General features: G+C 66.1%; 111 protein-coding genes, 1 tRNA gene and 3 pseudogenes (2 of these 115 only partly in view). 65 read left to right on the forward strand and 50 right to left on the reverse strand.

Annotated elements, in window-relative coordinates:
* The 19 genes from AC1DN2_RS14535 to AC1DN2_RS14625 all read left to right on the forward strand — a co-directional run.
* On the forward strand, positions 1–729 hold the end of the coding sequence (locus tag AC1DN2_RS14535) for an outer membrane protein assembly factor BamB family protein (RefSeq protein WP_476850847.1). Its footprint begins 1,299 nt before the window's first position; the window shows 729 of its 2,028 coding nt (coding positions 1,300–2,028); its start codon lies off the left edge, out of view; its stop codon occupies positions 727–729.
* 642 nt (positions 730–1,371) lie between these two features.
* Positions 1,372–1,662, forward strand: a complete 291-nt coding sequence (locus AC1DN2_RS14540) for a hypothetical protein (protein WP_476850848.1) — start codon at positions 1,372–1,374, stop codon at positions 1,660–1,662.
* 541 nt (positions 1,663–2,203) lie between these two features.
* Entirely contained in the window at positions 2,204–2,770 is a 567-nt protein-coding gene (locus AC1DN2_RS14545; RefSeq protein ID WP_476850849.1) for a recombinase family protein, read from the forward strand.
* Between the two features lie 308 nt (positions 2,771–3,078).
* Complete coding sequence (locus AC1DN2_RS14550; protein WP_476850850.1) at positions 3,079–4,152, forward strand: serine hydrolase domain-containing protein; 1,074 nt, start codon at positions 3,079–3,081, stop codon at positions 4,150–4,152.
* Positions 4,153–4,608: 456 nt separating this feature from the next.
* A complete protein-coding gene (locus AC1DN2_RS14555) occupies positions 4,609–4,845 on the forward strand; it encodes a hypothetical protein (protein ID WP_476850851.1) in 237 nt (78 codons plus the stop codon).
* An 81-nt stretch (positions 4,846–4,926) separates the two neighbouring features.
* Entirely contained in the window at positions 4,927–5,910 is a 984-nt protein-coding gene (locus tag AC1DN2_RS14560; RefSeq protein WP_476850852.1) for a LysR substrate-binding domain-containing protein, read from the forward strand.
* Positions 5,900–7,000, forward strand: a complete 1,101-nt coding sequence (locus AC1DN2_RS14565) for a mandelate racemase/muconate lactonizing enzyme family protein (protein WP_476850853.1) — start codon at positions 5,900–5,902, stop codon at positions 6,998–7,000. The genes AC1DN2_RS14560 and AC1DN2_RS14565 overlap by 11 nt, the downstream gene beginning before the upstream one ends.
* Before the next feature lie 69 nt (positions 7,001–7,069).
* Positions 7,070–7,348, forward strand: coding sequence for a muconolactone Delta-isomerase (catC, locus tag AC1DN2_RS14570; RefSeq protein ID WP_476850854.1), 279 nt, complete (start codon positions 7,070–7,072; stop codon positions 7,346–7,348).
* A gap of 193 nt (positions 7,349–7,541) precedes the next feature.
* On the forward strand, positions 7,542–8,390 hold the full coding sequence (gene catA / locus AC1DN2_RS14575; protein ID WP_476850855.1) for a catechol 1,2-dioxygenase: 849 nt from the start codon (positions 7,542–7,544) through the stop codon (positions 8,388–8,390).
* Positions 8,391–8,483: 93 nt separating this feature from the next.
* Positions 8,484–9,920, forward strand: coding sequence for an MFS transporter (locus AC1DN2_RS14580; RefSeq protein WP_476850856.1), 1,437 nt, complete (start codon positions 8,484–8,486; stop codon positions 9,918–9,920).
* 73 nt (positions 9,921–9,993) lie between these two features.
* Positions 9,994–10,767, forward strand: coding sequence for a 1,6-dihydroxycyclohexa-2,4-diene-1-carboxylate dehydrogenase (locus AC1DN2_RS14585; RefSeq protein WP_028276557.1), 774 nt, complete (start codon positions 9,994–9,996; stop codon positions 10,765–10,767).
* Between the two features lie 39 nt (positions 10,768–10,806).
* Positions 10,807–11,391, forward strand: a complete 585-nt coding sequence (locus tag AC1DN2_RS14590) for a flavin reductase family protein (protein ID WP_476850857.1) — start codon at positions 10,807–10,809, stop codon at positions 11,389–11,391.
* Positions 11,392–11,806: 415 nt separating this feature from the next.
* Positions 11,807–12,469, forward strand: coding sequence for a GntR family transcriptional regulator (locus AC1DN2_RS14595; RefSeq protein WP_476850858.1), 663 nt, complete (start codon positions 11,807–11,809; stop codon positions 12,467–12,469).
* Positions 12,470–12,709: 240 nt separating this feature from the next.
* Positions 12,710–13,459 (forward strand): amino acid ABC transporter ATP-binding protein, encoded by a 750-nt coding sequence (locus tag AC1DN2_RS14600; protein ID WP_476850859.1) that lies wholly within the window; start codon positions 12,710–12,712, stop codon positions 13,457–13,459.
* A 40-nt stretch (positions 13,460–13,499) separates the two neighbouring features.
* The gene (locus tag AC1DN2_RS14605) at positions 13,500–14,369 is read left to right on the forward strand and encodes a glutamate ABC transporter substrate-binding protein (RefSeq protein ID WP_476850860.1); all 870 of its coding nucleotides are present in this window, start codon (positions 13,500–13,502) and stop codon (positions 14,367–14,369) included.
* Between the two features lie 10 nt (positions 14,370–14,379).
* A complete protein-coding gene (locus tag AC1DN2_RS14610; RefSeq protein WP_476850861.1) occupies positions 14,380–15,024 on the forward strand; it encodes an amino acid ABC transporter permease in 645 nt (214 codons plus the stop codon).
* Entirely contained in the window at positions 15,021–15,884 is an 864-nt protein-coding gene (locus AC1DN2_RS14615) for an amino acid ABC transporter permease (RefSeq protein ID WP_476850862.1), read from the forward strand. Before AC1DN2_RS14610 ends, AC1DN2_RS14615 begins: the two co-directional genes overlap by 4 nt.
* Before the next feature lie 93 nt (positions 15,885–15,977).
* Positions 15,978–17,471, forward strand: a complete 1,494-nt coding sequence (tcuA, locus tag AC1DN2_RS14620) for an FAD-dependent tricarballylate dehydrogenase TcuA (RefSeq protein ID WP_476850863.1) — start codon at positions 15,978–15,980, stop codon at positions 17,469–17,471.
* Positions 17,472–17,841: 370 nt separating this feature from the next.
* On the forward strand, positions 17,842–18,096 hold the full coding sequence (locus tag AC1DN2_RS14625; RefSeq protein WP_476850864.1) for a hypothetical protein: 255 nt from the start codon (positions 17,842–17,844) through the stop codon (positions 18,094–18,096).
* A gap of 451 nt (positions 18,097–18,547) precedes the next feature.
* On the opposite strand, the gene AC1DN2_RS14630 is transcribed toward AC1DN2_RS14625, so the two are convergent.
* Positions 18,548–18,925: a hypothetical protein gene (locus tag AC1DN2_RS14630; RefSeq protein WP_028275079.1), complete on the reverse strand. Its 378-nt coding sequence runs from the start codon at positions 18,923–18,925 to the stop codon at positions 18,548–18,550.
* 327 nt (positions 18,926–19,252) lie between these two features.
* Between AC1DN2_RS14630 and AC1DN2_RS14635 the strand changes: the two are divergent.
* The 7 genes and pseudogenes from AC1DN2_RS14635 to AC1DN2_RS14665 form a co-directional block, all read left to right on the forward strand.
* A pseudogene (locus AC1DN2_RS14635) lies at positions 19,253–20,086 on the forward strand (IS30 family transposase); the annotation flags it as partial.
* 83 nt (positions 20,087–20,169) lie between these two features.
* A complete protein-coding gene (locus AC1DN2_RS14640; RefSeq protein ID WP_476850952.1) occupies positions 20,170–20,706 on the forward strand; it encodes a P-loop NTPase family protein in 537 nt (178 codons plus the stop codon).
* A gap of 53 nt (positions 20,707–20,759) precedes the next feature.
* The gene (locus tag AC1DN2_RS14645; protein ID WP_476850865.1) at positions 20,760–20,909 is read left to right on the forward strand and encodes a ribbon-helix-helix protein, CopG family; all 150 of its coding nucleotides are present in this window, start codon (positions 20,760–20,762) and stop codon (positions 20,907–20,909) included.
* The gene (locus tag AC1DN2_RS14650; RefSeq protein WP_476850866.1) at positions 20,906–21,301 is read left to right on the forward strand and encodes a VOC family protein; all 396 of its coding nucleotides are present in this window, start codon (positions 20,906–20,908) and stop codon (positions 21,299–21,301) included. Before AC1DN2_RS14645 ends, AC1DN2_RS14650 begins: the two co-directional genes overlap by 4 nt.
* A 122-nt stretch (positions 21,302–21,423) precedes the next feature.
* Positions 21,424–21,909, forward strand: a complete 486-nt coding sequence (locus AC1DN2_RS14655) for a hypothetical protein (RefSeq protein WP_476850867.1) — start codon at positions 21,424–21,426, stop codon at positions 21,907–21,909.
* Between the two features lie 101 nt (positions 21,910–22,010).
* Positions 22,011–22,760, forward strand: coding sequence for a phosphotransferase (locus AC1DN2_RS14660; RefSeq protein ID WP_476850868.1), 750 nt, complete (start codon positions 22,011–22,013; stop codon positions 22,758–22,760).
* Between the two features lie 60 nt (positions 22,761–22,820).
* Positions 22,821–23,432, forward strand: a complete 612-nt coding sequence (locus AC1DN2_RS14665; protein WP_476850869.1) for a class I SAM-dependent methyltransferase — start codon at positions 22,821–22,823, stop codon at positions 23,430–23,432.
* 37 nt (positions 23,433–23,469) lie between these two features.
* On the opposite strand, the gene AC1DN2_RS14670 is transcribed toward AC1DN2_RS14665, so the two are convergent.
* A complete protein-coding gene (locus tag AC1DN2_RS14670) occupies positions 23,470–24,006 on the reverse strand; it encodes an N-acetyltransferase family protein (protein ID WP_476850870.1) in 537 nt (178 codons plus the stop codon).
* Positions 24,003–24,638 carry a nucleotidyltransferase family protein gene (locus AC1DN2_RS14675; protein WP_476850871.1) on the reverse strand — a complete coding sequence of 212 codons (636 nt, stop codon included), beginning with the start codon at positions 24,636–24,638 and terminating at the stop codon, positions 24,003–24,005. The genes AC1DN2_RS14670 and AC1DN2_RS14675 overlap by 4 nt, the downstream gene beginning before the upstream one ends.
* Before the next feature lie 288 nt (positions 24,639–24,926).
* Between AC1DN2_RS14675 and AC1DN2_RS14680 the strand changes: the two genes are divergently transcribed.
* Positions 24,927–25,523, forward strand: a complete 597-nt coding sequence (locus tag AC1DN2_RS14680) for an SGNH/GDSL hydrolase family protein (protein WP_476850872.1) — start codon at positions 24,927–24,929, stop codon at positions 25,521–25,523.
* 237 nt (positions 25,524–25,760) lie between these two features.
* Positions 25,761–25,973 (forward strand): hypothetical protein, encoded by a 213-nt coding sequence (locus AC1DN2_RS14685; protein WP_476850873.1) that lies wholly within the window; start codon positions 25,761–25,763, stop codon positions 25,971–25,973.
* Positions 25,974–25,998: 25 nt separating this feature from the next.
* Here the strand turns inward: AC1DN2_RS14685 and AC1DN2_RS14690 are convergent, their stop codons facing one another.
* On the reverse strand, positions 25,999–26,589 hold the full coding sequence (locus AC1DN2_RS14690) for a dihydrofolate reductase family protein (protein WP_476850874.1): 591 nt from the start codon (positions 26,587–26,589) through the stop codon (positions 25,999–26,001).
* Positions 26,590–26,666: 77 nt separating this feature from the next.
* Positions 26,667–27,110: a VOC family protein gene (locus AC1DN2_RS14695; protein ID WP_476850875.1), complete on the reverse strand. Its 444-nt coding sequence runs from the start codon at positions 27,108–27,110 to the stop codon at positions 26,667–26,669.
* Positions 27,111–27,453: 343 nt separating this feature from the next.
* Here AC1DN2_RS14695 and AC1DN2_RS14700 point away from each other — a divergent pair, with 343 nt between their 5' ends.
* Positions 27,454–29,385, forward strand: a complete 1,932-nt coding sequence (locus AC1DN2_RS14700) for a glycoside hydrolase family 15 protein (RefSeq protein ID WP_476850876.1) — start codon at positions 27,454–27,456, stop codon at positions 29,383–29,385.
* A gap of 275 nt (positions 29,386–29,660) precedes the next feature.
* Here AC1DN2_RS14700 and AC1DN2_RS14705 read toward each other — a convergent pair whose 3' ends face one another.
* Positions 29,661–30,152 carry a hypothetical protein gene (locus AC1DN2_RS14705; protein ID WP_476850877.1) on the reverse strand — a complete coding sequence of 164 codons (492 nt, stop codon included), beginning with the start codon at positions 30,150–30,152 and terminating at the stop codon, positions 29,661–29,663.
* A gap of 256 nt (positions 30,153–30,408) precedes the next feature.
* Here AC1DN2_RS14705 and AC1DN2_RS14710 point away from each other — a divergent pair, with 256 nt between their 5' ends.
* From AC1DN2_RS14710 to AC1DN2_RS14725, 4 genes are all read left to right on the forward strand, one after another.
* Positions 30,409–30,708, forward strand: a complete 300-nt coding sequence (locus AC1DN2_RS14710) for a hypothetical protein (protein ID WP_476850878.1) — start codon at positions 30,409–30,411, stop codon at positions 30,706–30,708.
* A 72-nt stretch (positions 30,709–30,780) separates the two neighbouring features.
* Positions 30,781–31,002: a hypothetical protein gene (locus AC1DN2_RS14715; RefSeq protein ID WP_243177538.1), complete on the forward strand. Its 222-nt coding sequence runs from the start codon at positions 30,781–30,783 to the stop codon at positions 31,000–31,002.
* Positions 31,003–31,140: 138 nt separating this feature from the next.
* Positions 31,141–31,554, forward strand: coding sequence for a hypothetical protein (locus AC1DN2_RS14720; protein WP_476850879.1), 414 nt, complete (start codon positions 31,141–31,143; stop codon positions 31,552–31,554).
* Positions 31,555–31,561: 7 nt separating this feature from the next.
* Entirely contained in the window at positions 31,562–31,804 is a 243-nt protein-coding gene (locus AC1DN2_RS14725; protein ID WP_476850880.1) for a hypothetical protein, read from the forward strand.
* Positions 31,805–31,907: 103 nt separating this feature from the next.
* On the opposite strand, the gene AC1DN2_RS14730 is transcribed toward AC1DN2_RS14725, so the two are convergent.
* Positions 31,908–32,060, reverse strand: coding sequence for a DUF6924 domain-containing protein (locus tag AC1DN2_RS14730; RefSeq protein ID WP_476850881.1), 153 nt, complete (start codon positions 32,058–32,060; stop codon positions 31,908–31,910).
* 450 nt (positions 32,061–32,510) lie between these two features.
* Between AC1DN2_RS14730 and AC1DN2_RS14735 the strand changes: the two genes are divergently transcribed.
* Positions 32,511–33,608 carry an ATP-binding protein gene (locus tag AC1DN2_RS14735; protein ID WP_476850953.1) on the forward strand — a complete coding sequence of 366 codons (1,098 nt, stop codon included), beginning with the start codon at positions 32,511–32,513 and terminating at the stop codon, positions 33,606–33,608.
* A gap of 250 nt (positions 33,609–33,858) precedes the next feature.
* Here AC1DN2_RS14735 and AC1DN2_RS14740 read toward each other — a convergent pair whose 3' ends face one another.
* Together AC1DN2_RS14740 and AC1DN2_RS14745 are read right to left on the reverse strand one after the other, a co-directional pair.
* Positions 33,859–35,145 carry an FAD-dependent oxidoreductase gene (locus AC1DN2_RS14740; protein WP_476850882.1) on the reverse strand — a complete coding sequence of 429 codons (1,287 nt, stop codon included), beginning with the start codon at positions 35,143–35,145 and terminating at the stop codon, positions 33,859–33,861.
* Positions 35,138–36,463: an MFS transporter gene (locus AC1DN2_RS14745; protein ID WP_476850883.1), complete on the reverse strand. Its 1,326-nt coding sequence runs from the start codon at positions 36,461–36,463 to the stop codon at positions 35,138–35,140. Before AC1DN2_RS14745 ends, AC1DN2_RS14740 begins: the two co-directional genes overlap by 8 nt.
* Before the next feature lie 49 nt (positions 36,464–36,512).
* On the opposite strand from AC1DN2_RS14745, the gene AC1DN2_RS14750 reads away from it, so the two are divergent.
* The 4 genes from AC1DN2_RS14750 to AC1DN2_RS14765 all read left to right on the forward strand — a co-directional run bounded on the left by AC1DN2_RS14750 (position 36,513) and on the right by AC1DN2_RS14765 (position 40,178).
* Positions 36,513–37,334, forward strand: a complete 822-nt coding sequence (locus AC1DN2_RS14750; RefSeq protein WP_476850884.1) for an IclR family transcriptional regulator — start codon at positions 36,513–36,515, stop codon at positions 37,332–37,334.
* Between the two features lie 119 nt (positions 37,335–37,453).
* Positions 37,454–38,584: a cupin domain-containing protein gene (locus AC1DN2_RS14755; RefSeq protein ID WP_476850885.1), complete on the forward strand. Its 1,131-nt coding sequence runs from the start codon at positions 37,454–37,456 to the stop codon at positions 38,582–38,584.
* Positions 38,584–39,420, forward strand: coding sequence for a fumarylacetoacetate hydrolase family protein (locus AC1DN2_RS14760; RefSeq protein WP_476850886.1), 837 nt, complete (start codon positions 38,584–38,586; stop codon positions 39,418–39,420). Before AC1DN2_RS14755 ends, AC1DN2_RS14760 begins: the two co-directional genes overlap by 1 nt.
* Entirely contained in the window at positions 39,420–40,178 is a 759-nt protein-coding gene (locus AC1DN2_RS14765) for a maleylpyruvate isomerase family mycothiol-dependent enzyme (protein WP_476850887.1), read from the forward strand. Before AC1DN2_RS14760 ends, AC1DN2_RS14765 begins: the two co-directional genes overlap by 1 nt.
* Positions 40,179–40,252: 74 nt before the next feature.
* On the opposite strand, the gene AC1DN2_RS14770 is transcribed toward AC1DN2_RS14765, so the two are convergent.
* The 7 genes from AC1DN2_RS14770 to AC1DN2_RS14800 all read right to left on the reverse strand — a co-directional run bounded on the left by AC1DN2_RS14770 (position 40,253) and on the right by AC1DN2_RS14800 (position 47,333).
* Positions 40,253–41,716, reverse strand: coding sequence for an MFS transporter (locus tag AC1DN2_RS14770; protein ID WP_476850888.1), 1,464 nt, complete (start codon positions 41,714–41,716; stop codon positions 40,253–40,255).
* Positions 41,717–41,800: 84 nt separating this feature from the next.
* Positions 41,801–42,274 carry a MarR family winged helix-turn-helix transcriptional regulator gene (locus tag AC1DN2_RS14775; RefSeq protein ID WP_476850889.1) on the reverse strand — a complete coding sequence of 158 codons (474 nt, stop codon included), beginning with the start codon at positions 42,272–42,274 and terminating at the stop codon, positions 41,801–41,803.
* A 35-nt stretch (positions 42,275–42,309) separates the two neighbouring features.
* On the reverse strand, positions 42,310–42,924 hold the full coding sequence (locus AC1DN2_RS14780; protein ID WP_223916318.1) for a TetR/AcrR family transcriptional regulator: 615 nt from the start codon (positions 42,922–42,924) through the stop codon (positions 42,310–42,312).
* Between the two features lie 28 nt (positions 42,925–42,952).
* On the reverse strand, positions 42,953–44,197 hold the full coding sequence (locus AC1DN2_RS14785) for an NAD(P)/FAD-dependent oxidoreductase (protein WP_476850890.1): 1,245 nt from the start codon (positions 44,195–44,197) through the stop codon (positions 42,953–42,955).
* On the reverse strand, positions 44,194–44,388 hold the full coding sequence (locus AC1DN2_RS14790) for a ferredoxin (RefSeq protein ID WP_476850891.1): 195 nt from the start codon (positions 44,386–44,388) through the stop codon (positions 44,194–44,196). The genes AC1DN2_RS14785 and AC1DN2_RS14790 overlap by 4 nt, the downstream gene beginning before the upstream one ends.
* A complete protein-coding gene (locus AC1DN2_RS14795) occupies positions 44,385–45,557 on the reverse strand; it encodes a cytochrome P450 (protein WP_476850892.1) in 1,173 nt (390 codons plus the stop codon). The genes AC1DN2_RS14790 and AC1DN2_RS14795 overlap by 4 nt, the downstream gene beginning before the upstream one ends.
* 54 nt (positions 45,558–45,611) lie before the next feature.
* Positions 45,612–47,333 carry an MFS transporter gene (locus tag AC1DN2_RS14800; RefSeq protein WP_476850893.1) on the reverse strand — a complete coding sequence of 574 codons (1,722 nt, stop codon included), beginning with the start codon at positions 47,331–47,333 and terminating at the stop codon, positions 45,612–45,614.
* A gap of 317 nt (positions 47,334–47,650) precedes the next feature.
* Between AC1DN2_RS14800 and AC1DN2_RS14805 the strand changes: the two genes are divergently transcribed.
* The 6 genes from AC1DN2_RS14805 to AC1DN2_RS14830 all read left to right on the forward strand — a co-directional run bounded on the left by AC1DN2_RS14805 (position 47,651) and on the right by AC1DN2_RS14830 (position 54,535).
* Positions 47,651–48,661 (forward strand): phosphotriesterase family protein, encoded by a 1,011-nt coding sequence (locus tag AC1DN2_RS14805; protein WP_476850894.1) that lies wholly within the window; start codon positions 47,651–47,653, stop codon positions 48,659–48,661.
* 50 nt (positions 48,662–48,711) lie between these two features.
* Positions 48,712–49,665, forward strand: coding sequence for a phosphotriesterase family protein (locus tag AC1DN2_RS14810; RefSeq protein ID WP_476850895.1), 954 nt, complete (start codon positions 48,712–48,714; stop codon positions 49,663–49,665).
* Between the two features lie 79 nt (positions 49,666–49,744).
* Positions 49,745–50,887, forward strand: a complete 1,143-nt coding sequence (locus tag AC1DN2_RS14815) for an FAD-dependent monooxygenase (protein WP_476850896.1) — start codon at positions 49,745–49,747, stop codon at positions 50,885–50,887.
* A 3-nt stretch (positions 50,888–50,890) separates the two neighbouring features.
* Positions 50,891–51,823, forward strand: coding sequence for an alpha/beta hydrolase (locus tag AC1DN2_RS14820; RefSeq protein WP_476850897.1), 933 nt, complete (start codon positions 50,891–50,893; stop codon positions 51,821–51,823).
* A complete protein-coding gene (locus tag AC1DN2_RS14825; protein ID WP_476850898.1) occupies positions 51,820–52,788 on the forward strand; it encodes an MBL fold metallo-hydrolase in 969 nt (322 codons plus the stop codon). The genes AC1DN2_RS14820 and AC1DN2_RS14825 overlap by 4 nt, the downstream gene beginning before the upstream one ends.
* A complete protein-coding gene (locus tag AC1DN2_RS14830; protein WP_476850899.1) occupies positions 52,781–54,535 on the forward strand; it encodes a CocE/NonD family hydrolase in 1,755 nt (584 codons plus the stop codon). Before AC1DN2_RS14825 ends, AC1DN2_RS14830 begins: the two co-directional genes overlap by 8 nt.
* 62 nt (positions 54,536–54,597) lie before the next feature.
* Here the strand turns inward: AC1DN2_RS14830 and AC1DN2_RS14835 are convergent, their stop codons facing one another.
* The 4 genes and pseudogenes from AC1DN2_RS14835 to AC1DN2_RS14850 form a co-directional block, all read right to left on the reverse strand.
* Positions 54,598–55,185, reverse strand: coding sequence for a TetR/AcrR family transcriptional regulator (locus AC1DN2_RS14835; RefSeq protein WP_476850900.1), 588 nt, complete (start codon positions 55,183–55,185; stop codon positions 54,598–54,600).
* Between the two features lie 35 nt (positions 55,186–55,220).
* Complete coding sequence (locus AC1DN2_RS14840; protein WP_476850901.1) at positions 55,221–57,635, reverse strand: ATP-binding cassette domain-containing protein; 2,415 nt, start codon at positions 57,633–57,635, stop codon at positions 55,221–55,223.
* Positions 57,636–57,739: 104 nt separating this feature from the next.
* A pseudogene (locus AC1DN2_RS14845) lies at positions 57,740–58,159 on the reverse strand (VOC family protein).
* The gene (locus AC1DN2_RS14850) at positions 58,156–58,605 is read right to left on the reverse strand and encodes a helix-turn-helix transcriptional regulator (RefSeq protein WP_476850902.1); all 450 of its coding nucleotides are present in this window, start codon (positions 58,603–58,605) and stop codon (positions 58,156–58,158) included. Before AC1DN2_RS14850 ends, AC1DN2_RS14845 begins: the two are co-directional and overlap by 4 nt.
* A gap of 104 nt (positions 58,606–58,709) precedes the next feature.
* On the opposite strand from AC1DN2_RS14850, the gene AC1DN2_RS14855 reads away from it, so the two are divergent.
* The 5 genes from AC1DN2_RS14855 (at position 58,710) to AC1DN2_RS14875 (ending at position 63,560) form a co-directional block, all read left to right on the forward strand.
* A complete protein-coding gene (locus AC1DN2_RS14855; RefSeq protein ID WP_476850903.1) occupies positions 58,710–59,939 on the forward strand; it encodes a type III polyketide synthase in 1,230 nt (409 codons plus the stop codon).
* 62 nt (positions 59,940–60,001) lie between these two features.
* Positions 60,002–60,712 carry a class I SAM-dependent methyltransferase gene (locus tag AC1DN2_RS14860; protein WP_476850954.1) on the forward strand — a complete coding sequence of 237 codons (711 nt, stop codon included), beginning with the start codon at positions 60,002–60,004 and terminating at the stop codon, positions 60,710–60,712.
* Positions 60,705–61,883: an FAD-dependent oxidoreductase gene (locus tag AC1DN2_RS14865; RefSeq protein WP_476850904.1), complete on the forward strand. Its 1,179-nt coding sequence runs from the start codon at positions 60,705–60,707 to the stop codon at positions 61,881–61,883. The genes AC1DN2_RS14860 and AC1DN2_RS14865 overlap by 8 nt, the downstream gene beginning before the upstream one ends.
* A 42-nt stretch (positions 61,884–61,925) precedes the next feature.
* Positions 61,926–62,879, forward strand: coding sequence for a hypothetical protein (locus AC1DN2_RS14870; protein WP_476850905.1), 954 nt, complete (start codon positions 61,926–61,928; stop codon positions 62,877–62,879).
* A 9-nt stretch (positions 62,880–62,888) separates the two neighbouring features.
* Entirely contained in the window at positions 62,889–63,560 is a 672-nt protein-coding gene (locus tag AC1DN2_RS14875; protein WP_476850906.1) for a peptide deformylase, read from the forward strand.
* A gap of 15 nt (positions 63,561–63,575) precedes the next feature.
* Here AC1DN2_RS14875 and AC1DN2_RS14880 read toward each other — a convergent pair whose 3' ends face one another.
* A complete protein-coding gene (locus AC1DN2_RS14880) occupies positions 63,576–65,645 on the reverse strand; it encodes a S9 family peptidase (RefSeq protein WP_476850907.1) in 2,070 nt (689 codons plus the stop codon).
* 153 nt (positions 65,646–65,798) lie between these two features.
* Between AC1DN2_RS14880 and AC1DN2_RS14885 the strand changes: the two genes are divergently transcribed.
* From AC1DN2_RS14885 to AC1DN2_RS14900, 4 genes are all read left to right on the forward strand, one after another.
* Positions 65,799–66,662 carry a methyltransferase domain-containing protein gene (locus tag AC1DN2_RS14885; protein ID WP_476850908.1) on the forward strand — a complete coding sequence of 288 codons (864 nt, stop codon included), beginning with the start codon at positions 65,799–65,801 and terminating at the stop codon, positions 66,660–66,662.
* 231 nt (positions 66,663–66,893) lie between these two features.
* Positions 66,894–67,355 carry an NfeD family protein gene (locus AC1DN2_RS14890; protein ID WP_028276336.1) on the forward strand — a complete coding sequence of 154 codons (462 nt, stop codon included), beginning with the start codon at positions 66,894–66,896 and terminating at the stop codon, positions 67,353–67,355.
* Positions 67,356–67,443: 88 nt separating this feature from the next.
* On the forward strand, positions 67,444–68,400 hold the full coding sequence (locus AC1DN2_RS14895; protein ID WP_476850909.1) for an SPFH domain-containing protein: 957 nt from the start codon (positions 67,444–67,446) through the stop codon (positions 68,398–68,400).
* A gap of 397 nt (positions 68,401–68,797) precedes the next feature.
* Complete coding sequence (locus AC1DN2_RS14900) at positions 68,798–69,145, forward strand: RNA polymerase-binding protein RbpA (RefSeq protein ID WP_026266329.1); 348 nt, start codon at positions 68,798–68,800, stop codon at positions 69,143–69,145.
* Between the two features lie 137 nt (positions 69,146–69,282).
* Here AC1DN2_RS14900 and AC1DN2_RS14905 read toward each other — a convergent pair.
* The 19 genes and pseudogenes from AC1DN2_RS14905 to AC1DN2_RS14995 all read right to left on the reverse strand — a co-directional run bounded on the left by AC1DN2_RS14905 (position 69,283) and on the right by AC1DN2_RS14995 (position 91,289).
* Positions 69,283–70,131, reverse strand: a pseudogene (locus tag AC1DN2_RS14905) (VOC family protein).
* A complete protein-coding gene (locus AC1DN2_RS14910) occupies positions 70,068–70,814 on the reverse strand; it encodes a polyprenol monophosphomannose synthase (RefSeq protein ID WP_459384751.1) in 747 nt (248 codons plus the stop codon). Before AC1DN2_RS14910 ends, AC1DN2_RS14905 begins: the two are co-directional and overlap by 64 nt.
* 465 nt (positions 70,815–71,279) lie before the next feature.
* Positions 71,280–72,965: an amidohydrolase gene (locus tag AC1DN2_RS14915; RefSeq protein WP_476850910.1), complete on the reverse strand. Its 1,686-nt coding sequence runs from the start codon at positions 72,963–72,965 to the stop codon at positions 71,280–71,282.
* A 116-nt stretch (positions 72,966–73,081) separates the two neighbouring features.
* Positions 73,082–76,042 carry a DEAD/DEAH box helicase gene (locus AC1DN2_RS14920; RefSeq protein WP_476850911.1) on the reverse strand — a complete coding sequence of 987 codons (2,961 nt, stop codon included), beginning with the start codon at positions 76,040–76,042 and terminating at the stop codon, positions 73,082–73,084.
* 24 nt (positions 76,043–76,066) lie between these two features.
* Positions 76,067–76,861, reverse strand: coding sequence for a twin-arginine translocase subunit TatC (gene tatC, locus AC1DN2_RS14925; protein WP_028275586.1), 795 nt, complete (start codon positions 76,859–76,861; stop codon positions 76,067–76,069).
* A 48-nt stretch (positions 76,862–76,909) separates the two neighbouring features.
* On the reverse strand, positions 76,910–77,179 hold the full coding sequence (gene tatA / locus AC1DN2_RS14930; protein ID WP_018772900.1) for a Sec-independent protein translocase subunit TatA: 270 nt from the start codon (positions 77,177–77,179) through the stop codon (positions 76,910–76,912).
* Positions 77,180–77,214: 35 nt separating this feature from the next.
* Positions 77,215–77,610, reverse strand: a complete 396-nt coding sequence (locus tag AC1DN2_RS14935; RefSeq protein ID WP_476850912.1) for a hypothetical protein — start codon at positions 77,608–77,610, stop codon at positions 77,215–77,217.
* A gap of 5 nt (positions 77,611–77,615) precedes the next feature.
* Entirely contained in the window at positions 77,616–79,649 is a 2,034-nt protein-coding gene (locus tag AC1DN2_RS14940) for a helix-turn-helix transcriptional regulator (protein ID WP_476850913.1), read from the reverse strand.
* 108 nt (positions 79,650–79,757) lie between these two features.
* The gene (locus AC1DN2_RS14945; protein ID WP_028275583.1) at positions 79,758–80,153 is read right to left on the reverse strand and encodes an FKBP-type peptidyl-prolyl cis-trans isomerase; all 396 of its coding nucleotides are present in this window, start codon (positions 80,151–80,153) and stop codon (positions 79,758–79,760) included.
* Positions 80,154–80,201: 48 nt separating this feature from the next.
* A complete protein-coding gene (locus AC1DN2_RS14950) occupies positions 80,202–81,137 on the reverse strand; it encodes an FKBP-type peptidyl-prolyl cis-trans isomerase (RefSeq protein ID WP_230011584.1) in 936 nt (311 codons plus the stop codon).
* Between the two features lie 111 nt (positions 81,138–81,248).
* Positions 81,249–82,613 (reverse strand): Pup--protein ligase, encoded by a 1,365-nt coding sequence (gene pafA / locus AC1DN2_RS14955; protein WP_026538699.1) that lies wholly within the window; start codon positions 82,611–82,613, stop codon positions 81,249–81,251.
* Position 82,614: 1 nt separating this feature from the next.
* Positions 82,615–83,322, reverse strand: a complete 708-nt coding sequence (gene prcA, locus AC1DN2_RS14960; protein ID WP_028275580.1) for a proteasome subunit alpha — start codon at positions 83,320–83,322, stop codon at positions 82,615–82,617.
* Position 83,323: 1 nt separating this feature from the next.
* Positions 83,324–84,166 carry a proteasome subunit beta gene (gene prcB, locus AC1DN2_RS14965; RefSeq protein ID WP_028275579.1) on the reverse strand — a complete coding sequence of 281 codons (843 nt, stop codon included), beginning with the start codon at positions 84,164–84,166 and terminating at the stop codon, positions 83,324–83,326.
* Positions 84,167–84,252: 86 nt separating this feature from the next.
* A complete protein-coding gene (locus AC1DN2_RS14970) occupies positions 84,253–84,456 on the reverse strand; it encodes a ubiquitin-like protein Pup (RefSeq protein WP_026266331.1) in 204 nt (67 codons plus the stop codon).
* 90 nt (positions 84,457–84,546) lie between these two features.
* The gene (dop, locus tag AC1DN2_RS14975; RefSeq protein ID WP_476850914.1) at positions 84,547–86,220 is read right to left on the reverse strand and encodes a depupylase/deamidase Dop; all 1,674 of its coding nucleotides are present in this window, start codon (positions 86,218–86,220) and stop codon (positions 84,547–84,549) included.
* On the reverse strand, positions 86,217–88,028 hold the full coding sequence (arc, locus tag AC1DN2_RS14980) for a proteasome ATPase (RefSeq protein ID WP_459384756.1): 1,812 nt from the start codon (positions 88,026–88,028) through the stop codon (positions 86,217–86,219). The genes dop and arc overlap by 4 nt, the downstream gene beginning before the upstream one ends.
* Before the next feature lie 84 nt (positions 88,029–88,112).
* Positions 88,113–89,210 carry a tRNA (adenine-N1)-methyltransferase gene (locus AC1DN2_RS14985; protein ID WP_476850915.1) on the reverse strand — a complete coding sequence of 366 codons (1,098 nt, stop codon included), beginning with the start codon at positions 89,208–89,210 and terminating at the stop codon, positions 88,113–88,115.
* A gap of 101 nt (positions 89,211–89,311) precedes the next feature.
* On the reverse strand, positions 89,312–90,499 hold the full coding sequence (locus tag AC1DN2_RS14990; protein ID WP_476850916.1) for a site-2 protease family protein: 1,188 nt from the start codon (positions 90,497–90,499) through the stop codon (positions 89,312–89,314).
* Positions 90,492–91,289: an HAD family hydrolase gene (locus tag AC1DN2_RS14995; RefSeq protein WP_476850917.1), complete on the reverse strand. Its 798-nt coding sequence runs from the start codon at positions 91,287–91,289 to the stop codon at positions 90,492–90,494. The genes AC1DN2_RS14990 and AC1DN2_RS14995 overlap by 8 nt, the downstream gene beginning before the upstream one ends.
* A gap of 153 nt (positions 91,290–91,442) precedes the next feature.
* On the opposite strand from AC1DN2_RS14995, the gene AC1DN2_RS15000 reads away from it, so the two are divergent.
* The gene (locus AC1DN2_RS15000) at positions 91,443–92,348 is read left to right on the forward strand and encodes a PAC2 family protein (RefSeq protein WP_476850918.1); all 906 of its coding nucleotides are present in this window, start codon (positions 91,443–91,445) and stop codon (positions 92,346–92,348) included.
* Between the two features lie 168 nt (positions 92,349–92,516).
* Positions 92,517–93,035, forward strand: coding sequence for a DUF1269 domain-containing protein (locus AC1DN2_RS15005; RefSeq protein WP_476850919.1), 519 nt, complete (start codon positions 92,517–92,519; stop codon positions 93,033–93,035).
* 71 nt (positions 93,036–93,106) lie between these two features.
* On the opposite strand, the gene mshC is transcribed toward AC1DN2_RS15005, so the two are convergent.
* Entirely contained in the window at positions 93,107–94,387 is a 1,281-nt protein-coding gene (gene mshC / locus AC1DN2_RS15010; protein WP_230011252.1) for a cysteine--1-D-myo-inosityl 2-amino-2-deoxy-alpha-D-glucopyranoside ligase, read from the reverse strand.
* A 15-nt stretch (positions 94,388–94,402) separates the two neighbouring features.
* Positions 94,403–95,236 (reverse strand): undecaprenyl-diphosphate phosphatase, encoded by an 834-nt coding sequence (locus AC1DN2_RS15015; RefSeq protein ID WP_476850920.1) that lies wholly within the window; start codon positions 95,234–95,236, stop codon positions 94,403–94,405.
* A gap of 50 nt (positions 95,237–95,286) precedes the next feature.
* On the opposite strand from AC1DN2_RS15015, the gene AC1DN2_RS15020 reads away from it, so the two are divergent.
* A complete protein-coding gene (locus AC1DN2_RS15020; protein ID WP_476850921.1) occupies positions 95,287–96,222 on the forward strand; it encodes an aldo/keto reductase in 936 nt (311 codons plus the stop codon).
* Positions 96,223–96,246: 24 nt separating this feature from the next.
* Here the strand turns inward: AC1DN2_RS15020 and AC1DN2_RS15025 are convergent, their stop codons facing one another.
* Complete coding sequence (locus tag AC1DN2_RS15025; protein WP_223916379.1) at positions 96,247–96,519, reverse strand: hypothetical protein; 273 nt, start codon at positions 96,517–96,519, stop codon at positions 96,247–96,249.
* A gap of 39 nt (positions 96,520–96,558) precedes the next feature.
* On the opposite strand from AC1DN2_RS15025, the gene AC1DN2_RS15030 reads away from it, so the two are divergent.
* Positions 96,559–96,792 carry a DUF5703 family protein gene (locus AC1DN2_RS15030; RefSeq protein ID WP_018772920.1) on the forward strand — a complete coding sequence of 78 codons (234 nt, stop codon included), beginning with the start codon at positions 96,559–96,561 and terminating at the stop codon, positions 96,790–96,792.
* A 71-nt stretch (positions 96,793–96,863) separates the two neighbouring features.
* Here the strand turns inward: AC1DN2_RS15030 and AC1DN2_RS15035 are convergent, their stop codons facing one another.
* Positions 96,864–98,027, reverse strand: coding sequence for an acyl-CoA dehydrogenase family protein (locus AC1DN2_RS15035; RefSeq protein WP_476850922.1), 1,164 nt, complete (start codon positions 98,025–98,027; stop codon positions 96,864–96,866).
* Positions 98,028–98,043: 16 nt separating this feature from the next.
* Complete coding sequence (locus AC1DN2_RS15040; protein WP_476850923.1) at positions 98,044–99,360, reverse strand: M20/M25/M40 family metallo-hydrolase; 1,317 nt, start codon at positions 99,358–99,360, stop codon at positions 98,044–98,046.
* A gap of 164 nt (positions 99,361–99,524) precedes the next feature.
* Between AC1DN2_RS15040 and AC1DN2_RS15045 the strand changes: the two genes are divergently transcribed.
* From AC1DN2_RS15045 to AC1DN2_RS15065, 5 genes are all read left to right on the forward strand, one after another.
* Positions 99,525–99,607 (forward strand) — tRNA-Leu (locus tag AC1DN2_RS15045).
* Between the two features lie 641 nt (positions 99,608–100,248).
* Positions 100,249–100,722, forward strand: coding sequence for a hypothetical protein (locus tag AC1DN2_RS15050; protein WP_476850924.1), 474 nt, complete (start codon positions 100,249–100,251; stop codon positions 100,720–100,722).
* 65 nt (positions 100,723–100,787) lie between these two features.
* Entirely contained in the window at positions 100,788–101,273 is a 486-nt protein-coding gene (locus AC1DN2_RS15055) for a hypothetical protein (RefSeq protein ID WP_476850925.1), read from the forward strand.
* Positions 101,270–102,235 (forward strand): hypothetical protein, encoded by a 966-nt coding sequence (locus AC1DN2_RS15060; protein WP_476850926.1) that lies wholly within the window; start codon positions 101,270–101,272, stop codon positions 102,233–102,235. The genes AC1DN2_RS15055 and AC1DN2_RS15060 overlap by 4 nt, the downstream gene beginning before the upstream one ends.
* Before the next feature lie 23 nt (positions 102,236–102,258).
* Complete coding sequence (locus AC1DN2_RS15065) at positions 102,259–103,116, forward strand: oxygenase MpaB family protein (RefSeq protein ID WP_476850927.1); 858 nt, start codon at positions 102,259–102,261, stop codon at positions 103,114–103,116.
* Positions 103,117–103,289: 173 nt separating this feature from the next.
* On the opposite strand, the gene AC1DN2_RS15070 is transcribed toward AC1DN2_RS15065, so the two are convergent.
* From AC1DN2_RS15070 to AC1DN2_RS15080, 3 genes are all read right to left on the reverse strand, one after another.
* Positions 103,290–105,269 carry an APC family permease gene (locus AC1DN2_RS15070; RefSeq protein WP_476850928.1) on the reverse strand — a complete coding sequence of 660 codons (1,980 nt, stop codon included), beginning with the start codon at positions 105,267–105,269 and terminating at the stop codon, positions 103,290–103,292.
* Positions 105,270–105,390: 121 nt separating this feature from the next.
* Positions 105,391–106,560, reverse strand: coding sequence for an AI-2E family transporter (locus tag AC1DN2_RS15075; protein WP_476850929.1), 1,170 nt, complete (start codon positions 106,558–106,560; stop codon positions 105,391–105,393).
* 30 nt (positions 106,561–106,590) lie between these two features.
* Positions 106,591–108,108, reverse strand: a complete 1,518-nt coding sequence (locus AC1DN2_RS15080) for a CYTH and CHAD domain-containing protein (RefSeq protein WP_476850930.1) — start codon at positions 108,106–108,108, stop codon at positions 106,591–106,593.
* A 240-nt stretch (positions 108,109–108,348) separates the two neighbouring features.
* Between AC1DN2_RS15080 and AC1DN2_RS15085 the strand changes: the two genes are divergently transcribed.
* Positions 108,349–108,618 carry a hypothetical protein gene (locus AC1DN2_RS15085; protein ID WP_476850931.1) on the forward strand — a complete coding sequence of 90 codons (270 nt, stop codon included), beginning with the start codon at positions 108,349–108,351 and terminating at the stop codon, positions 108,616–108,618.
* Between the two features lie 130 nt (positions 108,619–108,748).
* Here AC1DN2_RS15085 and AC1DN2_RS15090 read toward each other — a convergent pair whose 3' ends face one another.
* Positions 108,749–109,807 carry an alkaline phosphatase family protein gene (locus tag AC1DN2_RS15090; protein WP_476850932.1) on the reverse strand — a complete coding sequence of 353 codons (1,059 nt, stop codon included), beginning with the start codon at positions 109,805–109,807 and terminating at the stop codon, positions 108,749–108,751.
* A gap of 120 nt (positions 109,808–109,927) precedes the next feature.
* On the reverse strand, positions 109,928–112,171 hold the full coding sequence (malQ, locus tag AC1DN2_RS15095; protein ID WP_476850933.1) for a 4-alpha-glucanotransferase: 2,244 nt from the start codon (positions 112,169–112,171) through the stop codon (positions 109,928–109,930).
* A 155-nt stretch (positions 112,172–112,326) separates the two neighbouring features.
* Here malQ and AC1DN2_RS15100 point away from each other — a divergent pair, with 155 nt between their 5' ends.
* Both AC1DN2_RS15100 and AC1DN2_RS15105 read left to right on the forward strand, forming a co-directional pair.
* Positions 112,327–112,680 (forward strand): TraR/DksA family transcriptional regulator, encoded by a 354-nt coding sequence (locus AC1DN2_RS15100; RefSeq protein WP_476850934.1) that lies wholly within the window; start codon positions 112,327–112,329, stop codon positions 112,678–112,680.
* Positions 112,677–112,745, forward strand: the 5' end (the start) of a protein-coding gene (locus tag AC1DN2_RS15105; protein ID WP_476850935.1) for a M50 family metallopeptidase. The gene runs 720 nt beyond the window's last position; 69 of the gene's 789 nt are visible here — the first part of the coding sequence; it begins with the start codon at positions 112,677–112,679; its stop codon lies off the right edge, out of view. Before AC1DN2_RS15100 ends, AC1DN2_RS15105 begins: the two co-directional genes overlap by 4 nt.

The following is a 112,745-nucleotide window of genomic DNA, read 5'->3' on the forward strand; positions in this document are numbered from 1 at the left end:
TTCACCGGCCAGTACAGCTCACAGGGTATCTGGGAGTACGATCCACGCAGCGGCCAGCCTGTCCACCAGGCCGCCAGCTTTCCCTCCGCGCAGAACCGTCCGCTGGACGTCTGCTGGGACGAGGTCAACAAACTCGTACTGGTCGCCGCGCAGGCCGACACCGAGGGCGGCGGGTCGTTCTGGACCTACGATCCCCGCACCGGAACGAAGCAGTGCTTCACCAACCCGATCGACAACCGCCAGCTCCTGCGCGCTGTAGCCACCCGCGACGGCGTGGCCTACCTCGGAGGCGGTCTCCCCACACTGGACGGTCCGGGCACGATTGTGGCCTTCGATCCGGTAGCGGGCAAGGAACTCTGGAGGATCGAACCACAGATGGGAGCGGGCATTTCCGCCCTCGCCGTCCAGGGACGGAACCTCTACGGGCTGACCCGCAAAGGCGGCATCTTCGTCATCGACCTCCCAAAGCGGCAACTGGTGCACCAGGCGGACATCAGCTCCGTGTCCTTCGGCTTCGCTGCCATGGTGACCAACCGAGGCGTGGTCTACGGCGTGTCGGACACCACCGTGTTCCGCTTCGACCCGAAGACGTTCGAGGTGGCAACCGTGCTTCCGGAGACCGACGGCGGCTGGTACAGCGGATCCCACATCACGAACGACGAAAATGGCTACCTCTACACTCTGCGTGGCCGGAACCTCGTCCAGATCGATGACCATCCAAGGCCCTGACGTCCGGAGAACAAGCGCCGACGGCGGCACCCTGACTGGGCGCCGCCGTCTCGTCGTACTTCGCCCGCGACTGCGCGGCCTTCGTCGGGGACCCTAAGCAAAACCACTCGCCCGGTCCCGCATGCCGGTATCCCATCGTGACATCGTCCGCTCGCTCCCCCGCCGCGAGAAATCCCATACAGCCACTGGATTCTTGGATTCGCCTCTACCCGGCCCGCAAAACTGTCCCGATCAGGTGGGACAAACGCGACAGTTGCACCAAGGAGATTTGCACACACTCAGAGGCCAACAAGCCTCTGACGTGGGAAAACGTGCCCGAGGTGGGACTCGAACCGCATTCGCTCCCCCGCAAACACTGGATGCCCGCGGAAACATACGGAATCCGGCCTGATCCGGCACCGGTACGACCCAGTCCTAAGCCCAAAGTGCATCGAATCCCACCGGCGGGCAATCCGCCTACACAAAGCCGGTCTGGACGACGTCCCAGCAGTCAATGTGGTCGCACCAGTGGCCCGTCGGGTCGTCCCGGGAAGACCGCCGAAGGACCAAAAGGCAGCAGGGCTGAGGCATGGATCGGCCGGCATGACGACACGCGCGGCGCAAGTTCCTCTGATTGTCGATAGCCGGTGCCACCATCGAGATATGAGCACTCCAACAGTGGAAGCAGCGATCAATGAGCTCATGGATTGGGAGTGGCACGCAGTCGAGGAGTTACTCGCGAAACGCGGCCTCCTGGGCGACGGACTCCTCGTTGAGGACTACACCGGACTGATGTCATGGCTCGAATCAGTGACCCGGTACACCGTCGTGCATTCCGCGACAGTGGCCGTCCTGTTCGTGAACTCCTTCCCGGTCGATGCCATCTCCTTCCACCGCGACCTTCTCGGCTCGGACGATCCGAAGTCGTTCTTCACCCTCATGCCGCGGACGTAGAACCTCAGCGGCCCGCGGACAGGCGCGTCGACTGGCACCTTCGGCCGGTCATGCCGTACAAATGATGGCTATGACGACGACCACCGAAGCGCCGGCCTTTCACGCGACAGACGAAACCGTGACCGCTCAAACCCATCGTGTGGTCTTCTCGGACCCCGATGCCGTGACGGCGACAGCGGTACGCGACACTGACACTCGGGGCGCCGCCCAGGCCCCGGTCTTCTCGAGCCCCTACTGATCTCCCCGGCCCGCCATGTCAGAGCTCCGGCCGGCGGACCTTCGCGTGCCTTCCCTGAGCATGGCCAAACCCGTGAACCGAGTCCCCGGCCCGGACGTGCTTCCCGCGGCTCCTGGTACGAGCCCAAGCGGGGACGGCTTTCGGGTATCGGCAGTGGTCGCGGAGACGGGCGTGACGCTGTGCCCTGTCAGGGCAAAGACCTGACCCTGTGGTGCCCTGACCTGGCTGCTGCCCTTGCGGAGCAGGTCCCGCCCGGGTGCGTGATCGACGGCGAGGAGCTCATCTGGGCGGGCGATGGCCGTTATGACGGCAGGGAGCCGCGGACTGAAGGTCCTCACCGGCCAGGGAGCAGCCATCGACACCACGACCGCTTCCGGGAAGCTGGTCTTCGGGATCTTCGCGGGCCTGGCCGAGTTCGAACGCGAACTCATCTCAGAACGAACCATCACAGGACTGGCCTCCGCGCGGGCCCGCGGCGGCCGCCCCTACAAGATGACCCCATCCAAGCTCCTCCTCGCGATGGCGTCAATGGGCAAACCCGAAACCAAAGTCAGCGAACTCTGCACCGAACTCGGCATCACCCGCCAGACCATCCACCGCCCTGTCTCCCGCACGGGTGAGCTCGCCCGGACGGAGCCAACCTGCTACCGCGGCAGCTGGCAACCCACGGCGACAACCAACGAACGCCGCCTCGGGCCCCCATCAGCCACTCCCCCGCCATACCGATGCGGGACGCTTTATCGAGACCCAGGCGCGCATCAAAGTAGCAGCTCAAACGCCTGTGCCAAAGTCTGTAACTATTCGTTGGGAGTGGCGGTTAAATCACAGCTTGGAGTGGGCGGTTCGCCGTTCCTTTTGTGGAATCCTTAGCGGCGATCGGCGCTGGGTGCTGAGTTTCGTGGTCATCGGGCGTCGAGACTCCCCTGCCGCTCCAGGCGGGAGGAGATTGCTCTTTCCACTAGTCGGCGGGCTGTGCGGCGGGACTTTACGGGCCCGGCCTATCCACTGGACAGATTTGAGCGTACAACGATGTCATGGGTGCCCTGGCTGCTCGGTGGCGGACGCGTTCTTGTCCGCTCGGTGCCGCAGTTATCTCCGCGGCTTTGGTTCTCCCTGTGAGCGGCTGCGTGGGGGCCCCTCCCGGGCCGGCTCCATCGAGCGTCTTCGCGACCCAGGCAGTGACCCAGGAAGCGATCCAGGCCGCGACGGATTCTCTGGAAGGCCGGGTCCGGCACTTCATGGAGGGCGGGGCGACGTCCTTGGTTGTGCAGGTGAGATGGCCGGGCGGCGAATGGTCCAAGGCCTACGGGGTGCGAAACCTGGACAGCAAGGACCCGGCCCGGCCCCAGGACCGGGTATCCGTGGCCAGCATTACGAAGTCGATGGTCGCCGTCTCAGTCTTGAAACTCGTCGACCAGGGACTTATCGGGCTCGATGATCCGGTGAACGGTGTCCTGGAGAGTTTCCGGACCACGCTGCGGCCGCCCGGACTGATCACCGTGCGCCAGTTGCTGAACCATAACTCCGGCATGCCCGATTACGTGGATTCCGAATACTCTGCGGGACCACTGAAGCAGGTTGCGAACACACGGCTCAGCATGCAGCGGGCACTCGAACTGGCCGCCACGCTCCCCTGGGAGTCCAAGAACGTGGATCGCTTTTCTTACTCGAGCTCCAATTACATGGCTCTCGGCCAGCTGATCGAAAAGCTGCGCGGACGGCCCGTTGCCGACGTGCTCAATGAAGACATCTTCGGCCCTCTGGGACTTCAGCACACGTCGCTGGCCGAACCGGACCGGCAGGCTCCGGACAACATCCACGCCTACGTCATTGATGGCGGCGAACGGGTCGATCTCACCCAGCCCGAGGTTTGGGTCGGCTCCCCCGCAGGCGGCGTCATCTCCACAACGCAGGACGTGAACACCTTCTACCGGGCCCTCCTGCGCGGCCAGCTCCTGTCCCCCGCCATGCTTGAGGAAATGAAGAAGAAGGCCGGCTTCGCGGACTACGGGCTCGGCCTGGGGCGGTATCCTGACGCGTGTTCCAGCGACTTCCGCTACGGCCATCCAGGGGGCGGATTCGGCTACCTCAGTATTTCCATCACGAGCGCCGACGGCGGCAGCCAGGTCACGATGACCATGACAATGCCGCCGCGGCCTTGGCAGGACCCTGCAACTGCACGCCGCGTCGACCTGCTCCAGACGCAGATGGAACAGGCCGCCCAGGAAACCCTCGACCGCCTCTGCCAGTGAACAGATCGGGGAGCCGGGCCCGGGTGGAGCCCCTCCCGTTGTGAACCCGGCGGCCTTGGCCGGAGACCGCCTGGCTTGCGGGCTTATCCCATCCCGGCAATGCCAGCCCAAGCGCCACTCGCGCCACCGCCACGGTCGTCGTCCTTACCGCAACGCCTGCAGCGCTTGTAGCGGCCGCCATCCTCGGTGAACTCCAGGTGCCAATCATGGCGCATGTTCAACTTACACAACAGGGTCCTGAGCATGACCCTCTCCGAGCTGAGTCACGATCCACGCAAACCGCGATCCCGTCCACGTTGGTCCAAGTACCAGTCCGCCTGATTTCAACAGTGGGTCGGTGAGTGCGGTCACCAGCCGAAGCGGTGCCCGGAGCGTGGGTTATGGTTGCTGCCCGCGTGACAGCTGTCGCTCGGAGGTTTTCATGTGAGGCAACAAGGGGGCAAATCGCGCGACACCGTGAACACGCTGATGAACGCCGTTTTCAGCGTGATCTTCCTTGCAGACTTCATCTACCGGGTCGTCACCGCGCCATCGCCGGGCGGCTATGACTTCAAGCACTTCGGCTGGGCCGACATCTTGGCCAGCTTGCCTTTCGAACAATGTAACCCTCCTTGCCGCTGGCCTGCCTGTCCGCGCCCCGGCCGCCCACAGGCGGAGATTGGTATGCGAAACGTCCCAATAGCTCTGAAATAGGTATTTCCCCTAACTAATCCGCCCTCCTAAGCTGGTCGGAGTACGGCATATCGCCTGCTTCGAGCTGCCCGGGAGCTTCTTATGGAGACGCGCCACCTCAAGTACTTCATTGCAGTGGCCGAGGAACGTCACTTCGGCCGCGCAGCCCAGCGGCTGCACATGGCCCAGCCGCCATTGTCCCAACAGATCCGGCAGCTGGAGGAACAGCTCGGCACACCCTTGCTGCTGCGCACTACGCGCAAGGTGGATCTCACCCCAGCCGGACAGGTCCTGTTGGATCGAGGACGGCTGCTGATGCAGGAACTGGAAGCTCTGGAGGAGGACGTCCGGCAGGTCGGCGCAGGTGCCACTGGCGTCCTCCGCGTCGGCTTCACCGGAACAGCCACCTACCGGCTGATGCCCAGCATCGTCCAGGCCGCCCGACGCACTTTTCCCGGGCTCCGCATCACCGTTCAGGGCGAAATGCTGACGCCGCAGATGGAGTCCGCACTCGAGGACGGAAGGCTCGACGTCGCCGTCCTCCGACCCCCAGTCCGCTCCGGAACTGTGGCCCTCAAACTGCTCGAACAGGATCAGCTGGTCGCGGCACTCCCGGCGGATTCGCCGATGGCGGAAAAGGGCACCCTGGAACTGGCGGAGCTCGCCGGCCAGGACTTCGTCGGTTATCCGAGCTACTCCGCGGTCAGCAGCATCGTCGTGGATGCCTGCCGCAAAGCCGGGTTCCAGCCGCGGCTCGTCCAGGAGGCCAGGGAAACCTCCACCCTGCTCTCGCTCGTCGCGGCAGGGATGGGGATCGCCCTAGTGCCGATGACTTCCCGGATGTTTTCCTTTCAGGGTGTCGTCTTCCGTCCGTTGCATAACCCGCCGCCGGTCGACCTCGCCGTTGCCTGGATCCGCGACGCTGAGACACCCCTGCTGCGCAGCTTCCTGCAGCTCTTCGATTTACCTCCCACATCGGGCCCTGGCCAGCAACAGCCCCCGCTTCGCCCCGCGGAGTCGCCGGCCCAGTCCCTGCCACAGTCACAACCCGCATCCGCAACAAAGGAACCACCCCGTGAAAATTGACCGCATTGAGGCCATTCCCTACGCCATTCCTTACGCGCGGCCGCTGAAGTTCGCCAGCGGCGAGGTGACTTCCGCGGAACACGTGCTGGTCCGGATCTACACGGACACCGGCATCTGCGGTATCGCGGACACCCCGCCGCGGCCCTACACCTACGGCGAAACCCAGGATTCGATCGTCTCGGTGGTGACCAAGATCTTTGCCCCGCAACTCATCGGGCTGGACCCGCTGGACCGCTCCAAGGTCCAGCAGCTGCTCCGGCGCACGGTCAACAACCCCACGGCCAAGGGGGCCCTGGACATCGCCCTCTGGGATGTCATCGGGATCTCGCTGGGCACCCCGGTGCACAAACTGCTGGGCGGCTTCACCGACAGCATGCGGGTCTCGCACATGTTGGGCTTCAAGCCCGCCGCCGAGCTTCTGGAAGAAGCGCTGCGGTTCCGTGAAAAGTACGGCATCAACACCTTCAAGCTCAAGACCGGGCGGCGGCCCCTCTCCCTCGACGTCGAGGCCTGCCATGTTTTGCGGGAGGGCCTTGGCGAGGACGCCGAGATCTACCTCGACGCCAACCGTGGCTGGACGGCGAACGAGGCCATGGAGGTCCTGCGCAGGACCGAGGGCCTGGGCCTTTCCATGCTGGAGGAGCCGTGCGATGCCGGCGAGGCGATGGGCCGGCGCCGGCTGGTGCAGAGCTCGAGCATCCCGATCGTGGGCGACGAAAGCGTCCCCACCCTGGGCGATGTCTCCCGCGAATTGCTTTCCGGCGGCAGCACCGCGATCTGCATTAAGACTGCGCGCAGCGGTTTCACCGAAGCCCAGCAGATCCTCGGCCTCTGCGTGGGCCTCGGCGTGGACGTCACGATGGGCAACCAGATCGACACCCAGATCGGCAGCCTCGCCACGGTCACCTTTGGTGCGGCGTTCGAGGCCAGCTCCCGGCGGGCCGGGGAGCTCTCCAACTACCTGGACATGACGGACGACCTGCTCGCGGAGCCGCTCGAAATCAACGACGGCGCCATCCGGGTCCGCGAGGTCCCCGGCGTCGGCGCGGCCATCGACGCCGACAAGCTGCAGAAATACCGACAGGACTAGGCCGGCCCGGCCCCGCATCCTGCCCTCAGAACGCCCGCATACCGCTCCCCACCCCGCAAGGAGAACCACATGCTGTACCTGGTCCGCATGGACGTCAATATTCCGCTGGACACGCCCAAGGAACACGCCGACGCCATCAAGGCGGAAGAGCGGGAGTATTCCCAGCAGCTGCAGCGCGACGGACGCTGGGCGCATTTGTGGCGGGTCGTGGGCGAATACTCCAACTACTCGGTGTTCGACGTCGCGGACAACGACGAGTTGCACACCCTGCTCTCCGGACTGCCGCTCTTCCCCTACATGGACATCAAGGTGACGCCGCTGGCCAGGCACCCGTCCGCTGTGAAATAGCCCGGCCCCTCGCTCGAACATTCATATCCAAAAGCTTTCAATGGGCCGGAAATAGGTATTTCCCCTCGATCAATTACGGGCCTACCGTTGAATCAACACCGGTTGTGATGTGCGGCACGGCACTGAGCGAAATTTGCCAGTCCGAAACCGCCGACCGTTTTTACCATCGTTCTTTTTTGACAAGGGAGTCACCATGACAATGGAAACCGAAGCCACAGCAGCTTCCTCGGGCGCAGGGGCAACCGCCCGCTTCCGGGAGAACAAGCACCTCGCCGCCGGCACCAGCCAGGAGCGGGTCAGCACGCTTGCCGGCCGCGTCATCAAGGCGATCAACGACACCGTCCTGGACGAGAAGGTCACCTACGACGAATACAACGCTTTCAAGGCCTGGCTCATCCAGGTCGGCGAGGACGGGGAGTGGCCGCTGTTCCTGGACGTATGGGTGGAGCACTCCGTCGAGGAGGTCGCCAATTCCAGCCGCCACGGTTCCAAGGGCAGCATCGAGGGACCGTACTACATCCCGAACGCCCCCACGCTCAACACCCCGGCCACCCTGCCGATGCGCGACGACGAACCAGGCACGCCGCTGCTGTTCCAGGGCCAGGTCACGAACGTCGCCGGCCAGCCGCTCGCCGGAGCACTGATCGAACTGTGGCACGCCGATGACCTCGGTTTCTACTCCCAGTTCGCCCCCGGGCTGCCCGAATGGAACCTCCGCGGCTCCATCATCGCCGACGCTCAGGGCAACTTCCAGATCAACACCATGCAGCCCGCGCCGTACCAGATCCCCACCGACGGTGCCTGCGGTGCCCTCATCGCCGCGGCCGGCTGGCACGCCTGGCGGCCGGCCCACCTGCACCTGAAGGTTTCGGCCCCGAAGCACGAGCTCATCACCACCCAGCTCTACTTCGAAGGCGACGAGCACGTCGCCGACGACATCGCCTCGGCCGTGAAGCCCGAACTCGTCCTGGCCCCCACCGAGCGCGCCGACGGCAAGGGCCGCGAAGTCACCTATAACTTCGTGCTCGATCCCCGGGGCTAAGCCCCCCTTTTCGGCGCCGGGGCCGGAACCGCCCGGCCCCGGGCCCAACCCGAATATCATCCCCACCACCCGCCGTAATGCCGCGTGCCCAAAATGAAGTGGCCGCAGCCGCCCGGCCCCCGGATCAGTCGGGTCAGAACATCACACGAAAGTGAGTTACCGGTGACTAAACTCGCCTATAACGTCCAGGACGTTATCGACAACACGCCCATGGGAATCAAACGATGGTCCATCGTCGTCCTCTGTTTCGTGATCGCACTGCTGGACGGATTCGACACCCAGTCGATTGCATTCATCGGACCGGCAATCGCCGAAGACTTCGGCCTGCAGGCCACTGACATGACCTGGGTGATCACCGCCAGCACCGTTGGCATGTGCGTGGGCGCAATGTCCCTTGGCACCTTCGGGGACAGGATCGGTCGGAAGAAGACCATCCTGCTCGCACTGGCCCTTTTTGGTGTGTTCTCCCTTGCCGGTGCTTTTGCTCAATCCCTGGAGCAGATAGTCATTCTGCGCTTCCTCATTGGCCTCGGCATGGGCGGGGCCACCCCGGCGCTGCTGGCACTGACCGCCGAGTACAGTCCCAAATCGCGCCGCGGCACGTTCATGACATTGGTGTTGCTTGGCCTGCCCGGTGGCGCGCTACTCGGTGGGCTTATGGCGGCGGCATGGCTGCCAGTGATGGGCTGGCGTGGCATCTTCCTAGCCGGCGGCGTGCTGCCACTTGCCATGGTTTTGGTCTGCAGCAAGATTCTCTCCGAATCGCCGATCTTCCTGGCGGCCAAGGGCACCTCCGCAGCCGACGCACAGGCGCGTCAGATCATGGCCTCAATTTCCGGGAGCCCAGTCAGCCCGGACGCCGTGCTCGCAACCAACGACAAAATGCAGGAGCGCAGCTCCGTCGCCGCACTTTTCTCCGCTAAGTACCGGATGGTCACCATCGCGGTCTTCGCCACCTACCTGCTCAATTGGATCGCGTGGTTCCTGCTGCTGCTCTGGATGCCAACCGCGCTCAAGATGTTGGGGCTGGCCGGCTCGCAGGCCGCGATGGGAACCGTGACCGTCAACGGCGCCTTTATCCTCTTCGCCATCCCTCTGTCCATCATCCTGCCCAAGGTCAACCCCAGAAAATTGCTACTGGTCATGTTTGCGGCGGGGATCGTCATCGCGCTGGGCCTGGGCCTGGCCGGCTCCAACTTTGCGCTGGTCTTCGTGCTTATCGGGCTGGCCGGCTTCGGCATTGGCGGCCAGCAGTTGGCCCTGAACTACCTGATCGCCAACGCCTACCCCACTCAACTTCGTGCCACGGCTACCGGCTGGGGCATCGGAATTGGCCGCCTCGGTTCCATCGTGGGCTCCGCCCTCGGCGGGCTCATTCTCACGGGACTGGGCGTCTCCGGCTACTTCATGGCACTCGCGGTACCCCTGGTTCTGGCCGGACTGGCCACCCTGATGGTGCGAAGCTCGACAGTTAAAGCCGAGATTGCTTCGACGGAGCCGGCGCCACGGGAACGTGAAGCCATCAGCTGACGCGGGGGCAGCTACGCAGATATCGAACTGGCCTCAACGGCTGAAAAATCCCAATAAGAGAGGACGCACAGCAATGCGTTTTACCGACAAGGTTGTTGTGGTGACCGGCGCTGCCCAAGGGATTGGTGCCGTCGTCGCCCGTAAGATTGCGGCCGAGGGAGGCACCCTAGTGCTGGCGGACCGGTCCGAGCTGGTCATTGAAGTGTGTGCTGAGCTGACGGCCAGTGATGCACCCGCACGATACTTCCTTTGCGATCTGGAAACTTATGCGGGCGCCGTGAAGCTGATGGCCTACGCCGTGGCAGAGTTCGGACGCATCGACATCCTGATCAACAACGTCGGCGGTACGATCTGGACCAAGCCCTACGAGCACTACGAGGAGGACGAGATCGAGGCCGAAGTGCGGCGCTCCCTCTTCCCCACGCTGTGGTGCTGCCGCGCAGTGCTGCCGCACATGGTCGAACGGACGGCCGGGGTCATCGTGAACGTCTCCTCGATAGCCACCCGAAGCATCAATCGCGTTCCATACGCGTCGTCCAAGGGTGGGGTCAACGCTCTGACCGCGTCGCTGGCGTTCGAAGCCGCTCCGAAGGGTATCCGGGTAGTGGCCACCGCGCCCGGCGGCACCGAAGCTCCGCCGCGGAAGGTCCCGCGCAACCCGAACGCGCAGTCCGCCCAGGAAGAGACGTGGTACCAGCAGATCGTGGACCAGACCACCGAAAGCACCCTCTTCAAGCGGTACGGCACGCTGGAAGAGCAGGCAGCTCCGATCCTGTTCATGGCCTCTGACGACGCCAGCTACATCACTGGCGCGGTGCTGCCGGTGGGCGGCGGGGACCTTGGGTAAATTCAGCGCGGCCTGAACAACAGCAGAAAGGAGAAGTCGATGACTCAGGAAGTCATGGGATGCATTGAAGAACGAGAATTGCGCCACGCCTTTGGCACGTTCGCCACCGGTGTCACGGTGGTCACCACCCGGACGGACGACGGCGTTCCGCACGGCGCCACCGTCAGCGCCTTCACTGCGGTATCCCTCGACCCGCCGCTTGCCCAGGTCACACTGACCCGGTCCTCGCGCGGCTCCCGGTATCTGGAAGCTGCGCCCTTCGCTATCAACATCCTGTCGGTAGAACAAAAGGATGTGGCCCTGCACTTCGCTGGCAAAGTCCTTGACGCGGAACCGGAATGGACGCTGGACGGCAACGTCCCGGTGCTGACGGGGAACGCCGCGACGCTTAAGTGCCGGCCGTGGAATATCTACGACGGCGGCGACCACATCATCGTCGTCGGCGAGGTCATCACACTGGACGTCACCAAGCGGGAACCCCTCGTGTTGTTCGGCGGCGAGTTCCACAATCCAGGAGGACGGATCGAGGGTGCCCGGCGGGATAACTCCGGCGATGCTCCCGAATCGGACTGGTTCGCCGGCTCCAGCTCCTTCAGGCCGCTTCACGACCGGACACCTGTCTAATCTGACCGGCCCTGCAGGGCGCAGCGATCTACATGTCGGGCTATGCGACTCAGTCTCCCGAGTAAATGACCTCGGCCAAACTCAGGCTCGCCACGGCCTCCCTGGGCAAGCCCGGAACCAAAGTCGGCGATCTCTGCACCGAACTCGGCATCACCCGCCAGACCCTGTACCGGCACGTATCACCGACGGGCGAGGTCCGCCCGGATGGCAAAAGTTGCTGGCGAAGAACTAGGCCGGCAGCGGCCGAACAATACCGATTCATGCACCATCCGGATGGAAAGGACAACACATCTTGGACTCGCGCGTATCCACTGGAATACTATGAGGGTCCGGGCGATGGCTCGGGTCTGCGAACTGGCGGGACCGAGTGGCGGCGTAAGCCTCCCTTCCGAGTCGCCACTGTGGAAGGAAAGTTGTGTCACCTGGTTCTGAAACGATGCGGCACGACGGGGATTCGATCTACGCCCAGCTGCGCTCTGAAATCCTGGCCGGTGCAATTGCTCCGGCCACTCCCTTGCGGGAAGTTACCTTGGGGGAACGCTTCGGTGTCTCCCGCACGCCGGTGCGCGAGGCTCTTCGCCGCCTCCAGCACGACCGTCTTCTGGATCGCGGCGCCCGTGGACTGCAGGTCCATCAGGCAACACCCCAGGAAGTCATCCAGGTCTATGACGTGCGGATTCTTTTGGAACAGGAGGCGGCCGGGCAGGCGGCCCTGTCCCACGACATCACTGACATTATGCAGCTCGAAGGCCTGGTGGAACGTGACCGCGCACTTTCGGAGCCGGATGACAACACCCGGGCGTCGACGAACCTGGAGTTCCACGCTGCCGTCTGGGCGGCTGCGCACAATCCCGTCCTCCAGGATCTCCTGCAGCGGCTGTCCACCCACTTGATCCGCACGCCGCACTCGACTCTGTCTGTGGGAGAGCGTTGGGACGAGGCCCTGGCCGAGCATTCGAAGCTGGTCGCGGCCATCACCGCCGGCGACGAAACTGGTGCGCGGAACACCGCACGCGAACACATGGAGACAGCCCGTCGGATCAGGCTCGACCTGCTGCGGAAATCGGCCTCCCACTAAGATCACCGCCAGGCTCTCCGGCTAGCTCTCCGGGCCCCGATGCGCCAGCTTTTCTGCCTTCTCCCGGGCATCAGCCCGGTGCTGCCACCCTTGCGCCCACCGCTGCCATTGGTAACTGCCGCGGCGGTGGGCGAGACCTCCACACCCATCCAAGACTCGTAATGACTTGCCGTGATTGCGGTCACCATGCCACACTGTACTTCACTGTATACAGTCGTATTCCATCAAAGGAGATAGATCATGACAGCCATCACGGAGACGGACACCGTCGTTGAGTTCCGCGGAGTCGGCAAGCGCTTTGGCAGCATGCAGGCCCTGACCGGCATTGATTTGTCGGTGCGCCGTGGCGAGGTGGTCGTCATCCTTGGCCCGTCAGGGTCGGGCAAATCGACGCTGTGCCGGTGCATCAACCGGCTCGAAGCGATCGACGAGGGCCACATTCTCATCGACGGCCACGAACAGCCGGTGGAGGGCAGGGATCTGTACAAGTTCCGTACCGAAGTGGGGATGGTCTTTCAGTCCTTCAACCTCTTCTCCCACAAGACCATCCTGGAGAACATCACCCTCGCCCCACGGAAAATTCTCGGCCTGGCCAAACAGGCGGCAGAGACGCGGGCCCACGAACTGCTCGCCATGGTCGGCATCGCCGACAAGGCACACAGCAGGCCTGCCCAGCTCTCCGGAGGCCAGAAGCAGCGCGCGGCCATCGCCCGCGCACTGGCCATGGATCCCAAGGTCCTGCTCTTTGATGAACCGACGTCGGCGCTCGATCCGGAATCCACCCGCGAGGTTCTGGCGACCATGCGGAGCCTCGCGCAGAGCGGCACGACGATGATCGTCGTGACCCACGAGATGTCGTTCGCGCGGGCCTTCGCGGACCGGATCGTGTTCATGGCCTCCGGAGCCATCGTGGAAATTGCCGACCCTGAAACGTTTTTCACCTCCCCTTCCTCGGACCGGGCCAAAGCCTTCCTCTCCTCGGTCCATTAACAGCACCAGTGCAACGACGCACCCACCCTAAGGAGTCACCATGAAACGCGAGCACTTCCTGCCGGCCCTGGCCATCGCCGGCGCATTGGTCCTGGGCACCACAGCCTGCGGCGGCAGCACCCCGGCCGCCGAGACCCAACCGGCCCGGAGCTTCCCGGCCAACAGCACGATGGACAAGATCCAGAAACGCGGCAAAGTGATCGTCGGGGTCAAATTCGACCAGCCGCTCTTTGGCGTGAAGAATCCGGTCACCGGCAAGATGGAAGGCCTGGACATTGAGATGGCCAGAATCCTGGCCAAGGACCTCACCGGCAGTGCAGAGAATGTCGAGTTCGTTGAGGCGGTCACCAAAAACCGTGAGGCGTTCCTGCAGCAGAACAAGGTCGACGCCGTGATCGCCTCCTACGCAGTGACGGACGAACGGAAGAAAGTCGTCAGTTTCGCCGGACCCTACCTTGAGAGCAACGTGGCCCTGCTGGTACGCAAGGACGACAGCTCAGTGAACAAACCCGAGGACCTCCAGGGAAAGACCGTGTGTTCCACCACCGGCGCCCGCGCGGCCCAGCTCATCGGTGCGGCCGTGCCCGCGGCCAACGTGGTCCTGTTCAGCACCTACAGTGAATGCGCGCAGGCACTGAAGGATAAGAGGGTCGACGCGGTGACCACGACCGAGGCAATCCTGCTCGGTGTCCAGTCCCAGAATCCGGATGCCTACCGCATCGCGGACGGCCATTTGGCCGATGCCGAGGAATTTGCCATCGGCGTGGCCAAGGACGATGCAGCATTTCATGACTACCTCGATCAGCTCCTGACCAAGGCCATCGCGGACGGGGACTGGAAGAAGGCCTACGACGCCACGATCGGCCAGGTCAAGCCCGGCGATGTTACCCCGCCCAAAGTAACGCTGTAGGGATCCGCTGATGTCATTCCTTCTCAATCACCTCGGCGATTTTGGCCAGGGCGTGATGGTGACTCTGGGACTCGTTCTCCTGGGGGCCGCCGGTTCGGTGCTCCTGGGGACACTGCTCGCCGCACTGCGGACGAGCCCCATCAGGACGGCCCGGGGTGTTTCCTCGGCCTACGTGCTGATTTTCCGGAACGTGCCGCTTCCCGTGCAGATGGTGCTGTTTGTCTTCGGACTGCCGGTCCTGGGCATCCAGTACTCGCTCTACGCCTCGGCCGCCATCGTCCTGGTGCTCTACACCGCGCCGTTCGTAGCCGAAACCCTGCGCGCGGGCCTGAACACCGTGGACCGCGGCGAGCTGGAAGCCGGACGCGCCCTGGGCTTCGGGCCGATGGCCTCACTGAATCACATCGTCCTCCCGCAGGCCTTCGCCACGGTGACCAGACCGCTTGGCAACGTCTTCATCACCATGGTCAAGAACACCTCGGTCGCTGCCCTGGTGGGGGTATCCGAACTGACGTTCCTTTCGGACAAGATCGCGGTGGATGAGGCACAACCGTTCATTATCTTCGGCGGGGCCGCCCTCTGCTACCTCGCCATCGGGCTGGTCATCGGCCGGCTCGTATCCGCAGTCGATCAGAAGGTGGCGTTCAGCCGATGAGTACCGTATCGCTTTTTGACCCGGCCGGTCCGCGCGCCAAACGCCGCCACCTGCTCCTGGAAATCCTCACCGCCCTCATCGTGATCGCCGGCGCCTATCTGGTCTTCCGCGTCCTCTACGACAAAGGCGAGCTGAGCGCCGCGGCGTGGGCCCCGTTCGCCGAGCCCGGACTCTGGGCGCTTCTCGGCCAGGGGCTGTGGAACAACATTGCGGCCGCAGCCGTCGGCATGGTGCTGTCCATGATCACCGGATGCCTCCTGGCCTTCGGACTCGTCTCCACACACGCACCTCTGCGCCGGACCTGCCGGGTCTACACGGACGTCTTCAGCAGCATCCCCCTGCTCCTACTGCTCTACTTCACGTCCCTGGTGCTGCCCAACTACGGCCTCAAACTCGGGGACTTCTGGTTCCTGGTCATCGCGCTGACCCTGTACAGCGGGGCCGTCATCGGTGACCTGCTGCGCTCCGGGATCCTCGCGCTGCCGCCCGGTCAGGCCGAGGCCTCCCTCGCACTGGGTTTCTCCCACGTCGGGACGCTGCGCCTGGTCCTGCTCCCGCAGGCCCTGCGGTCCATGAGTCCTGCCCTCGTGAGCCAGCTCATCATCCTCTTCAAGGGAACAGCGCTGGCCTTTGTGCTCGGCGGCTACATGGAACTCCTGAGGTCCGCCACCGTCATCGGCCAGTACTACACCCGGTCCCTGCTGCAGGCCCAGTTTGTTGCCGCCCTGGGATTCCTGGTCGTCAACATCGCCCTCGGCGCCCTCGCCGTGGCCCTGGAGCGCCGCCAAAACCGCCTCGCCGCCCATGAACCGCTCCCCGTGACAGCGGCAGAGCCAGCCCCCGTACCGGCCCACCGCTAACACCCCGGACGCGCTCCTACCCCCAAATCACCCCTATCTAACTGTGTATACAGTCGAATACCCAAGAATTCAACATGAAGGAGACAGAAAACAATGGCTGATCAGAACGAACCTGCAGCGGGAAACCTCACCAAGGCCGACGTGATCGTCGTCGGCGGCGGAAATGCCGGATTCACGGCGGCCCACGCCGCTGCCGTCCGCGGACGAAAAGTCATCCTGCTCGAAAAGGGCACCAAAGACATGGCCGGCGGCAACAGCTTCTACACCGCCGGCGCCACACGCATCGTCCACAACGGCCTGGATGACCTCCAAGGGCTCGTGGAACCGGACGAACGGCAAAGCCGGACCGTCGTTCCGCCCTACAGCGCTGAGGAATACGCGTCTGACCTGGAAAAGGTCACCGAAGGCCGCAACGACCCGGCACTGACGGAAGTCCTCATTGCCGAGAGCCAGTCCACCCTTCGGTGGCTCAACAGCCTGGGCCTGAAGTACCGCCTGATGTACGAGCGTCAGGCCTTCGAGCGTGCCGACGGGTCCTACCTCTTCTGGGGCGGCCTGCACGTGGGAAACGTGGGCGGCGGCGAAGGCCTGATCGAAGACCACACCCGGGTCGCTGCAGAGCTGGGCATCGAAGTCAGGTACGGCCACGCGGCCCAAAGCCTCATCGTTGAGAACGGCCGTGTAGCCGGCGTCGTCGTCAACACCGCTGGAGGGGAACTGCGCCTGAGGGCAGAATCCGTGATCCTCGCCGCCGGAGGCTTCGAGGCGGACCCGAAGCGGCGGCGGGAGTACTTGGGCGAAGGCTGGGAAAACGCCAAGGTACGCGGCACTCCCTACAACACCGGCGACATGATCGCCGCAGCGTTGGAGATCGGCGCCACCAAGGGCGGAGACTGGGGCAGCTGCCACAGCGTCCAGTGGGATGCCTTTACCGCCACTAACGAAAGCAACCGCGAACTCACCAACCGCCTCACCCGGCAAAGCTACCCGTTTGGAATCATCGTCAACACCGACGGCAAGCGTTTCCTGGACGAGGGTGCCGACTTCCGGAACTACACGTACGCCAAGTACGGCAAGGAAATCCTCAAGCAGCCCGGCTCGGTTGCGTACCAGATCTTCGACGCCGGCCTTCGGCCCATGCTGCGCAGCGAAGAATACGAGATGCCCGGCATCTCTGTCGAGGTCGCCGACACCCTCGAGGACCTGGCCGTCAAAATCGGCATAGACCCGGAAAGCTTGTCCAAAACAGTGACGGACTTCAACAGCTCGATCGAGCGCTCCACCCCGTTCGACCCCAACGTTAAGGATGGCCGGAAGGCCGCAACCGAACCGGTCAAGAGCAACTGGGCCGCCCCGATCGAAACCGGACCCTTCTACGCCTACGGCGTCACCTGCGGAATCACGTTCACCTTCGGTGGCATCAAGTCCGACACCCACGGCCGCGTCCTGGACGCAGAGGGCAAGCACATCGAAGGCCTGTTCGTGGCAGGTGAAATGCTCGGCGGACTATTCAGCGTCAACTACCCGGGGGGCACCGGACTTGCTGCCGGGTGCGTCTTTGGGCGGCGGGCGGGCGTCCTGGCGTAGGGCACGGATCCACTGCACTTCTCCTCAAAAACCCGGGCGGGCCACCGCCGGCTTCACTCGCTCCGACGCTCGTCGCAGTGACCGGGACTGAGGGAGAGCCGGCTCTTGACGGCGAAACCTCCCCGGGAGATTTGCCCTGATGTTCCGGACCAAAACGGGTCTCCCGAGCGGACCATCACCACCGACTGCCGGCCCTATGCCCGGCACAGATGGGCGCTCTTCCCGCACTCCATCGCAACAGGCAGCCCGATAGTCGGGCGTGGGAAGAGAGCCCATATGGAGGAGGCAGGGTGGCGGAAACGCCGCCCTGCCACCTCCCCCGACGCTCAAACGATTCCGACACCGCAGTCGCCCCAACCAAGGACAACCCATGACGCCCCGATCGTCCGGATCTCATACAGAAATCCGGAAACCCGCCCCCATTGCCAACTGGTCCAAGCTCTCACGGGCCGACTACGTGCAAATCCGCCAGCACGGGGAAGTCATCGCTACCGGGCGCATCGACATGCTGGCAGCTGACGGCAGCGTGCTTTGGCTCCATCTCGCGGGCGGCAACGAACGCGCCATCCTTCTCCAGAGTGACGGGCTAAGAATCTACCGAAGCCACCGCGGCGCAGCCAACTGACGGAACAGCTTCATCCCAGGACCGTGCTGGTGCTGCAACGCGCGGCCCGACAACAGCCGAACCGGATCATGGAACCCGGCCACCAGACATTCGGCTAACGTCACGATGACCGGTTCATAGTGCAGAGGACTTCTGACATTCCGTGCCTCGACTGCTGAAAATGACAACCTTCGAAGCCCATGTGTGAAAGACCACGCTGTCTCAGTAATTGATCGTTATTGAGAACGGCGGGACCACACCTTTGGCTCCTTATGCGCGCTATCGTGTGGCATGAGCTGTGGAGTTGGTCGCTCTGTGGCGGCGTTTTTTGGTCGGTCCGTGTCGCAACAGTGCCCGTAAGGCGAGCACCTATTCCCAATACATCGCAGCCGCACGTGAGCAGAGGCGCATCTCATGACCGCCGACACGAAACGCCGAGGCTAGTCGACGCACCGGATCGCGTCGCAGACGGTCACGGCTGGGCGTGACGCTCCAACGCGTCCAGAGTCGTCTCGGGCGATGTGTTGAAGCAGAAGGTGATTCCGGGCGATTCCGCATTGCACACGTTGATGATCCGCTCGAAGAGCTCGGTGTACTCCGGGATCATCCTGATGCCGCCCCCGATCATCACGAGGCCGAAACGATCACGACCGAACGCCGAGCGAATCTCTGCTTCGGCCTCGTCCGGGGAGGTGCCGATCAGGCAGTTGACGGCGTCGAAGCCGGCGGCCGTAGTGGCCCCGAACCCCGCTTCGATCCGTTCGGTCATCGTGGCCTCGTCGAGGCCAGGAGGCAGCTTGCTATAGTCGAGGGCTCGCGCGTGGATGCCGATCATGAGGATTCGAGTCATGGGCCTCATTGTGGCATGCACCCGAAACACTTGGCTGCGGGCCCGCTGGATCCTTGCTCGACCCGCCCCGCCCCAGATGAGCTGTTCCTGTAGTGCAGAGGACTCGTGACGTTCCGTGCAGACGACTTCGGAAAATGACATTGGTGGGCCGGCTCCAGGTTTGCGAACCGCCCGTTAGACGATCCTTGAGTTCTTGCGGTGATTGCAACACTTAGCGGATGGGTGTTGTCGTGGCGACGTATTCAATTTATGTAAGACCGGATCTTCTGCAGCTGTTTTGGGCCGGGATGCAGGCCGGTGATTTCATCACTGACGCCGTTGCGCCGATACCGGGCGACGGCGGCCCACGCGCTGGCGTATGAGCGGGCTGCGCGGCCGAAACCGGCGAAACTGCACACGAACACGGTGTTGCGTGCGAAGGTGGAAGAGGACCTGAAAAAGAAGTACTCGCCGGAGCAGATCGCAGGACGCCTGCAGGTTGAGTTTCCCGATGAGCCGGAGCTGCGGGTGTCACCTGAGACCATTTACCAGTCCCTCTACGTTCAGTCCCGCGGAGCACTCAACCGCGATCTGGCCGCGTGTTTACGCACCGGACGTGCACTCAGGCAGCCCTGCAGGAAGGCCGGCCAACGGAAGAACCGGATCCCGGGGATGATCAATATCTCCGAGCGGCCGCCCGAGGTTCAGGACCGTGCGGTGCCGGGGCATTGGGAGGGCGACCTCATCATCGGCAAGGGCAACCAGTCCGCGATCGGGACCCTCGTGGAGAGAACCACCAACTACACGATGCTCGTTCATCTGCCGGATGGATACAAAGCAGAACAAATGCGCGACGCCCTGGCAGCCAAGATCAAGACGCTCCCCGGGGCGCTGAGGCACTCCCTCACCTGGGACCAAGGCATCGAAATGCAGGACTGGAAGAGCGTGAAAATAGACGCCGGCATCGACATCTACTTCTGCGACCCGCACTCACCCTGGCAGCGCGGCATCAACGAAAACACGAATGGCCTGCTCCGCCAGTACTTCCCGAAAGGCACGGACCTGAGCATCCACAGCGCCGAAGACCTCGACTGGGTCGCACAGGAACTCAACGACCGACCACGCAAAAGACTAGAGTTCAGAAAACCGATCGAATTGATCGAAGGACTCCTGTTGCAATGACCGCCTGAATCCGCCGATCCATGCATTCTTTGCCCCTGGTCACACCCGATAATTAAGTCATGCAGCGTGGGAGGGTTCATGTGATGGGGGCGAGTGGTAGTGGTACGACGTCGCTCGGTCGGGCGTTGGCTGACCATTGGTCGGTTCCTCATGCGGACGCCGACGACTATTTCTGGGTGCCCACCGTCCCGCCGTACGTCGAGAAGCGTCCTGAGAACGCTCGGCGGGCTCTGATGCGCGACGTTTTCGTTCCGCGGGAGGGCTGGGTCTTGTCCGGGTCAATGATGGGCTGGGGTGAGAGCATCGTTGCAGAGTGCGACGCCGTGGTCTTTTTGACGCTTGACCCTCGTGAGCGATTGCGACGCCTCGAGGCCCGCGAGGTCCATCGACGGGCCGGCCAGGACTTCGATGAGGCGGCGTGGTCCGGCTTCCTGGACTGGGCAAAACGTTACGACGATCCGGCGTTCGACGGTAGAAGCCGCGCAGCTCATGAGGCATGGCTTGACCAACTTGACCTGCCGGTGCTGCGCCTGGGCAGCGAGCGGCCGTTAGACGAACTCTGCGATGCCGTGTTGAGTTGGGACGCTTGTAAGTCGCCGGGAAGCCCAACCGTCCGTTGACGGATCGTCGAAACCCCTTGTCTCTACATTGCTAGATTGCTAGCATCCTAGCTATGGCCGATAAGACTCAGTTCAACATCTACTTGCCGCCACAGCTGGTCAGGCAGGTGAAGCACGCCGCTATCGAGCGTGGGTTGTCATTGTCATCGTTTGTAGAAGAGGCGCTAACTGAGGCTCTAAACAAGGAAGGGTCGAGCAAATGAAAGTCACTCCAATTCGTTTTGTGCGGAACATCGAGCTCGCAAATAGGTTCTATTCCGCGCTAGGACTGCACGAAAATGCTGCAGCCACAAGCGGAACCTGGGCGGACTTGCGCGGCGGCGGTGGTCAGCTGGGACTACACATCGCTGAAACGGAAACCACCCATGCAGATGCCAGAGCCGTGGCACTGCAATTCACAAGCGACGAAAAGCTGGAGCTCTCCGCAAAGCGGCTCACGGACGCGGGCTACATGCCATCAGACATCATGGACGAAACCTTCGGCCGATATTTCACAGTCGAGGACCCTGATGGATACCTCATCCAGGTGAACGAGTTGGACGAAGAGTTCAGCAGCCTCAGCTATGAGACACGAGAGTCTTCGGCCCTGAAGTAGAAACCGGCTCGCTAATCTGACAGCGCCAACCCAAGTGAACGGATGACCCCGTGCTTTTGAATCCTGCAACTACGGCGCTGAATGACCGAGGGTCCGGTGGAGGATGCCTTTAGGAGGGGTACGTGACGCACCGGGCCGGCTCATTAAGGAACAATGGTCGCAGTTCCAATCAGGAGGCAGAAGCTTTGAAAAGGTTCTATATTGCGTCGAGCTTCAGGAATATCGTAAACGTCCGGTACGTCGCGCAAACCTTGGAAAGCAAGGGCTACGTCAACACGTACGACTGGACCCAGAACGCGTCGGCGCGCGATGCGGGTACAGTCACCCTCGGCGATCTGCCCTCCATCGGGCAGCATGAGAGAGATGCAGTGATAGGTGCCGACATCGTCGTAATCCTGCTTCCAGGCGGGAAGGGCACGCATGTTGAGCTTGGCCTCGCGATCGCTCAAGGCAGAAGGACAATCCTGCATTCGCCGGACGAAGTCATCAACAACCTTGAGACCACCAGCACGTTTTACCACCTACCTGAGTTGGAGAAGTGCCACGGAACTCTAGACGACCTCTTAGCTATGATCGTCGGCCGAGAACTGACCGTTGCCGCTGTCTGACTCGATTCGTGTCGCAGTGAGGGATCCCTTAGCGGGGCGCGTATTGGCTCCGCCCGGGAGATGGCTTGGCCAGTTTGTTTGCACGCAGTAGCGTTCTTCGGGTGAATGAGGAAGCTGAAGAACTTGTAGGCGGAAACGCCTCAGAGAGTGTCGTTCGTATTGGCGATACGGTCCGCAAACCGTGGCTGGAAAACTCTGCCATCGTCCAGAAGTACCTGAAAGCTCTACAGGTAGCTGGCGTTGACGTCCCCAAACCCCTGGGCCAGGATCACGCTGAGCGACATGTCATCGAGTACGTCGAGGGTGTATCTGCGATGGACCAGTTGCCGCTACGGCAGGATGACCTCTTGCGGGTCGGCCGTTTGATTCGCCAGATGCACGATGCGAGCGAAGGATTTGGTCTCCCGGATACGACCGAATGGAACCTTCTGCTTCCTGCCGAGAATCCGAACCTGATGTGCCACAACGACCTGGCGCCGTGGAACCTCATTATGGGCGAACGGTGGGTGTTCATCGATTGGGACGCAGCGGGGCCGAGTACGCGCCTCTGGGACCTTGCATATGCAGCTCAGTCCTTTGGAATGCTCTTTGAAGGCCAACCGGTTCCAGAGGCAGCCGCGAGGCTGCGCGCTGTTATCGACGGTTATGAGGCTAACGAAGTCCTACGAGAAGCGTTGCCCGAGGCCCTAGGAAGGAGGACGGCGGCCATGCACGAGCTGTTGAAGTCCTCATATGAATCCGGATTCCAGCCTTGGGCAGAAATGTACGTCAGTGGACACGGCGAGCACTGGCACGCCGCGGCTGACTATGTCTTACGCAATCAAGGCGCCTGGAAACAAGCCCTGACCTAGATTGCTGCTGGCCTGCAGAGATCCGATGAAGGATCGGGTAGCGGTCACCAAGGGTGACATTTGAGCGGTGCGAAAAGTCCGCCATTTCAGACAGAGATCTACGTCGAGCGGACGGCAGGCGTAGGAACAGTGACGGTCTCAGAAGCGATGCTTGCTTTCGCGCGGCGTCGGCAAGGAGCGGATGCCGTGGACTGGATCCTCGGCGACAGCCGCGCCATCCCTCCCAAGAATTTCGATGTCGCCGTGCTGACGGGCAATGTCGTCCAGCACATCCTTGATCCGGAGTGGCAACGCACGTTGCTGGATCTCCGCGCTCATCTGCGAACAGGTGGAGTGTTGGCCTTTGACAGCAGAAACCCCGTAGCCCGTGAGTGGGAGAGTTGGGGCACGCAGGAGCGCTCTCGCCGCGACACCCCACATGGGCCGCTCCTCGAGTGGGCAGACGTGTCCGAGCCCGACGAGGGCGTCGTTACCGCCAGGTTCCACAACCAGTTCCTGCAAACCGGTGAAAGTGTGACAGAGACGGCGCGCTTCGCTTTCCGCCACGCTGACACCCTTGGACAGCAGCTCGCCGCAGCCGGCTTCGAGGTGGAAGCCGTTTACCAGGACTGGGCTCGCACAACATTCACCCCTGACGCACCCTTCATGGTGTTCATTGCACACGCCCGCTGACGGATCGATACCGGGCGCTGCCGGCCGTTTCGGGAGCCTAGCTTAGGGGCAGGGTCATGAGGACCTCGTCTTGGTCACCCTCCGGCAAGCGGAGGGCTCCTGGCCAACGCCCGATTTCCTGCCACCCGCATGACCTGTAGAAGTCTTCAAGGCCCATGCCTGAACGTAATTCTAGGTGCAGTTGGTCAAGGGCTAAGTCCTCGGTGGCAGCTCGGGCTACCTCGGCCATGAGTGCACGCCCGACGCCGCGCTTCCTGAAGCCAAGTGCGGTCTGGACGCGAAGTACTCGTGCCCAGTGCGCTGTGAGCTCGCTGGAATTACCGGCCAGGAACAGCCATCCAGCCAGCTCACCGTTGATAGACGCCAGCAGGAGCCGATTGGCCGATTCATCGAGCGACTGAACCATGGCATCAAGTGAAGACCGGACTTGCTCATCGGAAACCGGTGGGAATGGGAAACCCACGGCTCCGCCCGCGTTGGTGACGTCCCGCCAACACTCCAGAAGTTGTCTTCGAACAACTGGATCGACCATAGCCGGGGCTGCCATCCACCGCATTTGAAGTGGGTCGGTCATGATTGCGATCCGCCAGTTGTTGTGGTCGGCACCAGTACTTCATTGAAGGATCTGGCCGTGGGCCACGGCAGTACTGTTAGCGAGGGCCATTCAGCACTCCACCTTTTGGTTTTCGTCTCGTACACAGCCTGGGGTGCAAGCACCGGGTTTGGCACTACCTTCCGTGCGAACAGGTCATCGTAGCCGTGGGGTGCGTATGTGGTGAGGACTCCCGCCCTATCTGAGGTGACGGCGAAGCAGCAGGTCTTCGCGGCGAAATGATCGATCGCATCAGCGGTGCTGGTGAAGGGGATGGCCGGAACGCCAAAGTGATCCTCGTACCAAAGGTGAACGCGGGCTTCGTTGCGAACTTCGACGTCGACATCCAGATCTTTGAACAGCTCACGCGCCCGCAGAATCACCGCGTTTTCCGCCTCGTAGGAGGTGTCCTCGTCGAAGTAGAACAGGTCGTAGTCCCGGATGCCGGCTCGGGGATTCTTCCCTTCCAGCACGTTCCACACGGTTTGGAACAACGCCCCGGCAGTCAGCCACCAGTCAGAGACGCCAAGAAGCGGCGCCAGATTAAGTATTTGCCCGTTGACCGGGTTCTTGTCGATATAGGCCAGAAAGAGCTGCTCGTCATTGGTGGTCACAGGATCATCCTGCCCCACCCTTGGTCCCACCCCGCTGAGTATCGGGCTTTCGCTTCACCCGGACCGGTCTAGATACGGACGGTACTCGGCCGCAAATTTGGCGAGGTCTTGAGTACGTGGCTGCGGCGTCGTCCTGTAGGGGGCGTCCCATATGGACGTCGGCGAAACGTTCCGCAAAAACCCAAGGATCCTTTAATGGCCAGCCCTGTTTCGTGGCTAGTCGCAGGCTACGCTCCCGCTGGTGGAGTTGACGAAGACCCGGGCGCGAGGGGGTGCTAGGGTCCTGGAATGACTTTGCGACTTGGGGTGTACGGAGACAGCATTTCGACAGGTTGGCGGGGGATTTCCCACGTCGACAAGCGGTGGACATCCATCGTGTGCCGGAACCTCGGGCTGGAGGAGCGCAATTTCGCAGTCAACGGCCTGGGATTTCTTACCAAGCGCGATACTGACCTGTTCGAAAGGCACCCGCTGGAGATGGTCATCGACGCTGAACCGCAGATCGCGCTGATTGCGCTCGGGGCCAACGACTACCCCCAACTGCCCGAGAACGACGACAAGCTCCGCCGGACCATGATCGAGGACATGTCCCGACTGCGCGATTCGCTCCCGGACTCCCAGGTGCTCGTCGTCGAACCCTACTGGCCCTTCCTGGAAGAGCCACCGCGGATTCGCCGGGTCTTCGATCTCCATGCCGAGTGTGCCGAGGAAACGGGCCTGCCGTTCCTCGTGGGCCAGTACGGTGTCTTCGCCGCCGACCCTACCCCGTTCTTCTACCCGGAACCGGATCAGATACACCCGAACGATCTCGGCCACGCCAAGCTGGCCGAGGTCATGACCGGCGTGCTCGATCCATACGTGGCCAAAGCCCGGGTCGCCGTCTAATTCCAGCCGAACTGTATTTCCCTGCGATAGTTCGAGGCGTTCCTGCGCCACTGGTCGCCCCGGCGCCGCCCGGCAAATCGGTGTGACCGGGTTGCTCGTGGGTATCGCGGCGGCCACCTTCCACAGCCGGCCCGACCTCGACCCGGCGCGCCCGCTGGCCTCGGCGCGCTGGTACCGACAGTACATGTCACTGGGCGTCAAAGCGCTCCTCGGGCTCGTTGCGATGATCGACGTGGGATGCTGGGCTCGTCGCTGTTGATGTGGACCGGGACGGTCACGCCGTGGGCGGGACTGGTGGTCGCGCTCCCGATCCTGGCCGCCGTCGTGGTTGCCATCGTGGTCCTGACCAGGAACAACCGCGAGCGCGATGGGGGTGTTCCGCGACGGTTCGGCCTGATCGACGAAATTCGAGGCTTCGTCCATCCCGTGGTCCTCGGGCAGGCCGAGTGACCTCCGAGAACCAAGGGTCAGCCTGTCAGCGGATTACCCGATAGCGCACGTGGGTGACGAGGCGGGAACCGCTCACGTCCGTCGGCTCAAGCTTGAGGTCCGTCACGCCGTCCAGCAACCGCTCGCCCGCTCCCAAAACTATGGGCGCAATGTGGAGCCGCAGCTCGTCGATCAGCCCCGCCGAAAGGAATTGTCGGGCGGTCTGCGCTCCTCCGGCTATGGCCACGTCCTTACTGCCAGCGGCCTTCCGCGCCTGGGCCAACGCCGACTCGATCCCATCGGCCACGAAGTTGAACGTTGTGCCGCCCTCCATCTCCAAGGGCTCGCGGGGGTGATGGGTGAGAACGAACACAGGTGCGTGATAAGGCGGGTCCTCACCCCACCATCCCCGCCACTGCTCATCCCATGCCCCGGGACCGGCGTACATGTTCCGGCCCATGATGTAGGCGCCAGCGGCGAGGATGCCTTCGAGCTCCGCAGCGTTGGACTCGGCTTCTTCGAACATCCACCTGTGGAGGAGTTCTCCGCCCCGGCCCAAAGGCTCCGTCATGCTTTGGTTTGGGCCCGCAACGAATCCGTCGAGGGAAATAGTCAGATCGGATGTGACTCTGCTCATGCGCCCATCATGCCAGCACTCGGCGGGGCCCTGACATATCAAGGCGCAGGCGTGCTAGCGGGTTTGGAGTTGGCGGGTCAGCCGATCCGCTCGGCCAGGGACACGATAATCCCCTCCGGACCGCGCACATAGGCCATGCGCCAGATGTGCTCGTACTGGCCGATGTCGCCGACCAGCCCGTAGCCGTCCGCGGCCAGCCGGTCGACGACCGCCTGGAGGTCGTCGACCTCGAAGGCGACGTTGCGCAGCCCCAACTCATTTGCCATCGCCGCGGGCGATCCAGGCTGGTGGTCGGGCCGGACAAAGCTCGAAAGCTCCAGCCGGGTACCTCCGTCGGGCGGCCGGAGCATGACGATTTCCGTACGGGAGTCGGGGATGCCGATCACCGTGTCGAGGAACTCGCCCTCGACGAACATCGGCGCGCCCTCGACCTCGAGGCCCAGCCCGACGAAGAACGCCGTCACCTCTTTGAGATCGGCAACGGTGATACCAACATGATCGAAACGCCGTACCTGTGACATGAGATCAATCCTCCGTTGTTCATCTTGTCGATCCATCGGAATTGCTGAGCCGACGGGGATTCTTAGCACAATCATCGTCGAAATCCTTCAGCGCCCCGATTGAACAATCCCAAGGGTTGGCAGAGCGGGTCAACGTTGTCCCGGGTCGAGGAGGCCATCGACCATGTAGGGAATTCAGGTCCAGCGCCTCTTTGGCCGGCGGCCGTACGATATTTTCGCCGCCGCATCGCCGTCGTCCTCTGCGATGAAGCACTGACCGTTGATGAAGCACTGACCGTTGGGGAGGAAGCCGTCCAGGTAGCCCGGGGTCCCGTTTCCACCCTGAGGGGAACATACTGGGGTGGTGAGCATCGACGCCCGGTCAGGGGCGGAGGGGAGGCGGCGGCCCGGGGCCGGCACTAGCCCGTATCCGCCGATCGCCGACTATGGGTTTTTGTCTGACTGTGAGGCCAACTGCTTGATTGCATCGAGCGGGCAGGTCGAGTGGATGTGCGTGCCGCGTCACGACTCACCGAGTGTGTTCTCCACTATCCTCGACCGCGCCGCGGGTGGCTTCAAGGTGGCACCCTACGGCGTCCGGGAGCCCACTGCGCGCCGCTATCTCCCCGGCAGCTTGATCCTGGAGACCACGTGGCAGACCCGGACGGGCTGGCTGATCGTGAGGGATGCCCTGGTGATGGGTCCGTGGCACCACACCGACGAGAGGGCCGGCCGGTACCGCCGCCCGCCGACGAACTACGAGGCCGAGCATTGCCTGCTGCGCACCGTCCGGTGCGTCAACGGTGCGGTTGAGCTGTCCGTGCTGTGCGAGCCGGTCTTCGGCTACGGCCAGCGCCGGGCACGGTGGGAGTTCTCCAGCCCCGGATACGGAGAGGCCGTGACCGTCAGCGGCGATGAGGGGGATCCGGTGCTGCATCTGACTACCGACCGCCGGCTGGGCATCGAGGACTCCATCGCGGTCATTCGCAGCCGGATGACCGAGGGCGAGCAGGCCTTTATCGCGCTCTCCTGGGGGTCGCTGCCCCCGCCGCGGACGTGGGAAGAAGCCACACGCAAGCAGTGGCAGACCACTGAATTCTGGAGGCAATGGATCACCGGGGGCGAGTTCCCGGACCACCCGTGGCGGGAGCAGCTGCAGCGCAGCGCGCTGACGTTGAAGGGCCTCACCTACGCGCCGACTGGAGCTCTGGTCGCGGCGCCCACCACCTCGCTGCCCGAGACACCCGGGGGAGAGCGGAACTGGGACTACCGGTACACATGGGTGCGCGATTCCACGTTCGCGCTCTGGGCCCTCTACACCCTTGGCCTGGACCGGGAAGCCGACGACTTCTTCGCTTTCATCCGCGACGTCGCCGCCGAGGACGACCTGCAGATCATGTACGGCATCGACGGCGAAAGGGACCTTCCCGAGGTTACTGTCGAGGGACTCGGCGGCTACGACGGCGCCCGCCCCGTCCGGATCGGCAACGCTGCCGCCCACCAGCGCCAGCTCGACGTCTGGGGCATGATGCTGGACTCCGTCTACCTCCACGCCAAATCCCGTGACCAGCTTCCCGAGCCGCTCTGGCCCGTCCTGCTCCGCCAGGTCGAGCAAGCCGCCGCCCACTGGCGGGACCCCGACCACGGGATCTGGGAGGTCCGTGGCGAACCGAAGCACTTCACCTCCTCAAAGCTCATGTGCTGGGTCGCCCTGGATCGTGGTGCCCGGCTGGCGCGCCTGCACGGTCAGGCTGATTACGCCCGAAAGTGGGACGCCATCGCCACGGAGATTCATGAGGACATCTGCCGCAATGGTGTCGACGACCGAGGCGTGTTCGTCCAGTCCTACGGCACAACGAACCTCGATGCCTCGCTTCTCCTTGTTCCGCTTGTCCGATTCCTGCCCATCAACGATCCTCGCGTGCGCGCCACGGTCGTGGCCATCGCCGATGAACTCACCCGGGACGGACTCGTCCTGCGCTACCGCCCCGAGCAGACCGACGACGGTCTCACAGGCGACGAAGGGACCTTCACGACCTGCTCGTTCTGGCTCGTCTCGGCCCTTGTCGAGATCGGGGAGGTGGTACGCGCCAAGGCACTGTGCGAACGTCTGCTGTCCCTTGCCAGTCCCTTGGGTCTCTACGCTGAGGAGCTGGATCCGGTGAGCGGCCGTCACCTCGGCAACTTCCCACAGGCGTTCACCCACCTGGCCCTCATCAACGCGCTCGTGCACCTCATCCGCGCCGAAGAAACCAACCGCGCGGCGCAGTTCGCCCCGGCCCACCGCACGCCTTGATACGCAGACGAAGGTCAAGTTACGGATTGCAGCGACGGGCACAAGCTTCCACGGGAAGCCGCCCTGACGCGGGTCCCGGAACCGGATGTTCTGCCCCGCCGCAGCCGTGCGGAGACGTGACCCATTCGGAGAGGCAAGGAGCAGCCCATGTGGAGTGACGTGCAGGAATCCGAGCCCTCCGTTGTTGATTGCTTCCTTGGTTTTCCTGATGCGGACATGGGTAGGTCAAAGAAACGGACCGCCGTGAGGCGGTCCGCCAAGTGTGAATGGGATGGTTACTCGGCCTTGAAGGTGAGCGAATCGTCGCCGCTCGACCAGAGCAGCTTGCCGCTTTCATACGTCATTGCAATGGGCCGCTTCAGGAATTCCTGAACCCAGAGTCGCTGGTAACCCTCAGCGCCTACACATCCCTCAGCGCCTGTCGCAATCTTCCCGGCGACGGTGAGGATGTTGCCCTTGATGACCACCGGGGCGCCCAGGGGCCCGCATGGGGTCCGCACGGTCAGCAGCAGCTCACCGTTGATGGACGTGAGCTGAGCCTTGACGGCTCCGTTCGCCGCCCACGGGAGGGCTTTACCGTTCGATGCGGCTGAGACGCTGTCGTAGGTGGTGCACGGCGCTCCGGGCAGGAATGGGGCGCACGTTTGCTGCGGCTGGGATGTGGTGGCCGGGAGGGGAGTGGGTGCACTCTTGTCAGCTTGAGCGGATGCTGAGAGGGGCGTCGGCGTGGACTGCCCGCCAGGTGGCGTCGCTGCACATGAGGTCATGAGCAGTGAAGCCAGTAGAACGGAAATTTTGAGTGGCAGATGCCGAGCACGATCCATTATTCCCCCTAGGAATGAACGCTGAACCTGACCATAGACGTAGGACCTCTGATTGTCATTAGGTTTGGGTGACCAATTTTTGGGGCCCCTTCTTGCATGGGCAAGCGGGGAGGGGGACGAATAATTGACCACGCATTAGCCGAGCAACCCAACGGCAAATATCCGCCCCCAGCCCTGGGGTGGGAGGGACAATGAAGCCATGACCACACCCCAGGCAGCATTCGCGGCCTTCATGATCGCAGCCCTCATCTCAACCGCGATCTCCTTCACCGTCACCTACCGACGCACGACCAAGAGGATCGCAGACAACGCCAACACCCAGGGGGAGGCGGCAATCGCCGTCGGCACCGACCAGCCGCGAAAGCCTGGTCTGGCAGCCAAGCTGAACTACCTCCTCTTCACGGACAAGCACCCGCACTTTGACGCGCGCGACAGCCACAACCACACCGCACCTCACAACGGGAGCACCAACCCGACCTCCACGGCCGCCAATCACTGAATCAGCGGCAGCGGCGGGTCATGACACCCCAGCTACTCCACCACTCGCGCGGAACGGATCGGACAAGGAACCATGGACACAACACAAGCAGTAATCACAGCCCTCATCATCACGGCATTGATCGCAACGGTCGTCTACTTCGTCGTCCGCAAGAAGGTGGGCGCCGGTAACAAGCACCCTCACTTCGAGCCGCGCGCTACCCGCGACCGCGAACTGGGCAATGACGGCCGCTATTACCCGAACGCCACCCGGGTCAACGGAGGCTACAACGGCGGCGGCAGCCTCCCAGGCTGACGCCAACCCAGCTACTCGCAGCGGAAACCCCCGGAAATCACTGGATTTCCGGGGGTTTCCGCTTTGCGCACCCTCTGCATAACACTACAAAAACGCGGGGGAGTAGGACCCGAAAAGCCCATGGCGTAGGTTGAGCCCATGAACACCCGCCGCCGCCGACAGGCCACCCTGTGGCCCCTGGCCATCCTGGCATCCCTCCTACTCACCGCCGCGGGCCTGGCCATGACATTCTCACTCATCCGCACCCCAGGGGAAGGCCCTGGCCACGCCCTAATCTTCGCCGGAACTGCCGCCTCGGCCGCTGCAGCCGCCTGGGCACGCCTGAGGGATCTTGGATGGCCGATAGTCCTGGCCGTCGCGGCACCGGCCCTGCTGGTCGGCTGGCCGGATGCCGTCATGCCCGACAGCTTCATTCCGCACCTCGGGGCCGTACTAGCTCTACCGGCAGCGCTCATCGGGCTCATCATCGGGCTGGTGGCGGGCGGGCGGCCGGAGAGCGGCCACCAGGAGCAGGGTCTACCTCCCGGGGGCCATCCGGCAGGCGGGGGATGATGGCGGCATGGATGCATTACTGAGCTGGATGCGAAAGTCGCTCGAACGGTTCCGCACCCGGAAGGGGTATGTGTGGATCGTCCAGCATGACGAGTCGCCGCACGACACGATCCTTGGCGCGTTCGGCGACGAGCAAAGCGCCAGCGACTACGCCGACGTGATGGGCTTCCAATTCACCAACGGGGTGATCTGGGGGAAGTGCAAAATCGGGTCTCGGGTTGACTCCAGAGGGGAGCGGTATCACGACTGAACCAAGCCCCTTCTGTAGCGTTATACATAGTTACCTTACATAATGTTGATTATCGGCACTTAAAGTACGGGAGTAGTGGTAGACATTCCCGCAGCAAGAACGGTCAAGAAAAACCCCTAAATACGCCGTCGTCGTCTGTGTTCTCGGCGAACTCTTCCCAGTCCATCTTGGCAATGTTCAGGTTGTTATCGATTCCCCAAAGTTCACTGGCAACGCACCGGAACGGTTCATGTGACAAGTCGCCCAAGTCAACCAAGCTTTGTCATCGGCGAAGCTCGTGCGGACCAAGAGTGAATTTTCTGTCCTTGTTATCGATTCCCCAAGGTTCACTGGCAACGCACCGGAACGGTTCATGTGACAAGTCGTCCAGGTCAACCAAGCTTTGTCATCGGGGAAGCTCGTGCGGACCAAGAGTGAATTTTCTGTCCTTGGAAGAATCGGCATGCCGCTATCCAACCATGCGAATCAGGGCCGTATCTGTCAGCTTGCCTGGCCGCAGCCTGAGTACGGCAGTCTCAGGTGGTCAGAACCGAACTGCATAGAGCCACTGGGCGACTTGTTTTCGTGCAGGGATGGCCTGATGCTACATTTTCGCCCTGCAGGAGTTCCGGGGGCTTTGCGGGATGTGGCGACTGATAGTGTGATACCAGTTTCACCACTTTCACCACTTTCACCACTTTCACCTACTTTCACCCTGGAGGTCCCGGTGCGGAACCCCTTCAAGCCCACCGCAGGAGCCACACCGCCGGACTTGATTGGGCGGGCCGGGCTCTTGGATGAATTCGAGTACGGCCTGCAGCAAGGCTCGGGAGCGCCCGGGCTTTTGACCATCATCACCGGATCCAGAGGCATCGGCAAGACAGTCATGCTGAGCGCCGCGGAACGGATCGCAGGGACTCACGGCTGGGCGGTTATCTCCCGAACAGCAAACCCCGGTTTCCTCGCCGGAATCGGCGACGACATGCTTCGGCTTGTCGAGGAGCTCGGAGACGGGCCCCCAACACGGAAAATCACAGCATTCTCGGCGGCAGGGTTCGGACTAACAACGCAACTCCCCCAGGAACGGAGTGCCGACTGGCGGCGGACCGGGAACGACCTTCTGCGGCTGTTGGACGCAAAAGGTACAGGTCTCGTTATCACCATCGACGAGATACATGCGGTCGACCGCACAGAAATTTCCCAACTGGCCGCTGAAGTGCAGCATTTCATCCGCGACGGACTGCCCATCGGCCTCATCTTCGCCGGCCTGCCATCCGCCGTCTCCGACCTCCTAAATGAAGGAGTGGCGACCTTCCTGCGACGCGCCGACAGGATCAATCTCCACGAGGCAGCCATCGCCGAAGTCACCGCATCCTACAGCGAGCTCTTCAGTGAGGGAGGAATAGGCGTCTCCCCCGGCCTCGTCAGTGAGGCCGCGGAGGCTACCGAGGGCTACCCCTTCCTTATTCAGCTTGTGGGCTACTACCTCTGGCTGGAGGCGGGAAAGGCCAACTGGAAACTGGATGAGAGCAGCGTGCACAGCGCCCTCACCGCCGCTCAAAGACGAAACACATTAGTAGTCGTCGAGTCAGCACTATCGGATATCTCGGACAAGGACCGCGAGTTCCTCGACGCCATGGCCCTTCAGGATGGACCATCGGCAGCGGGCCTGATCGGAAACATCATGACGGCCAAGCCCAACGTGGTGTCCAAGTACCGAAAGAGACTCATCGCCGCGGGACTGATCGAGTCAGCCGGCTACGGCAAGGTGGACTTCGCAATCCCCGGACTCCGCCAATACCTCCGCGAAACAGCGTCGGCCTGAAGCAGTGACATGACGTCAGCGGAGCTCCTCGACCAGCCCGATGATGATTCCGCGGGGCCGCGGACGTAGCACAGCCTAGGGGGCCGGGAATTCTTGCCGTTGACGAACACCGTGCGTCGACAACATCCAGGAATCGGCGGAAAGTCCGCCCTGGATCATGACCGAAGAAGCTCCGGGCCGGCTCCTTGAAGAAGCCGGCCCGGAGCTCGTAACGGGTCACCCAAGGACGGCGCCCGGCCCTGAGCCCGGATTAGGCGGAAATCTTGTCCGCCATGCCGGAGTGTGCCGCGCGGGCCGCCGGCACGCCGTCGCCGCCCTGGCCGTACAGCCAGTCGTTGTACCGGAAATCGTTGTCCATCCGGCTCTTGAAGAGCAGGTTGCGCAGCGTCCGGGCCAGCCCGGAGACGTGCCAGGATTCGCCCCAGACGCGGGCGGTGCGCTGGACCCCGGCGGTGCGGCCGGCGCGGAGGTTGTTGAATTCCTTGATCGCGCCGTCCCAGGCTTCGGGGTGGACGCCGTCGGCGGTGAACACGGTGCCGGTGGTGACGTCCTGCAGCACTGCCGCGTCCTCGAGCGCCTGGCAGGCGCCCTGGGCCAGGTACTGCAGCATCGGGTGCGCGGCATCGCCCATCAGCACCATCCGGCCGGCCACCCAGTTTTCGATCGGATCGCGGTCGTACATGGGCCAGCGCATGCTGGTGCCCAGGTTTTTCAGCGCAGCCTGGACGGCGGGGACGCAGTCCTTGTACGCGGCCTCGAGCTCGTCGACTCCCCCGTACTGCTCCTCGCCGCGCTCAAAGGAGGCGGACTTGAAAACGGCCACGGTGTTCAGCAGCTCGCCCTTGCGCAGCGGGTACTGCACGAGGTGGCAGTCCGGTCCGAGGTAGACAATGACGTCCTCGAGGTCCGCCTTGGGTGTGTGTTCGGTAATGGGCACAGTGCCGCGGTAGGCGACGTAGGCCGAGGGGACCGGCTCGTCGCCGGCAACGAGCGGGCGCAGGGTGGACTTGAGCCCGTCGGCGCCGATGACGACGTCGGCCTCGTAGTCCACGCCGGCGGCCGTGTGGGCCACTCCCCTGCCGTTCACGGTCTCCACGCTCTCGACCATGACATCGTTGACCAGTTTCACGCCCGCCGCTTCGCAGCCCTCGAGCAGGACCCGGTGCAGGTCGCTGCGGTGGATCACCACGTAGGGCGCACCGTAGCGTTCCTCGAATTCCCCGCCGAGGCTCTGGCGCGTGAGCTCCTCGCCGGTGACGGCGTCGCGGAAGACCAGGTGCTTGGGCTGGACGCCAATCTCCAAGGCCTTGTCCAGCAGGCCCCAGCGTTTCAGGACGCGGGAGGCGTTGGGCGCCATCTGCAGCCCAGCGCCGACCTCGCCGAATTCGGGCGCCCGCTCCACGAGGGTGACGTCGGCGCCGCTTTCCCGCAGAGCGAGGGCTCCGGCCAATCCGGCCATTCCCCCTCCGATGACGAGGACATCGGTGGACCGGCCGTCGGTGGACAGGAAACTGGTGGACGGGACGTGCTCAGACATTGCTTGCTCCTGTTAGTGAAGGGGAGGTTGAGAGTTTTGATTTGAGTTTGAGCCCGACGGCGGCCAGCAGGACCGCTGCCATCGCGGCTGCACCGGCGAAGGCCAGGAAATTGGAATTGACGCCCAGTCCGGCAGCCAGCAGGAGGCCACCGATCTGGGGTGCGGCGACGGCGCCGATGCGGCCGGTCCCCAGTGCCCAGCCCAGCGCGGTCCCGCGCAGGTGCCCGGGATAGTGGCTCGCGACGGCGGCGATGATGAGGCACTGCGTGCCGTGGGTGCCGACGCCGGCGAGGACCAGCATGAGGTACACGACGGTGACCGGCGGTCCCGCAACCAGGACCACGAGAGCGCCGGCGGCGACGGCGGCCGCGGCGATCGCCGTCGGAATCGGACCGAAGCGGGTCCCGGCCCAGGCCGTGATCACCGAGCCGGCCACCGCACCCAGGTTGAGGGCCAGGGCGAAAGTCAGGGCGGAGCCCAGGTTGTAGCCGGCCAGCTGCATGAGGTTGGGCAGCCAGGTTCCCAGCCCGTACCAGGCGAACAGGGTGGCGATCGTCGCGAGGGCGAACAGCAGGCTCACCCCCAGGTAAGGGGCGCGGAGCAGGGACTTGAAGCCGATCGGCTCTTTGAGGTTGCGAATTCCCCGGTCCGCGGCACTGACCGGGGCCAGCGTCTCGGGCAGGTATTTCAGTCCGAGAGGCACCACGATCATCAGTGCGAGCACGGCCACGAGGAACATGGACTCCCAGCCGAAGGCAGGGATCAGCTGGATGCCGACGAGGGCGGCGATGGACCCGCCGATCGGGACGCCGGACATCATCAGGGTGGCGATGGTGGACCGCCACTTAGTGGGGACCAGTTCGGCAACGAGGGCGTTCGCCGAGGGCACCAGGCCACCGAGCCCGATGCCCGCCAAGAGCCGCAGCCCCCCGAAGGCGGCCGCATTGGGGGCGAAGGCGCAGAGGATGGTGAAAATCGAAAAGACGATGGCACAACCCAGGATGGTGCGGCGGCGGCCCCACGAGTCGGCCATCCGGCCGGCGAAGATCGCCCCGATCATCATGCCGACGAAAGCCATGGAACCAATGGTCCCGGCGGTGGCCTTGGTCAGCCCCCATCCGGTCTCGGAGATCAGGGAGGACTGGACCGTGCCGTAGACGATCAGGTCGTAGCCATCGAAGACCACCAACAGCCAGCAGACCAGGACGGCGGCTGCCGAGCCTTTGGAGAACCGTGATGCGGGCCCACCAACGGTTGAGGGAGCAGGGGCCCCCGGCGAAGACCGTTGCGGCACTGCAACAGATTGTGTGTGATTCATGCCACTCACTGTTCTAGCCGCCGCAGGTGAACCACAATACAATTCTGATGTGCAGAACAACCCATCCGGCAGAGCGGCCCGCAAGCCCGTCCAGAAACGGCCCACCTATTCCATCGAGGCGGTGGACAACGCGCTGCAGCTCCTCCAGCTGCTCCGCGACGGCGGAGCACTCCGGCTCAAGGACGCCGCCGAGGAGCTGGGCGTGGCGCCGTCCACCGCCCACCGCCTGCTGGCGATGTTGGTCTACCGGGGATTCGCCGTGCAGGATGAAACCCGCCGCTATGTCCCCGGCCCGGCAATGGGCGTCGGGCCAGCCGGCCTGAGCTGGACCCGGCTGCTCCGATCCCTGGCCCAGCCGCACATGGAGCTTCTCTCTGCACGGCTCAACGAGACGGTGAACCTCATGGTGCGGGTGGGGACGAAAGTGCGCTTCCTGGCGACGGTGGAAGGGAACAATGTGCTGCGGGTTGGTGACCGGCAGGGGACGGTGATGGCCGCCAACAAAACGTCCGGAGGCAAGGCCATGCTCGCCGAACTGGAACCGCCGATGATCGACCAGCTCTTTCGCAGCAACAATGCCGAGATTGGCGGGGACACCATTGCGGCCGCGGAGTACCCGGCGTTCCTGCGCGAGCTTGAATCCGTCCGCAGTAACGGATTCGCGGCCAATTTCGAAGGCACGGAAGAGGGCGTGAGCGCGCTCGGGATGGCCCTGCACAACCGGCACGGGCACGTGGTCGGCGCACTCAGCGTCGCCACCCCCGCGACCCGCTTCCGCCGCGTGTTTGACGCCGGGCTGGTCCCCGCCCTGCGGGAAACCTGCCGGCAGCTGGAGATCGACATCGCGGCCAACCCGGCCGAGCCGGACTGAGCGCCGCGGCCGCCCGGTTCCGGGAATTCTGACCAGCAGAATATGTTGGGGGTCACACACCGGCATCCGTAGAGTCGAACTACGCCAACGAACTGTTCTGACCTACCGAGGAGGCCCACGTGTCCATCAGCGCCGAGAACACGACTCACGAATCAGTGGCCGCGGGGCACACTGCTCCGGAGCCGACGCCTGAAGAGGCTGCCCAGCTCAAAGAGCTGTACCGGGATTTTGACCGGGAGAACCTGATCCCGCTGTGGACCGAGATCGCAGACCTCATGCCGATGGTCCCGACCCCCAAGGCGGTCCCCCACGTCTGGCGGTGGAGCGACCTGTACCCGCTGGCTGCCCGTGCCGGCGATCTGGTCCCGGTGGGCCGGGGCGGGGAGCGCCGGGCCATCGCCCTGGCCAATCCCGGCCTGGCCGGGACGCCGTACGCCACACCCACGCTGTGGGCAGCCATCCAGTACCTCGGCGCCCGCGAAACGGCGCCCGAACACCGTCACTCGCAAAACGCCTTCCGCTTCGTCGTCGAGGGCGAAGGGGTCTGGACTGTGGTGAACGGGGACCCGGTGCGGATGTCCCGCGGCGACTTCCTGCTGACCCCGGGCTGGAACTTCCACGGGCACCACAACGACACCGATGAGCCGATGGCCTGGATCGACGGCCTGGACATCCCATTCGTGCACTACGCTGACGCCGGCTTCTTCGAATTCGGGACCGAGCGCGTCACCGACGAGGCCACCCCGGACATCTCCCGCTCCGAGCGGCTCTGGGCGCACCCGGGCTTGCGCCCGCTGTCGGGCCTGGATGACACCACGAGCTCCCCCATCGCGGCCTACCGCTGGGAACACACGGACCGTGCCCTGTCCGAGCAGCTGCTGCTCGAGGACGAGGGCCATCCGGCCACTGTGTCCCAGGGCCACGCCGCCGTCCGCTACACCAACCCCACCACCGGTGGGGACGTGATGCCGACCATCCGCGCCGAATTCCACCGGCTCCGCGCCGGGGCCAGCACCGAAGCGGTCCGCGAGGTGGGCTCCAGCGTCTGGCAGGTCTTTGAAGGCTCCGGCTCGGTGGTCCTCAGCGGCGAAACCCGGACCCTGGCCAAGGGCGACCTCTTCGTGGTCCCGTCCTGGCAGGAATGGTCGCTGCAGGCCGGAACCCAGTTTGATCTGTTCCGCTTCAGTGACGCCCCCATTTTTGAACGGCTGAACTTCAACCGCACCTACATCGAAGGACGCAACAAGTAATGAGACTTCTCACCCTCCGCACCTCTGTTGGAGACAAAACAGTTAATAAGGCTGTCCGCCAGGACGGCGACACCCTGACCGAGATCGACGGCTTTGCCGACGTCGGAGAACTGCTCCGCACCCAGGACTGGGAAGCAACCGCTAAGGCGGCGGCCGGCGCCACGCACCCTCTCGAGGGCGCCGACCTGGACGCCGTCGTGCCCTCCCCCGGCAAGGTCATCTGCGTGGGCCACAACTACCGCAACCACATCAAGGAAATGGGCCGGGAAGTCCCCGAGTTCCCCACCCTGTTCGCCAAGTACCAGGAATCCCTGATCGGCCCCAACGATGACCTGGCGCTGCCGCAGGAATCCGACGCCGTCGACTGGGAAGCCGAACTCGCCGTCGTGATCGGCAAAAAGGGCCGCCGGATCAGCGAAGCCGACGCCGCGGACCACATCGCCGGCTACGCCGTCCTGAACGACGTGTCCATGCGCGACTACCAGTTCCGCACCATCCAGTGGCTGCAGGGCAAGACCTGGGAGAAGTCCACCCCGTTCGGCCCCGCCCTGGTCACCAAGGACGAGTTCACCGCCGGGCCGCTGATGACCTCCGCGGTCGACGGCGAAATCCAGCAGAGCACCCCGACCGGTGACCTCGTGTTCACCCCGGAGTTCCTGGTGTCCTACATTTCCACGATCATCACGCTGAACCCGGGCGACGTGATCGCAACCGGCACCCCGGGCGGCGTGGGCCACGCCCAGGACCCGAAGCGCTACCTGCAGGAAGGCCAGATCCTGGTCACCACCATCGAGGGACTGGGCCAGCTGAAGAACCGCGTCATCAAGGAAGCCTGATGGTTGCCCGCCAGGACCAGACGACGGACCCAGAACTGCTCGCGGCGCTGCTGCAGGCACGGCGCGGCACGGCGTTCTTCGCCCGCAAGCTCAACGAGCTCTCCGACGCGGAACTCGACGGCGACTCGCTGCTGCCGGGCTGGACCCGCCGCCACATCACCGCGCACATTGGCTACAACGCCCGGGCCATCGCCCGGCTCATCGAATGGGCTGCCACCGGGGTGGAGACCCCGATGTACCCGTCCACGGAGGTCCGGGACCACGAGATCGACTTCGGCGCCACGCTGAGCCCGATCGCGCTCCGGCACCTCTTCGACCACTCCGCCGTGCACCTGAACGTCGAATGGCGCGACCTGCCGGGGGGCGCCTGGCACCACAAAGTCCGCACCATCCAGGGACGGGAAGTGCCCGCCACGGAAACGGTGTGGATGCGCAGCCGCGAAGTCTGGATGCACGCCGTCGACCTCGCCAACGGCGCGAGCTTCGCCGACATCCCGGCACCGGTGCTGGAACGGCTCCTGACGGACATTACCGGCGCCTGGCACACCCGCGGCACCGATCAAGGCCTCGTCGTCACGGTCACCGACCGCGGTCTGACGTTCGGGGACACGGCGTCGGCGTCCCCCACCGTGGTCTCCGGACCGCTGGCCGCCGTCGTCGAATGGGCCGCCGGACGCGGCAATGGCGGGGTCACCGCCACCGGGCCCGGCACTGAAGCGAACGACGGGACGGTTCCAGCCGCCCCGAAGTGGATTTGAGCGCTGGCTAAACGGCCGTAAAAGCGGAAGGCCCCCTCGGCGAGGGGGCCTTCCGCTTTTCGTGCCTGGTTGGCTCAGCCCGGGTGCACGACTGGAGTGTCGCCAGCTGATCCGGTGAACGTCTCGCGGGCGATGTTGATGAGCAGCAGGGCTACCGGGGCAATCAGGATCGCGACACCTGCGGCCCAGAGAAACACCATGGCATAGCCTGCAGAGAGGGCCGACAGCGTCGCGCCACCGGCCGTGGCTGCTGCGGCGATAGTGCTGAACAAGGCGATGCCAAGGGAGCCGCCGATCTGCTGCGAGGCGTTGACCAACGCACTGGCCACACCGGAGTCATCCTTGTCCACGCCGAACAGGGCAAGGTTCTGCATGGGCACGAACACCATGGCCAGCCCGATGCCAAGCAGAAGCAGGGCGGGAAGCATGTTGACGAAGTAGCTGCCCTCGGCGCTGACCCGGGTGAGCCACAGCATCGCAGCCGCCATGAAGACCGGCCCCGCGGCCGTCGGGATTTTGGCCCCCAGTTTCGGCAGGTTCTTTGCGACGAGCGCTGCCGTGATGATTACCGCAACGGTCATCGGCAGCGAAGCCAGCCCGGCGAGGAATGGCGCGAAGCCCAGCACGATCTGGATGTAGAAGTTGATGAACAGGATGCCGCCAATGAGGACAGCGCCGGAAAGGAACGACGCCAGGAAGGCGGCCGCGCGGTTTCGTTCGGTGGCCACGCGCAGCGGCAGGAGCGGATGCCTGACTTTGGTCTCGACCAGGACGAAGAGTGCCAGGAGAACTGCGCCGGCGGCAATGAAGCCGCAGGCTTCGGGGGCATCCCAGCCGTGCTCGGCGTTGGTGAAGCCGTAGACAAGGGATCCCAGGCCGAGGGCTGCCAGAATGACCCCGGGCCAGTCGTACTTGGTGGACCCCTGGGCCTTGCTTTCACTGACCAGGGACCACACGCCGAAGAGGGCGATGGCGGCAATCGGCACATTCACGAAGAAGCACCAGCGCCAGCTCACGTGTTCGGTCAAAAACCCGCCCAGCAGGACACCGGCGGCCGCGCCGACGCCGGTAATGGAACCGAAAATCGCGAACGCCGTGCCGCGGTCCCTTCCGCCAGGGAAGGCGACGGTCAGGAGCGCCAAGGCTGCCGGGGCGAGCAGCGCAGCGAACACGCCCTGCAGCGCGCGGGCGCCGATCAGCTCCCAGGGCTGCTGCGCGATGCCGGCGACCAGGGACGCGGCGGCGAAGCCGACGGCGGCCACAAGGAACGTCCGCTTGCGGCCCCAGAAGTCTGCGATGCGTCCGCCGAGCAGCAGGAAGGCGCCGAAGGCCAGCGCGTAGGCCGTGACCACCCAGGAGCGGGTCGAGTCGCTGATCCCCATCTCGAGCTGGAGGCGCGGAAGCGCCAGATTCACGATCGTGCCGTCCAGCACCACCATGAACTGCGCGAGGGCGAGGAACACCAGTGCCCACCAGCGGTTCCCTGGCCTGCTCCCCCGCCGGACGACTGCCTCTCCCAACTGCGTTGCCATACCCATGTCCCATCCTCCAAAGTAGTAATACTTATAAAAGTATAACTATCAGGGGCGACGCGTCATGACCGTGGCAGGGGGTGATGTGGGTTACTCGGGTTCGGAGAGTATCGAGGCGAGGCGCTGCAGGGCCGGGAGGCTGGCGGCAATTTGCTCGCGCTCTTCAGGCAGCAGCCGGGAACTGGCCGACTCCAGCGCCTCCGCCCAGGCGCCCTCGAGGAGCGCCTTGATCCGCTGGGATTCGGCCGTGGGGTGGAGGGCGACGTAGCGCTTGTCCGCGGCGTCGCGGATCCGGGTGACGAGGCCGGCGGCGACCAGCTCACGCAGCTGGACGCTGACATTGCTGAACTGCCGGCCCAGACGGGAAGCGACTTCCGCGACGGTGATGCCTGGGTGGCTCTCGATGACGCGGAGGATTTCCAGGACGCCGTTGGACAGCGGCCGGACGCCGGTGTCATTGTGCGACTTCCGCCGGACGTCGGCGGAAATGTCGATCACGGCGACGGCCAGGGCCCGGTGGTCGACGGCCTCGTCCAGCACTTCGCCTGCGCCAATACTTTCCATTCCATAAGCATAGGCGTCCGTCTGCGAGGGCAGGCTTAGCCTTCGTCGCAGAGCAGGTGATACCAGTTATCGGCGAGTACCTCGAGGGCGTGTTCCCGGTTCGGTTCAAACTTCCGTCGGGTCCAGAGCGTGGCCACGTAGTCGAGCGAGGTGAAGGCAAGGGTGCCGCGAATGTGGTGCGTCTCCTCCGGGAAGCGCCCTGCCAGCTCCATTCCGCGCACGAGGTCCGAGATGACCTCCTCATGCCATCCCTCGACCAAGGCGCGCACTTCGCGATCGATGGCGGCGGCCTCCTCGAGCACGTCGAGATACGGGCGGAAGACCGGCCAGAGCGCCGCCCGCGACTCCAGCCAGGCCAGGATGCCCGCCAGCTCGCCCGCACGCACGACGTCGACGAGCTCGGCCGCGGTCGATCCCCGTTCGGGGCCGGCCGCGCGGTCCAGTACGGCATTGACGCGGGCCATGAAGTCCCGCATCAGGTCGCTGCGCGTGGGGTAATAGGCGTAAAAAGTCACCCGGGTGGTACCGGCCGCAGCGGCGATCTCATCGATCGTCGTCGCGGCGTACCCCTTCTCGGTGAAGAGCTCCAGCGCCCGCTCGACGATCACGTCGCGGGTCAGCTGCTTCTGGGCTTCTCGCAACGACGACATGGATCAATCCTAACGGTGTTGTGCGGCGTCAGGTTCGAGCGGGCGCCGCCGCACGCAGCGCGGCCGGACCGGCGTCGGCGAACCGGCGCAGCTTGGGGACGGGGATTCGGTAGTTGAGCGCGGCGGCGGTGCCGGAACCGTCCGTGTTGTCCCAGCGAAGCAGCATCGAGTCCGCGCCCCCGCCGGGCTCGCAGTAGTCGGGAGGCCCGACAGCCGGCGCGAAGCCCGCCGACTTGAGCGAGAGGCCGAAGCCCTCCGTCCAGAAGTAGGGCTGGAAGTCGAACTCGGGCGCCGCGTCACCCTTCAGGAGGCCGACGCCGGCGACCCTGGCCTGGTCGATGGCGCTGGTCCACAGGGGCACCCGTTCCACCCCGCGGCGGGTCGGGAAGGACGCCACATCGCCGGCGGCGACGATGTCCGGCCGGAGCCTGCCGCGCGAATCGACCCGCAGCTCTCCGTCGACGAGAAGGTTCGAGCCGGCGAGCCAGCCGATGTTCGGCTCATCGCCGATGGCGGTGACCACCAGGTCAGCCTCCAGCACGGTGCCGTCGGCCAGAACGACCTTTGCCCCGGCACCGTGATCGACAAGCCGGGCCTTCCCGCCGCCAACCACGCGCAGTCCGCGCCGGATGGCGGCGGCGGTGAAGATGTCCGCCAGATGGTCGCCGAGCTGACGCGCCAGGGGCTTGCCGTCGGAGACGAGGGTGACCTCGCAGCCCACGTGCACGCAACCGGACGCGACCTCCATGCCCAGCGCTCCGCCGCCGATCACGATAACCGACGGGCGCGATGCGACGCGTTCCTTGAGGAGGATCGCATCCTCGATGGTGCGCAGGGTGAGTTCCCGGTGGGAGCCGTCCCGTTGCGGTCCGGCTGTTCCCTTCTTCTGCGTCTCTTGCGCACCCGCCCCGAGTCGCTTTGCCCGGGAACCCGAAGCGATGACGAGGCCGTCATACGGCAGCTCCCCTCCCCCGTCCAAGCGCACCAGCCGGGCCGCGACGTCCAGGCCCTTGGCGCTGACTCCGAGCAGCTCCGTTGCTTCGTGGGTCGGCTCGGGGAGCACATGGGGTTGGAGTCCGCCGTCGCTGTTCCCGTCGCTTTGCCCGTCGACAGCGTGCAGCAGCGCCTTGGAGAGGGCCGGCCGGCTGTAGGGCTGGTGGCGCTCCGCGCCCACAACGGTGAGCTCGCCGTCGAAGCCGGCCGAGCGCAGCGAGTCGCAGGCCGTGAGCCCGGCGATGCCGTTGCCGACCACCACGATCTTTCGCATCGTCATGCCGCGGCCAATCGCAGTGCGGCAACCGGGCAGACCCTTACCGCCGCCTTCGCGGCGTCCAGGTCAGCCCCTTCCACGTCCGGGACGTCGAGTACCAGCTCGCCTTCATCGTCGAGGTGCATCAGCCGGGGCGCGGCCTCTTCGCAGAGGCCGTGACCCTCGCAGCGCGGCCGGTCAAGTTCGATCCTCATGCTGCCACCACCTTGGCGACCTGGAGCGACTCGAGGCTCCGCGTGATGTTGCTCGGCTCCCGGACCTCATCGGAGATCGTCAGCGTTCTCACCCTGCGGGCAAGCGCCTCAATAATCGCATGCGCTTCCAGTTTCGCCAGGCCCTGGCCGGCGCAGCCGTGCGGTCCGTAGCCGAAGGACAGGTGGTCCACCGGGTTCCGCATCACGTTGAAGGTGTCGGGATCCCCGTAGTGCCGCGGGTCGCGGTTGCCGGCCCCAAAGAGGATGCCCACCTGGGCCCCTGCGGGAATCGTGACGCCCTCGATCTCCACGTCGCGCATTGCCTTGCGGCCCCAGATGTGGACCGGGGCCCAGTAGCGCAGCACTTCGGCGAACGCTGCGGGGACCAGGTCCGGGTTCTTCCGGACCAGGTCGAACTGCTCGGGGTGGCGGCCGAACAGCGCAATGATGTTCCCGATTGACGCGATTGTCGTGTCAACGCCCGCTCCCAGGTACTGGTGGATGATGTGCCCCGCAGAACCCTGGGGAATGTCGCCGCGTGTCTCGGCATCGAAAATACCTCGGCCGATTGAGCCGGGTGTGAGGTCTTCTGCGGTGACCGACGAGCACCAGCCGTAGAGCTCGCCGGCGATCGGGAAGCTCTCCTGGGTGCGCTGGTTCAGCGGGCCGAGGACCTGCATCGCGGCCTGGCCCCAGCGCAGCATGTTGTCCTTGACGTGTCCTTGGAAGCCAATGAGGTCGGCAACGATTTCGATCGGGAAGGCGCGGGCCAGGGAATCGATGGCCTCGAAGCTGCCGCTGGCGGCAAGCTCGGCGACGAGCTTGTCAGCCTTTTCGTCGATGACGACTTTCAGGCCGCGGAGCGCCCGGGGGGTGAGGTTTTGGGACAGCGTGGCGCGGAGCTGGGTGTGGACGGGCGGGTCGGAGGCAAGGGAGGTGCCCTGCAGGGCCTCGTTCACCATGGGGTTGAAGCCGATGCTGGTGGACGACAAGGTCTCCGGATCGCCGAGCGCGTCGCGGATGACGTCGTAGCGCGTCAGGACGTAGAGGTCGTTCTTGGGGAGGTGGACCACTGCGGCCTGCTCGCGGAGCGCTGCGTAGGTGGGGTAAGGGTCGACCAGGACGTCGTCGTCCCAGATGTCGATGCCGGATTCGGTGGGTGCAGTCACGGTGTTCTCCTTGTGGATTTTAGGTGGTCAGGTCAGTGCCGGAGGCCGTCAGGCTTAGACGGCCGCCTCGGCGTTTACTTCGGTGGTCTCGGCGATGGCCTCGGGCGCGGGCGCCGAGGACCGTGCAGAGATGAAGAGGGTGAGAGTGGCGGAGAGGATCGCCGCGATGCCCGCGGTGAGGTATACAGCCTGGAACCCCTGGCCCAGTGAGGTCCCTGCCACGCCCTGGATTTGCGGCTGTGCGGCGTTGAGGGCCTGGACCATACCGTCGACCGCCGGGGTGGGCGCGCCGCCTGCCAGTGCCTGGCCGGAGAATTGGGCGATGACCCCGTCCCAGCCGGCGAGGAAGCCCAGCGGCGGCACGTTCGCCAGCCCGCTGACGGCCTCTGCGGGCAGTCCCGCCCCGCCGAGGATCCCGGCAAGGGGACCCGCGAAGGCCGTGGCTCCGATGCCGAAGGCGATGGCTGAGCCGACAACGGGGCCGAGGGCGAAGCCGAGGTCGCGCAGGAGGTTCGTCGTCGCCGAAGCCATGCCGATCTGCTGGGGCGGGACGGTGTTGATGGCAACAGCGGTGACGGAACCGACGGTGAGCGCGAATCCGATACCCAACAGCAGGAGCGGCGGAATGAAGGCCGTCCAGGGGGTGCCGCCGAAGGCCTCCGGAGTGCCGAGGGCGAATGTCGAGAGCCAGAAACCGGAGACTGCCATGAGGACGAAGCCCGCGGTGAGCACCCAGCGCGGTGCTACGTGGTGGATGAGCCACCCCACCACCGGGATGAAGGCGAATGCCGGGCCCTGGATGAAGACGAACAGCACACCGACCTTCCAGGTCTCGGCCAGCGCGAGTCCACTGACGGCGACGCTGGTGCTGAAGCAGATCGCGAGGAAGGCGAACATGCCGGTGACCGCCACAATGCCGGTGATCGAGTAGGCGCTGTTCTTGAACAGCGACAGGTGAATCAGTGGCTGCGCGGTGCGTGATTCGATGACGACGAAGGAGACCAGGAGGATTCCGCCGGCGACGTAGCTTGCAATCACCTGGGCGCTGCCGAAGCCGGCATCAACCGCTGTCACCGTGGCGTAGAGGACGGCGATAAGTCCGAGCGCGAGCGTAATCTGTCCGGGGATGTCCAACTTGCGCCCCTCGGCTGCTGCGGAGTCTTTCGCCCGGAGCGCGACGAGGAGTACGAGCACGGCAATGGCGGCCGCAACCAGGTAGGCCGCCCGCCAGCCGCTGAACTCGTTCGGCGCACCCGGCGCAGCACCCGGCACGGTGAAGAACTGCGCGGTGAAGCCAGCGAGCACTGGGGAGATCACCGCGCCGAGGGACAGGAACCCGGCCCACGTGGCGATGACCTTCGCCCGTGCGCGGTGATCCGGGGTGATCGCGGCGATCATGGACAGCGAGATGGGGAACAGGATGCCCGCCCCAATGCCGCCGACGGCCTGGGCGGCGATCATCATCTCGGTTGTCGGCGCCAGCGCAGCCATGACGGAGCCGACGATGCTGACCCCGGCTCCGATGTACAGAAGCTTCTTGCGTCCGAACAGGTCGCCCAGGAGGCCCCAGCTGAGCTCGAACACGACAATACCCATCAAGAACATGCCCGCGATCCAGGTCAGGCCCGCGCCTGAAGTATGGAATTCCGCGGCGAACGTGCCGCTGAGGGCGCCCGGCAGCGCGTTGGTGATCTGGGCCAGTGTGACCGCGCTGTAGGCGGCTATGAAAGTGGCTCGCACCGAGCTGCGGCTCGGTACCGAAATGGTCTGACTCATCGATGAAACTCCTTTGTTCCGGGTCGATCCTCCGGTGACGCGCCATGACTGGTGCCCTGCCGGAGCAAGAGCCGGCAGGCGGAGGTGGATGTGGCGCTCACCACAGTCTGATATCAATCTTTACGAGATGTCAAGAAAACATACTCAACGTTTGCTTCATGAACGCACCGGCATCCAGGGGATGTGTACGGCTCGTCTGTGTTCTTGACACAATGTAAAGAAAGATGTGATGCTGGCTACACCGCAACGGGGCTACGGCACGGTCAGGCACCGCGGCGCCCCTGTATTCAGCACCCGATCTTCAAGGGAGAAGCCAAGTGAGTCACACCACACCCGTCGATAGCGGGGACACGTTCCACGCCCCCACCGGGCAAACCGTCAATACGGTATTGGGTCCCGTCCCTGCCTCGGAACTGGGCGTAGTCGCGCTCCATGAGGCCCTATTGTCAGTGGTCCCGGGCGCCCAGTACGCACCAGAGATCTCCATGGACAGGGCACAGATCTTCGAGGCCCTGGCGGCCAAGCTCGCGGACTTCCGCGAGCACGGCGGGCAGACGATCGTCGACAGCACGGGCATGTTCCACGGCCGCGACCTCAAGCTCTACGAGGCGTTGTCCCGCACCACCGGCGTCCACATCGTCGCCTCCACGGGCCTGGGCCCGGAGGAAGAACTCGGCGGATACTTCCTGACGCCGCAGACCAACCCGCCCACCCCGTGGCCGGCCGAAAAGTTCGCCGATCTCTTCGGCAAGGAGGTCACTGAGGGGATGGTGGTTCCCCGGGTCGAGCGCCGCGCCGCCGCCGGCATCGTCGCGACCATTGCCGACCGCGCCGGCATGACACCGACCGAGGAAAGCCTGTTCCGCGGCTCCGCCCGCGCCGCCAGGAACACCGGCGTCCCGGTCTCTATCCGCTTTGGCGCCGATGTCCTGCACGATCTGGACATCGTCCTGGACGAGCAGCTCGGGGCCGACCGGGTGCTCGTCGGCGACCTCGACCGCAAGGACGCTGCCGGCTCCGCCAGCGAGGTGGCCGGCCGGGGAGCCTTCGTCGGCATCGACCATGTGGGCCTGAACGACCACGCGGACTACCTCACCGACCATGACCGCGCCGAACTGGTGCTCGGGCTCGTCAAGGCAGGCCATGCCGACCGGATCATCCTGTCGGGCAACTCGATCGGCGTTGCCAAAGGGCTGCCGGAGTACAACCTGCCCTACAGCCACGTCCTGACGACGTTCGTGCCGTACCTCAAGGCCCACGGCCTGAGCGACGAAGACGCCCGGCGCATCCTCGTGGATAACCCGCGCAACCTGCTGACCGTGCGCTAAGCACCGCTCGGTCCACACACAACAAGCTTTCGAAACCCTGAGGTGAACGAATGACCAAGGTCAACACCGTGCTGGGAACCATCCCGGCCGAAGAACTGGAAATCGTGGCGGTCCACGAGCACATCGGCTACGGCATGCCCGGGTCCGAACTGGATACCAGGTGGTGGAAGTCGCCGGAGCAGGCGTACGAGGAAACCGTGCCGAAGCTGCGGAAGTTCCGCGAATACGGCGGCGGTACCTTCGTGGACGCCACGGGCATCTGCAACGGCCGCGACGTCGACTACTACAAGTCCCTGTCCCGGAAGACGGGCGTGCACATCGTTGCCTGCACCGGCTTCGTCGGCGGAGACACCGCCCTGCCGCACTTCTCCCGCGCAAGCGTGGACTATCTCACGAAGGTCTTCATCCACGAGATCACCGTCGGCATCGGCAACACGGGCGCCAAGGCCGGCGTCATCAAGGTCGGCGTGAGCCGCGGCGGACGCATGACGGATCTGGACAAGCGCATTTACCGGGCCGCGGCCCGCGCCGCCGTCGTCACCGGCGCTCCGGTCCTGACCCACCTGGCCATCGACCCGGAACCGGCAGTGAACATCTTCAACGAAGAAGGCCTCCCGCTGGACCGCGTGCTCTTCGGCCACGCCGACGACGGCCTGAACGCTCCGGTCACCCCGCACGATTGGATCTACGAGCAGGGCGGCCGCATCGGCTTCGACACTTTCGGCTACGACCTCGAGCTGCCTGATCCGCCGTTCTGGGGCCGCAAACGTGCCGAACGCATGGAGCACTTCGTCAACCTCGTGAACAAGGGCTATGCGGACAAGCTCCTCGTCTCGGCGGACGCAAACTGCAGCCCGCTGGGCTGGCCGGGCGTGAAGGGCCACACCATCAACTACATCTTCGAGGACATGATCCCCGACATGCGCGCGGCCGGTATCGACGACGCCACCCTCAAACTCCTGCTTGAGGACAACCCGGCCGACTTCCTGTCCCTTCACGCCTGATTCCGGACAGACCACCACAACTTGCCCGTTCCGCCAGACATGGCCCGGGCCCAGAAAGAGTCAAGAAAGAGATGAAACCATGAAGGCTGAAGACATCAAGAACCTCAAGATCGCCATCGTCGGCGCGGGGTACGGCGGCGCAGCGGCGGCCAAGGCCCTGAGCCTGCTCGGTGCCGACGTCAGCGTGTACGAACAGGCATCCCAGATGCGGGAGGTCGGCGCCGGCATCGGGCTGCGTCCTGCCACCATGCACCGGTTCAGCCAGTGGGGCATCTTCGACACGATCGCGAACGTAAGCTCCCCGAGCGACTACTTCGAAATCCTCACCGCCACGAGTGAGCCGATCATGAAGGACACCTGGCCTGAGTTCGGCGGGCAGAGCCAGACCCACCTCATTCACCGCGGCGACTTCATCGATGCCCTCCTGAGCGTGCTGCCGCAGGGCATGGTGCACCTTGGCCACAAGCTGGAGACCATCGAGGACAAGGGCGGCCGCTCCGTCCTGACCTTCACCAACGGCACGACGGTCGAGGCGGACCTGGTGGTCGGCGCCGACGGCATCAAGTCAGTGGTGCGCGAGCAGCTCTTCAGCGACAAGGGCCCGGTGTTCTCCGGCGAACACGCCTACCGCGCTGTGATCTCCGCCGACGACGCCCACGGCATGGTGGTGGACGACAACCTGCGGATGTACATGGGCAGGGGCACGAAGGTCTACCTGCTGCCGCTGCGCCACCGCAACCAGATGTCCTTCGATATCACCGCACTGTGCCCGGACAGCACCTGGGCCCCTACCATCACGAAGGATGACCTCGTGGCGACGGTGGGGGGCTTCGACGAGCGGATCGTCAACATCGCCCGCGGCCTCGACATGGACACCGTCAACATCCGCGCCGTCTACGACATCGACCCGGTCGACACGTGGCACACGGACTCCGTCGTGCTCATGGGCGATGCGGCCCACTCGATGCTGCACCACCAGGGCCAGGGCGCCAACTCGGCCATCGAGGATGCCGGTGCGCTCGCCGATGCCTTGGCGGAGGCCGGCTCTGTCAAGGATGCACTGGCCCTGTTCCAGGCAACCCGCAAGCCGGTAACGGACGAGCTGCAGCGCATCTCGCGTCAGGGGTGGACCGAGGACGAGGTCAATGACGTCTTCCCGGGGCAAAAGCCCACGTCCCAGAAGCCCGCCGCCGTCAACGCACCAGCAGAGTCGAAGGCCTGACCCATGACCATCCATCCCGAAATTGCCAAGATCCTCAGCACCCTGCCGGCGCCCGATGGCTCGCCGCTGAACCCGGGGGCCATGCGCGCCGGCGAGGCCGCGCAGGTTCCCGCATTGGAGGACCGTCTGCCGCTGCACTGCGTCGAGGACGCCACCGCAGTGACGCCATCGGGCGAGGTGCCCGTGCGGATCTACACGCCGGCCGGGGCCGACGCTCATGGGCTTCTGGTGTACCTCCACGGCGGGGCATTCTTCCTCGGCAGCCTGGACACGCACGACCACGTTGCCCGGGCCCTGGCCAAGGAGACAGGTCATAAGGTCATCTCTGTCGGCTACCGCCTGGCGCCCGAGGCTGCTTTCCCTGCCGGCCTCGACGACTGCTACGGGGTGGTCCGGTGGGCCGCCGAGCAGGGTACGAGCCTGGGCTGGGACGGCAAGAACCTTGCCATCGCCGGCGACAGTTCGGGCGGCAACTTCGTCGCTGCCGTCGCAGCGATGGCCCACGACGACGGGTTCGACCGGATCACGCATCAGGTCCTCTTCTACCCGTCCCTGGACCTGGACTTCGACGTCGACCGCTACGCCTCGCTGCGGGAGAACGCCGAAGGATTCGGGCTGGAGACGGCGGGCCTCAAGCCGTTCAACTCCTTTTACCTGGAGAGCGGGGCGGACCCGGCGGACCCGCTCGTCTCCCCCATCAAGCGCGATGACCTCACAGGCCTGCCGGCGGCGCTCATCATCACCGCCGAGCACGACCCCCTGCGCGATGAGGGCGAACTTTACGGCCAGCGACTGGCGGAGGCCGGCGTCGTGGCGGCCGTCAGCCGCTACCCGGGGGCCAACCACGGCTTCGTCCAGAACTTTTCCTGGATCCCGGAGTTCTACCGGGCCTTCGAGGAAGCAGGCGACTTCCTGAACGCGGGGGCCGGGCAATGACAGGGCCAGTCGCTGTTCATCCCCTGGTCTCGCCGTGGGGCCGGTTCGGACTCTACAGCTTCTTCATCGACGCTACCGAGCCCGCCATCGTCGACACCGGGATCGCGTCCTCGCCTGCCGAAGGCATGGTCCCGGCACTGGAGGCGATCGGCCGCCGGATCGAGGACGTGCGCTGGATCCTGCTGACCCACGGCCACATCGACCACCTCGGCGGTGCGCACGCCCTATGGGAGCTCACCGGACGGCGCGCGGAGGTCGTGATCCACGAGGCCGACGCGCCTCTGCTGCGCTCCCGGCGCGCGCACGTCGACCAGTACGTGGACGTGCGCCAGCAGTACATCGACAATCCGAATGCCATCGAGGAGCAGACGAAAGCCGCGAACCACGTCATCTCCGGCGAGATGGAGCCGACCATGCTGGTTAGGGGCGGCGAGACCCTCGCCCTGGGCGGGGACGTCACCGTCTCGGTCCACCACATCCCCGGCCACACGGCCGGGTCCGTCGCCTACGTCGTGGACGGGCAGCAGTCGGTCTTCGTCGGCGATGCCGTGCAGATCCACGGAGCGGCCAACGGCTTCCCCGGCTACGAGGATCCGGCCGCCTACCGCTCAAGTCTGCGGTACCTGCGCGACGACGTCCGCCCGCAACACCTGTACCTGGGCCACCCGTACCGGGGCGCTGACGGCGTGCCGTACGGCGTTGAACTGGACCGTGAGGCGGCCCGGAATGCCCTGCAGGGAAGCCTGGACCTCGAGACCCGAATCGACGACGCCGCCCGCCGGTACCTTCGCGACGGCCTCCAGGAGACGGACTCGCCATACTCGCCCTTCGCCCGCGTCGCTGCAGAACTCGGCTACGCGGGCGACCCCAGCCTCGAGCCGTCCCCGTTCTTCACGACGCTCCACGGCTACCGCACGGCCTTTGACCGCCTGACCAAAGATGAGGAGCTTCGCACCCATGGATGACCTGAAGATGTTGGATGCCGGCGCGGAGAAAATCGCCGTCCGCAAGGACCTCCGGGTCCCGATGCGGGACGGCGTCGAGCTCGCCGCGGACGCCTATCACGGTACCGGGGACAAACCGCGCCCCGCCCTCGTAGCCCTGAGCCCCTACGGCAAAGAACTGCAGGCGCTGGCCCTCACAACCCCGCCACAGCGGCGCCCCAGCCCGATGTGGGACGGCTGCATCGAGGCCGGCGACATCGCCCGCATCGTCAAGGAGGACTACGTTCACGTCATTGGCGACCTGCGCGGCTCGGGTCACTCCGGCGGCGAACATATCGGCAATTACAACGCCGGTGGCGTGTCGCTTGGCCAGGACGCCTACGACTTCATCGAGTGGGTCGCCGCGCAGCCGTGGTGCGACGGCAACGTCGGCATGGTCGGCATCTCCTATTTCGGCTCCATGCAGGTGCTGGCAGCGGCCGAGCGGCCGCCGCACCTGAAGGCGATCTTTGTCTCCGGCGGCCACTACGACTTCTACGAGACCACCTACCATGGCGGCATCATGTGGTTCATGCCGCGTGCTGCACGCGAGGGCCGCGGCGGCGATTCCGGCTGGGCGTTCACGGACAACGTCAAGTCCCGCATGATCGAGAAGTACTCCCCCGGGGAATTGACGAAGCTGGTTGCCACGCGTCTTGCGGACCCGGACGTGGCCGCCTGGCCGAACCTGGTCCATGTCCTGAACTACCCGAAGAACCACGAGGCCTGGTTCGACATTGTGATGAACGAGCTCGACGGGGACTGGTACGAGGAGCGCAACCCCATCACGCTGGCCCCGAACATCGACATCCCGGTCTACCTGCAGATCGACCAGGGCCGCGGCTGGACGATGGACGGCACGATTGAGCTGTTCAAGGAGCTGAAGGGCCCCAAGAAGCTGGACATCGGCCCGTACCCGCCGATGCAGTCGCGTCCCTTCATCGAAGAGCACGACAAGATGTTCCGGTGGTACGACTACTGGATCAAGGGCATCGACAACGGCGTCATGGACGAGCCGGCCGTGAGCGTCTTCGTGGAGGGCTCGCGTGAGCTGGTGACTGCGGAGGCGTGGCCGCCGAAGGACGTCGAGTACAAGTCCCTCTATCTGCGCCCGCGGCACAAACTGTCGACCGAGCCCGAGCTGATGGGCGCGGAGTACGCCGCCCCGGACGGCTTCTACCAGGCGCCGCTGACAGTGACCGACAAGGTGGAGATCATCAGCTGGTCCACGCCTGCCTTCGAGGAGGACACGGAGATGATCGGCACCGGTGCCGCGCACATCTTCGCCCAGATCGACCAGCCGGACACCAACTTCATCCTCCGCCTGTGGGATTACGCGCCCACCGGCGCGCGCCAGCTGATCACCAGCGGATACCTGAAGGCCTCGCACCGCGAACTTGACGACCGCAGCACCGAGGGCAACCCGCTCCACCCGCACACCCGCAGTGTGCCGGTGGAGCCGGGGACGATCGAGGAGTACGTCCTGCGCCTCTATCCGTTCGCGAACACTTTCAAGCCGGGCCACAAGCTCATCGCAGAGCTCTCGAACGGCGAGCCGCTGGCCGACGAGCACAACGCGCTGCTGCCGCCGGATGCCTTCCATCTGCCGGTGGGCCGGCCCGTCACCCACAAGATCTACCGCGACGCCGCCCACCAGTCCAGGCTGGTCCTGCCGTTCACCTCCCGCCAACCGGCGGAGGGCCAGCCGGCGGTCGTCCAGGCGCGCTGATGCCATGCGGCAGCTGACAACACCAGGGCGCAGCCAACAGGCTGCGCCCTGGTGTTGCCTGCTCACTCAGCCAGCAGGAAGCACCAGTTCTCGACCATCAGATCCAGTGAAGTATCGCGGTCCACGGTCCAGCCGAGCCGCATCCAGCGCCGGGAAAAGAACTCCAGCTCGCCGAAGGCCAGCGCGCAGCGGACCCGGCGGCTGGCCGGGGCAAAACGCCCGGCGCTGTCGAGGCCCGCCTGCATGTCGTCGATCGCCGTGTCGAACCACTGGTCCAAAGCCGCCTGGATGCCCGGTTCGCTGGCCGCGGCCTGGTGAGCCGCCACAACATAGGGGCGGATGTCGGCCCACTGGTCAAATTTCCGGGCCAGCCAGACCCTGATCAGCTCGCGGTCTCCGGACTCCACCACCGAATGCAGCGGCGGGACATCGGCCTCCGTCAGCATCTCGTTGGACCGCTCGACGAGCGAGCGCATGAGCTGGGCTTTGGACGGAAAATGCGCATAGAAGGTTGCCCTGGTGGTGCCGACGGCAGCGGAGATGTCATCCACCGTGGTGGCGGCGAACCCTTTCTCCTCGAAAAGCTCCAGCCCCTTGTCGAGGAAAAGCCGGCGGGTCATCTGCTTTTGAGCGTCTCGAATGATTGCCACGCCCCCAGATTAGTCCCCCGATTCACCGCATTCGTTCACTTGATGCTGTTTTCAGCCACTGAACCGACGTAAGCCGCGAGGTGCTCGCCGGTGAGGGTGGAGCGGGCGGCCACAAGGCTGCCGGGCGTGCCCTCGAAAACGATCCGGCCGCCGTCGTGACCGGCGCCGGGACCAAGGTCGATGATCCAGTCGGCGTGCGCCATGACCGCCTGGTGGTGCTCGATGACGATGACCGATTTGCCGGAGTCGACGAGCCGGTCCAGGAGTCCCAAAAGGTTCTGGACGTCGGCGAGATGCAGGCCGGTGGTGGGCTCGTCGAGGACGTAGACATCACCCTTCTCCGCCATCTGGGTGGCGAGCTTGACGCGCTGCCGCTCGCCACCGGACAGCGTGGTGAGCGGCTGGCCCAGGGTGAGGTAGCCCAGCCCGACGTCGACGAGCCGGTCGAGGATCTTGTGGGCCGCCGGGGTGCGGGCCTCCCCTTCGCTGAAGAACACCGCGGCTTCGGTCATTGACATGGCCAGCACCTCGGCAATATTCCGGCCACCCAACGTGTACTCCAGAACTGCCGCCTGGAACCGCCGGCCCTCGCAGTCCTCACAGGTGGATTCGACCGTGGCCATGACACCGAGCTCGGTGAAGATGACACCCGCGCCGTTACAGGTGGGGCAGGCACCCTCCGAATTGGAGCTGAACAGCGCCGGCTTCACGCCGTTGGCCTTCGCGAACGCCTTGCGGATCGGCTCGAGGAGGCCCGTGTACGTCGCAGGGTTGCTGCGCCGCGAACCCTTGATGGCGCCCTGGTCGATCACCACCACACCGTCCCGGCCGTCCACCGAGCCGTCGATCAGCGAGCTCTTGCCCGAACCTGCAACACCCGTGACGACGCAGAGCACGCCGAGCGGGACGTCGACGTCCACGTCCTTGAGGTTGTGCGTCGAGGCGCCCCGCACCTCGAGCGTGCCGGACGGGGTACGCACGGAGTCCTTCAACCTGGCCCGGTCGTCGAGGTGCCGCCCGGTGATGGTGTCGCTCGCCCGCAGGCCCTCCACGGTTCCCTCGAAGCACACGCTGCCGCCCGCCGTACCCGCGCCGGGGCCAAGGTCAATGACGTGGTCGGCGATGGCGATGGTCTCCGGCTTGTGCTCGACGACGAGCACGGTGTTGCCCTTGTCCCGCAGCTGCAGCAGCAGCTGGTTCATCCGTTCGATGTCATGCGGGTGCAGGCCGATCGTCGGCTCGTCAAAGACGTAGGTGATGTCGGTAAGGGACGAGCCCAGGTGCCGGATCATTTTGGTGCGCTGGGCCTCGCCGCCGGACAGGGTGCCCGCCGGACGGTCCAGCGAGAGGTAACCCAGCCCGATTTCGGCGAACGAGTCGAGCAGGTGCTGCAGGCCTTTCAGCAGGGGTGCGACGGAAGGGGCGTCAAGCTCGCGGATCCATGCGGCGAGGTCGCTGATCTGCATCTCGCAGAGGTCCGCGATGTTCTTGCCCTGGATCTTCGCGGACCTGGCCTCCGGGCTCAGCCGGGTGCCGTCGCACTCGGGGCAGGCCTGGAACGTGATGGCGCGTTCCACGAAGGCCCGGATGTGCGGCTGCATGGCGTCGACGTCCTTGGAGAGCATCGACTTCTGGATCTTCGGGATCACGCCCTCGTAGGTCAGATTGATGCCCTCGACCTTGATCTTGGTGGGCTCCTTGTAGAGGAGGTCGTGCATTTCCTTCTTGGTGAACTTCGCGATCGGCTTGTCCATGTCGAAGCCGGCGCCGCTGAAGATCCGGCCGTACCAGCCGTCCATGCTGTAGCCGGGGATCGTCAGGGCACCCTCCCTGAGCGATTTGCTGTCGTCGTACAACGCGGTGAGGTCGAAGTCCGAAACCGAGCCCATCCCCTCGCAGCGTGCGCACATGCCGCCCAGGTAGACCACATCGCGCACCACGCTCCGCTCGACCCGGCCGCCGGCTTTCTCGGTACTCATCACCCCGCTCGCCTTGCGCGTCGGGACGTTGAATGAGAAGGCAGTGGGTGGCCCGATGCGGGGCATGCCCAGACGGCTGAAGAGGATCCGGAGCATGGCGTTCGCGTCGGTGGCGGTGCCGACGGTGGACCGGGGGTTGGCGCCCATCCGCTCCTGGTCAACGATGATCGCCGTCGTCAGCCCCTCCAGGTGGTCCACCTCGGGCCGCGCCAGGTTGGGCATGAAGCCCTGCACAAACGCGCTATAGGTCTCGTTGATCATCCGCTGCGACTCGGCGGCGATGGTGGCGAAAACCAGCGAGCTCTTGCCCGAGCCGGACACGCCGGTGAACACCGTCAAGCGGCGCTTCGGGATCTCGACGCTGATGTCCTTGAGGTTGTTCTCCCGTGCGCCCTGCACGCGGATCAGGTCGTGGCTGTCCGCTTCATGCAGCCCGGGCGGCTGCGTGTCCGTGCTCGTGGCAATGCTCATCGTGTCTCCATCTGTTGGGCGGGGCAGCCCCAAGCGTCCCCGTCGTCGTCGACTGGCTCTATCTAACCAGCTGGCGGCTGGTCCGGCGGTGGCCGGCGGGCACCTTAGATCGGCTGCTGGATGCGGATCAGGTTGCCCGCGGGATCGCGGAAGGCGCAGTCGCGCACCCCGTAGGCCTGCTCTGTCGGTTCCTGGACCACCTCGGCGCCGCTGGCCTGCAGCCGTTCGAAGGTGGCGTCGACGTCCTTGGTGGCCAGGAGGATGCGCGCATAGGTGCCCTTGGCCATCATCTCGTCGATGGTGCCGCGCTATTCGTCGGTGACGCCGGGATCGGCGGCGGGCGGTTCCAGGACGATGGATGTGTCCGGCTGGCCGGCCGGGCCGACCGTGATCCAGCGCATCCCGCCGTAGCCGACGTCGTTGCGGACCTCGAAGCCGAGGGTGTCCCGGTAGAAGGCCAGGGCGGCGTCGGGATCGTTGTGTGGGAGGAAACTGGCGTGAATGTTGATGTCCATGGGCTTCATGCTAGTTGCGGTTCGGGGGCCGGGACTTCTCGATTCCTGACCGGTCTGGTGACCTGTTTCGCGACGCATGAGGGCATCCCTGCGGTTGCCCTGGCTGCCTCGCGCCGGTAGACGCTGGGCGGCACGCCAACCAGTTCGGTGAAGCGGGTGCTGAAGGTGCCCAGCGACGAGCAGCCGACCGTAAAGCAGACCTCGGTGACGCTCAGGTCGCCGCGGCGCAGCAGGGTCATCGCGCGTTCTATGCGCCGTGTCATGAGATAGCTGTACGGCGACTCGCCGTACGCCAGGCGGAACTCGCGGCTGAGGTGCCCGGCGGACATGTGGGCGCCGCGGGCGAGGGCCTCGACATCCAGCGGCTGTGCGTATTCCCGGTCCATTCGGTCGCGGACGCGGCGTAACAGCGCGAGGTCGCGCAAGCGCTGCGCCCGGTCGGGTTTGCTGGTCACAAGTGCGATCGTGCTACGTCGTGCCGGAGTTGTCCAGCCCGGAGGTGTTCCTGAATCTCCGGCCGTTCCATTGTCTTTGGCGGCAGGCTCGCTGAGAATGAACCATGACGGTCTACCTGAGGTCTCTGGAAACTGCAGTCCCGCCAACCATCCTGGTCCAGCCCGAGGCCAGGGCCGTGTTCGCCGCCCAGCCGGGCCTCACCCGGCTCGGATCCCGGCTCGTCAACACGTGCTTTGACTCTGCAGCCATCGACACGCGGCACACGGCGGTGGAGGAACTCACCGCGGACAGCAAGGCGGAAAACCCCCAGTTCTTCGACCCCGCCACCGGCCTGGTGCTCAGCCCCAGCACCAAGACCCGGAACGGCATTTTCGCCACGGAAGCGACCAAGCTCTTCATTGAAGCAGCCCAAAAAGCCCTCGATGCCTGCCCGGGCGTCGAGGAGCGGGACATCACCCACCTGATCACGGTTTCCTGCACCGGATTCTTCAATCCCGGCCCGGACTACAAGATTGTCCGGGCCCTCGGCCTGAATCCGGCTGTCCAGCGGTACCACCTCGGCTTTATGGGCTGCTATGCAGCCTTCCCGGCGATGCGGGCGGCGAAGTCCTTTTGCGAGGCGGATCCGGAGGCGACGGTGCTGGTGGTCTGCGCCGAACTCTGTTCCCTTCACGTCCGGACCTCCAATGATCCGGACACCATCATGGGGTCGGCGTTGTTCGCCGACGGCGCTGCCGCGGCCATCATCACAGCGCGGGACATCCCCGTGGAAACGCCCATGCTGCGGCTGGACCACTTCGAAACCGTCCTGACGCCCGTCGGGGAGGACTCGATGGCCTGGAACATCGGTGACGAGGGCTTCGAGATGGTGCTGGGCAACTATGTCCCGCACATCATCGATGATCACATCATTGGCGCGCTGGAACCGCTCCTGTCCCGCGACGGCTCGCTGAAGGGGCTCCCCTACCGGGAGATCGAGCACTGGGGCATCCACCCGGGCGGCCGGAGCATTCTGGACAAGGTCCAGTCCAGGCTGGAGCTCAGCGACGAGCAGCTGGTCCCGGCCCGCGAAACCCTCCGGAACTTCGGCAACATGAGCAGCGCCACCGTCCTGTTCGTCCTCAAGCACATCCTCGAACTGCCGGCAGCGGACGATGCAGCAGACGACGCCGGGGCCGGCCCGGGCGCGGAACGGATCTGCTCCATGGCCTTCGGTCCGGGCCTGACGGTCGAGACGGCGCTCTTCACCCGGGTGGCGGCCACGCGGACCGCCGCAGCTCCGCGGCAGGAGCCAACGGCGGAACCAGCACAGTCCGTAGCGGTGCGGGTCTGAAAGCGGCCACGCTGAAACCGTTCAGCGCGAAGCGGGGCAGGGAACACCTTCGGGCGGCCCTCCTGCGGGACCGCGCATCCGACGCCGTCGAGGAAATGGACCTGCCGGGCTGCGACCCTGGCCTCCTGGAGCGCACGTATGCCCAGTTTGCGCTTGTCAACCGTGCCGTCGCCGGCTGGCGCGGCATCTACCGGTCCCGGATCAGGCCCCGGCTGTCCACCGCTTCCGTCACGTCCCTGCTGGATATCGGGTGCGGCGGGGGCGACGTTTCCGTGCTGTTGGCCCGGTGGGCGGCCCGGGACGGACTGCGTCTCGAGGTCACCGCCATTGACCCGGATCCGCGGGCGATCCTGTTCGCCCGCGCCCGCCACGCGACGGCGGACGTGACGTTCCGCCAGGCGGCCAGCGCGGAGCTGCTCGAAGAGGGCCACCGGTACGACCTCGTGGTATCCAACCATGTCCTGCACCACCTTGACGGGCTGGAAGCGTTTCTCGCCGAGTCGGCCCGGTTGTCCCGCGGCACAGTGGTCCACAACGACATCCGCCGCAGCCCCGCCGCCTACGCGCTGTTCTCTGCCGGCTCCTGGGTGCTCACCGGCTCCTACATCCGGCAGGACGGGCTGACCTCGATCCGCCGAAGCTACACCGCCGCGGAGCTGGCCGCCGCCGCTCCCCCGGGCTGGACCGTCGCCCGCCACGCCCCCTTCCGGAACCTGCTGCTGCACGGCACTCCCGGCGGCGGCGACCAGTCAGGGTCCGGCGCCAGTGGCTGAGGTTCTGATCATCGGTGCCGGTCCGGTGGGGCTGTTCATGGCCGCGCTGCTGCTGCAGGACGGCGTGGATGTGCAGGTGCTGGAACAGCGGGGCGCACCGGAGCCGCAGTCGCGCGCCATCGGCATCCATCCGCCGGCGCTGGCCGCGCTCGCGGGAACCGGAGTTGCCGAGGCCATGATTGCCGAGGGGGTCCAGATCCGCCGAGGAATGGCACTGGCCGGCGGAAAATGCCTCGCCCGGATGTCTTTTGCCGGCGTGTCGGATCGCTTTCCGTTCGTCCTGTCCCTGCCCCAGGCCCGCACTGAGGCGTACCTGGAACGGCGGGTCAACGAGCTCGGCGACGGCGCCCTGCACCGCGGCGTCCGCCTCACCGGGCTGTCCGACGACGGCGGCCGGGTCAGCGTGGAAGCCGACTCCGGGAGTGGCACCCTGCGCTATTCGGCGCCGCTGGTCATTGCTGCCGACGGCGTGCGTTCCACGGTGCGGGCGCTCCAGGGCGTCAACGTACGCGTGAAAGAGTACCCGGACAGTTACCTGATGGGTGACTTCGCGGACGGGACGGGGTTCGGTCCGGACGCGGCACTGTTCCTCTCCGGCGCCGGCATCGTGGAGTCGTTCCCCTTGCCCGGCCAGCTCCGCCGCTGGGTGGTCCGGCTCGGTACCGGCGACTCAACGGCCGGCGGCTCCCCGCCCGGCGGACCTGATGCCGGAGGACCCGGCGCCGACGCCCGGTGGCTCATGGGCTGCGTGCGCGAACGGACGGGACTCGCCATCGACGCCGGGACCAACAGCATGCTCAGCCGCTTCGGCGTCCGCACGCGCCTGGCCCCCCGGATGGTGGCCGGCCGGGTGGTGATGATCGGGGATGCGGCCCACGAGGTGAGCCCCATCGGCGGGCAGGGCATGAACCTCGGCTGGCTGGACGCGGCGGCGCTGGCACCGATCGTCTCGGCGGCCGTGCGCGGCCAGGATGTCGCGGATCGCCTCCGGAGCTTTGAGCGGACCCGGTTGCGGGCGGCGGCGAGAGCCGCACGCCAGGCGGAAATCAACATGGCCCTGGGCCGGCCCCTCACGGACCGTCTCCTGGCGCTGCGGAACCGTGGCATCGCAGGCGTCGCCGCAGTTCCGCCGGTGAATTCCCTGATCGCCCGTCGTTTCACGATGCACTAGGCAGCGCATTGGCACGGGTTTGCCCCGGAATAGACTGTGCGCATGGACGGACTTCCCGGGATGCGCGGCGCCGCATCGTATTGGGCGTTGCGGGTAGCGGCCGCCACGCTGCTGCTCGGCGCGGCAGCGTCGTGCAGCTACGGAACGGCCGGCGGCACCGCCTCCCCGGCAAGCGCGACGGCGTCGGCGACCCCGATCCCCACAGGCCCCGTGACCGCGGAAATCAGCCAGTTCCGCGACAACTACAGCAAGCAGATCATCGAAATCCAGCTCACGAACACCACCGGCCATGCCCTGACGGTCCTCGGCGCGGAACTGACCAGCCCTCTCTTCGCCGCCCCGATCATCTGGTCCGCCCGCACCGGCGGGATCGAGCTTCCGCCCGGACAGCCCAAGAGCCTGCCGGCGCCGTTGCCCGCCCCGGATTGCGGCAACCCGGCCGGACCGGGAGCCACCTCCGGGGCTGCGGGCGACGCCCACGTATCCCTGCGGCTGGCCACGCCGCAAGGTGCCGTGCCGGTCCCGGCCATGGCCCCGGCAACAGACCCGTTCGGCGTCCTGGCGCGGAACAATTCGGAGCTGTGCCTGGCCCGGGAAGCCTCGGCCGTCGCCACGATCGCGCTGGATCCCGAGCTCGAGGTCGCCGCGGACGGTCAGACCGCCGTCGTGCGTCTGCTGCTGCAACCGCGCGCCGCCGCCGGCGCCGGTGAACTGGTGATAGACCGGATCGAGGAAACCACGCTGCTGGCGGAGGCCTCACAAGCCCCGTGGCCCCGGTCGGTGACGGTCCGCGCCGGCGGGACCCCGGCCCAAGTGCGCCTCGGCATCAGGCCCTCCCGCTGCGATCCCCATGCAGTGGCCGAAGACAAGGTGGGCACACTCCTTCCCCTGCAGGTCAGGGTGGCGGGCCGCGAGGGAATTGTGAAGATCGACGCCGGCAGCCAACTTCGCGCCCGCATCTACGACTTTGTTACAAAGGCGTGCGGGCGCCAGTAGTGTGGGGGCATGCCCTATGACGCCAGGCCCACTGACTACAGCGCCGCCCGGATAAGCGAGACCGTCCAGGAGATCCTGAGCGCCGGCATCCTCCCGCCGATTGTCCAGGCCGGACACCCGGTGCTCCGGCACGTGGCGGCGCCGTACGATGGCCAGTTGACTGATGCCGACCTCGGCCACCTCATCGACCTCATGCGCAGCGTGATGCACAAGGCCCCAGGCGTGGGCCTGGCGGCCCCGCAGCTGGGGATTCCGCTGCAGATCGCTGTCCTGGAGGACCAGTTCGACGTCGATCCCGACGTCGCTGCCGTCCGCGGGCGGGAGGCGCTGCCGTTCTTTGCCATGCTGAACCCGGGCTATCGTCCCCTGGGCGCGAAGTCCGCGGCGTTCTACGAAGGCTGCCTCTCCATTGGCGGCCTGCAGGCGGCGGTCGTGCGGCCGGAATCAGTCCAGCTCGATTTCACGGCGCCGGACGGCACGAAACTCCAGCAGACTTTCTCCGGCTGGCAGGCCCGGATTGTCCAGCATGAAACCGACCACCTCCAAGGGATCCTCTTCCTGGACCGGGCCGAGCTGCGCTCCATCAGCAACAATGCCGAATACTCCGCCCGCTGGGCCCAGCCGGACATCAGCCGCGCCCGGCAGGAACTCGGGTTCCTGCCGGACCCGGCCGCGGACTAAGCCTGCGGGCCAGGGCTAGGGCTGCGGCGCCGGATTCGATGCGGACGGCAGGTAGCGGGCCCACCACTTCAGGATTTCATCGAACCGCTGCTTCCGGTGGTGCGGGGTGCCGGAGCGGGACAGCTCATGGTTCTCGCCGGGGAAGACCAGGAATCCGGTCTCGACCCCCTGTTGCTTGAGGGCGGTGAAGTACCGCTGGCCCTGCTCCACGGGACACCGGAGGTCCTCCTCGCTGTGGATCACCAGCGACGGCGTCCTTACGTGCTGCACGCGCGCCATGGGACTCTGGGCCGCCATTTGCTCCGCCGCCGGGCCGGTGTATTCGCCACCGAAGAACCAGCCGATGTCGGACGAACCGGTGAAGCTCACGGGGTCCAGGAAACCACGCTCGACTATGGCGGCCCGGAAACGGTGGTCGTGGCTGATGGTCCACGCCGTCAGGTAGCCGCCGTAGGATCCGCCCATGATGCCGACATTGGCGGCGTCCAGATCCTCGAACTTCCCCACAGCCCCGTCCAGGAACGCCAGGACGTCCTGCATGTCCACGGTTCCCATCCGCTCCTTGATGGACCGGCCATGTGCCTGGCCGTAACCGGCCGAACCCCGCGGATTGCACATCAGCACGGCGTAACCGGCCCCTGCATAGACCTGCGCTTCGTCGAACAACGCCACCCCGAACTGGGCAAACGGGCCGCCATGGATGTTCAGCAGCACCGGGTGGGGTCCCGGGCCCGCCGGCTTCACGAGCCAGCCATGGACCGGGTACCCGTCGGCCGAGGCCAATGTCAGTTCCTGCGGCTCGCTGATCCCCGCCACGCTCCGCAGCTGGGCGGAGAAGTCCGTCAGGCGGCGCACCTGCCCGCGCTCGAGCACGGCAACATCACCGGCCGTCGTCGAATCGCTGAAACTCACCACGAGCGTTCCGCCACCCTCCGCGGCGCCGGTCACCACCCGGTTGCCTTCCAGGAGGACGGTGTGGCCGCCCGTCGCAACGAATTCGTGCAGCTCCACGGTTCCCCGCGCATTGTTCAGCACCAGGGCGCCCGCGCCGCCGCGCAGCTCCAGCCGGCTGCCGCCGGACAGGTCCAGCGCCTCGGCATCGCTGAGCGCCGTGGCGTGTCCGCCGTCGGCAGGCATCGCATAGAGGACGGTGTTCCTGGCCACGAAGTCCAGCCCGGATGCGCCCAGGTCCTGGGCCAGGAAGAAGAGCCACTGCCCATCGGCGGATTGGCGCACGGTGCTGATGCTCTGCCGTCCGGCGTTGGCCGGCACCACAGCCTGCGGCTGCCCTCCGGTAACAGGCAGCGCGTAGATTCCGCTGACGAGGTCAGTATCCCGCCCATCGTGCAGGGCTGCGGTGAAGTAGATGGTGCCGCCGTCGGCGCTGAAGCCGGCGCCGTTGTGGTCCGCTGGTGCGGTGGTGAGTTGTTTGGCGGCCGGCAGCAGCCCGGCAGCATTCTCCGCGGGATCGGCCGCGGTGCCGAGGGCCTTCAGGGCGCGTCCGGCCGGCGCCACCTTCGGTTCGGCGTCAAGCGGCGGGACCTCGAGGATGAACAGCTGAAGCGGCTTGTCAGCGGTGTAGCCAACACCGTTCATCCGGTACTGGAAATCCGTGATCAGCCGGGCGTCCTCGCTGCCCGCACTCACGCCGTCGATGCTGCCATACCGGCCCTGGTCAGGCGTCCTGGCGCTGAAGAGAATGCTGCGGGAATCAGGCGACCACGTGAAGGAGCTGACCCCCAGTGGGGCCGCCGTCAACAGCTGGGGTTCGCCGCCGGCGGCTTCCACCACGAACAGCTGCGGCTTTCCGTCCGCTGCCGCACGCAGGAAGCCAAGGGCACGGCCGTCAGGTGAAAAGTCCGGTGCTGTGTCACGGAAGCCCCGGGTCAGCCGGCGTGGCCTTTGGTCCGGGTCGTTGAAGTCCGGGTGGGTCGGGTCCTGGCCCAGGGGCACGGTCCACAGCTGGCCCACGTAGGCATCGGCATCGAAGTCCGGGCGGAGCACGGAGACCACGGCGCGGGAACCGTCGGGGTGCACGGCAGGGGCGGACACGGAATTGAGCAGCGGAAGATGTTCAGATTTCACGATTGCGAGCCTAGCCCGTGGCGTGCCCGCTGTGAAACACCTCACGTTGCGCCGGTGCGGCGAGGCACGCCGCAGCGTGCCCGGTGCCCGGCGCCCCTGTAGCCAATGACCCGTCCGCGCGGCGGGCCGGGGTCCGCGCATAGGATGAAAGCTATGCCCGCCGCCGATCTCCCCCTCCTGTGCCCGGTGTGCCGCCAGGGCCTCCGTTTCACTGGCGGCGCCCGCACCCTGGTGTGCGGGGCCGGCCACAGCTTTGACGCGGCCAGGCAGGGCTACTTCAACTTCCTGGTCGGCAAGGGGACGGTTTTTGAAGCCGACAGCGCAGAAATGGTGGCGGCCCGCTTCGACTTCCTCTCCGCGGGGCATTACCAGCCGCTGGCCGATGCCGTGGCCGGGCTCGCCACACCGGCGCTCCGGGAGGCCCCCGCCGGCCGGCCCCTCGTGCTCGACGCCGGAACGGGCACCGGCCACTACCTCAGGGCCGTGCTGGACCGGGCCGCGGACAGTTGTCCGGCCGCGGCAATCGGCCTGGACATTTCCAAGTTCGCCCTGCGTCGCGCAGCCAGGCTGAACCCCGAGGCTTTGAACGTCGTCGGGGACGTCTGGCAGCCGTTGCCGGTCGCGGAGAACGCCGTCGACGTCGTCACCGTGGTCTTTGCGCCGCGCAACGCGCCCGAGTTCGCCCGGGTCCTCCGCCCCGGCGGCCGCCTTGTCGTGGTCACACCGCGGCCCGGCCACCTGGCGGAGGTTGCCGGGCCGGCCGGGATGCTGGGGATCGAGCCGGCCAAAGACGAGCGGCTCGCCGCGTCCCTGGGCCAGCACTTCGCGCCCGTCGCAGCATCTGATCTGGACCTGGCATTGAACCTTGGCCCGCGCGACGTCGCCAACCTGGCCTACATGGGACCGGCCGGCCACCACCTGGACCGCGCCGCACTGGTAGCCCTCGAGGCCGCGCTTCCGGAGCGGACCTCCGTCTCGGCCCGCTTCCGGATCAGCGTCTTTCAACCCATCCGCTGACCATTCCCGCTCCCGCCGCTTCGCAGGCGCCGTCAGGTACGCCCTGAAACCACCCCCAGGAGGGGACGGGGGCGGAAAGCCAGGCCGGGGAATCGACCCGCGAAATAACGACTTGGCCACTTTGGCCATCAATTCCCTACCGCCGGTCCCAGCTATTGCCTTTCCGCTTAGGATGGAATCACAGTTACTGGGGACCTGTGCCTGCAGCTCCCGGAACTCTAGGGGGAATTGATGTCTGAATGGCTGATCGAGAATTGGTGGGCGTTGTGGCTCACGCTCTTTCTCCTGTTTGCCGTGGTCGAGATGATCACACTCGATCTGTTCTTCATCATGCTCGGCGGCGGCGCCCTCGCCGGGCTTGTGGCGGACTTCGCCGGCGCCGATCCGTGGCTGCAGATCATCGCCTTCTGCGTCGTGTCCCTGCTCATGATCGGCTTCGTCCGGCCGGTGGCCCTCAAGCATCTCCACCGGGGACCGGCGGATCAGCGCACCAACATTGAACGCCTCATCGGCGAATCCGCCGTCGTCATGGAGGCTGTGAGCGAAAACGGCGGGCTCGTCAAGATTGGCGGGGACGTCTGGAGTGCGCGGTCCGAATCGGGAGTGCTGGCGCCCGGACAGCAGGCTGTGGTCAGTGCCATCGAAGGGGCCACCGCGATCGTGGCTCCGCAACCGGAATCCGCCGTCCAATAAGGGGCGCTGTCCGGCGGGCACTGCTGTCCGGCCGGTGCGGCGCTGCCGGCGCGAGACTAAAACAAAACAACTGGGGAATAGGTGATGTATGAATATCGCAGTCGCAATTGTGCTGCTGGTACTAATTGTGTTTGTAATTATTGTGCTGGTCCGGTCGGTCCGGATCATTCCACAGGCCCGTGCCGGCGTCGTTGAACGGCTGGGTAAATACCAACGCACCCTGAATCCCGGACTTACCCTGCTGATCCCGTTTGTGGACCGCCTGCTGCCATTGCTCGACCTGCGGGAGCAGGTGGTGTCCTTCCCGCCGCAGCCGGTCATCACCGAGGACAACCTGGTGGTCTCGATCGACACTGTGGTCTATTTCCAGGTCACGGACGCCCGGGCCGCCACCTACGAAATCGCCAACTACATCCAGGCAGTGGAACAGCTGACCACCACCACTCTGCGCAACGTGGTTGGCGGCCTCAACCTGGAGGAAGCGCTGACCTCGCGCGACCAGATCAACGGCCAGCTCCGCGGCGTCCTGGACGAGGCGACCGGTCGCTGGGGCATCCGGGTCTCCCGGGTCGAGCTCAAGGCGATCGATCCGCCCCACTCGATCCAGGACTCGATGGAAAAGCAGATGCGGGCCGAACGTGACCGCCGCGCCGCCATCCTGACGGCCGAGGGCACCAAGCAGTCCGCGATCCTCACCGCGGAAGGCCAGCGCCAGTCCTCCATCCTGAAGGCCGAAGGCGACGCGAAGGCGGCCATCCTGCGGGCCGACGGCGAGGCGCAGGCCATCCAGAAGGTCTTCGACGCGATCCACAAGGGCAACCCGGACCAGAAACTGCTGGCTTACCAGTACCTCCAGACCCTCCCGAAGATTGCCGAGGGATCCTCGAACAAGCTGTGGATCATTCCCAGCGAGGTTGGCGAGGCGCTCAAAGGGATCGGCAGCGTACTGGGTGCAGGCGCGGTGCAGGAGCAGACGGCCTCAACGCCGGACGTGGCACCGTACTCACCGCCCGCCGCAGCCGACGGCCAAGGGAACCGGACCTGAGCCTGCTCCCGCACTGAGTCTCTCGGATCGGATAGTTCCGTCCTGGCCCCCGCAGACCGGCCGTTTCGGCCCGGCTGCGGGGGCCAGCCAGCTTAAGGCCGGCCCGGTCGGGTACAGGATACGCAGTTCACGCCGCGGGGCTACTCGCTTTACCGCGCCCGCACCACTCCCGTATACTTGAATATTTGTCCGGTCAGTTCAGCCGTCCGGAACAAAAACGCTCCGCACAGCGTTGATTCCAATGACGTTCCAAAGAGTTTTGTCCACTGGTGACTGTCATCTGGCCCGGCCACACCGGGCCAGGTACGGTACAGCGCGGTGCAACCAGAAGTCCGGCGCCTGACGGTCCCCGGACAACGCAGGGCTTGACCCTGCGAACCGAATAGAGGGAGAAAAGATGAGCGATCGCAGCCTGCGGGGTATGCGCCTTGGCGCACAGAGCATGGAGACCGAATCCGGCGTCGAACCGGCTCCGCGCCAGCGGGTTGAATACCGTTGCGAGGATGGCGAGCAGGTGTTCGTGACATTCTCCTCGGAAGCCGAGATCCCCCCGGTTTGGGTTTCGAAAACGGGCAAGGAGGCGTTGCTGGTGGACGGCGAACGCCCCGTCAACAGCAACGAGAAGGCAGTGCGCACGCACTGGGACATGCTGCTGGAGCGCCGCTCGCTTCCCGAGCTTGAGCAGATCCTCGAAGATCGCCTCACCATCCTGCGCGAACGCCGCGGCGAACGCCGCTCGGCCTAGTCCCCCAGCGCACCGGCAACGGCAAGGGCCGGGCCCGCATCGAATGATGCGGGCCCGGCCCTTTTTCTGTTCCTGCGCCTCCCCTGCGCCTCCATGCTCTGCACCGTCTGGACGCGCACAGGAGCCGGGATTCTGCGTCAGCCGGGGGTGAGGACGCAGAACTCGTTGCCCTCCGAGTCGGCGAGGCAGACCCAGGGCACATCGCCTTGGCCGACGTCGGCGTCAGTGGCGCCCAGAGCCCGCAGCCGGGCCACCTCCGCCGCTTAATCATCACCCGGGTACGGCATCAGGTCGAAATGGACACGGCCCCACACGGCCCGCACGCCGGGCGTGCGAAGGAACTGAAGGTACGGCCCGACACCCTTGGCCGAACGCAGTCTCGCATGATCATCGCCCACCTCGTGCAGGGTCCAGTCCGTCGCCCCGCCCCAGAACCCGGCCATGGCCCGCGGGTCTGCACAGCTGACCACCACCGCGGCGATCGGCCCGGTGTCCTGGTAGATCGGGCGGGGCTCCAGCACGCGGAACAGGTTGCCCTCCGGGTCGGCCAGAACCGTCCAGGGCTCAGCACCCTGGCCGACGTCGGCGGGCGTCGCACCGAGCCCCAAGAGATGAGCGACCAGCTCCGCCTGGTGGGCCGCAGAGGTGGTGGCGAGATCGAGGCGTGCCCGGTACCTCACCGTCTCGGGGTCCGGGACGGTGACGACATCGATGCAGACGGCGGCGGGGTCCGGCCAGACGAAACCCAGGGGTTCAACATTGGTCACACCGGGTCCCTCGCTGGACACGCCCCAGCCGAGTGCCTCCGCCCAAAACCGGCCGAGCGTTGAGTCATCCCGAGCCTTGAAATTCACCTGAACAAGTCGCAGCGCCATACCGCCCGACCCTATACCCAGGCGATGCCCGGACCAGGAGACACGCCTCAGGCGTCCTGCCTGCTGTCCTGCTTGCCCCGGAGCTTGTTCCAGCGGGCCGTAAGTCCCCATTTGGTGACGTTGATCATGGCTTCGACGACGATGTTGCCGCTCATCTTCGAAGCGCCGAGCTCGCGCTCCACGAAGGTAATGGGCCGTTCCACGATGGTCAGGCCGAGCTTGGCCACGCGCCAGGCCAGATCCACCTGGAAGCCATAGCCAACCGAGTCGACCGCATCCAGGTTCAGCTTCTCCAGGGTGGTCCGCCGGAAGGCGCGGAAGCCGCCGGTGACGTCCTTGATCTTCACTCCGAGCATGATCCGCGCGTACGTGCTGCCGACGCGGCTGATGGCCTGGCGGTAGAGCGGCCAGTTGACCACACGGCCGCCGGGAACCCAGCGGGAGCCCATGGCGAGGTCCGCGCCCTGCTCCACGGCCTCAATCAGCTGCGGCAGCTGCTCGGGCTGATGCGAGCCGTCAGCGTCCATCTCCACGAGGATGTCGTAGCCGGCGTCCAGGCCCCACTTGAAGCCTGCGATGTACGCCGCTCCCAGGCCGGCCTTTCCGGCGCGGTGCAGGACGTGGACCTGTCCGTCTTCTGCGGCCATGCGGTCCGCCAGCTGCCCCGTGCCGTCAGGGCTGTTGTCGTCGACAACCAGCACGTCGGAGGCGGGCACGGCTGTGCGCAGGCGACCGAGGGTCTTGGGCAACGATTCCAGCTCGTTATAGGTCGGGATGATGGTGAGGACACGCACAGCGAGGCCTTTCCTTGAAGGGAGCGGTCGGTGCGCCGAAAGTCGATGGTTCCGGATATTCAGGCGCAACTTCCCATTATAGGGAGTTGCGCGCCCGTGGGGCGCCCGCGAGGCGGCCGTGCGGCCGCCCGGGCAGGTCCACCCGCTTCGGGCCAGTTCCGGCAGGCCACGAATTGCGGCGCCGGAACCGTTTTCTGCTGCGAAGTAGACCCGCCCCCTGGGGGTGCCCGTGGTCATGACCAAGTAAAGCTCCCGCGGGTGCGGCAACCTGGGAAGGACCGGGGACTGCCGGAGTCTGCGCGGTACGCAACCCTCCGTTGCCCCTCAATGCTACGGGGGCGGGCCGATCTGTCAACCGAGCCGTGACCTGCCGTTTCGTCTGTCGGTGCAGGTCAGGGCGGGGTCGCGGGTGGAAATGTTTCCGCTCCGTACGCTGGATGACGGGACGGATCAGGCGCCAGGTGGTCAGGCGTGGAGGGCGCCGCTGGCATAGAGTTCCTGGCCGTCCCGTACCGTCAGGAGGCAGGCAGGATCGCTGCCGGTGTCCAGCGCCGGCAGCAGCGGGGTGCGGGCGCGCGGGTCGGTGCTCCACGACTGCACGCGCCCGTCGGCCACCTGGACCATGAGCTCCTCGACCTCCCAGACCGCAAAGCTGGCCGGAGCGCCCGGCACCAGTTGCCCGGCCATGGGGTTGGGGTAGCGGGCTGCCCGCCAGCCGGCCCGCGTGTGGCCGAGGAACGCGGCGCGGGCGGAGATCTGTTCGGCGGGATTGGTGTGCTGCAGGCACGCTCGCACGCTGGACCACGGCCGGAGCGGCGTCACCGGGCTGTCGCTGCCGAAGCAGATCGGCACACCGGCCGCGTAGAGGCTGCCAAAGGCATTCATTCCCAGCCGGCGGGAGCCGAGGCGCTGCTGGTACAGGCGGTCCCCGCCACCCCACAGGGCGTCGAAGACCGGCTGCGCGCTGACGCTGACCGAATAGCGGGCCAGCCGGCTGATGGCCGCGGCATCCGCGAGTTCGACGTGCTCGAGCCGGTGCCCCGCGGCACGGACGCGCTGCTCCCCCACCTCAGCCGCGGCGAGGTCGAGGGCGTCGAGGGCCGCGTCCAGGCCGGCGTCGCCGATCACGTGGAAACCCGCCTGGATCCCCAGGAGGGAGCACGCCGCGAGGTGGGCGGCTGCCTCGGCCACGGAGAGGTACAGGTTGCCGCGCTCTCCGGGCGCGTCGGTGTAATCCTCCCGCAGTGCGGCGGTCCGTGAGCCGATCGAGCCGTCGATGTTCAGGTCACCGGCCAGGCCCAGTACAGGCAGGCCCAATTCGTCCAGGATGGACTGGGCATGTTCGGCGGATCCGGCGAGCTCGCCCCAGTACGGCAGGATCTCCGGCGCTGCCACGCCGTCCACCCCGGTCGGTCCTCCGCCGGAGGTGCTGTTCCAGGCCACCGCGAGCCGCAGGTCCTCGATGCTTCCGATATGCGGCGCGGCCATCTCGGCGAGGGCCACGTAGCCGTTGGCCGCAGCCTCGGCGAGGGCGCGCTGCTGGTACGCGCGCAGGGCGTCCGCCGGCAGCCGGCGGGCCGCCAGACGGGCCGCTGTGTGGGCGTCGCGTTTGACCTGGCTTCCGGCGCCGCCGCCGTCGAGCCCGTCCAGTCCGGCCGATGCGGCCAGGGAGTTCGATACCAGGGCCGAGTGGACATCCACGCGGGACAGGTATACCTGGCGGCCGCCGGCCGCGCGTTCGATTTCGTCCCGGGAGGGCAGGGCGGGATCGGCCCACGTGGTCTCGTCCCAGCCGTGGCCCAGGACGGGACCGTCCGCGCTGGAAGCGGAGGCGGCGGCGACGGCGACGGCGTCGAGCAGTTCAGCGGAGGAGCGCACCCCGGCCAGCTGGAGGCCCTCCAGCGCGATTCCGGTTTCCGTCAGGTGGATGTGGGAGTCGACGAAGCCGGGTGCCAGGAGCGCGCCCTGCAGATCGATCACCTCCATGGAGGAATCGGCGATGGACGTGGCGGCCTGCTCGGAACCAACCCAGGCGACGGTGTCGCCGTCGACCAGCATCGCAGTCGCAAAGGGATCGGCCGCTGTGTAGACCGAGCCGTTGCGGTACAGCGTGACGTTGCGGGGGGCGGGGGCGGCCGGCGAATCGGTCATGGGGCGGGAACTCCTTGTTGCTGGGGCCGGCCGAGCGCCGGCGGGTTCGAAAATCTGGGAGGCCGCGGCAGCGGCCCAGCGAGTGGCCTAGGGAGCGGGCCGGTCCGGCCCGCGCCCTAGGCCACGGAGGAATAGGCGACGACGCCGCGTTTGACGAGCTTGATGGCCTCCGCGCACAGCCGCGCAATCCGGGGGTCGAGGTTCGGGATGTCGGCGAGCTGGTCCAGGAGGTCGATCACCTGTTTGACCCAGCGGACAAAGTCGCCCGCGGCCAGGTCGGTGCCGCTCAGCACGTCCTGGAGGTGCCGGCCCTTGGCCCATTTGAAGATCGGCCACACGAGGCCGAGCTCGGGCTCGCCAGTGAGGGGCAGCTTGTTGGCTTCCTCGACGTCCTCCAGCGCGGACCATTCGCGGACCACGGTGTCTACCGCGGATTCCAGGGACACGCTCGGCATCTTGGGCCGCAGGCCGCGGTCCTCACGCTTGGCCTGGTAGACGAGCACACTGGCTAGCGCGGCGATCTCGGCGGCGTCGAGGTCGTTGAAGGCCCCCATCCGCAACGACTGCGAAATCAGCAGGTCCTTTTCGCCGTAGATCCGCCGCAGGCGTTGCCCGTCCGGGCTGATGGACAGCGCGCCGGTGTCCGAGGTTTCCAGGTAGCCGTAGCCCGTCAGGACGCCGCACACACGGTCGAACGTCTTGGCGATGGTGTTGGTCCGGCCCTGGATCTGGCGGATGAGCCCGTCCGTTTCCTGGCGGAGTTTCCACCAGCGTTCGGACCACCGGGCATGGTCCTCGCGTTCGCTGCAGCCGTGGCAGGGGTGGGCGCGCAGTTCCCGGCGCAGCTCGGCGATCCGCTTCTCCTGGTTGGGCGCAGCGGAGGCCCGGCCGAAGTCGTCGTCGCGGCGCGGCGGCGCCGGCGACCGGTGCTCGCGGATGGCGTTGCGCACCGAGGAGGCCAAGTCGCGGCGGGATTTGGGAACCTTGGCGTTGAAGGTCTTGGGAATCCTGATCCGCGTGATCGGCGACAACGGACCCTCGACGTCGTGCAGGCCAATCCGGCGGAGCTGGTTGTCCAGCGTCATGACGGCGGGGCGGGGCTCGCGGGATTCGTGGTCGGAGCTGAGCACCACCGCGAGCCCGGGCGACTTCCCGGCCGGAACATCCACCACGTCGCCCGGAAGCAGCCTGCTCAGGGAGTCCTCGGTCAAGGACTTCCTGGCCCGGGACGTGCTCCGGGAGGCCATGGTTTCGGCATCGCCCAGGGCCCGCCGCAACCGCGCGTATTCGGTGAAGTCGCCCAGGTGGCAGGTCATGGCCTTGCTGAACCCGGCAATGGATTCTTCCCGGCTCCTGACCTGCCGGGCCAGTCCCACCACGGAACGGTCCGCCTGGAACTGGGCAAAGGATGATTCGAGGATCTCCCGGGCGCGCGGCCGGCCGAACTGCGCCAAAAGGTTGATCGACATGTTGTACGTGGGCCGGAAGCTGGAGTTCAGCGGGTAGGTCCGCCGTGAGGCCAGGCCGGCGACGGCGGCCGGATCCGTTCCGGGCTGCCACAGCACGACGGCGTGGCCCTCGACGTCGATGCCGCGGCGGCCGGCGCGGCCCGTCAGCTGGGTGTACTCCCCCGCCGTGATGTTGACATGGGCCTCGCCATTGAACTTGTCCAGCTTTTCGAGCACGACGCAGCGGGCCGGCATATTCACGCCCAGGGCCAGTGTTTCGGTGGCGAAGACGGCCTTGACCAGCCCGTCGACGAACAGCTTCTCCACAACCTCCTTGAAGGTCGGCAGCATGCCGGCGTGGTGCGCGGCGAGCCCGCGGAGCAGGCCGTCCCGCCAGCTCCAGAAGCCGAGCACATCGAGGTCATCCGAGGGGATGTCCTGGGCCGCCTCGTCGACGCGCCGGGCGATGATCTGCTGTTCGGCTTCGCTGGTCAGCCAGAGTCCGGCCGCGACACACTGGGCCACGGCGGCATCGCAGCCGGCGCGCGAGAAGATGAAGGTGATGGCAGGCAGGAGGTCCTGCCGGTCCAGGCTGGCGATGACCTGCGGCCGGCTGGCCTTCCGCACCGGGCTGCGCTGTGCGCCCTGCGGTTCGTCCCGCTGGCTGCGTTGCTGCCGGCGCTGGTTCCGGCCGCCGTGGCCGAAGCGGCCACGGAAATTCATCTGGCTCTCGGCCCGGGCCATGGACAGCAGTTCCGGGTTGACCTCGAAGCCGGCCCGCCCGGGCGCTTCCGAGGTGACGGCGGCCGCCGGGCCCCCGACAACAGCCTCGGCTACGGCGTCGGTGGACGCCTCACTGGCAGTTGTCTCCCTGGCACTTGTCTCACTGGCAGTTGCCCCACCAGGCAGGGCGATCTCGTCAAAGCTCGTGTCGCCGGCAAACAGGTCCACGATCTTCCGGCCCACCATGACGTGCTGCCACAGCGGCACCGGGCGGTGCTCGGAGACGATCACATCGGTCTGCCCGCGGACGGTGTCGAGCCACGCACCGAACTCCTCGGCGTTGGAGACCGTGGCACTCAGGGACGCCACCTGGACCTCGCTGGGCAGATGGATGATGACTTCCTCCCACACAGCGCCGCGGAAGCGGTCGGCGAGGTAGTGGACTTCGTCCATGACCACGAAGCCGAGATCATCCAGGGTGTCCGAATCCGCGTAGAGCATGTTGCGGAGCACTTCGGTGGTCATGACCACCACCGGGGCGTCGCCGTTGATGCTGGTATCTCCGGTGAGCAGGCCCACCTGGGCGGCGCCGTACTTGGCGGCCAGTTCAGAGTACTTCTGGTTGCTCAGGGCTTTGATGGGGGTGGTGTAAAACGCCTTGAGCCCACGCTGGAGGGCCAGATAGATGGCGAACTCCCCCACAATCGTCTTCCCGGCGCCGGTGGGGGCTGCCACCAGCACGCCACGGCCGGCCTGCAGGGACAGGCATGCTTCGCGCTGGAAGTCATCGAGTTCAAATTCGAGCGAGCGGATGAACCCGCCCAGATAGGTCTTGGCTTCAGCAGCCCGCTCGACGCTGGCGCGGTAACGTTCGGACGGTGATTCCGGCCCGGGGTGTGAGGACATGTTTCCAGCCTAGTGCGCGAAAGGCTAGAGATTCTCCAGCTCGGAGCTGGGGGTGGCGTGGTCGGCGGTGGCTTCGGTCTCGGCGTCGCGTTTGACGGCGCGCCGCTCGCGCCGGCGGTCGTTGAGCAGGCACAGCCCGATCGCGGCGAAGAACAGCGCCAGCATGGGTCCGGCCAGGTAGAACATGCTCATGGCGTCGGCGCCGGGAGCGGCCATCGCGGCGAACAGGCAGACCAGGAAGACTGTGATCCGCCAGCTCTTGAGCAGCTGCTGGCCCTTGATGAGCCCGGCCAGGTTCAGCCCGAACAGGACCACCGGGAGGAGGAAGGCGATGCCGAAGGCGAGCAGCAGCCGCAACACGAAGGACAGGTACACCTGGGCGCTGATGAAGTTGGAGCCGCCCGACGGCGTGAAGTCGGTCAGGACACGGACCGCGTTGGGCAGCACGAGCCAGGCCAGCAGGACGCCGCCGACGAAGAGCGGCACGGCCGCCGCCACGAAGGACAGGGCCAGGCGGCGTTCCTTCTTGTGCAGCCCCGGCACGATGAAGGCCCAGAGCTGGTAGAGCCAGACGGGGCTGGCGATAATCAGGCCCAGGAACACGGAGACCTGGATCATGAGGTCGAAGGAGCTCGCGACGCCGTCGAAATTCAGGGTCGCCTGGCGGCCTTCGTGTTCATTCAGGTCGCGGATCGGCTTGATCAGCGCCGCCAGCATTGGCTGGTAGACAAGGAAACCCACTACCGTCCCAAGGACGACGGCGATTGCCGCCTTGAAGAGCCGGTTGCGCAGCTCTTTGAGGTGGTCGAGGAGCGCCATCCTCCCCTCGGGGTTCGATCGACGGCTCATGGTTACTGCCATGCGGTCTTAGGCGCGGGTCGACGGCGGAACGTCGGTTCCGTCGCCCGTGCGGCTTTCCGGTGCGCCGGCCTGCGGGTGGTTGATGACCCGTCCTTCAACCGGCTCGGAGCCATCCTTGGCATCGGTGGTGCCGTCCTTCTTCATTTCCCGGACTTCCGACTTGAAAATGCGCATCGACTGGCCCAGGCTGCGGGCCATGCCCGGCAGCTTCGGCGCAGCGAACAGCACCAGTGCCAGAACGATGATGATGATGAGATGCCAGCCTTCAAGCCTCATGGGGAGAGGTCCTTTCGTTTGAATACATCCTATGTCTAACGCGTTTCGATGTCGCGCAGTGCCTGGGGTTGCCGGCGGTCCTTCTTGCGTTGGATGCGGCGCAGCCGGCGGGCGTTTTGCCGGGCGAGCTTGGATGCGTGGTAATCATGTCGCATCCGCGCGGGCGAGGCAAAAATGGCGTCGCCGGGCGCCGGCCGAAGGGACTCGTCCGCGCTGACCGGGTCACCAACGCCGGCCGCTGTCGAACCGGCCGCTGAAACGGTGCCGGTGCCCGCTGGTGAAGGCAGGGTGGAAAAGCGGTCCGCGGCTTCACCCAATTCGGTGAGCGTCGTCGTGGCCTGCCGGAACAGCCGGAAGCCGAGCACGCCGAAGAACAACAGCGACAACGCGACAAGCGCTATCCAAATAACGATCCAGGACCACCAAGGCATGCTGATCAGTCTATCGGGCGATTCGGGAAGGCTTCGTATTGCGTCAGGGCCGCGGCGAGCCACTCCCGCGACGCGGCCGCGAGGGCCTCTGGCTGTAGGATCCGGACCATCCCGCCGTGCTGGGCCACGAACATCGGCAGCCAGTCCGTGCTGCCAAACCGGATTTCGGCGAGCATTCCGCCGCCAGGCAGGGCCGCGGTCCGCTCGGCGTAATAGTCGTCAGCGAGGCCGGTGCCGCGGGGTGCGAGTTCTACCACGACCACCGTGTCGTCGTCGTTCGGGGTGAACAGTTTCACCGGAAAGCTGTCCGCCGGCTTTGCCGTCGCGGCCGCCCGCCGGCCGTTGGGCTCAAGGGCTTCGATCCTGTCCAGCCGGAAGTTGCGGAGGCCCTGGGCGGAGTGGCAGTACGCCTCGAGGTACCACGTGTTGTCCAGCGAATAGAGCCGCAGGGGGTCCACGTCGCGTTCGGACACGGCGTCGCGCTGCGCCGAGAAGTACTTCAGGTGCAGCTGCGCGCCGGATTCGAGGGCGGCGCGGGCGGTGTCGAGGACGGCGGAATTGCCGGGGGCCACCTCGGGGCCGGAGAGCGCCGCCGCCTTGACGCCTTCCTCCCCCGCCGCGGCCATGAGTTTCAGCGTCACCGATTCCAGGGCGCCGCCTTCGGCCAGTTCGGGCAGGCTGTTGAGGGTCTCCAGGCCGGTCAGGAGCGCACAGGCCTCGTCCACGGTGAACCGTACGGGGCGGGTCAGGTCCAGGGCCTGGGTGATGAATACGTGGTCATCGTCCCACTGGATGTCCAGCAGATCGTCGGGGTACCCCTCCGGCAGGCCCGAGCAGATCAGGATCCGCAGGTCGTCCTCGAGTGCCTTGCGGGTGATGCCAAACCTGGCGGCGACCTCGCTGATGTGCAGTCCCTGGTTGTGGACAAGGAACGGGACGAGTTGCAGCATCCGCTTGAGCTGGTCCTCCGAGGTTCGTTTCCGGGTACGGCCGGCGCGGCCCGCCGCCGGGAAGGCCACATCCGGCAGGGGCCTGTCGGCGAACTCGGCGGCTGCCGTGAGGCGGCGGTGGACGGCGCCGGCGAGTTCGGGGGGTGAAATCACGGTGACGCGGGGACCGTAGGAGGCCAGCTCCTCGCCCAGGGTCTCGGCATCGCGGAAGGGCACCGCGAGGCGGTCCGTCCCGGCCGAATGCCCCGGTGTTCGGGCTTCCGGCGCTGCGGCTTCCGGCGCTGCGTCCGGAAGCGGCTGGGCGCGTTTGCGGAGGCCCAGGAGCCGCCCGTGTTCGACGTCGACCACGGCGCTCTGCACCGGCAGCTCGGCCAGGCCGGCCAGCTCGGCGCGGACGTTGAACCCGGCCGGCGGCGTGAAGCTCTCCTTCTCCAGGACGGTCACTGCGGACGTCAGGCGGGACAGGCGGAAGAACCGTTTGTCCCCCCGGCCCCGGTCGTGGCCCACGAGGTACCACTGGCCGAAGCGGCTGCCCAGGCCCCAGGGCTCCACCAGGCGTTCCTGCTCCTGGCCGGTGCTGCCGGCGAGGTAGCTGAACCGGACCGGGTGCTGGGCGTGTGTCGCGGCGACCAGGTCCTCGAAGGCCTGGCCGGCGGGGCGGATGCGCGGCTGGACGCCGGTGGGGAGTTCGGCGTCGACCAGGCCGCCGGCGGCCTGCAGCTTCCGGACCGCGTCGACGGCGGCGGAGCCGAGGGCGGCGTGCTCCCAGAGCTGGGCCGCGAGAATCAGGACCGTGCACTCTTCGGGGGTGAGGCTGACGTCGGGCAGCCGGTTCGATTCCTTGCCGATCCGGTAGCGGGTGGTTGCCGGGTCGTCGGAGCCCCAGCCCGTGTCCGTCACGGCCTCGACGTCGAAGCCAAACTGGCGCAGCTCGCCCTTGTCGCGTTCGAACATGCGGCCGAAGGCGACGTCACTGCTCGTGGTGTCGTGGTAGACCTTTTCGCGCAGCTCGCTGCGGCGCAGGCCGTACTTGGTGTTGAGCAGGGCGATGAGCAGGTTCAGGAGGCGTTCTGTACGTGAGGCGGACACCCCGCAAGGGTACTAAAGCCGGTCGCGGAAAATGACGAAAGCGCGGCAACAGCCGGAAGAACTTTTCCGATTGTTACCGCGCTTCGTTCCCCGGGGGGCGGGTGGGGACTAGCGGACGGCGACGAGGTCCACGACGAAGATCAGGGCCTCGTTGGGGCCGATCGCCCCGCCGGCGCCACGGGAACCGTAGGCGAGCTCGGACGGGATCTCGAGCCGGCGGCGGCCGCCGACCTTCATGCCCAGCAGGCCCTGGTCCCAGCCCTGGATGACCTGGCCGACGCCGACCCTGAAGTCCAGCGGCGCGCCGCGGCCCCAGGAGGCGTCGAATTCTTCACCGGTGGACCAGGCGACGCCCACGTAGTGGGTGGATACGGTGTCGCCGGCTTTGGCCTCGGCGCCGTCCCCTTCGATCAGGTCGGTGATGACCAGTTCGGTGGGGACGTCTCCTACGGGGAAGTCAATTTCCGGCTTCTCGCGGTCGAGGTTGCGCTGTCCAAATGACATGGTTACTCCTTTGAGGTGACGTGTAGTGGTGGCAGTTGTAGCGGTGGATTACTTGACGCCGAGGATATCGACGACGAAGACGAGGTCGCCCTTCGCGTCGCCCTGGCCCTGATCTCCGTAGGCGAGGTCCTTCGGGACGACCAGGAGGACGCGGGAGCCGACCGTCTTGCCGGTCAGGCCCTGGGTCCAGCCCTTGATGACGCCGGTCAGCGGGAAGGTGGCCTTCTTGCCACTCTCGAAGCTGGAGTCGAAGACCTTGCCGGTGGCGAGGGCGACGCCGACGTAGTTGACGGTGATTGTGTCGGTCTCCTTGAGGGCCTGGCCCTTGCCGGTGATGAGGTCCTGGGAGACCAGCGCGGTCGGAGCCTTGACGCCGGCGACCGAGATCTCCGGAACGCCCTTGTCGTTTTCCTTGACGGTCGGCAGTCCGGCCGGCGGGGTGACGGCGTCGCCTTCGGGCTTGTCCAGGACCGGCGGTGCGTCCTTGGCGGAGAGCACCTTGACGATCAGGAGCTGCGTCGGCTTGGCCTCGGCACCCTCGGCTGCGGCCTGGCCGGGAACGGCGAGGGCGAGGTGCGAGCCGATCTTGGCGCCCACGAACGCGTTGTAGATGACGGGGCTGCTGCCCTTGAGCTCGTCGTTCAGTTCCAGCGGCTCGGGATCGTTCGGGAACGTGTCCTCGAGGGTGGAGCCGTCCTTGCCGTTGAACGCCACGATCGAAATGTCGGCGATCTGGTTGGCCTTGACCCGGTCGCCACTGCCCTCGGTGACCACCTTGACAGTGGGTTCCTTGACGTCGAGCGGCTTGGTGAAGTCGACACCGGGGGCCTTCTTGTCACCGTTCTCAGTCAATTTGACCGAGTCCAGCTTGGCGGTCTCACCGGCGGACTGGCTGGTGGGTTCCGGAGCCGGAGGCGCTTCGTTGCCGCCGCAGGCGGTCAGCAGCAGCAGTCCGGGAAGAAGAATTGCTAGTAGTCGGCGCAATTGGAAACTTTCGTCGAGGCAGGGTGGACTCAGTGCCGTTCGGTTTCCCGTGGCAAAGAAAGCGGCGGCCGCAGGGCGGCCCTACCCCAGAATAACGTGCGAAGCTGGGTATCAGCCCATCGAGTCCAGCAGCGCATCCACCCGGTCGTCCACGCTCCGGAAGGGATCCTTGCACAGGATGGTCTGGTGGGCGCGGTCGTTCAGCTTCAGATGGACCCAGTCCACGGTGTAGTCGCGGCCGAGTTCCTGGGCGCGCCGGACGAAGTCGCCGCGGAGTTTGGCGCGCGTGGTCTGCGGCGGGGCATCCACCGCGTCCTTGACCGCGGTGTCGTCCACCACCCGGCGCACGGCCCCGCGGGCCTGGAGCAGGTAGAAGAGCCCGCGGCCACGGGAAATGTCGTGGTAGGTCAGGTCCAGCTGCGCAATCCTGGGAGCGTCAAGGCCCAGCCCGTGCCGTTCCCGGTAGTTGTCCATGAGCTTTTTCTTGATGGCCCAGTCCACTTCGGTATCGATCGTGCTCGTGTCGCCGCTTTCGATGGCGTCCAGCGTGCGCTCCCAGAGGTCCAGGATCAGCGGCACGTGGGGGTTGTGCGCGCCGTGTTCGGCCACGAACGCGGTCACCTTGCCCAGGTATTCGCGCTGGATTTCCAGGGCCGTGAGCTGCCGGCCGTTGGCGAGCCGGACCAGTGCCCGGCCGCTGAGGTCGTGGGAGATTTCCCGGATGCTGCGGATCGGGTTCTCCATCCGCATGTCGCGCATGATCACCCCGGCCTCGATCATCCGCAGGATCAGGTCCACCGTGCCGATTTTGAGCAACGCCGTCGTTTCGGACATGTTGGAGTCGCCCACGATCACGTGCAGGCGCCGGTAGAACTCGGCGTCCGCGTGCGGCTCGTCCCGGGTGTTGATGATGGGCCTGGAGCGGGTGGTGGCGGAGGAGACGCCTTCCCAGATGTGGTCGGCCCGCTGGGAGAACGCGAAGGTCGCCCCGTGCGGGGTCTTGAGGATCTTGCCGGCCCCGGCGATCAGCTGGCGGGTCACGAGGAACGGGATGAGGATTTCCGCGAGCCGGGAAAATTCCCCGCGCCGCGGGATGAGGTAGTTTTCGTGGCTGCCGTAGGAGTTCCCGGCCGAATCCGTGTTGTTCTTGAACAGGTATACGGTGCCGTTGAATCCCTCCGCCGCCAGCCGTTCCTGGGCTTCGTCCACGAGGTCGCAGAGGATCAGTTCCCCGGCACGGTCATGGGCGATCAGCTGGGCGAGGTCGTCGCACTCGGCGGTGGCGTATTCCGGGTGCGACCCGACGTCCAGGTAAAGGCGCGAGCCGTTGGTCAGGAAGACGTTGGAGGACCGTCCCCAGCTGACCACCTTGCGGAAGAGGTAGCGGGCTACTTCCTCCGGTGCCAGCGGCCGGGACTCCGGGCTTGAATAGGAAATTCCGAATTCGGTTTCGATGCCGAATATGCGCTTGTCCATCTCACTTCTCCTCAGCCAGCAATGCCACGATGTCCGGGTCCTCGAGCCGGCGGAACGCCCGGCGGGTGCCGCGGCCGCTTTCCGATCCCCGGTCCAGTACCGCAACTTCCAGTGCGGATACGGGCAGGGTAGTGGTTTCCTTGTCCGCCACGAGCCCGGCGAGGGCCAGCCGGATGGCGCCCGCGAAGTCGAGTTCGCCCTGCCAGCCCGCCGCGACAGCCTCGGAGACCTTGTCCGCCTGGCCGCCCATCACAATAAAGCCGTGCTCGTCGGCGATGGACCCGTCAAAGGTCAGCCGGTACAGATGGTCCGCCTCCTGGGCCTGACCGACTTCGGCCACGGCCAGTTCGACCTCGAAGGGTTTCTGTTCGGCCGTAAACACCGCGCCGAGGCTCTGTGCGTACACGCTGGCGAGGCCGCGGGCCGTGACGTCCTCGCGGTCGTAGGAATAGCCCCGGACATCGGCATACCGCACCCCGGCTTGCCGCAGGCTCTCAAACTCGTTGTACTTCCCGACGGCCGCGAACGCGATTTTGTCGTAGATCTCGCCGATCTTGTGCAGCGACGGGGACGCGTTCTCCGCCACGAGGGCAATCCCGTCCCGGCAACTGATGACCACCACCGAACGTCCGCGGGCGATGCCCTTCCGTGCGAAGTCCGCACGGTCCTTCATCAGTTGTTCGGGAGATACATAGAACTGCTGGGTCATCTCAGGCCTCCCGCTGGGCGACGGTGCGGGATTCGATGACGCGGCCGGCCACGGCGGCAAGGTCGCGGTCCGGTACCCGGAAGGCGCCTGTCCGGTTCACGATGTACACCACCGGCCATAGCTGCCGGACGGGGTCCGGGCCGCCCGTGGCGGAGTCGTCGTCGGCGGCGTCGTACAGGGCCTCGACGGCGACCGCCACGGCGTCCTGCTCCGAGAGGCCGGGACGCCAGAGTTTCTTCAGCGCGCCGCGGGCGAACATCGAGCCGGATCCCACCGCGTGGTGCTCCTGTTCCTCGTAGCGGCCGCCCGTGACGTCGTAGGAGAAGAGCCGGCCGAAACCTGCGGGCCGGTCGAATCCTGCGAAGAGGGGCACGACGGCGAGGCCCTGCATGGCCATGGGCAGGTTGCCGCGGACCATGGCGCCGAGCCGGTTCGCCTTGCCGTCCAGGCTCAGGAGCGTGCCCTCGATCTTCTCGTAGTGTTCGAGTTCAACCTGGAACAGCCTGGTGATGTCCAGGGCGATGCCGGCGGTCCCGGCAATGCCCAGCACTGAATACTGGTCGGCGGGAAAGACCTTCTCGATGTGCCGGCTCGCGATCACGTTGCCCATGGTGGCGCGGCGGTCCCCGGCCATCAGCACTCCCCCGGCATAGGTCATCGCCACGATCGTCGTCCCGTGCGGGGCCTGCAACGGTGCTCCCGGCTGGCCGGCGTGCCCGCCGGCAGGCAACTGGTTGAAAGGCACTTGGCCGAAGGGCATCAAATCGGGCCGTTCGCGCTGCAGATGCTCGGTGAATGAGGACGTCGCGTTGGCTGCTACTCGGTTGGCTGTTGTTTCCTGCACTAACGCTCTCCCTCAACGTGGTGGATCAACGACTCTTCCGGCCCTTAGCCCCTCCCGCCGCCCTCATCCGGCGGCCGGCGGCGCTCCTACTGGCCGCCCTTTTGGACGAATGCGCGGACGAACTCCTCGGCGTTGGACTCCAGCACGCCGTCGATCTCATCGAGGAGATCATCGACGCCCTGGGTGGCTGCCGACGCCTGGGCGTCCGCCGGGGCCGGCGGCGCGGCGGGGACGTCCTCGTCAACCTCGGTGTCCCGCGACTGCGGCTGCTGCTGCTCCTGGCCTGCCATTGTTTTCTCCTTCATGTCCGTCCCTTTTCTCCTAAGGGACATCCTGTAGCAATAGTGCCACGCCCGGGGCGCCCGCGGGGGGCTTTGTTTTCAGGAACCGGGGCTGAGCCCGAGCAGTTCCGCCAGGAACGTCCCGGCCTCCCGGTGCCTGGCAAACAGGCCGCCGGTGAGGGCTTCGGTCCCGCGCAGCGGCTCGCGGGTAGGGACCCGCTGGAGCCTGCCGCGGCCGGGGACATCGAAGATCACCGAGTCCCAGCTGGCCCCCGCGAGGTCTGCACCGAACCTGCTGACGCAGCGCCCGCGGAAGTACGCCCGCGTGTCCGACGGCGGTTCGGTCACCGCACGGGCAATCGCGGCGTCGTCGACGATTCGGTGCATCCGGTCGCGCGCCAGCAGCCGGTAATAGAGCCCTTTTTCGGGGCGGATGTCGGCCCACTGCAGATCCACGAGGCCCAGCCGTGCGTTGTCCCAGCCCAGGCCGTCACGCTGGCGGTAGCCCTCGAGCAGGGACAGTTTGGCGAGCCACTCGACTGAGGATGCGGCCGCCGCCCGGTCACCGCCGAGTTCGCTCAGCGTGGCGGACCACCGCTCCAGGACCTCGTGGGTGTGGCCGTCACCGTCCACGGCGTCCGCGACGCCGGTGTCCTGCGCGTGCTTGGAGGCGGCCTCGAAATAGATCCACTGGAGGTCCAGGGCGCTGATCCGCCGGCCGTCGCCCAGGCGCAGCAACCCGGTGAGCGAGGTGTCGTGGCTGACGGCCTGCAGCGCGGCGACGGGCTCATGGACTTCGATCCGCGGCGCCAGCCCGGCCTCGATCAGGCTCAGGACCATCGCGGTGGTGCCGAACTTGAGGAAGTTGGAGGCCTGGCTGAGGTTGGCGTCGCCGATGATGACGTGCAGCCTGCGGTATTTGTCCGCGGTGGCGTGGGGCTCGTCCCGGGTGTTGATGATGGGGCGGCGGATGGTGGTTTCCAGGCCCACTTCGGTTTCGAAGAAGTCAGCGCGCTGGCTGATCTGGTAGCCGGCCCGGGCGCTGTCCTGCCCGAGGCCCACCCGCCCGGCACCGCAAATGATCTGCCGGGTGACGAAAAACGGTGTGAGGCCGCGCACGATTTCGCCGAAGGGCACCGAGCGGGGCATCAGGTAGTTCTCGTGCGAGCCGTAGGAGACCGACTTGTTGTCCGTGTTGTTCTTGTACAGGTTGATGGGCGGCAGTTCGGGATCCGCAGCGAGGCGCCGGACCGCGGCCAGTGCCACGAGGTCGCCGGCGGCGTCCCACGTGACGGCGGCGCGGGGGTTGGTCACCTCGGGGCTGGAATACTCCGGGTGGGCGTGGTCCACGTACAACCGTGCGCCGTTGCCCAGCACCATGTTCATCAGCAGCGTGCCGGACTCGTCCTCGCCGTCGGCCTCGAGTTCCTGCCGCCCGTAGGCGAGGGCGATCGCCTCGGCGTCGAGGACGGGAGGCTGGTCGGTGAGTTGTTCCGGGTCCGCGCTGCTGCGCTCCAAGGTCCAGCCGCGGGCGTCGTGCAGCGGTTCCTCGTCCGTGTAGTCCCACCGGGTCTCGGCGCCGCCGGCGGCCCGCTGCCGGGTCACCTGCGCGTACGCCTGAATGACCCGGGCTGACATCATCGTGGCGTTGGCTCCCGGGGCCGAGGGCGCGTGGATGCCGTATTCGGTCTCCGATCCCATGACCCGCATCGCCCCGCCGACCGGCAGCCCGCCCGCGGTGTCGGCGGGCTTGCCGGGGACAACAGCCGTCACAGGTACTGGCCTGTGCTGGGCATCGTCTCGATGGACTTCCCGGGCTCCTGGCCGGCCTTGCCCTGGACGATGGTGCGGATGTACGTGATGCGCTCGCCCTTCTTGCCGGAGATGCGTGCCCAATCGTCCGGGTTGGTGGTGTTGGGCATGTCCTCGTGTTCACGGAACTCGTCCACGACCGCCCGGAGCAGGTGGTCGATCCGCAGGCCCTTCTGGCCGATGGTCAACAGGTCCTTGATGGCGTACTTCTTGGCCCGGTCCACGACGTTCTGCACCACGGCGCCGGAGTTGAAGTCCTTGAAGTAGAGCATTTCGGTGTCGCCGTTGGCGTAGGTGACCTCGAGGTATTCGTTGGACTTCTCCGTGGAGTACATCGCCTCGACGGTGCGTTGGACCATGGCGTCCACGGTCGCCTGCACGTCGCCGTTGTGCTCGCCGAGGTCGGACTCGTGGAACGGCAGGTCCGTGGTGATGTACTTGTTGAAGATGTCGGCCGCGGCCTCGGCGTCGGGGCGCTGGATCTTCACCTTCACGTCCAGGCGGCCAGGGCGCAGGATCGCCGGATCGATCATGTCTTCCCGGTTCGAGGCGCCGATCACGATCACGTTGTCCAGCCGTTCGACGCCGTCGATCTCGCTGAGGAGCTGCGGGACGATGGTGGTTTCGACGTCGGAGGAAATGCCAGTGCCACGGGTGCGGAACAGCGAGTCCATTTCGTCGAAGAACACCACCACCGGGCTGCCCTCGGACGCCTTTTCCCGGGCGCGCGCGAAGATCAGGCGGATGTGGCGTTCGGTCTCGCCGACGTACTTATCGAGCAGCTCGGGTCCCTTGATGTTCAGGAAGTAGCTCTTCATGTCCGTCTTGCCGGCGCGCTCGGCGGCCCGGGCGGCCAGCGAGTTGGCCACGGCCTTGGCGATCAGGGTCTTGCCGCAGCCGGGCGGGCCGTACAGCAGGATGCCCTTGGGCGCCTTCAGCCCGTGCTCCCGGTACAGGTCCGGGTGCAGGAAGGGCAGTTCGACGGCGTCGCGGATCTGTTCGATCTGCGGGCCCAGTCCGCCGATGTCCTGGTAGGTGATGTCCGGGACTTCCTCGAGCACGAGGTTCTCCACTTCCGAGCGCGGGATCTTTTCCAGCGCGTACCCGGTCCGGGAATCAATCGAGAGCGCGTCGCCGACCCGGAGCCGCTGGGCGAGCAGGGCACCGGAGAGCCGGATGACCCGCTCCTCGTCGGCGCGGCCCACCACCAGCGCACGGTCAGGCCCCAGCATTTCCTTGAGCGTGACGAGGTCCCCGGCCCGCTCGTAGCCGAGTCCGGCGACCACCATCAGGGCCTCGTTGAGCAGGACTTCCTGCCCGACGGCGAGCTGGCTGATGTTGACCAGCGGGCTGATCCCAACCCGCATCTTGCGGCCGGCGTTGAAGATATCCACGGATTCCTCCGTGGCCGCCTGGCCGCTGTTCCCGGCCGTCGGCTGCCGTTTGGGGTTGAGCTGGAGGATGGTGCCGAAGCTGTACGGTGGCTGTCCCTCCTGGTCGAGGGCGTTTTTCAGCCGAAGGATCTCGGCCTTGGCCGTTTCCAGCATGCTGACCAGTTTGGAGTTGTTCTGCGTCGCGGCGGCGAGCTGGCGGTCAATGTGGCGGAGCTTGTCCCGGAGGATGTTGACCTGCCGCTCGGCGACGGACAGTTCATTGGCGGCATACCGGTCACCCTCGCCGGCTGCGGCGCGGGCCGCATCCGTGCGGGCGGCAGCATCCGCTGCGTCCTCGGCCGGTGTGCGGCCCGGGTCAGTATTCGGAGTCTCCATCGTGCATCAGCCCCTTCCTGCTCTTCTGTTAAGACCATAGCCCTAAGAAGGCGGGTGCCGCTGGAGACATCCGAAATATGCTGCCTAGTTCGTTATCTCCGGGGCGTCGACGACGTTCGTTCCGGCGATTGCGTCGCGGGCGGCGCGGCGCAGCTTTTTGTCCGAGACCGCACGCTCGCCCACAGCGCCCGGGGTCCAGGCGTTGACGTCTTCTTCGTTAAAGTCGGTCTTGGAGGGGCGGCGCTTTACCGAAATGCCCGTGACGCCGTCGGCGAGGCGGCGGGTTACCAGCAGGAAACCCGTGTGGGCGACCATGCGGTGGTCCGGGCGGACGGCCAGGCCTTCGAGATGCCAGCCGCGGACCATGGATTCCCACGCGTCGGGTTCGGTGAAGCGTCCGTCCGCGCGGATGGCTTCGGCTGTCCGCGAAAGCTGCGTCACAGTCGCGACATAATTGATCCACACGCCGCCGGGGGCCAGGACGGTGGCGACGGCGTCGAGGCATTCCCACGGCGCGAGCATGTCCAGGACCACGCGGTCCACGGAGCCGGGTTCCTCGGTGCGCACCACTTCCTCCTGGAAGTCGCCAAGGGAGATCTTCCAGGCCGGGTGCGGTCCGCCGAAGATGGTCTCGACGTTGCCGCGGGCGATGTCCGCGAACTCCTGGCGGCGTTCGAAGGAATGCAGGTAGCCGTTGTCCCCCACCGCGCGCAGCAGGGAGATGGACAGGGCGCCCGAGCCGACACCGGCTTCGACAACGCGTGCGCCCGGGAAGATGTCCGCCATGGTCACGATCTGGCCGGCGTCCTTGGGGTAGACGACGGCCGCGCCGCGGGGCATCGAGAGCACGAAGTCCGAGAGCAGCGGACGCAGCGTCTGGTACTGCTGTCCGACGTTGTTGACCACCACTGAGCCGTCGGGCTTGCCGATGATCTCGTCATGGTTCAGGAAGCCCCGGTGGGTGTGGAAGGCCCCGCCGACTTCGAGGGTGATCGTGTTCATGCGGCCGCGCTCGTCCGTGAGCTGGACGCGTTCGCCTTCGCGGAAGGGTCCGCGGCGGCGCGCGGCGCCGGTGGCACCATTAGCGCTGGCGGCAGTGCTGCCCCCGGCGGTGGGAGTGTCGGTGCCTGCGGCGGCGGTGGTGTTGGCAGTGTTAGTGCCTGCGGCGGTGTCGCTGCTCATGAAGATGTTCCTCGCTCCTGTAAAGCTGTGTGGCCGCGGACATGCCGGCGGGCACCGGTCCTTGCGCGTGGGGGCCGGAAATTCACGACCGCCCAGTAACTCTACCGGTTCTGCCCCTGGTTCTGGCGTTCGTTCCGGTACTTGCCCGTTATGGCCCGGACGACGGCGGACTGGCGCAGCAGCCCGGTGACGGCGCCCTCGCGGTTCACCACCGCGTACTCCTGGCCTTCGAGCTGGGCCAGGTACTGGACGAGCTCCTGGCCCTTGGACCATTCCGGGACATAGGCGCCCGCGCCAAGGGGGTAGGAGACCGCGGTCAGGGCGGTCGCTGCGGCCAGTCCGGCAGGCACACTGGCTGCGGCGCCGGCGTCGACGATGGCCACGGGACGGCCGTCCCGGTCGCACAGCACCACGGTGGGCTTTCCTGCCGGCGCCCGGTCCAGGAGGTCCGCGACCGTCGCGGTTTCCGGAAGGCCGAGGGCGGGTTCGGCGAGGGCCGCGGCGTCGACGAGGTGCAGCCGGCCCCGCAGGCGGGCCTGCTGGATCGCGGCCGACGCCCCCATCCACAGGAAGCTGCCCACCAGGGCGGTGATGAGGGTGAAGGAAATATCCGGACGTGCGCCGCTGACCAGCGGCAGGACTATGAACCACAGGGCGAGGGCGATCACGATGATCCGGCCCGCCCAGCCTGCCGCAATTGTGCCCTTCTCCTGGCTGCCGGTGGCTTTCCACACGGCGGATTCGACCAGCCGGCCGCCGTCCAGCGGAAGGCCGGGAAGGACGTTGAAGATGCCGATCAGCAGGTTGGCCCAGACGAAGATGTTGGCCAGGATGTCGGCCACGCCGTTCAGGTTGCCGTAGGCAAGCGGGAGCCAGCCTGCGCCGGCAAGGACGAAGTTCGCGGCCGGGCCGGCCATCGCCACCAGGACGGAGCGGCCGGGTGAGGCCGTGAAGCTCTGGAACTGGGTGTGGCCGCCCCAGAGGTTGAGGACAATTTTCTCCGTGGGCCAGTGGAACAGCTTCGCGGTCAGCGCGTGCGCGAGTTCATGGGCCAGTACGGAAATCAGGAGCAGCAGCGCGTAGGCGAAGGCGACGAAGAAAGCGGTGACGCCGAGGCGCGGATTGTTGCTCTGCAGGACCGGCCCGTAGGCGATCACCGTGAAGGCCGCGATGATGAACCAGGAATACGCCAGAAATACCGGAATGCCGGCGATCCGGCCCAGCGGAATCCCTTCCCGGCGGTTAGCGGGAGTCTTTCCGGGTTGCCCCTGGCTGCCGGTGTCAGCCACGGGCGTGGCCCGCGGTCGAGAGTGTGGTCGAGACCGTGGTCGAGACCGTGCCTAAGCGGCCGGTTGGGTCCGCGGCGGCGCCGAAGGTGGCGTCGGGGAAGTCGTGCCGCAGGGCCACGAGCTCCTCCAGGTCAGCGACTGTCCTGCCCTCCAGGGTGTTCCAGGTGGCGCGGCGGGGATCGTGCGGGAGGGGCAGGATGTGCGGGATGGCGACCGTGACGACGCCGGAGGCCACGGCGGCGGCGACACCCGGCACGGAATCTTCCAGGGCCACGCAGTGGTGCAGGCCGAGCTCGGGATCCTGCTGCTGCAGGAGCTCAACGGCCGTGAGGTAAGCCTCCGGGTGCGGCTTGCCCTGGGTCACAGTGTCTCCCGTGACGAGGAACTCGAAGTAGGGCTCGGGCAGGCTCGCAACGATCTCCCGGGCCAGCGGGGCCTCGGACATGGTGACCAGGGCGCAACGGACGCCGGCGTTGTAGAGTTCGTCGAGCAGTTCGCGGGCCCCGGGCCGCCAGGGAATGGAGCTCCGGACCTGGCTGATCACGTGGCCGGTGAGGGTGTCGATGATCTCGCGCCGTTCCAGGGTCACGCCGGCTTCCTGCAGGATTCCCGCAGAAAACATCAGGGACTGTCCCACGAGCTGCATGGCCTGTTCGTGGGACCATTGTCCGCCGTGGGCTTCGACGAGTGCGTGTTCGGCTGCGATCCAGTAGGGCTCGGTGTCGACAATGGTGCCATCCATGTCCCAGAGCGCTGCTTTAAGGAGGGGCCGGGAAGCTGAGGATCGCATGCCTTCCAGTCTACGGGGAAGCCCGCGGCCGGGCGCCCGCGCTACGCCTACGGCGAATTCCGCGCGCCTGACCCTGGGATTCCGGGCGGAAATTGCGGTTCCTTGGCGCGCGATTGCCTGCGCGCGGCGGGTTCTTGGACGTAGGGTGATGGCATGAACAGCTTCGAGGCAGACCCCACCGAACCAGGCGCCGTCTCCGAGCCGGAGCGGCTGCTGCAGCCAGTCCCCGAGGGCCGGCGCATCACCGTCATGCTCGCGGCCTTCGAAGGCTGGAACGACGCCGGAGAGGCCGCCAGCGATGCCCTGCGCTACCTTAACAAGCTCTGGGGCGGCAAGAAGGTCGGGGCGATCGACGCCGACGAGTACTACGACTTCCAGTTCACCCGGCCCACGATCCGGCGGACAGCGGCCGGTGAGCGGAAGATCAAGTGGCCGTCCACGCGGATCTTCAAGGCCAGCGTCCCCGACTCGAATGTGGACGCCATCTTCGTCCAGGGCACCGAGCCGTCCTACAAGTGGCGTGCCTACACCGCGGAACTGCTGGTACATGCCGAGGCGCTGCATGTCGACTACGTCATCCTGGTCGGTGCGCTGCTGGCTGACGTGCCGCACAGCCGGCCCATTCCGGTCAGCACCTCCACGGACGACGCCGCACTGCGTGAGCGGATGGACCTGGAGGCCTCGCAGTACGAGGGCCCGGTAGGGATTGTGGGCGTGCTCGGCGAGGTGGCCCTGCTGGCCGGACTCCCGACCGTGTCGCTCTGGGCGGCCGTGCCGCACTATGTAGCCCAGGCCCCGTCGCCGAAGGCGCAGCTGGCCCTGCTGCACCGGGTCGAAGAGCTGCTCCAGGTCCCGCTGGACACCACCGAACTCGTGGAGGAGGCCGACGCGTGGGAACGCGGCGTGGACGAGCTCGCTACAGAGGATCCGGAAATTGCGGCGTATGTGCGCCAGCTGGAGGAGGCCAAGGACACCGCCGACCTTCCGGAGGCCAGCGGTGAATCGATAGCCCGCGAATTTGAGCGCTACCTCAAGCGCCGGGGCAAGGACAAGCCCTAGCCCGCGTCCCGCTTTTCCCTCCCCCTTCCCCCTCCCACCTTTCCCGCGCACTTCCCCTATGGGGGTCTTCCCCCGGACCAGAGTCTTATGACCCTGCCGGCGGCCGCCTGTCGCGGCGAGAGTTGGACCTGGCCGCGACGCCGGCCAACACCGAGTGGAGGGCACACCATGACAGATCACAACTACATCTTGTTCGTGTCGTCGTACGCCGACGAGGGCTCGGCGGCAGAGGATTTCAAGGCGATCAAGGGCATGGATGACGCGGCCGTCGCGGCTGCCGTCGTCCTGTCGCGGGACTCATCGGGCAAGACCGAGGTCAAGGAGCACGGCGGCGGACTGGTCGCCGGGGGCACCAAGGCCGGCGCAGTCGGCGGGCTGGTGGTCGGACTGTTCGCTCCGCCACTGCTGCTGTCCGGCGTGATCGGTGCCGGGATCGGCGCCGGTGTGGGTGCCATCAGGAAGCGGCACGAGGAGAAGTCCATCGGCGTCAACGCGGAGGAGTTTCTGCCGCCGGGCTCCTCGGCGATCGTTGCCATCGTCGATGACCTCTACCTCGACCGCGTCGACAAGGCGATCAGCAAGGCCACCAAGAAGGTCAGCAAGGCTGTCGACAGTGGTGACTACGACGCCGTCGTCAAAGCCGTGAACGAGGGCGACGAGAAGATCATCGAAGCCGCTTCGTCCTGACCGGCCGACGCAGCCACCGTGGAGACGGCCGCTGGGTTTTGGGATATTCCTCCGGGCCGACCGAAAACCGGTTAGAGTTCGACGCCGAGCAGGGCGTTGACGGCGTCGCTCACCAGCGCGGCGTCCGTGGCCGAGGCCTCCCCCGGGGCTGCCAAGGCGGCCTTGGCCCAGGCGTCGACGGCGGCGAGTGCGCCGGGCGCGTTCAGGTCGTTGGCCAGTTCGGTCCGCAGCCTGCCAAGCAGGGCCGCGGCGGAGCTTTCCGGCGCCACGGCGAGGGCCTCGCGCCAGGTGCGGAGCCGGTCTTTGGCCTCGGCGAATCCGGCGGCGGTCCAGGACCAGTCCGTGCGGTAGTGGTGGGCCAGGATCGCGAGGCGGATCGCGGCAGGTTCTTCCCCGTCAGCCCGGAGCCTGGAAACCAGGACAAGATTGCCCTTGGACTTGCTCATCTTCTCCCCGTCGAGGCCCACCATGCCCGCGTGCGCGAAGTGGCGGGCCAGCGGCACGCCCGCCAGCGAGTACGCGTGGCCGGCGCCCATTTCGTGGTGCGGGAAAATAAGGTCCGAGCCGCCGCCCTGGACGGTAAACGGCTTGGGCAGGTACTCCTGGGCGATCACGGTGCATTCGACGTGCCAGCCGGGCCGGCCCTCCCCCAGTTCGCCACCGGGCCAGCTGGGCTCGCCCTCGCGGGCAACCCGCCAGAGCAGCGGATCCAGCGCCTGGCGCTTCCCGGCCCGGCCAGGGTCGCCGCCGCGTTCGGCGAAGAGTTCCAGCATTTCGGCGTCGGAGAGTCCGGAAATGGATCCCAGGGTCCAGGCGTCGACGTCGTCCGTCGAGTGCTTCCCGGCGGCTTCGACGTCGTAGTAGACGTCGCCGTCGGGCTCGCCGCCAGCGCCGGGGACGCGGTACGCGAGCCCGTTGCGCAGCAGGCGCTCGATGGCGGGAACGATCAGGGGAACGGCCTCAACGGCACCGATGTAGTGGTCCGGGGCGAGGACGTTCAGGGCCTCCATGTCGGTCTGGAACAGCTCGATTTGGCTCGCGGCGAGGTCGCGCCAGTCGACGCCTGTGGCCGTGGCGCGCTCCAGGAGGGGATCGTCGACGTCGGTCACGTTCTGGACGTAGGCGACGTGCTGGCCGCCGTCCCGCCACGCGCGGTTGAGGAGGTCGAAGGCGACATAGCTGGCCGCGTGGCCCATGTGCGTGGCGTCATAAGGGGTGATGCCGCAGACATACATGGACTGCTCACCCGTGGCCTCCAGGGTCACAATTCCGCCCTTGGCGGTATCGAAGAGGCTCAGGGCGGGCATGCTGCCGGGGAGCTGGGCAACAGGGCGGGAGGTCCAGGATTTCACAGACCAAGCCTAGTGCTAGGCACTGATGACATTGAAACCGAGCAGCAGGAACAGGGACATTCCCAGGATGATCCGGTACCAGACGAAGAGCCGGTAGCCGCGGGTGGAGACGTATTTCAGGAACCAGCCGATGATGACGTAACCCACAATGAAGGCGATCACGGTGGCCAGGGCGGTTTCCGGGAGACCGTACGGGCCGGTGATGCCTTCCTTGGAGACCACCTTGTACAGCTGGTACAGGCCGCTGCCGAAAACGGCAGGGATTGCCAGCAGGAAGGAGTAGCGGGCCGCCGCCTCACGGGTGTAACCCATCAGGAGCCCGGCGCTGATCGTGCCGCCGGAGCGGGACACACCGGGGAAAAGGGCCAGGGCCTGCGCCAGTCCGTAATAGAGCCCATGTTTGTAGGTCAGCTGCGTCAGTTCACGGTCCTGCCGGCCGATGGTGTCGGCTACCGCGAGGACCATGCCGAAGATAATCAGCATGGTCGCGACGCCCCACAGGCTTCGGAGTACCGATTCGATCTGGTCCTGGAACAGCAGGCCCAGGACGATGATCGGGATGCTGCCCAGGATCACCAGCCAGCCCATGCGCGCATCCGGGTCATGCCGGGACACTTTGCCGGTCAGCGAACCGGCCCAGGCACGGATGATCCGCAGGATGTCGCGCCAGAAATAGACGATCACCGCGGTCTCGGTGCCCAGCTGCGTGATGGCCGTGAAGGCGGCGCCGGGATCGGACGCTTCCGGGAGGAAGGCGCCGACAATCCGCAGATGGGCGCTCGAGGAAATCGGGAGGAACTCGGTCAGCCCCTGTACCAGGCCCAACAGAGCCGCTTGTATCCAGTTCACGTTTATAGACCCTACGTTACGAAGCAGCCCGACCCCGTAAGCTAGCTGACATGCAGCAGCGTTATGTCGGCAACAGTGGGTTGCGCGTGTCCGCCCTATCCCTCGGCACCATGTCCTGGGCCAGGGAAACCGAGGAACAGGATGCCGCCGCCCTGGTGCGCTCCTTCGTCGATGCCGGCGGAACCCTGATCGATACAGCGGCGTCCTACGCCGACGGGCAGGCCGAGGCGATGCTCGGCGGAATACTGGGCGACGTCGTGGCGCGCTCCGAAGTGGTGATCTCCACGAAGGCCGGACTGACGACGGCGGACGGTCGCCGCAGCGTCGACACGTCCCGCAACGGGATGCTCTCCGGGCTGGACGCGAGCCTGGCCCGGATGGGAACCGATTACGTGGATCTCTGGTTCGCGCACGCGTGGGATCCGAATGTTCCGCTGGAGGAAACCCTGTCAGCGCTGGACCATGCGGTGCGGTCCGGCCGGGCGCGTTACGCCGGTGTCTCCAATTTCAACGGCTGGCAGACGGCAAAGGCCGCCGCAATCGCGGGCTTCCCCCTCGTGGCCAACCAGTCCGAATACTCGCTCCTGCAGCGCAACGCGGAGATGGAACTCATTCCGGCCATCGAGGACGCGGGGCTGGGCCTGATGGCCTGGGCTCCGATGGGACGCGGCGTCCTGAGCGGCAAATACCGCGGCCACATCCCGGCTGATTCCCGGGCCGCCAACCAGCGGTTGGCGACGTACGTGGAACCCTATCTCGAGGGACCGGCGTCCAGTGTGGTGGAAGCCGTCGCCATGGCGGCGAAGGGGCTCGGCCGGACTGCCCTGGATGTGTCGCTGAGCTGGCTGTTGTCCCAACAGGGGGTGGCAACCGCTGTCGTCGGCCCCCGGACACCGGTTCAGCTCAAGGAGATCCTGGATTCGGCGCTCGCGCCGCTGCCGCCGGAGATCGCGCAGGCGCTCGAAGACGTGTCCGACCCCGGCTGAGGCCGCGGAGATCCGCAGGTCCCCCTAGTTCTCGGAATTCTCGAGGATCTCGAGGTCCTCTTCGTCGTCGACATCGTCTTCGTCGCCGTCTTCGTCGCCGTCGATTACTTCGAGCGGCGTCACTTCTCCGTACGCCTCATACAGGGCATCGTCGTAGACTTCAAAGGCATCGGCAACGGCGAAGAATGCCGCCTCGACCGCGGGATCCCCGTCACTTCTGCGGGCGGAGGCCGCCGCCAGGTGTTCTTCCAGTGCAGAGGTCAGGGACTGAAGCGCGACACGCGGATCGATGCTCATGACTTCACGTTAGTCGGAAAAAGACGAAAATGGAGAGCAATGAAAGAACATTTTCTGAGCAGCTCGGTCCGGCGGGAACGGGACTATGTCAAGCAGTACGAGTACCTCGTTCTGACGGTCGGCCCTGAGGATTCGCTCCCCGAGGCCCGCCGCCGGCTCGTGGAGCATTCCGAGTACGGCAAATGGGAACTGGAACGCAGCCGTCTTTACGTGGGCGGCGGGCGGCGTTTCTGGCTGCGCCGGAAAGTCATCCAGGTCCAGCGCACCGTCTAGGCCGCACACGGATCCCGGCCGCGCACCGGCCGGGACCGGCAGCAGCGAACGCCGCGGGGAGTCCTGGGCGCCTAGGGTGTCTCCAGCGGGCCCAGCCAGGCGTTCGCCACGGTATTGTGCGCCGACTCGTCATCTGATGGGTGGAACATGCCGGCGAGCACGTCCCGGTACAGCCGCTCCAGCTCGGAGCCGCGGAAGTAGCTGGAGCCGCCGGATACCCGGATGGCGAGGTCCACCACGGTGCGCGCCGTCTCCGTGGCCCGGACCTTGAGCCCCACGAGCCGGGGGAACCATTGGCTGCCGTGGTCCGCGAGGGCGTCGACGTCGGCCGCCACGGAGGACAGCTGCGGATAGAGCGCATCCATGGCCATCGCCGCCTCCGCCACCTTCCAGCGGATGTCCGGGTCCTGGGCGTAGCTGCGGCCGCCGTTCTTGAACGATGTCCGGCGCTGCACCGCTTCCACCCCGAGCGTGAGGGCCCGTTCGCCGATTCCGGTGTACACCGCGGCGAGGAGGGTCTCGAAGCAGGCGAAGATCGCGAAGATCAGGGGGTCGGCGTTCGGGCCCACCGGCAGTTTCCGGAAAATCCGTTCGGCCGGGACGACGGCGCCCTCCAGGAGGGTCGTGTTGGACTGGCTGGCGCGCATGCCGAGCGTGTCCCAGTCGGGCAAAATTTCGTAGCCGGGGGTTTCCCGGGTGATGAACCCGTGGACCAGTTCCCCGGCGCCGTCCGCGGCATTGGCGTCCTTCCCGAAGATGCCCAGCCGGGTCCACGCCGGTGACAGGCTGGTGAAGATCTTGCGGCCCGTGAAGCTGTAGCCGCCGCCAGGCAGCGGGACGGCCTCCGTGCGGGAATCGAACAGCACGGAGTCGTTGCCTGCCTCCGAATTGCCGAAGGCGAAGACCTCACCCTGTGCCGCTTCCTGGAGGATGAAATCCAGCGAGGAGTCACCGCGGGCGGCAAGGACGTGGGCGACGCCGGTCCACACCAGGTGCATGTTGACGGCCAGCGCCGTGGCCGGCGCCGCGGTCGCCAGCCGGCGTTGCAGCTGCGCCGCTTCCGCAAGCCCGAGTCCGAGTCCGCCGTCGATCACCGGGACGAAAATTTTCAGGTAGCCGGCCGCCGTGAGATCCGCGAGGTCCTCGTGGAAGAAGGCGTTATCGCGGTCGTAGCCGGCGGCGCGGCCGCGGATCCGTTCCAGCAGCGGACCACTCAGGATGTCCTCGGGCGTCATGGCAGGCGGTGTCCGCTCAGTAGTTGGTGAGCAGGGTGTCCAGCACCCGTGCGCCGAATTTCAGGGAATCCGCCGGGACCCGTTCGTCGACGCCGTGGAACATGCCGGTGAAGTCGAGCTCGTCCGGCAGCATCAACGGGGCGAAGCCATAGCCGGTGATGCCGAGCCGGCTCAGGGACTTGTTGTCGGTCCCGCCGGAGAGCGTGTACGGCAGCACCTTGGCGCCCGGATCCTCGGAATGCAGGGCATCGATCATCGAATCGACGAGGTTGCCGGCGAACGGCACCTCCAGCGAGACATCGTTGTGCACGTAGCTGATGTCCACTCCGGTGCCGGCGAGTTCGCGCACGATTTCCAGCACCTGCTGTTCCTGCCCGGGCAGGGTCCGGCAGTCGATGAGGGCCTCGGCCGATTCCGGAATGACGTTGTGCTTGTAGCCGCCTTTGAGCAGGGTGGGGTTGGTGGTGTTCTGCAGTGTGGCGCCGACAAAGCGGGCCACCGTGCCGAGTTCCTTGAGGATCTTCTCCGGATCGTCGGGATCGAATTCGACCCCGGTGAGTTCGGTGACGCCGTCGAGGAACTGCCGCGTGGTCGGCGTGAGCTCGATCGGCCAGTTGTAGGCACCAATCCGGGATACCGCGCCGGCCAGCCTGGTCACGGCGTTGTCGGTGTTGATCTGGGAGCCGTGGCCCGCGCGGCCGTGGGCCACCAGGCGGAGCCAGGAGAGGCCCTTTTCCGCCGTCTGGAGCAGATAGGTGCGCTGGCCGCCGATGGTGGCGGAGAAGCCGCCGACTTCGGAGATCGCCTCCGTGGCGCCCTCAAAGAGTTCGGGCCGCTTCTCGACGGCGTAGCGGGCGCCGTAGGTGCCGCCGGCTTCCTCGTCGGCGAAGAACGCGAAGATGAGGTCGCGCTTGGGTTTGCGTCCCGTCCGGGCGAAGTTGCGCAGCACGGACAGGATCATGGCGTCCATGTCCTTCATGTCCACGGCGCCGCGTCCCCAGATCAGGCCGTCCTTCAGTTCGGCGCCGAAGGGGTCAACCGACCACTGTTCGCGCAGGGCCGGGACGACGTCCAGGTGGCCGTGGACCACCAGGGCGCTGGCGGAGGGGTCCTCCCCCGCCAGCCGGGTGACCACGCTGGCGCGGCCGGGGGCTGCTTCGAAGATTTCGGCGTCCAGCCCGACTTCGGCCATGAGCCCGGCGGTGTATTCGGCGGCCGCGCGTTCACCGGGGCCGGAGCCGTCGCCGTAGTTGGATGTGTCGATCCGGATCAGCTCCTGGCAGATCCTGACGACCTCGTCCTCTGGCCTGGTTTCGGTCCGGGTGTCAGTCATAGCGGCTCCTCGTGGCGGGTGGCTCAATTGCTTGCTTCAGCCTACCCACACCACCCCCGCGGACCCCGATTATTTGTTTCCGGAAAAGTCGTGCTAGAGTCTTTCTCGCTGCTTCCGAGAAAAGCAAAACGCTGAAAGGCGAAACGAACTCGGAATTACCACCTGCGCGGGTGGCGGAATGGCAGACGCGCTAGCTTGAGGTGCTAGTCCTCGAAAGGGGGTGGGGGTTCAAGTCCCCCTCCGCGCACAAGGGAAAACCCCTGGAATCCACGGATTCCAGGGGTTTTTTTCTGTTCTCACCCATGCGGACTCTAGCTCCTCGCTCCCCCGCACACTGAAAAGCAATACACGCCGACCCGATCAGGGGCCCACCGACGTGCTCGCCAAAGAGTGCCCGCACAGCGTTCTCGCCCCGTGGTCGCTGGCGTAGAGTCTGCGCAACAGACTTGCGAGCGGATCGAGGAAGATAAATGACAGTTAAAGGCTGGAACCCGCTGGTGCTTTTGCCCGTCGCGTTCATCGTCGTGTTCGTGGTTTGGGCGGCTCGAGGGGCCCGAGGCCGGAAGTCCAAGGCCTAACGACCCGTTGAGCCGCTGTGCGCCCGCCGGGCCAACCAAAAGACCGCATCCCTGCCGGCCCCCCAAAAGCTCCTGCAGGAATGCGGCCGTCGTGGCGTCAGCCGGAGCGCGGCTCCCCTGACGGGCAGCCCTCCGGCTGCGTGCCTCCACGATGGAGGGAGTACCGGAGGCGTGGACCGGTAGCCCCCGGTGCAGAAATAGACATGTCCAATTCTGTTTTCAGAGAGTAATGCAAAATTGTTAGACATGTCCAATCGGATGATACTGTCGTCTGCATCCACCCTTTCGACCGCAGAAAAGGAGCCGCGCGATGAACGACGCGTCAGTCGATTCCGGGCCCGGCGCGGCACTCGCAAGGAAGCTGAACCTGCTCCTTGATTCCTCTGAAGCGGCCGGGAAGAAGATCACGTTCAACGACGTCAGCGCCGCCATGAAGGCGGCCGGCACACCGATCTCCCGCGCCCGCTGGCACTACATGCGCACCGGGTCCGGGCCTGAGGTGAAGAAGACCGAGCTCCTGCAGAACCTCGCAAAGTTTTTCGGCGTGAACCTCGATTACCTGCTGCACGACCGGGACGGACTCCCCCAGAAAGTCGAGGCCCAGCTCGACCTCCTGGCCAGCATGCGGGCCAACAAGGTCCGCAATTTCGCCGCCCGGCAACTCGGCGGCCTGTCGCCCGAGACGCTCCTTCAGATCCGGGACCTCATCGACGAGCAGCTGGCAGAGACGAACGTCACTTCTTCCGACACACCGGGCGCCGGAAAGGCCCCTGAACAGGGCTGATACGCTCCTCCTTGGAGTCAGGGGGACTCCGGCCCCTTATCGGACCATCCCAAGGATCAGCACCCATGGACTACAGCGTCGCCCGAGCGCGGGCCCGGACTGCGGAAGAAAGCCTGCGGCTGCAGGAGCCGGTCTCCATGCGCTCTATCCAGGCCCACCTGGAGACCGCCAGCGGGCGTCCGATTGTCATCAAGCCGATCGACAACACCCCAACCGACAAGGTCTGCGGCCTGTGGTTCGGACTGGACAACCTGGACCTCATCCTCCACGCCAAGGCGGCGTCCGAGGTGCACCGAAAGCAGATCGTCCTGCACGAGTTCGCGCACATGGTCCTCCGCCACGAGCAGGAGGAGCTCTCGCACGACTACGCCAAGGTCTTCTTCCCGGACCTCGACCCGGCGCGCGTCGTCACGGCCCTGAAACGCACCGACTTGCTCAGCGAAGTCGAAGTAACTGCCGAACTACTTGCCGACCGCCTGGCTGCTCGGATCAGAAGGTCCCAGCGGCGCGCCGGCGGGCAGCCGGGGAATTTCGGCACGGTCTTCGGATGATGCAACTGGTCATCGCCTCTGCGCTATATCTGCTCGCTGTTTCCCGCATCCCTGCGATGCTCCGCTTCGGCAAAGACACGGTCTTCTTTTCCGGCATGCTTACCGGCACCGCGGCGCTCCTGACTTCACCGGCGGTTTACATCTTCGTGGACCAACTGGTGGGCGGGCGCAACTTCGCCAAGCTCTTGCTGCACACGCTCTTGGTGTTCGGGCTGTGGCAGTTGCGGGTCGGTGTCCTTCATGCCATCGCCACGGGATCCAAACGGCAGCGCACTAAATACCGGGCCCTCCCGATGTATCTGACGCTGGTCCTGCAGGCCGTCTTTTTCTTCGCCGCCGACGTTGGACCCACGACGACGCATTTCGGTGACGATTACAATGTCCGCCCTGCAGGGGCGCTATTCTCGGCGACAGTCTTGTCCTACACCGGCTTCGTATGCGCCGAACTCGCCCTGGTGTGCCGCCGCTTCGTTCCGCGTATGCACGGGCCTTTCAGGGTCGGGTTCACCATGGTCGGCATCGGCGGCGCCTTCGGGGTGCTGTCTGCAGCCTTCATGACCCTTGATGTACTGTCGAACGCGATGCCTGCCATGGCAATGTGGAACTTCCACTCCACACCCCTGTACCAGGTCCTGCAACTGATCCCGATCGGCCTGATCGGGCCCGGCTTGTCCATTCCTGCCTGGGCCGGGCGCGCCGAACGCAAGCGCACCGAGCGGTGGGAACAGGAAACCCTGGCCCGGGTGCAGCCTCTCCAGGAACGCGCACTCCAGACGGCGGGCCTGGACCGGGCACTGGAGACGGATACCGGCGCCCCGGCTCAGGACCGGCTTTATCGGCTGATCGTGGAGATCTGGGATGCTGAGCTGGCCATGGGCGGAGGGGCCTCCGCACTGACCCCCGAGGAGCGTGCTTACCTGCTGACCGTCGAACACAAACTTGACTTGGAACGGACATCTTGAGGATCCCTACAGAAAAACTTTCCATGCTCACCCACTGCTCCCGCCGGGACGGCACCGCGCCTGGCACTGACAGCGCACAGCTCTACCGGGACATGGTCCTCTATACCTTTGCGACCGAAATTCGGGCCGGCTTCTTCATCGCCTACTACCGGAACTTCGCCATCCCCTCCATCGCCAAGACCCTGGCCGCCCGCGGCGAGACCGCCGCGCGGCCCATGAAGCGCTCTTACGACACCGGCATTGTCATTCACGAACTCATCGTGAACGGCTTCGACAGCAACCGCGGCCAAAAGATGCTGGATCTACTCCGCCGGGTCCATCGGGGCGTCCCCGGAAGCGGGGAAGATTTCCTGTACCCGCTACTGACCCTGCTGGTCATCCCGCTGCGCTGGATTGATGCGCACGGCTGGCGGAAGCTGACTGCCAGGGAGCGGGACGCCGCCATGGAGTTCTACACAGAGCTCGGCGCCCGGATGGGACTGGAGGTGCCGGTGCCCGCGACATTCGCCGAAGCGGCGGCTCTCATGGATGACTACGAGTCCCGACACATGGCGGCCAGCCCGGAAGGCGCCCAACTGCTTGACGCTACCGCCGCGGCCCTCGCCGTACGCCTGCCACGGCTGCTGAAGAGTAAGACCACCGCGGTCATTGCCCTGCTCATGGACAAGCCGGAAATCGTCCCGGCGCTCGGCCTGGAACCCGCGCCGGCCTGGCTGCGCCGCGTGTTCCATGCGGTTCTGAAAATCCGCGCCGTCATCGCCCGCACCCGCCCGGTTCCCACCAGACCTTCCTTCATCCCGGGAACATCCGGCAGTTCCGTGTACCCGGAGGGCTACACTCTCGACCAGATCGGCCCTTGGGGGAAATCGGCCAACGTCTGAGGCCCGGAGATGGCCGAGCGGCTGGCCGCCGTCGACCCTGGGTGGACCCGGCGCAGCCGTGACGGCCTGCGTGCTGACCGAAGACGACGACGCGGACAACGACGACGTGCGAACAGCCCCGCCGGAATCTGAATCCCGGCGGGGCTGTTCGTGGTGGTTATCGTGCGTTGTGCCTAGCCCACGTGAATGGATGGCCGGCGTGCCTGGTTGGGCTCGGTCTCGCGGAGGATTTCGCGCACCAAAGGCGCGGTGTCGCCCTCGCCCAGGAACAGGTACCGCATGAGGTGGCCGACGGGGCTGCCTTCGGACCACTCGAAATAGCACTGGGGCTTCGTGCCGGTTGAGTCGCGCATGGCCAGCAGGACCGCCGCGATCGCGTTCGGCACGGCCGGGGACTTCACCCGCAGGACCCGGTAGCCGTCCACTTCGACGCCTTCGACCCGCAGCGTGTGGCTGAACGCCGAAGGATCGGAGATTTCCACTTCCAGGAAGATGACATCCGCCGGGCCCGGGACGGGGTTCAGCCCGCGCTGTTCGTACTCTTTGTCCGCGTACTCAGCCTTGTCACCGGCCTGGCGTTTGTTGGCGATGACGTTCAGTTGCCCGTCGAAGGCAATCGAATCGGTGATGAACTGCCGGGCTGCCGCGTCGAACTCGATGGTTTCCAGCCGCAGTTCGGTGGTGCGCTGGACCCGGGAGATGAGCGAGACGACGATGATGCCGGCGATGAAGAACGCCGAGATCGCGATGCCGTCGGGCTTTTCGATGACATTGGCGCCCAGCGCGTACAGCAGGACCAGGGTCAGCGCACCGAAGCCGATGGTTCCGGCACGGCTGTGCCGGCGGATCGCGGAGACGGTCACGGCGACGGCTCCGGATACCATCATGGCCAGGATGCCGGTGGCGTAGGCACCTGCCTGGGCGTTGACGTCGGCGTTGAAGGCGATGGTGATGCCGACGCTCAGCACGGTGTAGACGATGACGACCGGGCGGACGGCCCGGCCCCATTCCGGCGCCATGCCGTAGGCCGGCAGGTACCGGGGCACGATGTTGATGAGCCCGGCCATGGCGGAGGCCCCGGCGAACCAAAGGATCAGGGCGCTGGAAATGTCGTAAACGGTGCCGAACCCGGCGCCGAACAGGTCGTGGGCGAGGAACGCCAGGGCGCGGCCGTTGGCCTGCCCGCCCTCCTCGAACTCCTTGGCCGGGATCATGACCGTGGTGAGGAAGCTCGTGGACATCAGATAGACGCTCATGATGGCCGCCGCCGTGGTGAGCAGCTTGCGGGTGTTCCTGACCCGGGACGCCATGACCTGCTCGGGGCTGTCGCCGGTGGCCTTGATCAGAGGCATCATCGAGACGCCGGTCTCGAACCCGGACAGGCCCAGGACCAGCAGGGGGAAGGCGATGACGGCGGGCCCGATCAGGTCCATGGGGCCGCCGCCGGCGCTGGCGAGCAGCCGGTCGGTCCAGCCGGCGATCAGGGACGGTTCGGAGAGAACATGGGCGAATCCTGCGGCGACGACGGCGGCGTTCAGGAGCAGGTAGACGGCCACAAGAGGAATGGCGACGCCGACGGCCTCGTTGAAGCCGAGCAGGAACACCCCACCCAGGATCAGCAGCAGGATCACCGTGATGATCACGGCACTGCCTTTCAATCCCGCAGGCACGATCGGGTTCTCGAGCAGGTGCACCGTCGCGTCGGCTCCGGAGAGGGTGATGGTGATAATCCACGAGGTCGCAACGAACCCGAGCAGCAGCAGCACGAAGAACTTGCCGCGCCAGAACGGGAGCAGCTTCTCCAGCATGGCAACCGAGCCCTGCCCGTGCGGGCTCTCCTGCGCGACCCGGCGGTACATGGGCAGCATGCCCAGCAGGGTCAGGGCCACAATGAGCAGGGTTGCCAGCGGCGAGAGGGCACCGGCGGCCAGGGCGGCGATACCTGGAAGGTAGGACAGGGTGGAGAAATAGTCGACGCCGGTCAGGCACATGACTTTCCACCAGGCGTTGGGCTTGTGATCTTCCTCGGCTTCGGGGCCGGCGGGTGCGACCTGGTTGGCCAGTAGCCAGCGGACCAGGGGCTTGTGGTCCGGGCGGTCGGCCTGCTTCAGGTCAACTTGCGCCGGGACGGCGTGGTCAGAAGTGGTCTGCATCGGATCTTTCTGTTGGTGGCCGGGCGTGTGCCGGGCAGGAGCAAGTCCTGGGAACCGGTCAATTGTAGTGCCGGGTCCCCGTTGCCGCGGTCAGCTTCAGGCAGCGTCCGGAACGGCGGGCCTACCGCGGCTCCGGTCCGGGCAGCTCTGGTCCGGGCAGCTCTGGTCCGGGCAGCTCTGGCCCGGCCAGCTCAGGTCCGGCCCGCTCCGGCCCGGGCGGCTCAAGTCCGGGCAGCGGGTCCTTGCCGGTCCATGTCTTCACGACCGTCCACGTGACGGCGGTGATCGGCACGGCCAGCAGCGCGCCGACAATGCCGGCCAGTATGGTGCCCGCCGCCAGGACGAGCAGTATCGCCAGGCCGTGGATGCTGAGGACCCTGCCCATCAGGACCGGCTGCAGGAAGTGGTGTTCGAGCTGGTTCACGCCGATGACCACGGCCACAACAATGAGCGCCTGGACCAGCCCGTTGGAGACCAGCGCGACGACAATGGCGAGGGTTCCTGCGACGGTAGCACCGACGATCGGGATGAATCCGCCGATGAAGATGAACACTCCCAGCGGCAGGGCCAGCGGCACTCCCATGATGGCGAGGGTGATCCCGACGACGAGACCGTCAACCGCGGCCACCATGGCCGTGCCGCGGACATACCCGCCCAGGACGACGGTACTGCGATCCGCCGCCAGCCGTGCCCTGGCGCGGTGGTCGGCCGGCAGCATGCCAATGAGAAAGGCCCGGATTTCGGGACCGTCCTTGAGGAAGAAGAACAGGGTGACGGCCATCAGCACCGCGCCGGTGAAGATTTCCACCGCGGTGCGGGCACCGGTGAGGGCTTCTGCACTGAACGTGCTCGAGGTGAAGAACTCCCGCACCGAGTCCATGACGGCGGTGATCTGTTGGTCGCTGACAGGGACAGGTCCGTGGTTCAGGAATGAGTGCAGTTGCTCGACCCCCGCAGCGGCCCGGGCCGTGAGCTCGCCCCACTGGTTGGAGACCAGAATGACGATGCCGGCGATGACGCTGCCGAAAACGGCGAGAATGGCCACGAACGAGGCAACCACCGCGAGGGCGCGCGGCCAGGCGTGCCCGGTGAGCCAGCGGACCAGCGGGGAGATCGCTGCGGCCAGGATAACGGCGATGAGGACGGGGATGATGACGAGCGGGATGCGGCTGGCGGCCCAGATGATTGCCCACGCGAGGGCGGACACGGCGAGGACCTGCACGGAGCGGATGCTGGCGCGGCCCAGTCCGTCCGACCAGATGGCCGGCATTGCGTTGCGGGGTTCGATCATAGGGGTTCTCCCGGCGTTCGGACGCGGCGGCTAGGCCCAGCGCAGGGGTTTCGGCCTGGACTGTTGCCACGCATCGTAGAACCGCAAGCGGGCTTCGTTGCCGCGCTGCTGCTCGAGGGCGTGCAGGCGCCCGAAGGTAAATCCGCTGCCGGCGGCATCCGCGGCCTGCCCCGCCAGCACCAGTAGGGATTCCCGGGTGACGACGCTGTCCTGGAAGTCTCCGAGGATCTCCTGGATGCCCTCCGCGGCCCGGGCAACGTTCGTTGCTTGAGTGCCGAAAATGGGGGTAGCCGCCTCTGCGGCATAGCGCAGCCGCTTGGCAGCCTTCCGAACTTCATGCAATGCGGCATCCTGCGGTGTCCCGCCTGTGCCGCCGTCAAGGGACCGGACCGCCGCCTTGAGGCGTTTTCGTTCCGCGGAGACGAGCCGGCCAACCGTCCCCGGCGCATCATTGCCTGCCCCGGCGCTCAGCGGAGGTACCGCAAGGAAGGCATCGAGGGCATCGAGGAGGCGGAAGTAGCGGGTGCTGTCCAGCGCCGCCAGTCCGGCGGCAAGGCCCTGTTGCTGGACAGTGCCGAGGTGCTCCTGGATCTGCTGCGCGACTGGCCCGATCAACAGCTCCGGAGGTTCGGCACTGATCATTTGCGTCAGCCGGGCACGGATGACCTCGGCGTCCCGGGCCTGGCCCACGTTGCCGGCGAGCCACTGGAGCTCGCCCCTAAGGAACCTGGCCGACGTCGTATCTGTGAGCGTTCGAAAGGTTGCCAGTGCCGACCGCAGCCGGCGGGCGGCCACCCGGAATTGATGCACGGCATCGGGCGCATTGACCCGGACGCGAGGATCATGCAGCTTCACGGCGCGTATCTGTTGGGATACGTAGGAGAGCATGACGTCCGAGGCCGGCCCGCTCGGGCTCGGTTTCGGAACCGTGCCCGGATTCTCCGGATAGTCCGGTCCGAGCGCCCGGGCGAGCTTGGACGGGTGGGTGGCGATGGTGACTCCCTCTGCGGCGCAGAGAGCGTCGGCGTCCTGCAGCAGCCGACGGGGGCCGCCGGCGAGCTCCAGTTCCCATTCCCGCCACCGCGACGGTCCCGCGCGGGTTAGCAGGGATTGGGCCTCGACACGGTCGTCACTGAAGTTGGCAAGGATTGCGCCGTCGGCGGCGTACAACGGCGTGACCCTCCGGCTGGTCCGGATGTGTGCAACCGGCATCAGCGCGTGGCAGCGGGTGTGGACGAGCACCAGCTGCCGCAAATTTTCCGGCACGGCATCCTGATCGCCGCCAAGCGGCTCCCGAATCGCCCGGCGCTCCCCCACGGCGACCGGCAGTTTGAGATGCCATCCTGCATCCGGACCGCCTGACCGCCGGCACAGCGTGATCCGTTGCCTGGCCAATGCCAGTGCTTTGGTATCAAAGTAGACGGCGTCCAGCATTTCGTTGACGGGCTGCCCGGCGCGATCTACCCCTGGGATTGATGCCAGTGGCGGGAGGGCGTCGGATTCCGAAGGGCTGTACTTGCGTTCCACCTCGATCGCGTCGGCGGCCATGCTTCATTTTAGGAACTCCCGCACGCGCCGGGCGTGTGCCCAAAGGCCCCTATCGGAGGAGATTGTCACGGAAACCGGGCGCTGGGGACGGGCGGCCGCCCAGTTCAGGGCCGCGGCCCTCCGTAAGGCACACAGACGCGCGGTATGAGGCTGGAAAAATGACTTGCCCGGGCATGCGGCGGCGAGTAACTTTCGGAGCAGTGGGCCGGCGGACCGCTGGCCCCCTGCGAGAGGACCGCCATGCCAACCATAATCGGCCACCACGATGTCAAGGACAAGGATCATTGGCTTGCCTCGCCGAAGCGCGAAGAGGTGTTCGGCCCACTGGGGATCACCAATATTCGTACGTTCGTCAACCCCGAGAACCCGACGCAAGTCGCAGTGATGATGGATGTCCCTGACGTGGATGCCCTCATGGCCGCGATGCAGAATGACGTAATGGGCGAGGCGATGGCCTACGACGGCGTACTGCCCGAGACCCTGGTCTTCCTCGTCGAGGCCACGCCCTAGCTTCACCCGGGCGGACACCGCCGGCGGTGCAGGCGGATGTGGCGAAGCTCCGGTCAAATAGCGGTTGACCGGAGCTTCGGGTCCATTATGGGCAGTGGTTCCTGTGTATTGGCCGGGAATAGGCTGACCGCTAGTGGTTCAGCAATTCACCCATGAGCGGCGCATTGCGGACATCATCGGTCAGGGGGCTCAGCCCCCACACGTCCTCGATGGTGTGCAGCAAGGAATAGTGCGAGTAGGCGGCATTGGATGTGAAGTGCTTCCGCGCTGCCGGGCCGGCAAAAACCGTAGCCACCCGGTTGTCGTCTTTGCTGCCTTCATCCCACGTGATCACCAGCAGGGAGTTCTGCGTCGTGAAGGCCGGGGATCCCAGGATCCTCGGCACTTCGCGGGCGAGCCAGTCGTCTCCGGTGCCGATGGAGCAGTCGTGGGTGTCGTTGCACATGTCCGGGCTGATGAAAGAGTAGTCCGGCAGGGTCGACGGCGACCGCAGGTCCTGCCCCAGCCGGTCATACGGAACAACATGGTCCGAGCAGGAGGCCACGTCGTCCGTCACGGCAGGGTAATACATGAACGGATTATGCTTCACCGCATACCGGCGGGAGTCATGCGCGGCGCAGGGCGCGGGCATGCCCTCGGCGTACATTTTCCAGGTCCGTCCGGATTGGGTGATCTCATCGGCGATCGAGCGCACATCGGCGGTGCACGAGTCCGGCTTGCAGTCGCTGGTGATGCCCGCGCTGGTTCCGCTCGTGAGGGCGAGATAGTTGGGCAGGCTCGGGTGGGTGATGGCCCGGTAGTTGGCGGCCACGGAGAATTCCGCCGCAAGCTTGTTGAAGTAGCCCGCTTCGCTGGCGCCCATGATCTGCGAGGCCGCCTTGTTCTCCTGGACGATGACCACAATGTGCGCGATTCCGCCGCTGGCCTGCCCGCCCGGAGCGGGGTGCGGGGCCGGCTGCGCGAAATACGGGGATGGTGGTGGGGTCGCGGCGGGCGTGTCCTGGCCGGGGGACGTGGGCGGCGATTCGGTCCCCGCCGGCCCGGCAGGCAGGGACCCGGCCGGTGGGGACTCGGCAGATGGGGACTGCGAAGGCGGGCCGGCCTGGAGGGGCTGCACCGACGTGCACCCCGCCAGCAGCATCGCCAGCGCCCATCCGCCGGCCAGGGAGAGTCGGCCGATCCGCGTCATCGGTCCATGCTAGCGGCCGGTATTGGTGCGGCCAATGCTGTCTGCATTCCCGGCCTCAGGCCAGGCTCAGGTCAAGAAGCTGCCCGCGCCCGGTCCACGGCCCGGCTCCCCCGTGTCCGGTCACCCTCCGGGATGCAGCGCGCCGCGGACGGTGCCCAGCAGGAACAGGAACCGCTCGTTGTCCGGCAGGTCGTCTATCAGCACCACACCCTCGGGAGCGGCCAGCGGAATGCGCCAGTTCGGGTATTCGGTGCTGGTGCCCGGCTGGTTCTGGGTCCGGGTCTCCCCCACGGCGTCGACCAGCGCCACCCCCAGCAGCGCTGACGGGGCCAGCGCCGTGTAGGCGTACAGCGCCTCCACCGTGGTCCGGACGTCCGTGCCGTTTTCCGCCAGCAGGCCGCGTGCCCGGACCCGGGCCAGCACGGCCTCCTGCTCGGCCGCGGCCTCGGCGCGTTCTTCCGCCACGGGCCGCCGCAACAGCCCGAGCGATTCGCGCAAGGTGACGTGTTCACCGGCGAGGTAGCCCGCCGTCGGGGGCAGATCGTGGGTGTTGACGCTGGTCAGGCACTGCTCGCGGTAGTGTTCCGGCGGAATCGGGCCATCGGCGTCGTGTTCGAACCAGAGGATCGACGTGCCGAATATCCCCCGCTCGGCCAGGTAGCCGCGGACCCACGGCTCGAACACCCCGAGGTCTTCGCCAATCACGATCGCCCCGGCCCGTTGCGCCTCGAGGGCAAGGATACCGATGAGCGCCTCGTGGTCGTAGTGCACATACGTGCCGCTCTCCGGCCCCCCGCCCTCGGGGATCCACCACAACCGGAACAGGCCGAGGATGTGGTCCACCCGGATGCCGCCGGCGTGCCGCAGCACGGTACGGAGCATGTCCCGGTAGGCGGCATAGCCGGATTCGGCGAGCCGGCCCGGATGCCATGGCGGCTGCGACCAGTTCTGGCCCAGCTGGTTGAACATGTCCGGAGGCGCACCAACGCTGACGCCCCGGGAAAGAACGCCGGAGAGGGTCCAGGCGTCGGCACCGCCGGGTTTTACCCCGACGGCGAGGTCATGGACGACGCCGATCCCCATCCCCGCCTGGCGTGCCGAACGCTGGGCCGCCTCGAGCTGCTGGTCGCAGAGCCACTGCAGCCAGCAGTGGAATTCGATCCGGGCTGCCAGCCTCGGCCGCTGCTCGACACAGTAGGGCGACGCCGGGGATGCCGCCGCTCCGGCCCATTCCGGCGCCGACGGCGGCAGCTCTTCGGCGAGCGCAGACCACAGCGCAAAGTCCTCGAGCCCCTGCCCCTGCTCTGCGCAGAAGTCGGCGAACTGCCGGGTGCGGGCCGGCCCGCGGCGGACCGCAAACACGCGTTCCAGGGCCGCGAGCTTTGCCGCGTAGCTGGCGTTGCGGTCCAGGAGGTCCCGGGAACGGTTGGCCGCCTGCAGGCCTTCGGCCAGGCGTGCCACCTCGGCCCGGCCGGCTGCGTCCAGGTAACCGTATTCCGGGATTTCCTCCACCCGCAGGTAGAGCGGGTTGAAAAAGCGCCGCGTGGTGGGCAGGTACGGCGAGTCCTCGACCGGCGGCACTGGTTCGGCGGCATGCAGCGGATTGACCAGCACAAAGCCGGCCCCCTGCTCCCCGGCAACCTCGGCGAGGTCCCCGAGATCGGCGAAGTCGCCAATCCCCCAGGACCGGGAGGACCGCACGGAGTACAGCTGGGCCGTCAGTCCCCAGGTGCGGCGTTCCTTGAGCAGGGCCGAGGCACGGAGCCGGTCTGGCGTAACAACCAGCGGACACTGCGCCGCCGTGCCCGCGGCGTCGGCTCTCAAGGTGTGCCAGCCGAGACCGAGACCGCCGGGTATGGCGAACGTGGCACGTCCCGTGAGAACGCCGTCGACGTCGACCGGCTGGTCCCAGTTCTCCCGCTGGGCGGCCTCATAGCTGCTTCCGTCCTCGGCGTCGATCCAGACGCGGACCTCGCTTCCGTGCGGGACGTGGACCTCGACGCGGGACTCCTGTCCCTCCCTCACTACAAGGACCGGGGGCAGGATGCGCCGCCAGGGTGCCAGCCGGGACTCGGCCAGGGAGCGTTGCTGATCCTGGGGCCCGTTGGCGGGGACTCCGAGGGCCGCCAGCACGTCCTGCAGGGTCCCGGCGGCCACGGAACGCTGCACTCCGTCCCAGCCCCAGTAGCTGGTGTCGACGCCATAGGCTGCGGCGAGTTCGCGCAGGAGCGCGTCGGCCGTATCAGCGTCCCCGGTCTGCCCGGGACTCCCGGGGGCCGCGGCGTTGCCGGCGTCTGCAGGATGATCGGGGTTTGGACGGTCCTCGGGGTTTGCGGGGGTCTCGGGGTGCGTCTGGTCCACCATGCGCCCACTCTAGACGCTGCCCCCACCGCCCGCGCTCTTTCCGTGGATGTGGGAATCATCTACCAGTTCGTTGAGTCCTTGGCCGGCTCCCGGCGCGGACGGCTCCTTCGGCCCGTTTAGGCGCCCCCGCAGCGGCCGCGCTAGCCTTGAAGCCTATGGTTGACGTCGAACGGTTCCGGATCCTCCTGCGCGAGGAACGTGACCGGAAGCTTGCCCTCCTGCCCGCCCTCCGCCGGGACATCACCTCGGTCAATGCCGCCCGCCTCGACTCCAACGTCGACGACGAACACGACCCCGAGGGCACAACGATCGCCTTCGAACTATCCCAGGCCTCCGCGCTCCTGGAACAGAGCAGGGCTTCCCTGCTGCAGATCGATGCCGCTCTCGCGCGGATGGACGAGGGCACCTACGGAATCTGCGCTGTATGCGCCACCCCGATCCCCGAGGACCGGCTGGAGGCCAGGCCCTGGACCGCGTACTGCATCGCGCATGCCTCGGGCAGGGCATGACCCCGCCCGGCCTGCTGGGGGAACCGAACCTGGCCCTGACATGGTGGGAGCGGATCGTTGCCGGA

Source organism: Arthrobacter sp. 01L42 (assembly GCF_056400005.1).

Excerpts from the sequence above, each read along its gene's own strand:
- AC1DN2_RS14540 (WP_476850848.1), top strand. The coding sequence starts at position 1,372 with ATGAGCACTCCAACAGTGGAAGCAGCGATCAATGAGCTCATGGATTGG.
- AC1DN2_RS14545 (WP_476850849.1), top strand. The coding sequence starts at position 2,204 with ATGACGGCAGGGAGCCGCGGACTGAAGGTCCTCACCGGCCAGGGAGCA.
- AC1DN2_RS14560 (WP_476850852.1), top strand. The coding sequence starts at position 4,927 with ATGGAGACGCGCCACCTCAAGTACTTCATTGCAGTGGCCGAGGAACGT.
- catC (WP_476850854.1), top strand. The coding sequence starts at position 7,070 with ATGCTGTACCTGGTCCGCATGGACGTCAATATTCCGCTGGACACGCCC.
- catA (WP_476850855.1), top strand. The coding sequence starts at position 7,542 with ATGACAATGGAAACCGAAGCCACAGCAGCTTCCTCGGGCGCAGGGGCA.
- AC1DN2_RS14580 (WP_476850856.1), top strand. The coding sequence starts at position 8,484 with ATGAAGTGGCCGCAGCCGCCCGGCCCCCGGATCAGTCGGGTCAGAACA.
- AC1DN2_RS14585 (WP_028276557.1), top strand. The coding sequence starts at position 9,994 with ATGCGTTTTACCGACAAGGTTGTTGTGGTGACCGGCGCTGCCCAAGGG.
- AC1DN2_RS14590 (WP_476850857.1), top strand. The coding sequence starts at position 10,807 with ATGACTCAGGAAGTCATGGGATGCATTGAAGAACGAGAATTGCGCCAC.
- AC1DN2_RS14600 (WP_476850859.1), top strand. The coding sequence starts at position 12,710 with ATGACAGCCATCACGGAGACGGACACCGTCGTTGAGTTCCGCGGAGTC.
- AC1DN2_RS14605 (WP_476850860.1), top strand. The coding sequence starts at position 13,500 with ATGAAACGCGAGCACTTCCTGCCGGCCCTGGCCATCGCCGGCGCATTG.
- AC1DN2_RS14610 (WP_476850861.1), top strand. The coding sequence starts at position 14,380 with ATGTCATTCCTTCTCAATCACCTCGGCGATTTTGGCCAGGGCGTGATG.
- AC1DN2_RS14615 (WP_476850862.1), top strand. The coding sequence starts at position 15,021 with ATGAGTACCGTATCGCTTTTTGACCCGGCCGGTCCGCGCGCCAAACGC.
- tcuA (WP_476850863.1), top strand. The coding sequence starts at position 15,978 with ATGGCTGATCAGAACGAACCTGCAGCGGGAAACCTCACCAAGGCCGAC.
- AC1DN2_RS14625 (WP_476850864.1), top strand. The coding sequence starts at position 17,842 with ATGACGCCCCGATCGTCCGGATCTCATACAGAAATCCGGAAACCCGCC.
- AC1DN2_RS14630 (WP_028275079.1), bottom strand. The coding sequence starts at position 18,925 with ATGACTCGAATCCTCATGATCGGCATCCACGCGCGAGCCCTCGACTAT.
- AC1DN2_RS14640 (WP_476850952.1), top strand. The coding sequence starts at position 20,170 with ATGGGGGCGAGTGGTAGTGGTACGACGTCGCTCGGTCGGGCGTTGGCT.
- AC1DN2_RS14645 (WP_476850865.1), top strand. The coding sequence starts at position 20,760 with ATGGCCGATAAGACTCAGTTCAACATCTACTTGCCGCCACAGCTGGTC.
- AC1DN2_RS14650 (WP_476850866.1), top strand. The coding sequence starts at position 20,906 with ATGAAAGTCACTCCAATTCGTTTTGTGCGGAACATCGAGCTCGCAAAT.
- AC1DN2_RS14670 (WP_476850870.1), bottom strand. The coding sequence starts at position 24,006 with ATGACCGACCCACTTCAAATGCGGTGGATGGCAGCCCCGGCTATGGTC.
- AC1DN2_RS14680 (WP_476850872.1), top strand. The coding sequence starts at position 24,927 with ATGACTTTGCGACTTGGGGTGTACGGAGACAGCATTTCGACAGGTTGG.
- AC1DN2_RS14685 (WP_476850873.1), top strand. The coding sequence starts at position 25,761 with ATGCTGGGCTCGTCGCTGTTGATGTGGACCGGGACGGTCACGCCGTGG.
- AC1DN2_RS14690 (WP_476850874.1), bottom strand. The coding sequence starts at position 26,589 with ATGAGCAGAGTCACATCCGATCTGACTATTTCCCTCGACGGATTCGTT.
- AC1DN2_RS14695 (WP_476850875.1), bottom strand. The coding sequence starts at position 27,110 with ATGTCACAGGTACGGCGTTTCGATCATGTTGGTATCACCGTTGCCGAT.
- AC1DN2_RS14705 (WP_476850877.1), bottom strand. The coding sequence starts at position 30,152 with ATGACCTCATGTGCAGCGACGCCACCTGGCGGGCAGTCCACGCCGACG.
- AC1DN2_RS14710 (WP_476850878.1), top strand. The coding sequence starts at position 30,409 with ATGACCACACCCCAGGCAGCATTCGCGGCCTTCATGATCGCAGCCCTC.
- AC1DN2_RS14715 (WP_243177538.1), top strand. The coding sequence starts at position 30,781 with ATGGACACAACACAAGCAGTAATCACAGCCCTCATCATCACGGCATTG.
- AC1DN2_RS14720 (WP_476850879.1), top strand. The coding sequence starts at position 31,141 with ATGAACACCCGCCGCCGCCGACAGGCCACCCTGTGGCCCCTGGCCATC.
- AC1DN2_RS14725 (WP_476850880.1), top strand. The coding sequence starts at position 31,562 with ATGGATGCATTACTGAGCTGGATGCGAAAGTCGCTCGAACGGTTCCGC.
- AC1DN2_RS14740 (WP_476850882.1), bottom strand. The coding sequence starts at position 35,145 with ATGTCTGAGCACGTCCCGTCCACCAGTTTCCTGTCCACCGACGGCCGG.
- AC1DN2_RS14745 (WP_476850883.1), bottom strand. The coding sequence starts at position 36,463 with ATGAATCACACACAATCTGTTGCAGTGCCGCAACGGTCTTCGCCGGGG.
- AC1DN2_RS14760 (WP_476850886.1), top strand. The coding sequence starts at position 38,584 with ATGAGACTTCTCACCCTCCGCACCTCTGTTGGAGACAAAACAGTTAAT.
- AC1DN2_RS14765 (WP_476850887.1), top strand. The coding sequence starts at position 39,420 with ATGGTTGCCCGCCAGGACCAGACGACGGACCCAGAACTGCTCGCGGCG.
- AC1DN2_RS14770 (WP_476850888.1), bottom strand. The coding sequence starts at position 41,716 with ATGGGTATGGCAACGCAGTTGGGAGAGGCAGTCGTCCGGCGGGGGAGC.
- AC1DN2_RS14775 (WP_476850889.1), bottom strand. The coding sequence starts at position 42,274 with ATGGAAAGTATTGGCGCAGGCGAAGTGCTGGACGAGGCCGTCGACCAC.
- AC1DN2_RS14780 (WP_223916318.1), bottom strand. The coding sequence starts at position 42,924 with ATGTCGTCGTTGCGAGAAGCCCAGAAGCAGCTGACCCGCGACGTGATC.
- AC1DN2_RS14785 (WP_476850890.1), bottom strand. The coding sequence starts at position 44,197 with ATGACGATGCGAAAGATCGTGGTGGTCGGCAACGGCATCGCCGGGCTC.
- AC1DN2_RS14790 (WP_476850891.1), bottom strand. The coding sequence starts at position 44,388 with ATGAGGATCGAACTTGACCGGCCGCGCTGCGAGGGTCACGGCCTCTGC.
- AC1DN2_RS14800 (WP_476850893.1), bottom strand. The coding sequence starts at position 47,333 with ATGAGTCAGACCATTTCGGTACCGAGCCGCAGCTCGGTGCGAGCCACT.
- AC1DN2_RS14810 (WP_476850895.1), top strand. The coding sequence starts at position 48,712 with ATGACCAAGGTCAACACCGTGCTGGGAACCATCCCGGCCGAAGAACTG.
- AC1DN2_RS14815 (WP_476850896.1), top strand. The coding sequence starts at position 49,745 with ATGAAGGCTGAAGACATCAAGAACCTCAAGATCGCCATCGTCGGCGCG.
- AC1DN2_RS14820 (WP_476850897.1), top strand. The coding sequence starts at position 50,891 with ATGACCATCCATCCCGAAATTGCCAAGATCCTCAGCACCCTGCCGGCG.
- AC1DN2_RS14825 (WP_476850898.1), top strand. The coding sequence starts at position 51,820 with ATGACAGGGCCAGTCGCTGTTCATCCCCTGGTCTCGCCGTGGGGCCGG.
- AC1DN2_RS14830 (WP_476850899.1), top strand. The coding sequence starts at position 52,781 with ATGGATGACCTGAAGATGTTGGATGCCGGCGCGGAGAAAATCGCCGTC.
- AC1DN2_RS14840 (WP_476850901.1), bottom strand. The coding sequence starts at position 57,635 with ATGAGCATTGCCACGAGCACGGACACGCAGCCGCCCGGGCTGCATGAA.
- AC1DN2_RS14855 (WP_476850903.1), top strand. The coding sequence starts at position 58,710 with ATGACGGTCTACCTGAGGTCTCTGGAAACTGCAGTCCCGCCAACCATC.
- AC1DN2_RS14870 (WP_476850905.1), top strand. The coding sequence starts at position 61,926 with ATGGACGGACTTCCCGGGATGCGCGGCGCCGCATCGTATTGGGCGTTG.
- AC1DN2_RS14875 (WP_476850906.1), top strand. The coding sequence starts at position 62,889 with ATGCCCTATGACGCCAGGCCCACTGACTACAGCGCCGCCCGGATAAGC.
- AC1DN2_RS14885 (WP_476850908.1), top strand. The coding sequence starts at position 65,799 with ATGCCCGCCGCCGATCTCCCCCTCCTGTGCCCGGTGTGCCGCCAGGGC.
- AC1DN2_RS14890 (WP_028276336.1), top strand. The coding sequence starts at position 66,894 with ATGTCTGAATGGCTGATCGAGAATTGGTGGGCGTTGTGGCTCACGCTC.
- AC1DN2_RS14895 (WP_476850909.1), top strand. The coding sequence starts at position 67,444 with ATGAATATCGCAGTCGCAATTGTGCTGCTGGTACTAATTGTGTTTGTA.
- AC1DN2_RS14900 (WP_026266329.1), top strand. The coding sequence starts at position 68,798 with ATGAGCGATCGCAGCCTGCGGGGTATGCGCCTTGGCGCACAGAGCATG.
- AC1DN2_RS14915 (WP_476850910.1), bottom strand. The coding sequence starts at position 72,965 with ATGACCGATTCGCCGGCCGCCCCCGCCCCCCGCAACGTCACGCTGTAC.
- AC1DN2_RS14920 (WP_476850911.1), bottom strand. The coding sequence starts at position 76,042 with ATGTCCTCACACCCCGGGCCGGAATCACCGTCCGAACGTTACCGCGCC.
- tatC (WP_028275586.1), bottom strand. The coding sequence starts at position 76,861 with ATGGCGCTCCTCGACCACCTCAAAGAGCTGCGCAACCGGCTCTTCAAG.
- tatA (WP_018772900.1), bottom strand. The coding sequence starts at position 77,179 with ATGAGGCTTGAAGGCTGGCATCTCATCATCATCATCGTTCTGGCACTG.
- AC1DN2_RS14935 (WP_476850912.1), bottom strand. The coding sequence starts at position 77,610 with ATGCCTTGGTGGTCCTGGATCGTTATTTGGATAGCGCTTGTCGCGTTG.
- AC1DN2_RS14945 (WP_028275583.1), bottom strand. The coding sequence starts at position 80,153 with ATGTCATTTGGACAGCGCAACCTCGACCGCGAGAAGCCGGAAATTGAC.
- pafA (WP_026538699.1), bottom strand. The coding sequence starts at position 82,613 with ATGGACAAGCGCATATTCGGCATCGAAACCGAATTCGGAATTTCCTAT.
- prcA (WP_028275580.1), bottom strand. The coding sequence starts at position 83,322 with ATGACCCAGCAGTTCTATGTATCTCCCGAACAACTGATGAAGGACCGT.
- AC1DN2_RS14970 (WP_026266331.1), bottom strand. The coding sequence starts at position 84,456 with ATGGCAGGCCAGGAGCAGCAGCAGCCGCAGTCGCGGGACACCGAGGTT.
- arc (WP_459384756.1), bottom strand. The coding sequence starts at position 88,028 with ATGGAGACTCCGAATACTGACCCGGGCCGCACACCGGCCGAGGACGCA.
- AC1DN2_RS14985 (WP_476850915.1), bottom strand. The coding sequence starts at position 89,210 with ATGAGCAGCGACACCGCCGCAGGCACTAACACTGCCAACACCACCGCC.
- AC1DN2_RS14995 (WP_476850917.1), bottom strand. The coding sequence starts at position 91,289 with ATGCGATCCTCAGCTTCCCGGCCCCTCCTTAAAGCAGCGCTCTGGGAC.
- AC1DN2_RS15000 (WP_476850918.1), top strand. The coding sequence starts at position 91,443 with ATGAACAGCTTCGAGGCAGACCCCACCGAACCAGGCGCCGTCTCCGAG.
- AC1DN2_RS15005 (WP_476850919.1), top strand. The coding sequence starts at position 92,517 with ATGACAGATCACAACTACATCTTGTTCGTGTCGTCGTACGCCGACGAG.
- AC1DN2_RS15020 (WP_476850921.1), top strand. The coding sequence starts at position 95,287 with ATGCAGCAGCGTTATGTCGGCAACAGTGGGTTGCGCGTGTCCGCCCTA.
- AC1DN2_RS15025 (WP_223916379.1), bottom strand. The coding sequence starts at position 96,519 with ATGAGCATCGATCCGCGTGTCGCGCTTCAGTCCCTGACCTCTGCACTG.
- AC1DN2_RS15030 (WP_018772920.1), top strand. The coding sequence starts at position 96,559 with ATGAAAGAACATTTTCTGAGCAGCTCGGTCCGGCGGGAACGGGACTAT.
- AC1DN2_RS15035 (WP_476850922.1), bottom strand. The coding sequence starts at position 98,027 with ATGACGCCCGAGGACATCCTGAGTGGTCCGCTGCTGGAACGGATCCGC.
- AC1DN2_RS15040 (WP_476850923.1), bottom strand. The coding sequence starts at position 99,360 with ATGACTGACACCCGGACCGAAACCAGGCCAGAGGACGAGGTCGTCAGG.
- AC1DN2_RS15050 (WP_476850924.1), top strand. The coding sequence starts at position 100,249 with ATGAACGACGCGTCAGTCGATTCCGGGCCCGGCGCGGCACTCGCAAGG.
- AC1DN2_RS15055 (WP_476850925.1), top strand. The coding sequence starts at position 100,788 with ATGGACTACAGCGTCGCCCGAGCGCGGGCCCGGACTGCGGAAGAAAGC.
- AC1DN2_RS15060 (WP_476850926.1), top strand. The coding sequence starts at position 101,270 with ATGATGCAACTGGTCATCGCCTCTGCGCTATATCTGCTCGCTGTTTCC.
- AC1DN2_RS15065 (WP_476850927.1), top strand. The coding sequence starts at position 102,259 with ATGCTCACCCACTGCTCCCGCCGGGACGGCACCGCGCCTGGCACTGAC.
- AC1DN2_RS15070 (WP_476850928.1), bottom strand. The coding sequence starts at position 105,269 with ATGCAGACCACTTCTGACCACGCCGTCCCGGCGCAAGTTGACCTGAAG.
- AC1DN2_RS15075 (WP_476850929.1), bottom strand. The coding sequence starts at position 106,560 with ATGATCGAACCCCGCAACGCAATGCCGGCCATCTGGTCGGACGGACTG.
- AC1DN2_RS15080 (WP_476850930.1), bottom strand. The coding sequence starts at position 108,108 with ATGGCCGCCGACGCGATCGAGGTGGAACGCAAGTACAGCCCTTCGGAA.
- AC1DN2_RS15085 (WP_476850931.1), top strand. The coding sequence starts at position 108,349 with ATGCCAACCATAATCGGCCACCACGATGTCAAGGACAAGGATCATTGG.
- AC1DN2_RS15090 (WP_476850932.1), bottom strand. The coding sequence starts at position 109,807 with ATGACGCGGATCGGCCGACTCTCCCTGGCCGGCGGATGGGCGCTGGCG.
- malQ (WP_476850933.1), bottom strand. The coding sequence starts at position 112,171 with ATGGTGGACCAGACGCACCCCGAGACCCCCGCAAACCCCGAGGACCGT.
- AC1DN2_RS15100 (WP_476850934.1), top strand. The coding sequence starts at position 112,327 with ATGGTTGACGTCGAACGGTTCCGGATCCTCCTGCGCGAGGAACGTGAC.